Origin of the sequence: Pseudarthrobacter sp. PvP090 (assembly GCF_040547365.1) — a bacterium.
GTDB lineage: Bacteria > Actinomycetota > Actinomycetes > Actinomycetales > Micrococcaceae > Arthrobacter.
In genome coordinates this window covers 1-111,485 of the sequence record NZ_JBEPPO010000015.1, presented here as the reverse complement: position 1 = coordinate 111,485, position 111,485 = coordinate 1, and the positions used below count along the sequence as shown (strand labels likewise).

General features: G+C 68.0%; 104 protein-coding genes and 1 pseudogene. 45 read left to right on the top strand and 60 right to left on the bottom strand.

Annotated elements, in window-relative coordinates; genetic code table 11:
* Positions 1-196: 196 nt before the first annotated feature.
* The 8 genes and pseudogenes from ABIC21_RS17085 to ABIC21_RS17050 form a co-directional block, all read right to left on the bottom strand.
* Positions 197-1,207, bottom strand: a complete 1,011-nt coding sequence (locus ABIC21_RS17085) for a siderophore-interacting protein (RefSeq protein WP_354351587.1) — start codon at positions 1,205-1,207, stop codon at positions 197-199.
* Positions 1,208-1,272: 65 nt separating this feature from the next.
* On the bottom strand, positions 1,273-2,109 hold the full coding sequence (locus tag ABIC21_RS17080) for an ABC transporter ATP-binding protein (protein ID WP_354351573.1): 837 nt from the start codon (positions 2,107-2,109) through the stop codon (positions 1,273-1,275).
* A gap of 1 nt (position 2,110) precedes the next feature.
* On the bottom strand, positions 2,111-3,121 hold the full coding sequence (locus ABIC21_RS17075) for a FecCD family ABC transporter permease (RefSeq protein ID WP_354351586.1): 1,011 nt from the start codon (positions 3,119-3,121) through the stop codon (positions 2,111-2,113).
* A gap of 95 nt (positions 3,122-3,216) precedes the next feature.
* The gene (locus ABIC21_RS17070; protein WP_354351572.1) at positions 3,217-4,290 is read right to left on the bottom strand and encodes a FecCD family ABC transporter permease; all 1,074 of its coding nucleotides are present in this window, start codon (positions 4,288-4,290) and stop codon (positions 3,217-3,219) included.
* Positions 4,291-4,300: 10 nt separating this feature from the next.
* Complete coding sequence (locus tag ABIC21_RS17065; RefSeq protein WP_354351571.1) at positions 4,301-5,398, bottom strand: iron-siderophore ABC transporter substrate-binding protein; 1,098 nt, start codon at positions 5,396-5,398, stop codon at positions 4,301-4,303.
* Between the two features lie 193 nt (positions 5,399-5,591).
* Positions 5,592-9,068, bottom strand: coding sequence for an ATP-binding protein (locus ABIC21_RS17060; RefSeq protein WP_354351570.1), 3,477 nt, complete (start codon positions 9,066-9,068; stop codon positions 5,592-5,594).
* 242 nt (positions 9,069-9,310) lie between these two features.
* Positions 9,311-10,096 (bottom strand): annotated as a pseudogene (locus tag ABIC21_RS17055) (DUF4194 domain-containing protein); the annotation flags it as partial.
* A gap of 26 nt (positions 10,097-10,122) precedes the next feature.
* On the bottom strand, positions 10,123-11,571 hold the full coding sequence (locus ABIC21_RS17050; RefSeq protein ID WP_354351569.1) for a DUF3375 family protein: 1,449 nt from the start codon (positions 11,569-11,571) through the stop codon (positions 10,123-10,125).
* Between the two features lie 156 nt (positions 11,572-11,727).
* Here ABIC21_RS17050 and ABIC21_RS17045 point away from each other — a divergent pair, with 156 nt between their 5' ends.
* The 4 genes from ABIC21_RS17045 (at position 11,728) to ABIC21_RS17030 (ending at position 15,888) form a co-directional block, all read left to right on the top strand.
* Complete coding sequence (locus ABIC21_RS17045; protein ID WP_354351568.1) at positions 11,728-12,261, top strand: PepSY domain-containing protein; 534 nt, start codon at positions 11,728-11,730, stop codon at positions 12,259-12,261.
* Positions 12,262-12,448: 187 nt separating this feature from the next.
* Positions 12,449-12,775, top strand: a complete 327-nt coding sequence (locus ABIC21_RS17040; RefSeq protein WP_354351567.1) for a hypothetical protein — start codon at positions 12,449-12,451, stop codon at positions 12,773-12,775.
* Positions 12,776-12,839: 64 nt separating this feature from the next.
* The gene (locus tag ABIC21_RS17035) at positions 12,840-14,852 is read left to right on the top strand and encodes an acyl-CoA dehydrogenase family protein (protein WP_354351566.1); all 2,013 of its coding nucleotides are present in this window, start codon (positions 12,840-12,842) and stop codon (positions 14,850-14,852) included.
* Between the two features lie 166 nt (positions 14,853-15,018).
* On the top strand, positions 15,019-15,888 hold the full coding sequence (locus ABIC21_RS17030) for a TIGR04086 family membrane protein (protein WP_354351565.1): 870 nt from the start codon (positions 15,019-15,021) through the stop codon (positions 15,886-15,888).
* A gap of 82 nt (positions 15,889-15,970) precedes the next feature.
* Here ABIC21_RS17030 and ABIC21_RS17025 read toward each other — a convergent pair whose 3' ends face one another.
* Positions 15,971-16,369: a YchJ family protein gene (locus ABIC21_RS17025; protein WP_354351585.1), complete on the bottom strand. Its 399-nt coding sequence runs from the start codon at positions 16,367-16,369 to the stop codon at positions 15,971-15,973.
* A gap of 276 nt (positions 16,370-16,645) precedes the next feature.
* On the opposite strand from ABIC21_RS17025, the gene ABIC21_RS17020 reads away from it, so the two are divergent.
* From ABIC21_RS17020 to ABIC21_RS17005, 4 genes are all read left to right on the top strand, one after another.
* Positions 16,646-17,320 carry a hypothetical protein gene (locus ABIC21_RS17020; protein ID WP_354351564.1) on the top strand — a complete coding sequence of 225 codons (675 nt, stop codon included), beginning with the start codon at positions 16,646-16,648 and terminating at the stop codon, positions 17,318-17,320.
* Positions 17,321-17,360: 40 nt separating this feature from the next.
* Positions 17,361-18,365, top strand: coding sequence for an aldo/keto reductase family protein (locus ABIC21_RS17015; protein WP_354351563.1), 1,005 nt, complete (start codon positions 17,361-17,363; stop codon positions 18,363-18,365).
* 3 nt (positions 18,366-18,368) lie between these two features.
* Positions 18,369-19,223, top strand: coding sequence for an SDR family oxidoreductase (locus ABIC21_RS17010; protein ID WP_354351562.1), 855 nt, complete (start codon positions 18,369-18,371; stop codon positions 19,221-19,223).
* A gap of 130 nt (positions 19,224-19,353) precedes the next feature.
* Positions 19,354-20,472 carry a sulfite oxidase gene (locus ABIC21_RS17005; RefSeq protein WP_354351584.1) on the top strand — a complete coding sequence of 373 codons (1,119 nt, stop codon included), beginning with the start codon at positions 19,354-19,356 and terminating at the stop codon, positions 20,470-20,472.
* A 35-nt stretch (positions 20,473-20,507) separates the two neighbouring features.
* Here ABIC21_RS17005 and ABIC21_RS17000 read toward each other — a convergent pair whose 3' ends face one another.
* From ABIC21_RS17000 to ABIC21_RS16960, 9 genes are all read right to left on the bottom strand, one after another.
* Positions 20,508-21,287 carry an SDR family NAD(P)-dependent oxidoreductase gene (locus ABIC21_RS17000; protein WP_354351561.1) on the bottom strand — a complete coding sequence of 260 codons (780 nt, stop codon included), beginning with the start codon at positions 21,285-21,287 and terminating at the stop codon, positions 20,508-20,510.
* A gap of 82 nt (positions 21,288-21,369) precedes the next feature.
* Positions 21,370-22,218 (bottom strand): anti-sigma factor domain-containing protein, encoded by an 849-nt coding sequence (locus ABIC21_RS16995; RefSeq protein ID WP_354351560.1) that lies wholly within the window; start codon positions 22,216-22,218, stop codon positions 21,370-21,372.
* A complete protein-coding gene (locus ABIC21_RS16990; protein ID WP_354351559.1) occupies positions 22,205-22,834 on the bottom strand; it encodes an RNA polymerase sigma factor in 630 nt (209 codons plus the stop codon). The genes ABIC21_RS16995 and ABIC21_RS16990 overlap by 14 nt, the downstream gene beginning before the upstream one ends.
* The gene (locus tag ABIC21_RS16985; RefSeq protein ID WP_354351558.1) at positions 22,831-23,577 is read right to left on the bottom strand and encodes a class F sortase; all 747 of its coding nucleotides are present in this window, start codon (positions 23,575-23,577) and stop codon (positions 22,831-22,833) included. Before ABIC21_RS16985 ends, ABIC21_RS16990 begins: the two co-directional genes overlap by 4 nt.
* A gap of 79 nt (positions 23,578-23,656) precedes the next feature.
* On the bottom strand, positions 23,657-24,493 hold the full coding sequence (locus ABIC21_RS16980; RefSeq protein ID WP_354351557.1) for a DUF4397 domain-containing protein: 837 nt from the start codon (positions 24,491-24,493) through the stop codon (positions 23,657-23,659).
* Positions 24,494-24,734: 241 nt separating this feature from the next.
* The gene (locus tag ABIC21_RS16975; RefSeq protein WP_354351556.1) at positions 24,735-26,426 is read right to left on the bottom strand and encodes a DUF4389 domain-containing protein; all 1,692 of its coding nucleotides are present in this window, start codon (positions 26,424-26,426) and stop codon (positions 24,735-24,737) included.
* A 36-nt stretch (positions 26,427-26,462) separates the two neighbouring features.
* Positions 26,463-26,909: a flavodoxin family protein gene (locus ABIC21_RS16970; protein WP_354351555.1), complete on the bottom strand. Its 447-nt coding sequence runs from the start codon at positions 26,907-26,909 to the stop codon at positions 26,463-26,465.
* The gene (locus ABIC21_RS16965; protein ID WP_354351554.1) at positions 26,906-27,961 is read right to left on the bottom strand and encodes a zinc-dependent alcohol dehydrogenase family protein; all 1,056 of its coding nucleotides are present in this window, start codon (positions 27,959-27,961) and stop codon (positions 26,906-26,908) included. The genes ABIC21_RS16970 and ABIC21_RS16965 overlap by 4 nt, the downstream gene beginning before the upstream one ends.
* The gene (locus ABIC21_RS16960; protein ID WP_354351553.1) at positions 27,958-28,329 is read right to left on the bottom strand and encodes a hypothetical protein; all 372 of its coding nucleotides are present in this window, start codon (positions 28,327-28,329) and stop codon (positions 27,958-27,960) included. The genes ABIC21_RS16965 and ABIC21_RS16960 overlap by 4 nt, the downstream gene beginning before the upstream one ends.
* Before the next feature lie 331 nt (positions 28,330-28,660).
* Here ABIC21_RS16960 and ABIC21_RS16955 point away from each other — a divergent pair, with 331 nt between their 5' ends.
* On the top strand, positions 28,661-30,169 hold the full coding sequence (locus ABIC21_RS16955) for an amidohydrolase (protein ID WP_354351552.1): 1,509 nt from the start codon (positions 28,661-28,663) through the stop codon (positions 30,167-30,169).
* Between the two features lie 9 nt (positions 30,170-30,178).
* On the opposite strand, the gene ABIC21_RS16950 is transcribed toward ABIC21_RS16955, so the two are convergent.
* Positions 30,179-30,688: a hypothetical protein gene (locus ABIC21_RS16950; RefSeq protein ID WP_354351551.1), complete on the bottom strand. Its 510-nt coding sequence runs from the start codon at positions 30,686-30,688 to the stop codon at positions 30,179-30,181.
* A 99-nt stretch (positions 30,689-30,787) separates the two neighbouring features.
* On the opposite strand from ABIC21_RS16950, the gene ABIC21_RS16945 reads away from it, so the two are divergent.
* Complete coding sequence (locus ABIC21_RS16945) at positions 30,788-32,227, top strand: HNH endonuclease (protein ID WP_502936019.1); 1,440 nt, start codon at positions 30,788-30,790, stop codon at positions 32,225-32,227.
* A 91-nt stretch (positions 32,228-32,318) separates the two neighbouring features.
* Here the strand turns inward: ABIC21_RS16945 and ABIC21_RS16940 are convergent, their stop codons facing one another.
* Positions 32,319-34,451 carry a glycoside hydrolase family 3 C-terminal domain-containing protein gene (locus ABIC21_RS16940; RefSeq protein WP_354351550.1) on the bottom strand — a complete coding sequence of 711 codons (2,133 nt, stop codon included), beginning with the start codon at positions 34,449-34,451 and terminating at the stop codon, positions 32,319-32,321.
* A 367-nt stretch (positions 34,452-34,818) separates the two neighbouring features.
* Here ABIC21_RS16940 and ABIC21_RS16935 point away from each other — a divergent pair, with 367 nt between their 5' ends.
* The 3 genes from ABIC21_RS16935 to ABIC21_RS16925 all read left to right on the top strand — a co-directional run bounded on the left by ABIC21_RS16935 (position 34,819) and on the right by ABIC21_RS16925 (position 37,317).
* Positions 34,819-35,436, top strand: a complete 618-nt coding sequence (locus tag ABIC21_RS16935) for a uracil-DNA glycosylase family protein (RefSeq protein WP_354351549.1) — start codon at positions 34,819-34,821, stop codon at positions 35,434-35,436.
* A 161-nt stretch (positions 35,437-35,597) separates the two neighbouring features.
* The gene (locus tag ABIC21_RS16930; RefSeq protein WP_354351548.1) at positions 35,598-36,341 is read left to right on the top strand and encodes a glucose 1-dehydrogenase; all 744 of its coding nucleotides are present in this window, start codon (positions 35,598-35,600) and stop codon (positions 36,339-36,341) included.
* Between the two features lie 19 nt (positions 36,342-36,360).
* The gene (locus tag ABIC21_RS16925) at positions 36,361-37,317 is read left to right on the top strand and encodes an L-lactate dehydrogenase (RefSeq protein WP_354351547.1); all 957 of its coding nucleotides are present in this window, start codon (positions 36,361-36,363) and stop codon (positions 37,315-37,317) included.
* Here ABIC21_RS16925 and ABIC21_RS16920 read toward each other — a convergent pair.
* Positions 37,314-38,426: a cation diffusion facilitator family transporter gene (locus tag ABIC21_RS16920; protein ID WP_354351546.1), complete on the bottom strand. Its 1,113-nt coding sequence runs from the start codon at positions 38,424-38,426 to the stop codon at positions 37,314-37,316. The two genes, ABIC21_RS16925 and ABIC21_RS16920, sit on opposite strands and share 4 nt — an antisense overlap.
* Positions 38,423-38,758, bottom strand: a complete 336-nt coding sequence (locus ABIC21_RS16915) for an ArsR/SmtB family transcription factor (protein WP_354351545.1) — start codon at positions 38,756-38,758, stop codon at positions 38,423-38,425. The genes ABIC21_RS16920 and ABIC21_RS16915 overlap by 4 nt, the downstream gene beginning before the upstream one ends.
* Positions 38,759-38,864: 106 nt before the next feature.
* Here ABIC21_RS16915 and ABIC21_RS16910 point away from each other — a divergent pair, with 106 nt between their 5' ends.
* The 8 genes from ABIC21_RS16910 to ABIC21_RS16875 all read left to right on the top strand — a co-directional run bounded on the left by ABIC21_RS16910 (position 38,865) and on the right by ABIC21_RS16875 (position 46,902).
* Positions 38,865-39,164, top strand: coding sequence for a hypothetical protein (locus ABIC21_RS16910; RefSeq protein ID WP_354351544.1), 300 nt, complete (start codon positions 38,865-38,867; stop codon positions 39,162-39,164).
* Complete coding sequence (locus tag ABIC21_RS16905; RefSeq protein ID WP_354351543.1) at positions 39,161-39,748, top strand: DUF305 domain-containing protein; 588 nt, start codon at positions 39,161-39,163, stop codon at positions 39,746-39,748. Before ABIC21_RS16910 ends, ABIC21_RS16905 begins: the two co-directional genes overlap by 4 nt.
* A 56-nt stretch (positions 39,749-39,804) precedes the next feature.
* Positions 39,805-40,500, top strand: coding sequence for a FadR/GntR family transcriptional regulator (locus tag ABIC21_RS16900; RefSeq protein WP_354351542.1), 696 nt, complete (start codon positions 39,805-39,807; stop codon positions 40,498-40,500).
* A 79-nt stretch (positions 40,501-40,579) separates the two neighbouring features.
* Entirely contained in the window at positions 40,580-41,620 is a 1,041-nt protein-coding gene (locus ABIC21_RS16895; protein WP_354351541.1) for an asparaginase, read from the top strand.
* A gap of 8 nt (positions 41,621-41,628) precedes the next feature.
* Positions 41,629-43,044 (top strand): aspartate ammonia-lyase, encoded by a 1,416-nt coding sequence (locus ABIC21_RS16890; protein WP_354351540.1) that lies wholly within the window; start codon positions 41,629-41,631, stop codon positions 43,042-43,044.
* Between the two features lie 28 nt (positions 43,045-43,072).
* Positions 43,073-44,656: an amino acid permease gene (locus ABIC21_RS16885; RefSeq protein WP_354351539.1), complete on the top strand. Its 1,584-nt coding sequence runs from the start codon at positions 43,073-43,075 to the stop codon at positions 44,654-44,656.
* 122 nt (positions 44,657-44,778) lie between these two features.
* On the top strand, positions 44,779-46,095 hold the full coding sequence (locus ABIC21_RS16880) for an ATP-binding protein (protein WP_354351538.1): 1,317 nt from the start codon (positions 44,779-44,781) through the stop codon (positions 46,093-46,095).
* A 99-nt stretch (positions 46,096-46,194) separates the two neighbouring features.
* Positions 46,195-46,902 (top strand): transmembrane-type terpene cyclase, encoded by a 708-nt coding sequence (locus ABIC21_RS16875; RefSeq protein WP_354351537.1) that lies wholly within the window; start codon positions 46,195-46,197, stop codon positions 46,900-46,902.
* Here the strand turns inward: ABIC21_RS16875 and ABIC21_RS16870 are convergent.
* Positions 46,812-47,495 (bottom strand): HD domain-containing protein, encoded by a 684-nt coding sequence (locus ABIC21_RS16870; RefSeq protein WP_354351536.1) that lies wholly within the window; start codon positions 47,493-47,495, stop codon positions 46,812-46,814. The genes ABIC21_RS16875 and ABIC21_RS16870 overlap by 91 nt on opposite strands.
* Before the next feature lie 9 nt (positions 47,496-47,504).
* Positions 47,505-48,401, bottom strand: a complete 897-nt coding sequence (gluQRS, locus tag ABIC21_RS16865) for a tRNA glutamyl-Q(34) synthetase GluQRS (RefSeq protein WP_354351535.1) — start codon at positions 48,399-48,401, stop codon at positions 47,505-47,507.
* A 396-nt stretch (positions 48,402-48,797) separates the two neighbouring features.
* Between gluQRS and ABIC21_RS16860 the strand changes: the two genes are divergently transcribed.
* Positions 48,798-49,256, top strand: coding sequence for an Lrp/AsnC family transcriptional regulator (locus tag ABIC21_RS16860; protein ID WP_354351582.1), 459 nt, complete (start codon positions 48,798-48,800; stop codon positions 49,254-49,256).
* A gap of 20 nt (positions 49,257-49,276) precedes the next feature.
* Here ABIC21_RS16860 and ABIC21_RS16855 read toward each other — a convergent pair whose 3' ends face one another.
* Positions 49,277-49,732, bottom strand: a complete 456-nt coding sequence (locus tag ABIC21_RS16855) for an Lrp/AsnC family transcriptional regulator (protein ID WP_354351534.1) — start codon at positions 49,730-49,732, stop codon at positions 49,277-49,279.
* 103 nt (positions 49,733-49,835) lie between these two features.
* Here ABIC21_RS16855 and ABIC21_RS16850 point away from each other — a divergent pair, with 103 nt between their 5' ends.
* The gene (locus ABIC21_RS16850; RefSeq protein ID WP_354351533.1) at positions 49,836-50,486 is read left to right on the top strand and encodes a LysE family translocator; all 651 of its coding nucleotides are present in this window, start codon (positions 49,836-49,838) and stop codon (positions 50,484-50,486) included.
* Between the two features lie 3 nt (positions 50,487-50,489).
* On the opposite strand, the gene ABIC21_RS16845 is transcribed toward ABIC21_RS16850, so the two are convergent.
* The 6 genes from ABIC21_RS16845 to ABIC21_RS16820 all read right to left on the bottom strand — a co-directional run bounded on the left by ABIC21_RS16845 (position 50,490) and on the right by ABIC21_RS16820 (position 56,340).
* Positions 50,490-50,855, bottom strand: a complete 366-nt coding sequence (locus ABIC21_RS16845) for a nuclear transport factor 2 family protein (RefSeq protein ID WP_354351532.1) — start codon at positions 50,853-50,855, stop codon at positions 50,490-50,492.
* Between the two features lie 72 nt (positions 50,856-50,927).
* Complete coding sequence (locus ABIC21_RS16840; protein WP_354351531.1) at positions 50,928-51,917, bottom strand: hypothetical protein; 990 nt, start codon at positions 51,915-51,917, stop codon at positions 50,928-50,930.
* Between the two features lie 38 nt (positions 51,918-51,955).
* Positions 51,956-52,456, bottom strand: coding sequence for a DUF456 domain-containing protein (locus tag ABIC21_RS16835; RefSeq protein ID WP_354351530.1), 501 nt, complete (start codon positions 52,454-52,456; stop codon positions 51,956-51,958).
* A gap of 143 nt (positions 52,457-52,599) precedes the next feature.
* Positions 52,600-53,805 (bottom strand): NAD(P)-dependent malic enzyme, encoded by a 1,206-nt coding sequence (locus ABIC21_RS16830; RefSeq protein ID WP_354351529.1) that lies wholly within the window; start codon positions 53,803-53,805, stop codon positions 52,600-52,602.
* Positions 53,806-54,108: 303 nt separating this feature from the next.
* Positions 54,109-54,831 (bottom strand): TetR/AcrR family transcriptional regulator, encoded by a 723-nt coding sequence (locus ABIC21_RS16825; protein ID WP_354351528.1) that lies wholly within the window; start codon positions 54,829-54,831, stop codon positions 54,109-54,111.
* Positions 54,832-55,023: 192 nt separating this feature from the next.
* Complete coding sequence (locus ABIC21_RS16820; protein WP_354351527.1) at positions 55,024-56,340, bottom strand: MFS transporter; 1,317 nt, start codon at positions 56,338-56,340, stop codon at positions 55,024-55,026.
* A 124-nt stretch (positions 56,341-56,464) separates the two neighbouring features.
* Here ABIC21_RS16820 and ABIC21_RS16815 point away from each other — a divergent pair, with 124 nt between their 5' ends.
* From ABIC21_RS16815 to ABIC21_RS16805, 3 genes are all read left to right on the top strand, one after another.
* The gene (locus ABIC21_RS16815; RefSeq protein WP_354351526.1) at positions 56,465-57,604 is read left to right on the top strand and encodes a thermonuclease family protein; all 1,140 of its coding nucleotides are present in this window, start codon (positions 56,465-56,467) and stop codon (positions 57,602-57,604) included.
* Between the two features lie 79 nt (positions 57,605-57,683).
* Positions 57,684-58,160: a ribonuclease E activity regulator RraA gene (rraA, locus tag ABIC21_RS16810; RefSeq protein ID WP_354351525.1), complete on the top strand. Its 477-nt coding sequence runs from the start codon at positions 57,684-57,686 to the stop codon at positions 58,158-58,160.
* A gap of 278 nt (positions 58,161-58,438) precedes the next feature.
* The gene (locus tag ABIC21_RS16805; protein ID WP_354351524.1) at positions 58,439-59,890 is read left to right on the top strand and encodes a sugar porter family MFS transporter; all 1,452 of its coding nucleotides are present in this window, start codon (positions 58,439-58,441) and stop codon (positions 59,888-59,890) included.
* Positions 59,891-59,995: 105 nt separating this feature from the next.
* On the opposite strand, the gene ABIC21_RS16800 is transcribed toward ABIC21_RS16805, so the two are convergent.
* From ABIC21_RS16800 to ABIC21_RS16790, 3 genes are all read right to left on the bottom strand, one after another.
* Entirely contained in the window at positions 59,996-61,144 is a 1,149-nt protein-coding gene (locus ABIC21_RS16800) for a mannitol-1-phosphate 5-dehydrogenase (protein WP_354351523.1), read from the bottom strand.
* On the bottom strand, positions 61,144-63,126 hold the full coding sequence (locus ABIC21_RS16795) for a PTS mannitol transporter subunit IICBA (RefSeq protein WP_354351522.1): 1,983 nt from the start codon (positions 63,124-63,126) through the stop codon (positions 61,144-61,146). The genes ABIC21_RS16800 and ABIC21_RS16795 overlap by 1 nt, the downstream gene beginning before the upstream one ends.
* A 61-nt stretch (positions 63,127-63,187) precedes the next feature.
* The gene (locus ABIC21_RS16790; protein WP_354351521.1) at positions 63,188-63,916 is read right to left on the bottom strand and encodes a TetR/AcrR family transcriptional regulator; all 729 of its coding nucleotides are present in this window, start codon (positions 63,914-63,916) and stop codon (positions 63,188-63,190) included.
* A gap of 155 nt (positions 63,917-64,071) precedes the next feature.
* Here ABIC21_RS16790 and ptsP point away from each other — a divergent pair, with 155 nt between their 5' ends.
* The 3 genes from ptsP to ABIC21_RS16775 all read left to right on the top strand — a co-directional run bounded on the left by ptsP (position 64,072) and on the right by ABIC21_RS16775 (position 66,602).
* Positions 64,072-65,757 (top strand): phosphoenolpyruvate--protein phosphotransferase, encoded by a 1,686-nt coding sequence (gene ptsP / locus ABIC21_RS16785; RefSeq protein ID WP_354351520.1) that lies wholly within the window; start codon positions 64,072-64,074, stop codon positions 65,755-65,757.
* 57 nt (positions 65,758-65,814) lie between these two features.
* Positions 65,815-66,237 carry a helix-turn-helix domain-containing protein gene (locus ABIC21_RS16780; protein WP_354351519.1) on the top strand — a complete coding sequence of 141 codons (423 nt, stop codon included), beginning with the start codon at positions 65,815-65,817 and terminating at the stop codon, positions 66,235-66,237.
* Between the two features lie 101 nt (positions 66,238-66,338).
* Positions 66,339-66,602, top strand: coding sequence for a hypothetical protein (locus ABIC21_RS16775; protein ID WP_354351518.1), 264 nt, complete (start codon positions 66,339-66,341; stop codon positions 66,600-66,602).
* An 8-nt stretch (positions 66,603-66,610) separates the two neighbouring features.
* Here ABIC21_RS16775 and ABIC21_RS16770 read toward each other — a convergent pair whose 3' ends face one another.
* On the bottom strand, positions 66,611-67,831 hold the full coding sequence (locus tag ABIC21_RS16770) for a PucR family transcriptional regulator (RefSeq protein WP_354351517.1): 1,221 nt from the start codon (positions 67,829-67,831) through the stop codon (positions 66,611-66,613).
* Positions 67,832-68,101: 270 nt separating this feature from the next.
* On the opposite strand from ABIC21_RS16770, the gene ald reads away from it, so the two are divergent.
* Positions 68,102-69,220: an alanine dehydrogenase gene (gene ald / locus ABIC21_RS16765; RefSeq protein WP_354351516.1), complete on the top strand. Its 1,119-nt coding sequence runs from the start codon at positions 68,102-68,104 to the stop codon at positions 69,218-69,220.
* A gap of 95 nt (positions 69,221-69,315) precedes the next feature.
* Here the strand turns inward: ald and ABIC21_RS16760 are convergent, their stop codons facing one another.
* The 6 genes from ABIC21_RS16760 to ABIC21_RS16735 form a co-directional block, all read right to left on the bottom strand.
* On the bottom strand, positions 69,316-70,368 hold the full coding sequence (locus ABIC21_RS16760; protein WP_354351515.1) for a Gfo/Idh/MocA family protein: 1,053 nt from the start codon (positions 70,366-70,368) through the stop codon (positions 69,316-69,318).
* A 138-nt stretch (positions 70,369-70,506) separates the two neighbouring features.
* Entirely contained in the window at positions 70,507-72,219 is a 1,713-nt protein-coding gene (locus ABIC21_RS16755) for an ABC transporter family substrate-binding protein (protein WP_354351514.1), read from the bottom strand.
* 53 nt (positions 72,220-72,272) lie between these two features.
* Positions 72,273-74,549: an ABC transporter ATP-binding protein gene (locus ABIC21_RS16750; protein ID WP_354351513.1), complete on the bottom strand. Its 2,277-nt coding sequence runs from the start codon at positions 74,547-74,549 to the stop codon at positions 72,273-72,275.
* Positions 74,546-75,556, bottom strand: a complete 1,011-nt coding sequence (locus ABIC21_RS16745; protein ID WP_354351512.1) for an ABC transporter permease — start codon at positions 75,554-75,556, stop codon at positions 74,546-74,548. Before ABIC21_RS16745 ends, ABIC21_RS16750 begins: the two co-directional genes overlap by 4 nt.
* 2 nt (positions 75,557-75,558) lie before the next feature.
* Positions 75,559-76,545: an ABC transporter permease gene (locus ABIC21_RS16740; protein WP_354351511.1), complete on the bottom strand. Its 987-nt coding sequence runs from the start codon at positions 76,543-76,545 to the stop codon at positions 75,559-75,561.
* 361 nt (positions 76,546-76,906) lie between these two features.
* Positions 76,907-77,503: a TetR/AcrR family transcriptional regulator gene (locus tag ABIC21_RS16735; protein ID WP_354351510.1), complete on the bottom strand. Its 597-nt coding sequence runs from the start codon at positions 77,501-77,503 to the stop codon at positions 76,907-76,909.
* 124 nt (positions 77,504-77,627) lie between these two features.
* On the opposite strand from ABIC21_RS16735, the gene ABIC21_RS16730 reads away from it, so the two are divergent.
* The 3 genes from ABIC21_RS16730 to ABIC21_RS16720 all read left to right on the top strand — a co-directional run bounded on the left by ABIC21_RS16730 (position 77,628) and on the right by ABIC21_RS16720 (position 80,106).
* Positions 77,628-78,191 carry an NAD(P)H-dependent oxidoreductase gene (locus ABIC21_RS16730; protein WP_354351509.1) on the top strand — a complete coding sequence of 188 codons (564 nt, stop codon included), beginning with the start codon at positions 77,628-77,630 and terminating at the stop codon, positions 78,189-78,191.
* Positions 78,192-78,329: 138 nt separating this feature from the next.
* Positions 78,330-79,622, top strand: coding sequence for an aminotransferase-like domain-containing protein (locus ABIC21_RS16725; protein ID WP_354351508.1), 1,293 nt, complete (start codon positions 78,330-78,332; stop codon positions 79,620-79,622).
* 52 nt (positions 79,623-79,674) lie between these two features.
* Complete coding sequence (locus tag ABIC21_RS16720; RefSeq protein WP_354351507.1) at positions 79,675-80,106, top strand: universal stress protein; 432 nt, start codon at positions 79,675-79,677, stop codon at positions 80,104-80,106.
* Positions 80,107-80,519: 413 nt separating this feature from the next.
* Here the strand turns inward: ABIC21_RS16720 and ABIC21_RS16715 are convergent, their stop codons facing one another.
* Entirely contained in the window at positions 80,520-82,118 is a 1,599-nt protein-coding gene (locus tag ABIC21_RS16715) for an AMP-binding protein (protein WP_354351506.1), read from the bottom strand.
* A 219-nt stretch (positions 82,119-82,337) separates the two neighbouring features.
* On the opposite strand from ABIC21_RS16715, the gene ABIC21_RS16710 reads away from it, so the two are divergent.
* Positions 82,338-82,676 carry a hypothetical protein gene (locus ABIC21_RS16710; RefSeq protein WP_354351505.1) on the top strand — a complete coding sequence of 113 codons (339 nt, stop codon included), beginning with the start codon at positions 82,338-82,340 and terminating at the stop codon, positions 82,674-82,676.
* An 81-nt stretch (positions 82,677-82,757) separates the two neighbouring features.
* Here the strand turns inward: ABIC21_RS16710 and ABIC21_RS16705 are convergent, their stop codons facing one another.
* The 4 genes from ABIC21_RS16705 to ABIC21_RS16690 all read right to left on the bottom strand — a co-directional run bounded on the left by ABIC21_RS16705 (position 82,758) and on the right by ABIC21_RS16690 (position 87,828).
* Positions 82,758-84,263, bottom strand: coding sequence for a dihydrolipoamide acetyltransferase family protein (locus tag ABIC21_RS16705; RefSeq protein ID WP_354351504.1), 1,506 nt, complete (start codon positions 84,261-84,263; stop codon positions 82,758-82,760).
* Between the two features lie 59 nt (positions 84,264-84,322).
* The gene (locus ABIC21_RS16700; protein ID WP_354351503.1) at positions 84,323-85,303 is read right to left on the bottom strand and encodes an alpha-ketoacid dehydrogenase subunit beta; all 981 of its coding nucleotides are present in this window, start codon (positions 85,301-85,303) and stop codon (positions 84,323-84,325) included.
* A complete protein-coding gene (gene pdhA, locus ABIC21_RS16695; protein ID WP_354351502.1) occupies positions 85,303-86,562 on the bottom strand; it encodes a pyruvate dehydrogenase (acetyl-transferring) E1 component subunit alpha in 1,260 nt (419 codons plus the stop codon). The genes ABIC21_RS16700 and pdhA overlap by 1 nt, the downstream gene beginning before the upstream one ends.
* Before the next feature lie 147 nt (positions 86,563-86,709).
* A complete protein-coding gene (locus ABIC21_RS16690) occupies positions 86,710-87,828 on the bottom strand; it encodes a histidinol-phosphate transaminase (RefSeq protein WP_354351501.1) in 1,119 nt (372 codons plus the stop codon).
* Positions 87,829-87,934: 106 nt separating this feature from the next.
* Here ABIC21_RS16690 and ABIC21_RS16685 point away from each other — a divergent pair, with 106 nt between their 5' ends.
* Complete coding sequence (locus tag ABIC21_RS16685; RefSeq protein WP_354351500.1) at positions 87,935-88,321, top strand: phage holin family protein; 387 nt, start codon at positions 87,935-87,937, stop codon at positions 88,319-88,321.
* Here ABIC21_RS16685 and ABIC21_RS16680 read toward each other — a convergent pair.
* A complete protein-coding gene (locus ABIC21_RS16680; protein ID WP_354351499.1) occupies positions 88,272-89,756 on the bottom strand; it encodes a hypothetical protein in 1,485 nt (494 codons plus the stop codon). The genes ABIC21_RS16685 and ABIC21_RS16680 overlap by 50 nt on opposite strands.
* A complete protein-coding gene (locus ABIC21_RS16675) occupies positions 89,756-90,127 on the bottom strand; it encodes a hypothetical protein (protein ID WP_354351498.1) in 372 nt (123 codons plus the stop codon). Before ABIC21_RS16675 ends, ABIC21_RS16680 begins: the two co-directional genes overlap by 1 nt.
* A gap of 159 nt (positions 90,128-90,286) precedes the next feature.
* On the opposite strand from ABIC21_RS16675, the gene purB reads away from it, so the two are divergent.
* The 3 genes from purB to ABIC21_RS16660 all read left to right on the top strand — a co-directional run bounded on the left by purB (position 90,287) and on the right by ABIC21_RS16660 (position 92,989).
* Positions 90,287-91,729: an adenylosuccinate lyase gene (gene purB / locus ABIC21_RS16670; RefSeq protein WP_354351497.1), complete on the top strand. Its 1,443-nt coding sequence runs from the start codon at positions 90,287-90,289 to the stop codon at positions 91,727-91,729.
* Entirely contained in the window at positions 91,726-92,391 is a 666-nt protein-coding gene (locus tag ABIC21_RS16665; RefSeq protein ID WP_354351496.1) for a histidine phosphatase family protein, read from the top strand. Before purB ends, ABIC21_RS16665 begins: the two co-directional genes overlap by 4 nt.
* Before the next feature lie 94 nt (positions 92,392-92,485).
* Complete coding sequence (locus ABIC21_RS16660) at positions 92,486-92,989, top strand: GNAT family N-acetyltransferase (protein ID WP_354351495.1); 504 nt, start codon at positions 92,486-92,488, stop codon at positions 92,987-92,989.
* A gap of 22 nt (positions 92,990-93,011) precedes the next feature.
* Here ABIC21_RS16660 and ABIC21_RS16655 read toward each other — a convergent pair whose 3' ends face one another.
* On the bottom strand, positions 93,012-94,052 hold the full coding sequence (locus ABIC21_RS16655; protein ID WP_354351494.1) for an FAD-dependent monooxygenase: 1,041 nt from the start codon (positions 94,050-94,052) through the stop codon (positions 93,012-93,014).
* A gap of 84 nt (positions 94,053-94,136) precedes the next feature.
* Between ABIC21_RS16655 and ABIC21_RS16650 the strand changes: the two genes are divergently transcribed.
* The gene (locus ABIC21_RS16650) at positions 94,137-94,571 is read left to right on the top strand and encodes an acyl-CoA thioesterase (protein WP_354351493.1); all 435 of its coding nucleotides are present in this window, start codon (positions 94,137-94,139) and stop codon (positions 94,569-94,571) included.
* Positions 94,572-94,628: 57 nt separating this feature from the next.
* On the opposite strand, the gene ABIC21_RS16645 is transcribed toward ABIC21_RS16650, so the two are convergent.
* Entirely contained in the window at positions 94,629-95,009 is a 381-nt protein-coding gene (locus ABIC21_RS16645) for a nuclear transport factor 2 family protein (RefSeq protein ID WP_354351492.1), read from the bottom strand.
* A 344-nt stretch (positions 95,010-95,353) separates the two neighbouring features.
* On the opposite strand from ABIC21_RS16645, the gene ABIC21_RS16640 reads away from it, so the two are divergent.
* From ABIC21_RS16640 to ABIC21_RS16630, 3 genes are all read left to right on the top strand, one after another.
* Positions 95,354-96,436 (top strand): extracellular solute-binding protein, encoded by a 1,083-nt coding sequence (locus ABIC21_RS16640; protein ID WP_354351491.1) that lies wholly within the window; start codon positions 95,354-95,356, stop codon positions 96,434-96,436.
* 91 nt (positions 96,437-96,527) lie between these two features.
* On the top strand, positions 96,528-97,595 hold the full coding sequence (locus tag ABIC21_RS16635) for an ABC transporter ATP-binding protein (protein WP_354351490.1): 1,068 nt from the start codon (positions 96,528-96,530) through the stop codon (positions 97,593-97,595).
* A gap of 38 nt (positions 97,596-97,633) precedes the next feature.
* A complete protein-coding gene (locus tag ABIC21_RS16630) occupies positions 97,634-99,406 on the top strand; it encodes an ABC transporter permease (RefSeq protein WP_354351489.1) in 1,773 nt (590 codons plus the stop codon).
* A gap of 19 nt (positions 99,407-99,425) precedes the next feature.
* On the opposite strand, the gene ABIC21_RS16625 is transcribed toward ABIC21_RS16630, so the two are convergent.
* The 6 genes from ABIC21_RS16625 to ABIC21_RS16600 all read right to left on the bottom strand — a co-directional run bounded on the left by ABIC21_RS16625 (position 99,426) and on the right by ABIC21_RS16600 (position 106,010).
* Complete coding sequence (locus ABIC21_RS16625; protein ID WP_354351488.1) at positions 99,426-100,616, bottom strand: 4-hydroxybenzoate 3-monooxygenase; 1,191 nt, start codon at positions 100,614-100,616, stop codon at positions 99,426-99,428.
* Positions 100,617-100,710: 94 nt separating this feature from the next.
* Positions 100,711-101,490 carry an IclR family transcriptional regulator gene (locus tag ABIC21_RS16620; protein WP_354351487.1) on the bottom strand — a complete coding sequence of 260 codons (780 nt, stop codon included), beginning with the start codon at positions 101,488-101,490 and terminating at the stop codon, positions 100,711-100,713.
* A gap of 76 nt (positions 101,491-101,566) precedes the next feature.
* A complete protein-coding gene (locus tag ABIC21_RS16615; protein WP_354351486.1) occupies positions 101,567-102,730 on the bottom strand; it encodes an ABC transporter permease in 1,164 nt (387 codons plus the stop codon).
* Positions 102,727-103,899, bottom strand: a complete 1,173-nt coding sequence (locus ABIC21_RS16610) for an ABC transporter permease (RefSeq protein WP_354351485.1) — start codon at positions 103,897-103,899, stop codon at positions 102,727-102,729. The genes ABIC21_RS16615 and ABIC21_RS16610 overlap by 4 nt, the downstream gene beginning before the upstream one ends.
* A gap of 1 nt (position 103,900) precedes the next feature.
* Positions 103,901-104,860, bottom strand: coding sequence for an ABC transporter ATP-binding protein (locus tag ABIC21_RS16605; protein WP_354351484.1), 960 nt, complete (start codon positions 104,858-104,860; stop codon positions 103,901-103,903).
* Between the two features lie 94 nt (positions 104,861-104,954).
* Positions 104,955-106,010, bottom strand: coding sequence for an FUSC family protein (locus ABIC21_RS16600; protein WP_354351483.1), 1,056 nt, complete (start codon positions 106,008-106,010; stop codon positions 104,955-104,957).
* Positions 106,011-106,233: 223 nt separating this feature from the next.
* Here ABIC21_RS16600 and mscL point away from each other — a divergent pair, with 223 nt between their 5' ends.
* A complete protein-coding gene (gene mscL, locus ABIC21_RS16595; RefSeq protein WP_354351482.1) occupies positions 106,234-106,719 on the top strand; it encodes a large conductance mechanosensitive channel protein MscL in 486 nt (161 codons plus the stop codon).
* A gap of 63 nt (positions 106,720-106,782) precedes the next feature.
* Complete coding sequence (locus ABIC21_RS16590) at positions 106,783-107,667, top strand: amino acid-binding protein (RefSeq protein WP_354351481.1); 885 nt, start codon at positions 106,783-106,785, stop codon at positions 107,665-107,667.
* A gap of 29 nt (positions 107,668-107,696) precedes the next feature.
* On the opposite strand, the gene ABIC21_RS16585 is transcribed toward ABIC21_RS16590, so the two are convergent.
* A complete protein-coding gene (locus tag ABIC21_RS16585) occupies positions 107,697-108,644 on the bottom strand; it encodes a diacylglycerol/lipid kinase family protein (RefSeq protein WP_354351480.1) in 948 nt (315 codons plus the stop codon).
* A 227-nt stretch (positions 108,645-108,871) separates the two neighbouring features.
* Here ABIC21_RS16585 and ABIC21_RS16580 point away from each other — a divergent pair, with 227 nt between their 5' ends.
* Positions 108,872-109,111 carry a hypothetical protein gene (locus ABIC21_RS16580; protein ID WP_354351479.1) on the top strand — a complete coding sequence of 80 codons (240 nt, stop codon included), beginning with the start codon at positions 108,872-108,874 and terminating at the stop codon, positions 109,109-109,111.
* A 23-nt stretch (positions 109,112-109,134) separates the two neighbouring features.
* Here ABIC21_RS16580 and ABIC21_RS16575 read toward each other — a convergent pair whose 3' ends face one another.
* Genes ABIC21_RS16575 through ABIC21_RS16565 form a run of 3 tightly spaced genes read right to left on the bottom strand, consistent with a single transcriptional unit; the run spans position 109,135 to position 111,363 of the window.
* Positions 109,135-109,950: an IclR family transcriptional regulator domain-containing protein gene (locus ABIC21_RS16575; RefSeq protein ID WP_354351478.1), complete on the bottom strand. Its 816-nt coding sequence runs from the start codon at positions 109,948-109,950 to the stop codon at positions 109,135-109,137.
* Between the two features lie 47 nt (positions 109,951-109,997).
* Complete coding sequence (locus tag ABIC21_RS16570) at positions 109,998-110,702, bottom strand: 3-oxoacid CoA-transferase subunit B (RefSeq protein WP_354351477.1); 705 nt, start codon at positions 110,700-110,702, stop codon at positions 109,998-110,000.
* 1 nt (position 110,703) lies between these two features.
* The gene (locus ABIC21_RS16565; RefSeq protein ID WP_354351476.1) at positions 110,704-111,363 is read right to left on the bottom strand and encodes a 3-oxoacid CoA-transferase subunit A; all 660 of its coding nucleotides are present in this window, start codon (positions 111,361-111,363) and stop codon (positions 110,704-110,706) included.
* Positions 111,364-111,485: the final 122 nt, after the last annotated feature.

Genomic DNA, 111,485 nt, shown 5'->3' with positions numbered 1-111,485 from the left:
CTGGGAGCACGGCAGGTGAGCCGGCCACAAGGCCGCCGCCGGTGCTTTGCAAAGGAGCGCATCGCCGACCGCTAAGCGACGGCAAAGCGGCGGCTGCAGCCGCAAATCCGGCAGTAACTGCGGGAGCGTCGGCGTGAGAACCGTCGAATCTGCAGTAGCGTCGGAACTATAGGAGCAAAAGCTGCGGCAGCGTCGCCTAGAGCTCGGTCTTCCCCTGCCGCCAGTACCCCATAAACGCCACCTGCTTCCGGTCGATCCCGACATCCCGCACCAGGTACCGGCGCATCTCCTTGACGACCCCCGCCTCACCGGCGATCCAGGCGTAGAACGGCATTGCCCCCGCGGGCTTGTCTGGATTCCGGCTGGCGCTGATCGCCGCGGCATCCATCCGCGCTGGAGTCTCCCAGAGGATGTCATGGTCCACGTTGACGTCCTCGGGCTCGGGGCCCGCCGCAGGCTCAACGGATGGCCGGAGGCCGACCCAGCCGGGAAGGGTCACCGCGGCCCGGACCGCTTCCTGCAGCAATTCGCCGTGCGGACGTGACCGGCCGATCGCCGCACCGCGCGCGAGCCAGGTGATCTCGACGTCGGCGGCTGTTGTGATGCCCTGGAAGTCGCCGGCCTCCGGAACCTCCAGGAGGGCATGACCGCTGAAGTACGGCGGCAGGCTCTCGAGAATGGCGCTGATGGCCGGAACGGCCGTCTCATCTCCGGCCAGCAGGACCCGCTGGGCCAGCCCCGGGCGCCACTCGATCCCCGAGTAGGTTTCCGCGGTGACGCAGTGCGCGGCCCGGTTGTTGGGTCCGATCAGTGTCAGGGTGTCCCCCGGTTTGGCCTTGCGCGCCCAGTTGGCGGCCGGCCCGCCGTGGCCGGCGTCGTCGAAGTGCATCACGAAGTCGATGTCGAGTTCCGGGTAGACGGCGTCGAGGCGTTCCTGCCGCACGGTGTAGGTGCGCATTGACCCGCGGGTCTCAGGATCCATGGCCAGCCACTCGCGGTACCAGCCGGCCTGCTCCATCCGGAATTCCGGCAACGGCAACGCGGTGCCGTCGGGAGCCAGCGAGGGGATCATGAGTTTGATGCGCAGGTCCAGGGTGCTGCCGTGGACACCGAAGTCCCGCAACGAATAGCCGCCCAGAGTGACCCGACGGAAGTTCGGTCCGAGCTCCTGGACAGCCGTGACCTGGACCTCGAAGGCCAGTGTCATGGGCTCGGTGGCCGGTGGCGTCTTGAGCGCCGGCCGGGCGCGGGCCGGGGTGGGGTTCGTGGCAGTCATGGGACCAGCTCCAGTGTTGTTGTTTGCGGTACAGCGGCATGGTGGCGGCCCACCGGGATGATCAGGGGTGCGCCGGACACCGGGTCCGGGAGCACCCGGGACTCGAGGCCGAAGACCTCGCGGACGAGTTCCTCGGTGACCACAGCCCGGGCGGCGCCTTCGGCGACAATCCGTCCGTTCTTCATCGCGATGATGTGGTCGGCGTACCGGGCAGCGAGGTTGAGGTCGTGCAGCACGATCGCCACGGTGGTGCCGCGCTGCCGGTTGAGGTCGGTGATGAGGTCCAGGACCTCCACTTGATGGGTGAGGTCCAGGTAGGTGGTGGGCTCATCCAGCAGCAGCACTTCGGTTTCCTGCGCCAGGGCCATCGCGATCCACACCCGCTGCCGCTGCCCGCCGGAGAGTTCGTCCACGGTGCGCCCGGCCAGGTCCAGCGTTTCGGTGGCGGCCATCGCCTGCTGCACGGCACGCTCATCGTCCGGGGAGCCGCCCGCCGGGCCGGACCGGAAGAAACCCTGGTGCGGGTAGCGGCCGCGGCCCACAAGGTCCCGGACGGTGATGCCGTCCGGTGCCGTGGGGTGCTGCGGAAGCAGGCCCAGGGTGCGGGCCACTTCGCGGGCGGGACGGCGGTGGATGTCCCGCCCGTCGAGGGTCACCGTGCCGGCCGCAGGCTTGAGCAGCCGGGCGAGGCCCCGCAGCAGGGTGGACTTGCCGCAGGCGTTGGCACCGACGATCATGGTCACTTTGCCCTCCGGGATTTCCGCAGAGAGCCCCTCGATCACGGTCCGCTGGTCGTATTTGAGCCGCAGTCCGGAGGTCTGGAGAGTAGCCATCTCAGGCGTCCTTTCGGTTGGAAGTGACGAGCAGCCAGAGCAGGAACGGGGCGCCGAGCGCGCCGGTGACCACACCGACCGGAAGGACCGTTCCGGCCAGCAGCAGCGGCGCGATATTGGCGGCGAAGTAGTCGGCGACCAGGACGATCAGCACGCCGGTCAGGGCCGACGCCGGCAGGCTCGCCCTGCGGACGAACCGGCGGGCGATCGGCCCGGCGAGGAACGCGACGAACGCCACGGGCCCGGCCGCCGCCGTCGCCGCGGCGGCAAGTCCGACGGCGGTGACCACGATGCCCAGCCGGGCCGCACCAACCCGGACGCCGAGGCCCGCGGCGGTGTCGTCACCGAGTTCGAGGATGCGCAGCGGGCCGGCGAGGACCGCGACGGCGGGGACGAGCACGAGCAGTGCGATGCCGAGGACTCCGGCCCGGTCCCAGTTTGCGGAGTTGAGTGAGCCGTTGAGCCAGATCAGGACCTCGGCGGCAGTCCTGATATCCGCACGGGTCATCAGGAAGCTGACCACGGCGTGGAGGGCGGCGGCGATGCCCACTCCGGCCAGGATCAGCCGGCTGCCGGCGGCGTCGCCCCGCTGTCCCCCGGAGCCGAGGGATCCGCTGCGGGAGATGCCGTAGATCAGGGCGGCCACAGCCAGGGCACCGGCAAAGGCGGCGCCCGAAACCAGGGCACCGGATGCGCCGAAGACGACAATCGCCGCCACGGCCGCGGCGCTGGCACCGTAGCTGATGCCGATCACGTCCGGGCTGGCCAGCGGGTTACGGAGCATGGTCTGGAACAGCGCGCCGGACAGGCCGAACGCGGCGCCGATCAGCGTCCCCACGATGGCGCGTGGCAGCTTGTGCTCCATCACGATGAAGCTCGCACCCGGGATCTTCTCCCCGCCGGTGAGGTGCGCGGCCAGGATCCTAAAGAAGTCCGGGATGGTGACGGTGTAGCTGCCCAGGAGCACGGTTGCCGCGAAGAGCGCCACGACGGCGAGGGCCAGCACCACCATCCGCCAGTGTTGCACTATCAGTTTTGGTCGCTCAGCCGCGGTTTTAGCAACAGGAAGTGATAGGTCAACGGGGGTATTGGTTTCGGCGAGGGTTTTCATAGCCCGGCCCCCTTGCTGCGCCGGACCAGCCAGACGAACACCGGAGCACCCACCAGGGCGGTCATGATCCCGGCGGGGACTTCACCCGGGAGCAGGATCACGCGGCCGATCACGTCGGCGGTCACCAGCAGGGCCGGGGCCAGGACCAGCGAAAAGGGCAGGATCCAGCGGTAGTCGGGGCCGGTGAGGAAGCGGACGGCGTGCGGAATGACGAGGCCCACGAAACCGATCGGTCCCGCCAGCGCCGTGGCCGATCCGCAGAGCAGGACTATGCCGAGGGCGGTGATGCCGCGGGCCAGACCGACGCGCTGGCCCAGGCCGCGGGCGATGTCGTCGCCGAGGGCGAGATTGTTGAGGACCCGGCCGGTGGCAAGCACAATCACGGCCCCCAGCAGCAGGAACGGCAGGCCCGGGAGGATCACGGACCAGTCGCGGCCGGCGATCCCGCCGACCTGCCAGAACCGAAAACGGTCCAGGGTGTCCCGACTGGACACCAGGATGACGTTCATGAGCGAAAACAGGCCCGCGCTCAGGGCCGCGCCGGCGAGGGCGAGCTTCACCGGCGTCGCACCGTCCCTGCCGAGTGACGCGATCAGGTAGACCACGACGGCGGCGGCCGCGGCGCCGGCGAACGCGAACCAGATGTACCCGGTCAGCGAGGACACGCCGAACACGTAGATGCCGGTGACGACCGCCAGTGCGGCCCCGGCGTTGACTCCGATAATGCCCGGGTCGGCGAGGGGATTGCGGGCAACGCCCTGCATCGCTGCGCCCGCGAGCCCAAGGGCAGCCCCGGCGAGCAGTCCCAGGACGGTGCGCGGAATGCGGGCATGGACGACGGCGTGGTCGCCGTTGGCCGGATCGAACCGGGTCAGCGCCTGCCAGACGGTGTCCAGGGCCAGGCCCCGGGCTCCGATGGCGAACGACGCCAGGGTCGCGAGCGCCAGTACGACGACGGCGGCCAGGAGCCAGAGTGCACGCGGTCCCCGGGCGGGGGTGGCAGCACCCGTGGGCGTCTCCGGCGCGGGCGGGGCGGCTGCGGAAACCGCCGTCGTCGTAGGTGGGCTCATCGGAATGCGCTTACTTCACCGCGCCGGTGACTTTGTCCGCTGCGCTCGCCAGCTGCGGCAGGAACGTGTCCAGCGACCACGGCAGGCTCAGCGGCGACGAAGCCGAGATGGACAGCGTCAGGGTATTGTCCGAGTCGGCGACCAGGGTGCCCTTCTTGATCGCCGGGATCTGGCCGAGCAGCGGGTCTGCCTTGATGGAATCGGTGGTGGCTGCGTCCGGAACCCAGGTGACGAAGATGTCGGATTCGAGTTCGTTGGCCTTCTCGGCGGACCACGGGATGAAGAACTCCTTGGAGCCCTGGGAATTTTCCTCCACCACGGGGGCCAGCTTCATGCCGATCTCGCTGAGGAAGCGGGGGCGGTTGTCGTTGGCGGTGTAGACGTTGACTCCGTCAGCCGAAGCGGGCTCCAGGTTGCCGTAGATGAAGCTCTTGCCTGCGATCTGCGGGTACTTGGAGACCTTTTCCTTAATGGTGGCCTCAGTGTCGGCGACCAGCTGGGTGGCCTCGGCGTCCTTGCCGAGGGCCTTGCCGATGATGGCGGTGGAATCCTGCCAGGAGGTTCCGTAAGCGATCTCAGGATGGGCCACCACGGGGGCGATTTCGCTGAGCTTCTTGTAGTCCTCCTCCGTGAGGCCGGAGTAGGCACCGAGGATGACGTCCGGGTTGAGCTTGGCGATCTCGGTGAAGTTGACGCCGTCGGCCTCGGAGAACTGGACCGGGGCCTTGTCCGAACCGAAGCCGGCGCCGAGCTTTTCGAGTGCGGCATCCTTCCACGGGGTGGAAGCCTTGTCGTTGCCGCCCCATTCGTTCTTCGGGACACCCACGGGAACCACACCAAGGGCAAGAGCCACATCGTCGTTGACCCAGGACACGGTGACCACCCGCGTCGGCTGTTCCTTGATGGTGGTCTCGCCAAACGCGTGAGTGATGGTCACCGGGAAGGCGGAGCTGGCCGGCTGGCTGGGGGCGCCCGCCGCCGAGCTGGCCGGGCCGGTGGAGCAGGCCGTCAGGGACAACGCGACGGCGGCGAGGGCAGCAGTTGTCCGGCCGGCGGTGCGGAGGAAACGGCGTCTGGGCACGGTACGGCCCGGGGTCGGGAGAGGCATGGAATTCCTTAGGTCTGTGATGCGAACCTAAGTAAGGCTAGCCTATCCTTGCGGAAATTACGCAAACCTTTCATAACCTAATAGACCGAATCCCCGTCCCCGCGCCGTTTAAACACCAACGCGGGGTCACCTACGGCCCATCCCGGAGGGGATTATTGGCTGTAGGTGACCCCGCGTTGTTTGGTGCGGCGGGTCAGCGAAGGACGATGTCGACCGGGTTCGCCTCGGAGCGCCAGGTTCCCTCGGCTCCCGGCCGGTGACCGATCACGGGAGCGGTGAGCACACCGGAACGGTTGGTGCGCTTGTCCCGCAGGATCTCGGTCACGGAACCAAGGTGCCGGGACAGGTCGATCACGTTCTCCGGCGCGGCCAGGAGCAGCTGGAAACCGAACTCGTGCAGCGCCTTGATGCCGGCGCCAGCGAATTCCTCCGAGGCCAGCACGAAGGCCTCGTCCATCATTACGGTGCCGTAGGTGGTGAACCCCTGCTCGGCGATGCCCAGCTGGTAGCTCAGCGCCGCGGCCATGATGAACGCGGTGAAGCGCTGCCGCTCGCCGCCGGACATCGAGCCGGTGTCCGCATGCATAAAGACCTCGGTCTTTTTCCGCCCGCCCTTCGCCGCCCGCGAGCCCTGGACCTCGCGGTGTTCCTTGCACTGGATGAAGAGGTGTCCGCGGACGTCCAGCACTTCGGCACGCCAGCGCCGGTCCTCGGGGGTCTGCGAGCCGAGCCGCTTGACGAGCGTTTCGAGCGACTTGTAGCGGTTGCCGAGCTCGGCGTCGTCGTCCGCTACCGCGCCGGAAGCACCGGACGCCGGAGCGGCCGCCTTTCCGGGTCTGGTGTGCCGGACCTTCAGCGCGTTCTGGATCGCATCCTTGAACTGCTTTGCGGTGGCGGGCAGGGTCTGCTTGATGTCGAGCTCCAGGAAGCTGCCCTCATGGAAGTTCACCTCGGAGAGGATCCCGTTGAGCGGCAGGATGCGGCTGCTGATCGAGCGGCGCTCCTCGTCCAGCAGGTGCAGCAGGGTGCTGAAGGATTCGTGCGTCCGCTGGTTGAAGAACTGCCGGAATTCGGCTTCCTGCGCCGGCAGGCCGTCGCTGACGATGGCGTGGTACCGGGCTTCGAACTCGCCCGCGGCGCCGATCGACGTGCCGTGGTCCGCGGAAATCGCCGTTCCCCACTCGCGGACGAAGCCCTCGAAGATGCGCGTGAGCCGCTCCGAGGTCGCCTGCCCGCGGGATTCGGCCGTGTGCAGCTCGGCGAGGAGCCGGGTCCGGACCTGGTTGGCGACGTTGTCCAGCTCGTGCATTTCCAGGACGTCGCCGAAGTCCGCGAAGTACGGCTCCAGTGCCGTGACGGTGGCGTCCGACGGCGGCGCCTGCACCAGGCGGGCCCGGGCGGCGTCCAGCAGCGAATCGGCGGTGGACAGCTGCGAGTCGACCGCCTTGTATTCGCTCTGCAGCACGGCCGCGGCCTCGGTGCTGGACTGGTGCTTCTGCCGGGCCGACTCGATGTTGGCGCGCAGCGGTTCCAGGTCCGCCTGCGCGGCGAGGGCGTCCTTGAGGCGCTGCTCGATCCGGGCGAGTTCGTCCGCCGCCACGGCGGCCGAGACCTGTTCCCAGGGCCGGTGGTCGTCGGCAACGCGGCGCAGGGCCTCGAGCTGCCGGCTCATTCCCTGGTGCGACTCTTCCCGGCTCTGCGCGAGTTCAGCGGCCTTCGCGAGCTCCTGCTGCAGGTCCTCGACCTGCGCGGCCACGAGTTCCAGTTTGGCCGCGTTGTCGAAGCCGAGGACATAGTCCTGCCGGCCGGTGAAGCGGTCGTCCTTTTCCACGGTGTGGCGGTTGCGTTTGACCACACCGCCCAGGCTCAGGCCCTTGTCCAGCCGGGACAGTTCGTCCGGGTCCTCGACGCACGGGTAGGCGAAATCGAGGGCGATCCGTTCGCGGATCCACTCGCCTGCGCCGGCGGACGGCCCCATAGTGAGGATGTCCAGCTTGCTGAGCAGATCGCCGTCGGCCGCGTCCTGCACGGCCAGCGCCCCGCCGGCGAGCGGCTTCGAGACGTCGACCGCGCGCAGCGCACCGCGGACCGAATGGTCGTTGAGGTAGCGGGTCACGGCGCCGAAGTGCTCGCCGGGGACCAGCAGCGTGGTGGCGAGGCTGCGCAGCGCCCGCTCGGCGGCCGGCCGCCACCGTTCCTGGCCCTCCGCAAGGTCGATCAGCTCGCCGCCGAACGGCATCTGCTCCTCCGGCACGCCCGTGGCCGCCGCGATGGCGCTGCGGTTCTCAATGCTCGACGGCGGCAGCAGGGACTTGCGTGTCCTGAGCGACACCAGCTCCTGCTGGGCCGCGGCGAGCTCACGCTTCCTGGTCGCGTGGCCGTCGAACGCCTCGAAGCGCAGCTCCTTGAGCGCCTCCGAGTCGTCTTTCAGCTCGGCCGAGCGGGCGGCCGCGTGCTCGTGGGCCTGCTCCCAGCCGGCCGGGGACCACTGGAGTTCCAGGCCGGCGTCGGTGAGGGCCTTCCGGGCCGATTCCTCCACCTGCTGGCGGAGCTTGAGCCCCACCCGGGCGTTCTCCAGGGCCTGTTCGATCGCGGAGATGGCGTTGCCGCCCTGGTTGTTGTAGTCCGCCTCAAGCTGCCGCAGCTCCTTGGCCAGGCCGTCCCGGATGCCGCGCTCGGCGCCGAGTTCCTTGGCCTTCGCCTGGGCCAGCTCCTTGAACCGGGCGAGCGTTTTCTCGTGCACGGTGACGGCCAGCTGCTGCCTGTAGGCCTCGAATTCCTCGCCGGCGAGCTCCCGCAGGCGGTTCGCGTCGAGCAGGGACTGGGCATAGTCCTTGTTCAGCCCGGGCACCGGCGCCAGCTGGTCGCGCTGCTGCCGGACGTCCTCGAGGCGCTGCCGGATGGACATCAGGTTGCTGAATTCCTCGACGACGTCATCGGCGGCGGTCAGCGTGGCGGGGGCGTCCAGGACCTGGTCGCGGAAGAAGTTGTTGACGCTGCCGCCGAGTCCCTTGCCGGCCTGGATGACGCGCAGCAGCGGCAGGGCCTGGTCCGAATTGATCCCGAGCAGGCGCCGGAAGCGCTCCGCGAAGGCCTTGTGCACGTCGAAGATCTGGGCGTCCGGGAAGATCACGTCCAGCGCCGACTTGGTGAAGCGCTTCTCCGCGATGCCCTCAATTGCCGTGAGGTCCAGCGGCTTGTTGTCGATCAGGTAGTACCGGCCCACGCTGGATTCCGTGCCGTTCTTGGGCAGGTCGAACAGCGCCGACACGGTCACCCGGGTGCCGGCGGCGTTGTCGAAGGTCAGGGCGACGGCGGACCAGGTGGCTCCGGGGCGCTGGAACGCACTGGCAGAGCCCTCGCCGACCGCCTTGTCCCCCACTTTGCCGCGCATGTACGTGAACGTGGTCCGTTTGTCCTCCACCGCGCCGCCCGCGCGCTGGGCCGCGGCCTCGTTGGAACGCGGCCGCGCATCGAAGACCCGGAGCATTGCGTCGAACAGCGTGGACTTGCCGACGCCGGAGTTGCCGGTCAGCAGGGTGCCGTTGCGGTCCACGTGCATCGTGTGGGCGCCATGGAAGGTGCCCCAGTTGACCACCTGGACCAGGGCCAGGCGCATCTGGCCGGGGTTCGTGAGCTCGCCCATCGGGAGCATGGTTGCGATGCTCACTTGGCTGCCTCGTCCGTGTCCGTGGTTGCGTCAGTTGTGGTTGCGTCCGACGCCGACGGCGATGCCGCCCCCGCCCCTTTGCCGGACAGCATTCGTCCTGCGGACGATGCTGCCGGCTCCGACAGCGGGTCCGGACTTCCCAATGCTCGCAAGCTCGCATTGGGTCCCTCGTCCGGCCCCTTAGATGCCACTCCCGGGGCGGCATCGCCGTCGTCGTCTTTGCTCGTCGGGTCACCTTCAGCGGCGGCATCGCCGTCGTCGCTGTCCTCTTCCGCGAGGGTCTCGCCGTCGAGCTCCAGCAGCGGCTCCGTTCCGGACTGGTCTGTGCTGGCGGCTACCAGGGCGTCGATTTGGGCGGGGATGTCGCCGATGTTTTCGAACGGGAGGGCCAGGGGGAGGGCGTTGGAGATGGTGTAGACCTCGTCCAGGCCGGTGGCGAGGAGGAGCTGGCGGGCCAGGAGTTTGGCGATGGCGCGGTTGACGACGTCGGAATCGCGCAAGGCGTCCTGCTGCCCGGAGGGCTGGTAGTGGGCCACGAGTTCGGCGATTTCCTCGCGCGTGATCGTGGGGTCTGTCTGGGCGGTGACGTGGCGGTCCAGGAGCAGGCGGAGGCGCAGCAGCACGATGGTTTCCACCCGGCTCAGGGCGCGCTGCTGGCGCAGGATGCTGGAGCGGGTGCTGCCGCCGATTGCCTCGGGATCCACCGGGCGCAGGACGGCCACTTTGCGTTCGTGGTCCAGCTGCAGGGTCAGGAAGAGTTCGGAGAGGCGGCTGCGCAGGATCAGCTGGTTGTCCAGCAGTGTGGTCCAGAGCTTCTCGTCCCGGCCGCCGTCGATGTACGGGCCTTTCAGGAGCTTCACGAGGGCCTGGCGGACCTTCATCGGGAGCACGCCGGTGTCCCCCGGGAAGAGTGCGGCGCCGTCGACAAACGTGTCGCGCGGGGTGACCGTGAAGGGGTCGGCGTGGACGTGCTGGGCGGGCTCGGCGGCCGCCGGCGCACTTTCGGCAGCTTCGGCCGTGTCTTCCATTGTTTGTGGGGGAAGTTCAGTCATCTTCAGTCCTTCTTGAGCGTGACGACCGGCAGGTACGCGGTGCGCGTGGAGCCGTCGATCTGTTCGAAGTCGAGGGTGTCCCACGCCTGCCGGTCAAAGCCGGCACCTTCGTGCAGGGCGTGGGACAGCAGGGCGCGGATCGAGTTGATGTGGCGTTCGCCCGGCGGGAGCTGCTCCCAGGCCTCGGCCAGGGTGGCAGCGCCGGCGAACGCGGAGCGGATGGCCGCGGGGCTTGCTTTGCCGGTCCGCGGCGAGCGCACCCGGTCTGAGTCGCTGAAGGCGATCGGGTCGGCCAGTCGGGGCGGGGCCGCGAACTCGTCCGGGTCGAACAGCTTGACCATGGCCAGGGACTCGAAGCCGGCGTTGAAGAGTACCGGGCCGCGGACCAGTCCGGGGCGCTCGCGCTCGTACGGCAGGGACCGGATGGCTTGCTCGGCCTCGCGGAGGACCTTGCGGAGCCGGACGGACTGGCGGAAGTCGTCGCTCTGGACGTAGGTGTTCAGGCTTTCGCTGAGCTTGCCGTAAATCCGCTGGATCTGGCTGTGCTGGGTCCGCAGTTCCGCGACAAGGTTCTTCAGCGTCTCCCGTTCCTCATGGCTGAGGTCATCGGCGAACTGCCTGCTGAGCACCTCGCCGATCGCCGAACGGAACCGCAGCTGCTGCTGCGGATCCTCCAGGAACGCCGTGAAGGAACGGAAGGTCCGGCCCTCGGGGCTCTGCCGGAGCCGCTTGTCCGCCTCCAGCACCTGGGCCATCGTGGCGCCCTTGCTGAGGGACTCCTCGATGATCTGGTTGCGGAGCTCGCCCACCAGCTCCTCGATCCGGTCACGCATCTTCTTGTAGTCGGCGGGCAGGCTGGCCGCTAGGTCAAGGATGTTCCCGGCGGCCTCCACGGCCTCCTCGTCGTCGAGCAGCCCGTCAAAGTCGCCCGAGCTGATGTCCTCGATCAGCTGGCGCCGTTCGCCGATCTCTTCCTCAAGGGACTCCAGCCGGGCGCTTTGATCCGGGTTCGTCTCATTGGCGAGCTTCTCGACGTCGCCCAGCAGCGTGCCGAGCCGTGACCCGTTGAGCGTGGAGCGTTCGCTGGAGAGGCTGTCCAGGAAGGCGATGACACGGGCAGCCGGTTCGGTGACCTCGTACACGATCTGCCCGGACTGGTTGCGCCGGGTCAGGAAATTCTTGCGGGTCCACTCATCGCCGAACGTCTTCCCGTTGGCGGCGCCGCCCAGCCCCGGATCCTGGCGGCGGAGCTGCTCAAGGAAGGCGTCGACGTCGGCGTGGAACTGCTCCAGCGGCAGCTGCGGCCGGGTGCGGGTAAAGGACGCCTGCAGCACCGCGATCACCCACGGCGCCGAGCGGGTCAGCGCCCAGGCGGGACCCTTGGTGAGTAGTTCGAGGTCCCTCAGCCGGGCGCTGATGGCGTCGGCGGAGGACAAGGCGGAGCGGGACACGCACTCTCCTAACGGCTGCCGTGGGATCTGGATCGGGCAGCGGACAAGGAAAAACTGCCAGCTACAAGGTTAACGCAGGCCCCGGTTTTGCATTCATCGTTGTGCGCCGTTTCCCTTCAGGGGCAGACTGTGAACATCAGGTGAAAGGAGTCAGTCATGCGTAAGAAAGCTGGACTGATCACGGGGATAGCGGCGGCGGCCGTCATTCTGGGCGGCGCAACAGTCGCAGCTGCTGCCAGCACCCAGACCACTGATGATCAGCCCCTGAGCGGAACTGAGTTGCAGCAGGCCAGCGACGCGGCCCTCGCGAAGACCGGCGGGGGGACTGTCCTGAAAGCGGAGACCGACGACGGCGGCGCAGCCTTTGAGGTCGACGTCATGCGCCCGGACGGCAGCAAAGTTGAAGTCAGCCTCGACCGGTCATTCCAGGTGTCCACGGTCGAAAGCCAGGGACGCGACGACGACGATTCCAACCAGCCCGGGCTGAGCGCCGAGCACCGGGACAAGGCGGGCAACGCCGCCCTCGCCAGGGTCGGCCAGGGCACGGTGAGTGAGGTCGAACGCGAGGACGAGGGCGGTTCGGCCTATGAAGTGGAGGTGCGGCTGAACGACGGCACCCAGGTTGAGGTGCAGCTCAGTTCCGATTTCCAGGTCCTGGACCAGAGCGCCCCCAAGCGCGACGACGACTGATCCCAGGTTGTGGCGGCCGCAACGCGGGGACCGTGAGGTCACCGCAACCACCCCGTGACCTACGCCCGGGTAGCATTTCGATCCCGTATCAAGAAGCCCGGCACGGGCTGTGGACTCTGGCGAGCGCACTTCCCGCACCCTACGCTCGGGCTACTGATTCAACCGAAGCAATGGTGCAGGGGGAAGAATGCAGTTCGACCTAAGCGCAGTGGAAACGGGAACGCTGGTCTTCATCGGCACGCTCGTCTTTGCCCTGGTACTGACACTCTTCATGATGGCGGCTTCCTTCGCAGCCCTCGTGCTGCTGGGGATCGGGCGCCTGGCCTGGGCCATCGCCTCGACTGTCCTGCTGGGGCTTGTCCATGGCATCAACCATGTATGGGACCGGCTGGTCCACCATGCCTCCGCGGTGGAGCTTCCGGCCGAATTCGCCGGGGATATGGCGGCAGAGATTATGGGCCAATCGGCCCCTAGTACCGGGACCTACCCGCGGGTAGTATTGCGGGACAGCTGAAGGGTCCTCCACCCACGGCGGATCCAGTGCTCGACCCGGTGACCCCGGTTAGAGGAGATGCCCGATGAGCTCCGCCGTTGAGAATCCAGCCACCGACAATCCCGCCGACAGCCCCGCATCGGATGTCCCGGTCCCGTCCGAGACGATCGGCCCCGACGCCACCGCTGCCGACGCGCGGGCCATCAGCGAAGCAGCCCGCGAAACCACTTGGGACAGGCCCAGTTTCGCCAAAGGCCTGTACCTCGGCAGCTTTGACCTCGGCCTGATCCACCCCTGGCCCGACGCCCCGGCGGACGACGTCGAACGCGGGGAAGCGTTCATGGCCCGCCTGACCGATTTCTGCCGCACGATGTCCGGGCGCACGATCGAGCGCGATGCGCTGATTCCGGACGAGTACCTCAAGGGCCTCGCCGAACTGGGGGTCTTCGGCATGAAAATCCCCCGCGACTACGGCGGGCTGGGCCTCTCGCTCGTGTACTACGGCCGCGCGCTGGCGCTGCTGGGCTCCGTGCACCCCAGCCTCGGCGCCCTGCTCTCCGCGCACCTGTCCATCGGCGTCCCCGAGCCGGTCAAGGTCTTCGGCACCCCCGCGCAGAAGCAGGAATACCTGCCGCGCTGCGCCGCCGGCGCCATCACCGCTTTCCTACTGACCGAGCCCGACGTCGGCAGCGACCCCGCCCGGATGGGCAGCACCGCCGTCCCCTCGGACGACGGCGAGTCCTACGTCCTGGACGGCGTAAAGCTCTGGACCACCAACGGCGTGATTGCCGAACTCGTGGTGGTCATGGCGGTGGTCCCCTCCCGCACCGACGCCGACGGCACGGTACATAAGGGAGGCATCAGCGCCTTCGTCGTCGAGATGGACTCCGCCGGCATCACGGTGGAAAACCGCAACACCTTTATGGGCCTGCGCGGCATCGAGAACGGTGTCACCCGCTTCCATCAGGTCCGGGTGCCCGCAGCCAACCGGCTGGGCCGCGAAGGACAGGGCCTGAAAATCGCCCTCACCACACTCAACACCGGCCGGCTCGCCCTTCCGGCGCTCTGCGTCTCCTCCGGGCGGTGGAGCCTGAAGATCGCCAGGGAATGGTCCAATGCCCGCACCCAGTGGGGCCGGCCGGTGGGCAAGCACGAAGCCGTGGGCAAGAAAATCGCCTTCATTGCGGCCAGCGCCTTTGCCCTGGACGCTGTTTTCGAACTGACCGCGGAAATGGCCGACGCCGGGCAGAAGGACGTCCGGATCGAGGCAGCCCTGGCCAAGCTGTGGTGCGCCGAGATCAGCTGCCGGATCGCCGACGAACTGGTGCAGATCCGCGGCGGCCGAGGCTTCGAAACGGCGGACTCCCTGGAGGCCCGCGGCGAGCGCGCCGTGGCGGCCGAGCAGCAACTCCGCGACCTGCGAATCAACCGGATCTTCGAGGGATCCTCGGAGATCATGAAACTGCTGATCGCCCGGGAGGCCGTGGATGCGCACCTGGCAGCCGCCGGAGACCTCGCCTCCGAGGACGCCAGCCTGTCCGACAAAGCCAAGGCCGCGGTCGGCGCCTCCGGGTTCTATGCGAAGTGGCTGCCCAAGCTCGTCGCCGGGGCGGGCATGGACCCCCGTTCCTACAGCGACTTCGGCCGGCTCGCGAAGCAGCTGCGGTTCGTCGAGCGGTCATCCCGGCGGCTGGCCCGGCAGACGTTCTACGGGATGGGGCGGTGGCAGGCGAAGCTTGAGCACAAACAGGCGTTCCTGGGCCGGATTGTGGACATCGGGGCCGAACTGTTCGCAATGGCCGCCGCCTGCTCCCGGGCGGAAATGCTGCTGCGGACCGCCCCTGAGAAAGGCGCTTCCGCCTATGAGCTTGCCGAGGCGTTCTGCGAACAGGCCCGTGTGCGGGTGGATGAATACTTCGACCAGCTCTGGAGGAACACCGACGACGGTGACCACGGGCTCTCCCGCAGGGTCCTGGCCGGCGACTACGTGTGGCTGGAGGCCGGGATCCTGGACCAGTCGGAAGGCACCGGGCCCTGGATTGCCGACGCCAGCCCCCGCGCATCGGTGAAGACGAACCTGCACCGGAAGTACCGCTGAGCGGGCGAGTCGCCACCGTCCCGCCACCCCGAGAAAATAGTAAGCATCCTTGCTGCCTTTGACTGCCCGTGGTTAGGTGGTCCTGAGACCCGCACGCCGGTCTCCGCCTTGCGGTGCCCGGCCCAAACAATGGGCGCGGGTCATTCAGTGAAAGTGAGCAGTCCCCATGAGCAACCCAGCAGGCCCCGAAGATCGCACTCCCCGCCGCGCACGTGACGAGGATGGGGCCGTCAGCCAGGACGCCCGGATCCACGACGCCCGGCAGGACGCCGCCCGCCACGACACTGCACGCACAAACGACACCCGTGCCATCCCGACGGGCGACGCTACAGCCGCGCCGACACGGAACCTGGACGCGGTCCACGCGGAACCAACCCGCGGCCAGCCCGTCACCGCGGTCCGCCACGACGAGCCCGCGCGCGCCACCGCGGCACGGGACACTGTGGTCGAAGAAGTTCCCACCAGGGCGACCGTGGTGGCCCGCGAAAAGAAGCAGTTCGGCGGCATCCAGATCGGCTCGGCCTTCTTCGGCTGGCTCGCAGCCACCGGCATGGCTGTCCTCCTGACCGCGCTGGTCGCCGCCGCCGGCACCGCCGTCGGCCTCGCCACGAACACGGACGTCAACGCAACGGTCACCTCCGGCAACGAATCCGTGGGAATCGTCGGTATCATCGTGCTGCTGGTCATCCTGTTCGTGTCGTACTACGCCGGCGGCTACGTTGCCGGCCGGATGGCCCGCTTCAACGGCGCCAAGCAGGGGTTCATGGTGTGGGTCTGGGCCCTCATCGCCGCGGTCCTCGTCGCCATCCTAGGCGTCGTTGCGGGCCAGCAGTACAACATCCTGGCCCAGCTCAACAGCTTCCCGCGTATCCCGGTCAACGAGGGCGAACTGACCACCACAAGCATCATCGCCGCAGTGGTGGTGGCCGCGGTGGCCCTGGTCGGCGCCGTCCTCGGCGGCACCGCCGGCATGTACTTCCACCGTAAGGTGGATCGCGCCGGGTTCGCGCCGGTGGACACCGACGAGGAACGCTAAGCGGCAGCCAAACGTCCGGGACCTGCCGGGGGCCGGGCAACGATGCTCGGCGCCCGGCAACTGTTTCAGCGTCGGTCGCCGTTCAGCCGAATTCGACGGCGACTGCGTCAACGTAGCACCAGCGGCGGTCGACCCGCACAAAGCGGCTCGTCTCGTGGTGGACTCCGCGATCGCCGCCGCACCGGAAGTGAGCCTTGAACTCAACGGTCCCTTCGGTGTCCAGCGGGCCGCCGCGAGCAGTGGACATGATGTCCAGCCGTCGCCACTGCAGGTCTGGATCCAGGTCAAGTTCGGCCGGCCGGGTCTCCGGGTGCCAGGTCCGCATTAGGTAGTCGGCGTCCAGCACGACGAAGGCGCTGTACCGGGCGCGCATCAGTTGTTCAGCCGTCGGAGCCTCCGCCGCGCCGCTGTGGAAACGGCCGCAGCACGCGCCGTACTTTTCCCCGGAAAGGCAGGGACAGTTGCCTAGTAAAGGTGCCAGGGCATGCCGGGCACCGGCTCCCGGAGGGTCGGCGGCTGGGGGCGTCACAAATGTCCTTTCCGGAGGCCGGTCCACGCCGGCCGGGCTCCTTCCGACTATAGACGCACGTTCGTTCCCGGGGACTGCCGCGGCGGAGCCGGTAACAGCTTTGACACGTCTCCGCGAAGAGGCCCCGCGGCACCGTGTCCGGGGAAAAAAGTCCGTATGGTTAAGGCGTGGTGTTTCCCGCCGGTCGTGGCGCGACACGTTGCAGCAAGGCCAGCTAGGAGAGGTGACATGGAAGATCCGACAACCATCGCCCTCAACCTGACCTTCTTCGGGACCCTGGCCGTGGCGCTCGTCATGTTCTTCGGACTTTTCCTTGTCTTCGTGGCCACGCTGGTCATTGTCGGCCTCGGCCGGCTGGCCGCCGTAACCATCATGGCCGTGGGACGCGGACTCTTCAGGACGGCCGGCAAAACTGCCGAAACGGTCCAGCGGGACCGCCCGGTCCGCACCTCCGGGGTTCAACCAGCCCTGCCGCCGGAAGCCGCCAAACCGGCAAAGCCCGCCAAAAAAGAACCCGCACTGTCCCCGGACTGGGCTGCCGCCGTTGCGCAGGCCGATGCACGCGCCGCCGCCCGGGCCAAAGCGGAGGCTGCCCCGGCCGTCAAGGTTTCAGTCCGAGAACTCCCCAGCCCTACCGCTCCGGCACAGGACGTGGCAGCAGTGGCACCGCTCGTGGAATCAGCCACGGACCGGAACGGCCAGCTCGGCACGGTCCCGCCGGCCTTCAAGAAAGCCCCGATGCCCACCGCGAAATCCCTGCTGGACACCGGATCGCTGGTCTCCCTTCACGGCCGTCCACCGCTGCCCCGGAAACCCCTGGGCAGGCCCCTGACCGAACAACCGCCCAGACCCCCAAACAAGCAGCTGCCCAAGCCGCAGGCCCAGGAGCGCAAGGCCGGCTGAGGCCTTACCCCCGGCCGCCAAGTCGGCTAGGTTGAAACCCATGGAATTCAGATACCTCGGGAACAGCGGCTTCAAGATTTCGGAAATCACCTTCGGCAACTGGCTCACGCACGGCTCGCAGGTGGAGAACGAGGTCGCCACCCAGTGCGTCCGGGCAGCGCTCGACGCCGGTATCAGCACCTTCGACACTGCCGACGTCTACGCCAACACGGCTGCGGAGACCGTGCTGGGAAAGGCCCTCCAGGACGAGCGCCGTGAGTCGCTGGAGATCTTCACCAAGGTCTTCGGCCCCACCGGGCCCAAGGGCCACAACGATCTTGGCCTGTCCCGCAAACACATCATGGAGGCCATCGACGGCTCCCTCACCCGGCTGCAGACGGACTACGTGGACCTCTACCAGGCCCACCGCTACGACTACGAAACCCCGCTGGAAGAGACCATGCAGGCCTTCGCGGACATCGTCCGGCAGGGCAAGGCCCTCTACATCGGCGTCAGCGAATGGACGGCCGGCCAGATCCGCGACGGGCACGCCCTGGCCAGGGAACTAGGCTTCCAGCTGATCTCCAACCAGCCGCAGTACTCCATGCTGTGGCGGGTCATCGAGGCAGACGTGATTCCAGCGTCCGAGGAACTGGGCCTTTCCCAGATTGTCTGGTCGCCGATGGCGCAGGGCGTGCTGAGCGGAAAGTATCACCCCGGCAGGCCGGCCCCGGAGGGCAGCCGCGCCACGGATTCCAAGGGCGGCTCGAAGATGATCGAGCGCTGGATGTCCAACGAGGTCCTCACCGGCGTGCAGCAGCTCAAGCCCATCGCCGAGGAGGCCGGACTCACCATGGCCCAGCTGAGCATCGCATGGGTACTGCAGAACAAGAACGTGGCCTCCGCCATCATGGGCGCGTCCCGGCCGGAGCAGATCGAGAAGAACGTGGCGGCCGCGGGCGTGAAGCTGGACGCCGGAATCATGGACAAGATCGACACCGCGATCGGCTCCCTCGCCGAACGCGACCCGGCGCAGACCAAGTCGCCCGCTTCCCGGGAGGCTTAGGCCGTGACCGCGGCGCCAACGCTCGCCGTCACCGGTTCCACCGGACACCTGGGCGGCCTGGTGGCCCGGCAGCTGGCCGACGCCGGCAGCCCGCAGCGTCTGCTCGTGCGCGACCCCGGCCGGGCGCCGGAGCTGGAAGACGCAGTCCTTGCCGTCGCCACCTACGCCGACCCGGTGGGCGCCAAAGCAGCCCTCGAGGGGGTGAAGACGCTCTTTATGGTCTCCGCCGCCGAGGCCGAGGACCGGCTGCAGCAGCACTGCACCTTTGTGGACGCGGCGGCCGCCGCCGGTGTGCAGCACATCGTCTACACCTCATTCTTCGGCGCGGCAGCGGATTCCACCTTCACGCTGGGCCTGGACCACTTCGCCACCGAGGAGCGGATCAGGGCCTCCGGGATGGACTTCACCTTCCTGCGGGACAACTTCTACCTGGACTTCCTGCCGTTGCTGGCGGGCGCGGACGGTGTTATCCGCGGACCGGCCGGAGACGGCGTCATGGCAGCCGTGGCCCGGTCGGACGTCGCCCGCTCCACCGTGACCGTGCTCCGGGACCCGGCCCTGCACGTCGGCCGAACCTACGACCTCACCGGGCCCGAGGACCTGTCCTTGGCCCGGGCCGCGGAACGCCTCACCGCCGGGACCGGCCGGACCATCACGTTCCACAACGAGACGCTCGAGGAGGCCTACGCCTCGCGGGCCTCCTATGGCGCCCCCCGGTGGCAGGTGGACGCCTGGGTGAGCACCTACACGGCGATCGCCGCCGGAGAACTCGCCGGGTCGACGTCGGCGGTGCACGAGCTCACGGGCCGCGAACCACTGGGGCTGGCACAGTTCCTCGCGGAGTCGCACACGATCTAACCGCCCGGGGTGGCTGCCGGGCCGCCCGGTATTGACGGCTTCCGGGCCGCGGCGGTAGACCTGATTACAGGTGTCACCGGTCCAAAACCGGGCCGGTCCGGAGCAGAATCGCAGTGCCATGCCAAAGCAGATGTCCCGACACTCGTCCATCCTGAAGACCCCGCGACACGGCCGGAAACTCACGCCGCATCCCGGCGAGCCGAGCCACGGCCCCCTGACGGCGGAGGAACTGCAGCTTGCCGCGCGCAACCACTCCATGCCGCTGGAGGCCCTGCGGGATGACACCACCCCGCCCGGGCTGCATTATCTGCTGAACCATTTCGACATCCCGTTCATCGATGCCGAGCAATGGCACCTGCGGATCGGCGGCGCCGTGCAGCGGTCCCTGGAGCTGAACCTCAAGGCGCTCCGCCGGTCGCCCAGGATCAGCATCCCCGTGACCCTGGAATGCGCCGGAAACGGCCGCTCGCTGCTGCGGCCCCGCCCGCTGAGCCAGCCCTGGCGGCTTGAGGCCGTCGGCACCGCCGTCTGGACCGGGGTTCCGCTCGCGTACCTCCTGGCCCAGGCCGGGGTGGACGACGATGCGGTGGAGGTGGTGTTCACCGGCGCCGACAGCGGAATCCAAGGTGGCGTCCGGCATCAGTTCGCCCGGAGCCTTCCGATTGCGGAGGCCCTGCGGCCCGACATCGTGCTGGCGTACCGGATGAACGGCAACGACCTGCCGCCGCAGCACGGCTACCCGCTGCGGCTGGTGGTCCCCGGCTGGTACGGCATGGCGAGCGTGAAGTGGCTCTCCTCGATCAAGGTGCTCACCAAGCCGTTCGACGGTTTCCAGCAGGCGGTCGCGTACCGCTACCAGCAGGACGCCGACGACGCCGGCATCCCCGTCACGTGGATCAAGGTCCGCTCCCTGATGGTCCCGCCGGGCGTCCCGGACTTCTTCACCCGGAGCCGGATCGTGCCGGCCGGGCCGGTGATGCTGACCGGCCGGGCCTGGTCCGGGGAGGGCGCCGTGCAGCGCGTCGAGGTGGGAATCGACGGCAAGTGGGCGCCGGCGCACCTGGAACATCCGGCAGCGCCCTTCGCCTGGTGCGCCTGGTCCCTGCCCTGGGTGGCTGACCCCGGAGAACATGAGCTGGCCTGCCGCGCCACGGACACCACCGGTGCCACCCAGCCGCTGGAGCAGGTCTGGAACTACCAGGGCATGGGCAACAACGAGGTGCAGCGGATCAAGGTGACGGTCGAGTAGGCGGCTGCTGTCAGCAGCCCTTCGTGGCCTGGCCTCTAGTAGTCCACGATCGCGCCGGCGGAGATGTTGACCGTGGCGTCGGTGATGGCCGCGGCCTTGTCCGAGGCGACAAAACAGGCGACGTTTCCGACGTCGGCCAGTGTTGCGGTCCGGTTCAGGTGGGCAGCCCTGGCGATCTCCACGATGATCTCCTCACGCCCCTCCGCCTGCCACGGAATCGTCTCGATAATGCCGCCGGACACCATGGTGACCACCCGGATGCCGTGTTTGCCCAGTTCCAGGGCCCACTGCCGGCGGAGCCCCTCCATTGCATCCAGGGCCACCTTGAAGCCGCCGAGCCCGGGCATGGTCTGGGGGCCGGAGCCGCCGAACATCAGCACCACACCCGAGCGCTGCTTGATCATGTGCGTCGCCGCGGCCCGGGTGGTGAGGAAGTGGGTGCGGGTCGCCAGGCTGATGGGCTGGGTGAAGTCGTTGACGTCAATGTCCATCAGCGGCTGCTGGATGTCGCCGAAGGAGATGACGTTGAAGGAAATGTCGATCCGTTTGTTCTTCCTGGCCACCCGGTCCACAAAGGCATCGACCTGCTCCTCGTCCAGGGCGTCGACGACGGAGGGTTCCGCCCTGCCGCCCGCCTCCTGGATGTCCCGGGCCACCTTTTCCAGCCGCGACTCCGTGCGGCCGGCGAGGTGGACGAAGGCGCCCTCCGCCGCGAAGGCACGGGCCACGGCTCCCCCGATGGAACCCCCCGCACCGTAAATCAGCGCGGTCTTGCCCTTCAGCAGCCCGCTTCCCGGCACCTCGTTGTTCAGCATGGTCGCCTGCCTCCCGCGGTGGAGTGGTAAATTCCCTCAACTATGTTCTCGCCGGGGTCCGCTGGCAAGAGGGCGGATTGGTTCACGAGTCAAGGGTTCCGCGGACAATGCTCACGCTGGAGTGCGCGGGATTGCCGTCGACCGGCTCGTCGGAAACGTCCACGATGGGGTACTCGCCCAGATCCAGCCCCGCCGGCACGGCGAAAGTTCCGGACTCGGAGGTCATGACGCCCAGGCTCACCAGCCGGGACAGATCCGGCGCGATCAGCCAGACCTCCTGGTACCCCCGGGCCTCGTTCTTGTCGACCCGGACCTCCAGGGTGCGTTGCCCGTCCTTCGTCTCGATAACCTGGGCCGAGCCGGTGGCGGAATGCTGGTCCACGGGCGCAAGTTCGGCCTGGGCCAGCGGGGTCACTGCCGGCTGGTTCTGCTGCACGGACCAGAAGACCCCCGCCGCCAGTAACGCAGTGGCCGCGGCGGCCGCCAGCCACACTCCGGGACGGCGGATCCACCCGGATCCCCCGCCGGGTTCCCGCTTCCCCGCGGCCCGTTCCTCCCGGGACGGGAGCGGCGTCGGGGAGGCGGACGGTGTCTGTGATGGTGCGGGCGGCTGAGTTTCTGTCGGTGGCTGTGCCGGCAATGGGGCCGGTGCCGGCGGGCGGGAATCCCACGACGCCGGGGATCCCAGCGGGTCGGCGGCGACGGCCGCGGAAAGCCCCAGGGTGCGGTGAATTCCTGCCCACACCTGCGGCCCCGGAGACTCCAGCGCGGTGGCGTCCGTTGGTCCGGGCTTCGCCGCCAGGACTGCGCGGCGTAGCCCGGTATAGTCCGCGGCGCAGCTGGGGCAGGAGCGGAGGTGGTCCGCGGCGTCGTCTCCGAGCTCTTCGCCGAGGGCCAGCAGGCTCAGGGACTCCGGATCAAGATGTTGCACGGTCTACCTCCAATCGGGTTCTGAGCTGGGACAGGCTGCGGCGGATGTGGCTTTTGACCGTACCAAGCGGCAGGTCCAGTTTCTGTGAAATCTGCGAATGCGTCAGGTCATCGTAGAAGGCGAGCTTGAGGATGGATCCTTGTGGTTCCCCGAGCCGTTCCAGTTCCCCTTCCAGCAGCAGTCGGTCGGCCAGGACCTCCGCGGCTGCGTGCCCGGCCGCCTGTTCCGGGTCCGGGGAGAGCTCGACGGCGGCCAGCACCTTCCGGGTCTCCCGCGTCGTCGCCGCCTGCGCATCCGTGATGACGTTCCGGGTGATGCCCACGATCCACGCGGGCAGCCGCGCCTTCGCCGGGTCGAACGCGGCCCGCGAGCGCCACACCCGGATGAACACTTCCTGGGTGACGTCATCGGCCGCGGAGTTGTCGCGCAGCGAGCGCAGGGCCAGCGTGTGCACCAGGGGCGAGAACTGCCGGTACGCCTCTGCCAGCGCGGATTCGTCACCGGCAGCAAAGGACTCGTTGAGTCGCGCGTCCCAAGCGGAAGAGGCCTCGAAAGGTGCCAAGCCCGGCTCCTTCCCCCTGCTGGTGGCGACGGTAATCGCGGCGTCCTGAATCATGCCGGTACCGCCGTGACAATCACATTGTCGCCGTAGTCCTGTTCTTCGTCCAGCCATCGGCCGCCGCAGGTCACCAGCTTCAGTTCGGGCGGGCCGTCGCGCCGGAAGACGGACGCGCCGTCAAACGCGTCCTTGGCCATGAGTTCCACCCCGGTGACCCGGAAGGTCACCGGCGCGGCACCTTCCCGCTGGACCGTCACGAGGGTGCCCGGGGCAAGTGCCTTGAGTTGGGAAAAGGGCGCCGAATCGGACGTGGTGTCGACGTGCGCCGCGATCACCGCGGTGCCTGCGGCGGCTCCGGGTGCCGGGCCGAAACGGTACCAGCCGGCCTCGTTGAAAGGCTCTGGGATCTCCATCGCCCCGTCGGGGCTGACTCCCACCTCCACGATCGGCATGTTGATGGTGGTCCCGTCCGCGGTGAGGAAGCGCGGTGCCGGGTCCTTGGGCGTCTGGGCCATCGGTGTTGCCGGCCAGACCGGGATGGATATCTCCGGGACGGGGTCGGTCGTGGCTTGCGCCGGGGGCGGGGGCTGCGGAGTGCCAGGGGCGGCTGTCTTCGCCACCGTACTGCCCGTTGCCACGGGCTGCGGGGCCGCCGTTTCCTGTGGTGCGGTGCAACCCGTGATCAGCAACGCCACAGTGACCGCGACGGCCGCGATGCGCGGGGCGAAACCTTGAGCGGCCGTCCGCGGGACAGAAGCCGGGGGACGCCCGGTGGCCTCCGCCGCCGTCGTTCGCTTCATGTCCGTCCTCCTGCCGTGTTGGAGCTCGTGGCCCGGCCGCCCGGCGGGAAGCCGGGCGGCCGGGGCTGGCGGTTGCGGCCTAGCGGGTGCGGCGGAACGCCGGCTGCCTGCGGGAGACTGCGACCCCGCCGGCAAGCAGCAGGAGGACAGCGGCGCCGATGCCTACCGTGGCGGCTGTCTGACCGGCTGATGCGGTCCCGGCGTCAGCGGCGCCGGAGCGTGCTCCGGGAACACCGGCCGGGGCGGAGTGCAGACCCTCAATGTTCTGCACGGCCACCGCCAGGTTGTTGTCCGCGAGGCTGCCCCACGCGTACACCACCGTGTGGGTGCCTTCCGCGACCGTTACATCGGCCGGGCCGATCACCGGGTCCGTGGTGCCGGCGGCGGCCACGGAAACGGACAGGGTGCCCGGATCCAGCGTCAGGGTCTCCTCATTGGGGTTGGCCAGGCCGGAGATGACGGGGGTGCCGCCGGCTAGGACGTCGACGGCCGGTGCTGCTGCGGTGTGGCGGACCGTGAGCTTGCCCTTGCCGGGTTCGATCTGTGAGACGTCGTTCGTGAAGAAGTTGGCTGTCGGCTGGCCCGCGGCGTCGAGGTTGGCCACGGCCGTGTAGTTGCCGCTGGCGGCGAGGGTGACCTTCACGGGCCCGATCACGGGGGCGGAGGCGTCCGCGGCGTCGGCGGCGGTGATGGCAAGGTCGTAGTCCCCGGCCGGCAGTGCCAGCGGACCGGCGAGGGTGCCGGGGGCGAAATCGTCGAGCGTGCGTTCGCCGTTGACCCAGACGTCAACGGTCAGGCCCGGCACGCCGTGGAGAACGGACAGCTGGGCATCGGACTCGGCCGCCTGGGCGGGGCCGGCAAGGGTGAGAGCTGCCGCGATGGCCACGGCGCCTGCTGTGAAAAGGCTGGTACGCATTTACATCTCCTTCAACGGCCCGCCAGGCGGGCGATTTTTGCTTACACCCCTACTACCGGCGCGCAGAGCCGTTTGGATGCAGATGCATGCAGATATTTTTTAAAGGAGGCGCCGGCGCGCGAAAGGGCGCAGCTGCGAAGCGTGGGCGCCCTTTGCAGCGGGCCCGGCGCAATCGGCACAGCGAAGCGGCCGGGCGGCTCTGATGAGCTGCCCGGCCGCGGCTGGGGGTGTCCCGAGCGGGCTAGGGACGTGGAGAGCCTTCCGGGCCGGCGGGGGCTTGCGGCTTGTCCGGACCCGGAGCCGCAGGCCCGCCGATCCCGTAGAAGCCTGGCTGGCCCTCCGCGGGCACGGCGGTGGCCGGTCCTGTTCCGCCCGGACTGGACTGGCCGTAGATCGGCGGGGCGGCGGCGCCGGGGCCGCCGGGAACTGGCGCATACCCGGGGCCGGCCGGAGGCGCCGCCGGCGGAACTGCGGGAGTGTCACCGGGATCCCGCGGCCCCATGTCCAGGTGGAACGGCGGGTATTCGTCGCGCATCAGCGAAACATAGGCGGCCACGCGGTAGATCCAGCGGTTCAGGCCCATCAGGAAGTCGAAAAGACCCCGCGAGTACACCCCCGTGAACAGCAGGATGACCCCGGCGATCAAGACCAGCAACCCGAACAGGGAGAGCCCCGTGCCGACCTGCACCCAAACGCCGTCGCGGTAGACCCAGGTCTGGGCGGTCCCGGTCAGCAGTGCGATGATCAGCAGGTGCGGGATGGCCAGCAGCCAGGACTTCACGAAAACCAAGCCGCGGGAGAGCTTCTCCGGGTAGTCGACGTCGAAGTCGGCCGGGTAGTCGGTGCGCTCCAGCGTGAAGGGTGGATAGACATCCGTGCCGAGCGCCCCGTACGAATAGAAGGCCACGCGCCAGCTCCAGCGGATCACCCCGACGTTGAAGTTGAACAGCGAGCGCGGGTAGCGCCCGGTAAACAGGATCGCGAACCACGCGACGATGGTGACCACACCGAAGGCAAACCAGAGGAAGAAGAGGACGATGAAGTGCGGGATCGCCAGGAGCCACTTCACCAGCCACTTCCAACGTGACAGGTTCGGGTCCAGGTAGCCGCTGAGACGGGCGGGATAAACGACGCCGGTCCCCGGCGGCACTCCCGCAACAGCACCTGCCGCCGCGCCCGGCACGGCGCCCGCCGCATGAAGCCGGGGCGGGGCGGCCGCGGACGAGGGCTGCAGCTGGCCCGGCTGGGGCGGTCCGCCCTTGCCACGGCCCAGTCCCGCGGCCCCCAGCACGATCAGGGGAACGCCAATGAGCAGGAAGACGATTCCGCCGACCAGCAGCCCGATGAAGACGGGCCACAGCAGGTTGGACCGGGCTCCGGCTTTCATGTCCACGACCACCGGGGCACTGGCATCGGCATTCATGATCACCACCGCCCAACTGCCGGACCGCAGGTCCCATTCGAGCTGCTGCTCCCCCGTGCCGGTGGCGGACGCGGCCCAGAAGGGCTGGTCCGCAGGCCTCGCCGGAACCTGGGTGCCCGCCACGTCCCGGTAATCCACCCGGAAGGGATTGAACCGTACCTCGTTGATCACTGAATGGCTAACGCCGTTCAGATAGGCATCCACGTCGCTCCGCGGCCCGATGCCGATGAAGATTTCCTTGCCGGCAGCCGCCGATCCGCCCAGCATGACACTTCCCACCACACCGACCGGGGCGGTGTCCGGCACCCCTTCGTCGGCCATGATGTCGAGCCGCGGACTTGTCAGGGCATACGAGTTTGTGGCGTACCGTTCCGATGGCGTTGTGAAGTATCCGTTGTCGCGTTGCAGGTAGTTGGCAAATCCTGCGGCGCCGGCAGCGGCCAGCAACCCCAGTCCGAGAAGTGCGCTGAGCGTGCCCAGCACCAGCATGACTATCCGGCCTGGTCGCATGGCCGCCGTCCTTTCAGATGACTCAGTTCAGCTGACTCAGCTCGTGAGTGAGGTGAGTAGGGTTCGTGCCCAGCCCTCCGCTTTCTCGATTTCACCGTCGCGCAGCGGCCCTTCGCTCCCCTTCACGTAGAAGGGCATGGGTTCGGCGATGATGTCCGCCCCGCCGGCCTTCAGTGCATGGGTTATTTTCTTGGCGGCATCGCCGTGGATGAACATCCGGACGCGGGTGTCGAACGCCGCGGCTTTCACACCCGTCAGGGAGCCCTTACCCAGGGCCGAGAGCAGCGCGGTGATTTTCGGCGTCGGGCGCCATCCGTTGATGGGGCTGCCGACGACGAGGAGGTCCCCGGCTGCGAGCTCATCGGGTTTGAAGTCGCCGACCGGGACGGATCTCGCCTGCAGCCCGTCAAGCGAACCTGCGATCGTCTCGGCTACGGATCTGGTGTTGCCGTACGCCGAATCGTAGACAACCAGGGCCTTCATGCGGTGATCACGACCTTGAGTGCCTTTGTTTCCGCGGCCCGGGCGAACGTGTCGTAGGCCTCCAGGAACTGGTCGAAGCGGAAATGATGCGTGGCGAACTTCTCCGCGGGCACCTTCTTCTGTGCCACAAGTTTCAGCAGCATCGGGGTCGTGTTGGCATTCACCAGGCCCATGCTGATGTTGATGTTCTGGATCCACAGGTTTTCCACATGCAGCTCCACGGACTTGCCGTGCACGCCGACGTTGGCCACGTTGCCGCCCGGGCGCACGATGTCCGTGCACATGCTGAAGGTCGCCGGGATGCCGACGGCCTCAATCGCCACGTCCACGCCCTGCCCGTCGGTCAGGGCGAGCACCTGCTCCTTCCAGTCGGTGTCGCCGGACAGAACGACGTCGGTGGCGCCGAACTCGCGGGACTTGTCCAGCCGGTTCGCGTCAAGGTCGATGGCGATGATGGTGGCGGCACCGTAGAGTCCCGCGGTTGCGATGGCGGCAAGTCCCACCGGGCCGGCACCGACGACGGCGACCGTGTCACCGGGCTTGACGCGGCCGTACTGCACCCCGATCTCGAAGCCGGTGGGCAGGATGTCGGAGAGCATCACGGCCTGTTCGTCGGTGACGCCCCCGGGGAGCAGGTGGAGGGAGTTTTCGGCGTAGGGGACGCGGACGTACTCGGCCTGGGTGCCGTCGATCAGGTGGCCGAAGACCCAGCCGATGCCGGCGGCCCCTTCCTCCCCCATGCAGTGCGAGTACAGGCCGGTCTTGCAGTTCGCGCAGTGGCCGCAGGACTTGATGCAGGAGATGATGACGCGGTCCCCCACTTTCAGGCTGGTGACCGAGGAACCGACTTCGGTGATGGTGCCGACGCCTTCGTGGCCCAGGATCCGGCCCTTGGTCACGGCGGGAACATCCCCCTTGAGAATATGGAGGTCCGTTCCGCAGATCGTGGTCGTATCCACTTTGACGATCACGTCACTGGGATTCTGGATCTTCGGGTCGGGAACGTCCGTCCAGGACTTTTCCCCGGGACCGCCGTAGACGAGGGCTTTCATGCGTTCTCCTTGATTCTGAGGATGTTCGGCGGATCCACGATGCGCAGCCGGCACGGTGTGACGGAGGCGTCGATGCCGGACGACATGACTGAGCGGCTGGCATGCTCGTGGAGTTCGTCAATGGCTTCGGCCGTCACGCGGGCGTGGGCGAGGTCAACGACGATTTCGTACCCGGGCAGTTTCGCGGCCACTCGGCGGCAGACGACGTAGAGGGCCCTGATATTGGCGGGCGTAACGACGCCCCGGACATTGACCCACGCCGTCTCATCAACGGCGTCGATCCGGATGAGAACCTTGATCCGCGGATCCCCGTGTGAGGGGTGCGCGTAGTAGGCACTGGATCGGCTTCCGTACTGCCTGTGCGTCATGCGGCGTCAGAGCTCCCGCGCAAGCCGTGAGCGGACTCAAAGATGTAAAAATCGCTGTTGTCAGTCATGGTGGCTGCGGTCTCTTGCCCTCCCGCGGACGCGGCAGGGCAGAACGCCTTTTCCTTCCCCAAGGTTCGAGCGAGACCGTACAACTGACAAGCAAGCGGTTCATCCCCCAATGGCCGTGCAGGAACCGCCCCAAGTTCAGCTTGGTGTGGCCGTGTTCCCGGGGCAAGGGGCGAAAGTCCCTTGTCCGGTGGGACAGCCGGCATCCGGGGGCTCCGGCGGGTCCGGATTGGCGCTGAGCGTTCCGGCCCCTAGCCTGTTTCCTATGCCTGAGACTCCTGCCGCTGCTGAGAACCGCCCCCTCGTGCTCGCCTCGGTGCGGGTTCCCGGCGGGACGGCGCTGCACGACGTGCACGTGGCCAGCGGGGTGGTTTCACGGATCGCTCCCGCCGGAATGTCCGGTCTTCCCGGATCCCAGGTGGTCAACCTGGACGGCCGCTACGTTATCCCGGGGCTGTGGGATGAGCATGTCCACATGACGCAGTGGGCCCTCGCCGCCAACCGGATCGATCTCTCCGCTGCCGCCTCCGCGCGCGAGGCGGCCGACGTCGTGCGTTCCTCCCTGTCCGCCCCCCGCCTTGCGGGTGAAGAGGACAGCGGCCTGACGGTGGTGGGTGTGGGTTTCCGGGACGCCGTCTGGGCGGATGTTCCCAGCCTTGAGCTGCTCGACGGCGCCACCGGCGGCCGGCCGGCGGCGCTGCTCAGCCATGACCTGCACTGCGTCTGGCTCAACAGCGCGGCGGCGTCCCGTTACGGCGTGCCGGTGGACTCGTCCGGGCTGCTGCGCGAGGAGCCGGCCTTTGAACTGACCCGTGAGCTGGGCAAACTGCCGGACGCCGTGGTGGACGCCTGGGTGCGGGAGTCGGCGGAGGCGGCGGCCGCACGCGGGATCGTGGGGATTGTCGATTTCGAAATGACCTGGAACCGCGATGTGTGGCTGCGCCGTGTGGCGGGCGGGTTCGATTCCTTCCGGGTCGACGCCGGCGTCTATCCGCAGGACCTGTCCCGGGCCGTCGCGGACGGGATGCGGACCGGGCAGGAGCTCGACGGCGGGGCGGGGCTGCTGCGCGTCGGTCCGCTCAAGGTGCTGATTGACGGGTCGCTGAACACCCGCACGGCCTACTGCGTGGACCCGTACCCGCACGGCGGCCGCGGGCTGCTGACCGTGAGCGAGGCGGAACTGATGGAATTGCTGGTCCGGGCCCGGGAGTCCGGTTTTGTGCCGGCGGTGCACGCGATCGGCGACGGCGCGAACGAGGTGGCGCTGAATGCCTTCGCGGCGGCAGGGATCGCGGGCCGGGTTGAGCATGCCCAGTTTGTCCGGGGCCAGGATTTCGCGCGCTTCGGCGAGCTGGGCCTGACGGCGAGCGTGCAGCCCGCCCATGCCCTGGATGACCGTGATGCCGCCGATTCCAACTGGGCCGGGCGCACGGACCGGGCGTTCCCGCTGCGGTCGCTGCTGGCTGCCGGGGCCACCCTTGCGCTGGGCTCCGATGCGCCGGTGGCGCCGCTGGAGCCGTGGACCGCCATGTCGGCGGCCACCACCCGGGCACGGCAGGACGGGCGGGCGCCCTGGCATCCGGAGCAGGCGCTCACGCGGCAGGAGGCCCTGGCCGCGTCAACGCGCGGGCGGGGCAAAGTCCGGGTGGGGGATCCGGCGGATCTTGTGGTGCTCGACGGCGACCCGCTGGCGGTAGCGGACGCCGTCTTTGCGGCGATGCCCGTGGCCGCGACGCTCGTGGCCGGGCGGTTCACGTTCCGAGGCGGCGTCTGACCGGCTGAATCAGCCTGCATTGACCCGCGACTGGACCAGGTTGGCGAACGGCAGCCGGCCGTGGTCCTCCACGAACGCGGCGTGGTAGCCGGCTTCGGCCGCGCTGAGCCGCTCAACGGGCAGCTCTTTCCACGCAACGATCAGCGAGCCGGCCGCGGCAAGCTGCCAGATCAGCCGGCCGTCCCAGTGGCCCGGCGGCTTGCCTTTGCCGAAGTCGACGAACTCCTGGATCTGCCGCCGCAGCCCGCGGTTGCCCTTGCTCCCGGGGCCGGCCTTGCCCACATAGAGAACGTCGGCGCCGTCGACCCATTCGGCAGCGAGCGCGTCCGCCTTCAGGGTCGGGTCCTTCTTCTTGAAGATGCCTGCCGTGCTCCTGGCCAGGAACTGCGGGCGGAAGCCCTCGGGCTGCAGCACCGCGAAGATGCCCGGCTTCTGCGGGATCCGGTTGATGTCAAGGTCCCCGAGCGGCCGGAACCCGGTGAACCCGTCCTGCTTCAGTGACTGTCTGTTGATCGGCATGGGTTCCTTGGGTCGGGGCACTGGGCGTTCCTTCACAGCTTACGGATGCACGGCTGCGAGGCCGCCTTAAATGTCTCAGGTGCCCGATAGCGTGATTCCATGGACGGCGAGCAGGGGCCCGAAGTGGCTCAGCCAGAACAGGTGACGGTCATGGATGTGGCCCGGTCGCTGGCCGCTGGCCGGCCGTCCGGGGACGTGCCTGAGCTGGACGGTGCGCTTTTGATTGCTGAAATCCGGACCCTGGAAGACCGAAAGTCTGCCCTGTCCGCCCGCCAGGCCCGTCTGTCCGTCGCCTTCGACCTGCTCCAGCGCCGCGAACAGGCCGACGCCGGGATGCCCGCGGCGGAGCTCGGCACCGGCGTCGGCGCGCAGATCGCCCTGGCCCGGCGGGAATCCCCGGCCAAGGGCGGCCGGCTCCTGGGCCTGGCCAAAGCCCTCGTCACCGAAATGCCCCACACCCTCGCCGCACTGGAGGCCGGGCAGCTCAACGAATGGCGGGCGACCCTTTTGGTGAAGGAAACCGCGTGCCTGTCCGCGGCGGACCGGGCCGCCGTCGACGAAGAGCTCGCCCCCGATGCCGGGACGTTCGACGGCGCCGGGGACCGGAAGATCATTGCCGCGGCCAGGGCCGCCGCCTACCGCCGGGATCCGCGTTCGGTCACCCAGCGGGCCAGCCACGCCGCCACCGAACGGCACGTCAGCCTCCGCCCGGCCCCGGACACCATGTGCTACCTCACCGCCCTGCTCCCCGTCGCGCAGGGTGTCGCCGTGTACGCCGGCCTCACCCGGCACGCCGACACCCTCCGCAACACCGGGGACCCCCGCACCCGCGGCCAACTCATGGCCGACGCCCTGGTCGAACGCACCACCGGGACTCCGGGCGGGATCAGCGGGATCGAGATCCAGCTCGTCATGACCGACCGCACCCTCTTCCAGGGCGACACCGAACCAGCCCGCCTCCCCGGCTACGGCATCGTCCCCGCCGGCTGGGCCCGCGACATGCTCACCAACCCCGGCGGCAACGTCGGCGACACAGCCGGTGACACTGCCAGCGGCCGGGAACTGCATGTCTGGCTCCGCCGGCTCTACACCGCCCCCGGCACCGGCGACCTCACCGCCATGGACTCCCGCGCCCGGCTCTTCCCGCCAGGGCTCCGCCGCTTCCTCACCGCCCGCGACGACACCTGCCGCACCCCCTACTGCGACGCCCCCATCCGCCACTTCGACCACATCATCCCCTGGCACCACAACGGCACCACCACCCGGAACAACGGGGCCGGGCTCTGCGAAGCCTGCAACCACACCAAAGAACTTCCCGGCTGGACCTCCAGTCCACGCCCCGGCCCACGGCACACCCTCGACGTCACCACCCCCACCGGCCACACCTACCACTCCACCGCACCGCCACCGCCGGGAACCCCTGCCCGTCACGTGGAACCGGACCTGGCCGTGGCAAAAACCCCGAGCCACCGCCGCCAACGCCGCAGCAGAGCCAACGACCTCCACCAAGCCCGAAAGCAACGCCAACGGGCGGCCTAAACGAACACCCGGCAGCCTGACCAACACCCGCACCGTGAACAAATGGCCGTGGAACGCAGCCGCCCTGCCTGACGGAGGAGGCAGCGACCGGCTACCGCCCAAACCACGCCTCGGCCAGGGCCACGTCGGCCTCCAGGGTGTAGTTGCCGGCCGAATGCCCGAGCGCCAGGCGGTAGCTGCCACGCGGAGTGTGCCACTGCCCGCGGCCGGTGTCGTAGGACGCCAGCAGCCGCGGATCCACATCAAGCGTGACGGTCCGTGATTCCCCGGGTTCGAGGTCCACGCGCTCGAAGCCAAGCAGCCGCATCCGGGGGCCTGCTGGATCCTCGAGGAGGTAGAGCTGGGGCACGTCGGCCCCGCGGCGCGGCCCCGCATTGGTGACGGTGAACCCGGCCCGCACCCCGCCGCGGTCCTGCACGGTGAGGTCCGCGTAGCCGAACCGGGTATAGCTGAGCCCGTGGCCAAAGGGGAAGAGAGGTTCCTGCCCGGTCTTCGCGAACCAGCGGTAGCCGACGTCAGATCCCTCGTTGTAGTGGATCGTCGTCGGGGTGCCCCACGGTGTGCCGAGGCCCGGCAGCTCCGGTCGCGGTGTCTGGTGCAGACCGGTCGGGAAGGTCAGCGGGAGTTTCCCGGACGGATTGGTGGCGCCGGTGAGGATTTCGGCGATCGCCTGCCCGCCGCACTGGCCGGGGTACCAGGCCGCCAGGACGGCCCGGACCTTCGGCAGCCACGGCATCACCACCGGGTTGCCGGTCTCGAGGACGACGACGGTGTTCGGGCTGGCGTCCGCGACCGCCTCGATCACGGCGTCCTGGCCCCACGGCAGGGACAGGTCCGCGTTGTCGTAGCCTTCGCCCTCCACGCGGATCCCGAAAACGATGGCGACGTCACAACGGCGTGCCAGCAGTGCCGCCTCGGCCGTGCTCATCCCGGGGTCGTATTCGATCTCGGCGCCGGGCAGCAGCTTCTGCAGTTCCGCCAGCGGCGAGGAGGGCAGCAGGTACAGGTTCCGCATGCTGCCCATGATGCCGGGGCCGCCGACCGTGTGGATCTCGGCGTAGCCGCCGGGCGGGGTGACGGCGCTGGAACCGCAGCCGGTGGGCACGCCAAGCTGGGCCTGTCCTCCGATGATCGCGATCGTGAGGGGCGCGCCGGCAGGAGACGGCGCCGCCAGCGGGAGCACGCCGTCGTTCTTGAGCAGGACAATCCCCTGCCGCGCCGTCTCCAGGGCGATGTCGGCATGGGCGGGCAGGTCGACGTCGGGCGTTTTCTCCCAGCGGTCAATGCCGACGTCGAAGATGGCGTAGAGGATGCGCTGCACCATCCCGGACAGGCGTTCCTTGGGGAATTCACCCGCCGCGTAGGCGGCGCGCAGGGGTGCGGTGAAGGTCTCCTGTCCCCACATCATCACGTCGATCTGCGCGCCGGATTCCTGGTCCTGGCCGCGCAGCGCGAAGTCCCAGCTCGGCGTCGCGCCCCAGTCGGACATCACCCAGCCGGGGAAGCCCCAGGCGCCTTTCAGGATGCCCTGCAGCAGCGCCTCGTTGCCGCCCGCGTAGGTGCCGTTGATCTTGTTGTAGCCGGTCATGACCGAGCCGGGCCGGGCGCGTTCGATGGCGATCTCGAACGCGAGCAGGTCGGATTCCCGGTGGGCGGCCGGGTCGATGACGGCGTCCAGCCAGTGCCGGTTGGTTTCGTTGCAGTTCAGCGAAAAGTGCTTGACGGTGGAGATGACCTGCTCGCCCTGGATGCCCCGGACCGACTCCGCGCCGAGGACTCCGGTGAGCCAGGGGTCCTCGGAGAGGTACTCGAAGTTCCGGCCGTTGCGGGGGTCGCGGTGCAGGTTGAGTCCGCCGGCGAGCTGGACGTTGAGCCCTTTGCTCCGGGCCTCCCTGCCCACCATTTGCCCGGATCGACGTGCGAGCCCGGGGTTGAAGCTCGCCCCCAGGGCGATGGATGCCGGGAGCGCGGTGGCGGTGTCCCCCTCCCGGTAGCCCGGGTTGGTGACGCCCAGGCTGGCGTCGCTCATCAGGAGGGCGGGGATGCCAAGCCGCGGGATCCCGGGCGTGTAGCCGGCGCTCATCGGGACGCCGTCCGGGATGCGCGGGTCCTTGTCCGTGAGTACCTCGTTGGTGCCCATGACGCTGATGAGGAGTGAAAAGCGCTCCTCGTCCGTCAGCTGCGCCTCGACTTCACGGGCCCGTTCCATCGCTTCTGAATTCACGCCTTGCCTGCTTTCGGGGGTCGTCCCGGCGGGCGTTGAGCGCCCCGGCGGAAGAGGGGACCTGGGATCGGTTCCATCATGCCCGTGGCGGTGGGGCGGGGCCAGAGGTTGGCGAGGATTCTGGTTAAACGCAAGGCCTGCAGGTACCTTCGCGATCTCGCTATGAGACGGCTCGGACATTTTCATGTCCAGAACGACCCGGCTTAATCAAGTGGTTACCTGCAGGCGCTTTAAGCGTACGCCCGCCCAATCGGCGTGACTAGGGGTCCGTCGCCTCTTCCAAAGCCCGAAAAAACGCCCCAGCGCCCGAAAGCGTAGAGTGGAACCAGACGCCTGATTCTGGACGCCGAGTGCTGAGGGAGAAATCGTGACGATTGACTGGGACGAAAAGAAGACCCTGCTGCAGGAACCGAACATCGCCGCCGTAACGCAGCTTTGCGACGAACTGATGGAAAAGAAGCCGGGGTCGGTTGTCCCCTACATCGATCCCGTCCATGACGAGGACGAGTGCCGGATCGTCAGCCTCCACATCGCCCCGGGCAAGGGCACCGAATCGGGCTTCGTTTCCCACTTCAACGACGACGAGGCCGCCCGCCGCGCCACCTCCATCTACGAGGCCGTCGAGCTCGACCCCCGCTACGTGATGCCGTGGAACGCCTACCCCTGGGTCCGCGATCCCGAACTCCCGTCCGCGCTGAACGTCCAGGAGAAGACGGACGGGCTGCGGCCGTTCCGCCAGTTCCTCAAGATCAACAAACGCGTCTCCGCCGTCATCGCCCACGGCGCCGACGCCCACGCGTTCCTGACACTGTTCGAGAAGACCTACCACTCGTCCCTGAAAAACCGCGGGGTCAAGATCTACAAGGCCACCGCCCTGGGTGGCCGCGCCTTCGCCGTCTCCGCCGCCAAGCAAGAGGAACTCCTGAGCAAGAACGTCGAGGTCTACAAGGACGCCATGCAGCGGGCAGGCATCCAGCACCTCTGATCCGCCGGCGCACGGCGGCGGATCCGCCGCCGTCGTCGTCCGGTCTCTTAGTCCCCGTAGGGTCCAACGGCCCTGCCGAAGCCGGGCGGTGCTTGGTGAGCTTGAGTCGAGCCCGGACGGCCGCGTCCTTGGTGAGGCTCGCTCCCGCAAAGGACTCAGCTATGGGACGGTTGGACGGCAAGGTGGCCCTGGTCAGCGGCGGCGCCCGGGGCATCGGCGCGGCCATCGCGCAACGATTCCTCGACGAGGGCGCGAAAGTCGTCGTGGGCGATGTCCTAGACGACGACGGCCGCCAACTGGCCGCCCGGCTCGGCGACGGGGCCCGGTATGTCCGCCTGGACGTGACGCAGCCTGCGGACTGGGACGCAGCAGTCAGCGAGGCCGTGACCGCGTTCGGCAGCCTCAGCGTCCTGGTCAACAATGCGGGAATCGTGAGTTTCGGCCGGATCGACGAGTATCCGCACGAGCAGTGGGCCCGGATCATCGATGTGAACCTCACCGGCGTCTTCAACGGCATCAAAGCCGCCGCCCCGGCCATGGCGAGCGCGGCCGCCTCCTCGATCATCAACGTTTCCTCCATCGCGGGACTCCGGGGCTACGAGAACCTCTCGGGCTACACGGCCTCGAAGTTCGGCGTCCGCGGGCTGACCAAGAGTGCCGCCCTGGACCTCGGCGGCTCCGGCATCCGGGTCAATTCGGTCCATCCCGGTGTCATCGAGACGCCCATGACGGCAGGAATGACGTTCGACACCGGACATGTCCCCCTGCACCGGATCGGACAACCCACCGAGGTCGCGGACCTGGCGGTGTTTCTGGCGGGCGACGAGTCCTCCTACATTACGGGCGCCGAATTTGTGATCGACGGCGGCGAAATCGCCGGCACTGTCGCTCCGCCCGCCGTCTGAGAAGGAAAGAAGACAGCCCATGTCCCAGAGTCCCGGCTCAAAACTCGCAATAGTCGGCGCCGGCAGCGTCGGCACGTCCCTCGCCTACGCCGCCCTGATCCGGGGCTCAGCCAGCAACGTCGCACTCTTCGACGTCAATGCCACCAAGGCCGAGGCCGAGGTGCTGGACCTGGCCCACGGCACCCAGTTCGCTGCCGCCGCGGCAACCGTCACGGGCGGCGGGGACATTTCCGCGACGGAAGGCGCCGACGTCGTCGTCATCACCGCCGGGGCCAAACAGGCACCGGGTCAGACGCGGCTGGACCTGGCCGGCACCAACGTCCGCATCCTGGAACAGCTCATGCCACAGCTGCTGAAGCACGCCCCGGACGCCGTCTACGTCCTGGTGACCAACCCCTGCGATGTACTGACCGTCGCGGCACAGAAAATCTCCGGCCTGCCCTCCTCGCGCATCTTTTCCTCCGGCACCGTGCTCGATACGTCCCGGCTGCGCTGGCTGCTGGCGCGCAAGGCCGGGGTCTCCCTGACCAGCGTGCACGCCAGCATGGTGGGCGAGCACGGCGACACCGAGTTCCCCATCTGGTCCGGCGCCACGATCGGGCCGGTCCCGATCCGAAACTGGACGGTCGACGGCGTTCGCGTCTTCACCCCCGGGTACCTCGCCGAAACCGCGCAGGAAGTCACGCAGGCGGCCTACAAGGTGATTGCGGGCAAGGGCGCCACGAACTACGCGATCGGCCTCTCCGGCGCACGCATCGTGGAGGCCCTGCTGCGCGCGGAAAACGCGGTGCTGCCGGTGTCCACGGTGCTGGACGGCCAGTACGGAATCACCGGGGTGGCGCTGTCCCTGCCCAGCGTCGTCGGGCACGGCGGGGTCCGCGCGGTCCTGGATACCCCCATGGACGACGGCGAACTCGCCTCGCTGCACCACTCGGCGGAAACGCTGCAGCAGAGCCTCGACACCCTGGGGATCTAGCCGGTCCGCGCCGGCTCGTCCGCGGCGAAGTCGGGCACAATCGTCACCGATCCGACGTGCGGGAGGGCCCGCCGGACCCCGCGTTCCAGATTGGCCGTCACCGAGGCGAGCTCCACCAGGTGCGCGTCCGTCGGGATCGGCACGGTGATCTCGACGTGCAGCCGGTGGCCGGACCAGCGCATCCGGGCGGTGCCGCCGGAACGGGAGTGTTCCGCGACGACGGCCTCGACCCGCCGGGTCAGCCCAGGGTCGACGCCGTCCATCAGCCGGCGTCCGACGTCGCGCACGGTGCCCCACAGGAGGACGACGATGGCGGCGGAAATCAGCAGGCCCACGATCGGGTCCGCGAGCGGGAAGCCGAGCCAGATGCCGATGACGCCGGCGACGACGGCCAGCGAGGTGAAGCCGTCCGTCCGGGCGTGGATGCCGTCGGCCACCAGGGCTGCGGAACCGATCCGCCGGCCGATGCGGATCCGGTAGATCGCGACGAGTTCGTTGCCGGCGAAGCCCACCAGCCCTGCGGCGAGGACCCAGCCGAGGTTGTGCACGGGCTGCGGTTCGAAGAAGCGGCGGATCGATTCGGCGGCGGCAACCACGGCGGAGAGGGCAATCATCGCCACGATGAACAGCCCGGCGAGGTCCTCGGCCCGGCCGAAGCCGTAGGTGTATGACCGGGTGGCCTTGCGGCGGCCCAGCAGGAACGCGATCCACAGCGGGACTGCCGTCAGGGCGTCGGAGAAATTGTGCACGGTGTCGGCCAGCAGCGCCACGGAGCCGCTGATCAGCACGATCACCAGCTGGAAGAGCGAGGTGGCGCCGAGGCCAAGCAGGGAGACCTTGACCGCGCGGATGCCCTGGGCGCTGGATTCGAGCGCCTCATCGATGGAGTCCGCAGCGTCGTGCGAGTGCGGGACGAAGACCGACTGGAGCCAGCCCTTCAGGCCGGTGGCGTGCGTGTGGGGGTGGGTGTGGCCGTGGTCATGCGGGTTGTGGTCATGGCCGTTCGGACCGTGGTCGTGGTCATGGTCATGGAAGTGGCCGCCGTCGTGGCTGTGCTCATGGCCGTCGCCGTGGCTGTGTTCGTCGACGGCATCCGACGGGCGGTTCATGCGCCGTGCCGCGGGGCAGTGCCGAGCGCGTGCTCGGCCTGGTGGATAGCATCCATCACCAGCTGGCGGGCGTGCTCATTCTGCAGCCGGTAGAAGACTTTGGTGCCTTCCTGCCGCGTGGCGACCATGCCGCCCAGCCGCATCTTGGCCAGATGCTGCGAGACAGCTGAGGCCGGTTTCCCCACGCGCTCCGCCAGCGAGTTGACCGGCAGTTCGCCCTCCCCCAGGACCAGGATCAGCCTGACACGCGTGGCGTCGGCCAGCATGGAGAACACCTCAACGGCCAGCTCCACGTGGGGGCTGTCCACCTCAACCTGCGTATCTGCATTCATACGCAGATACTGTCATAGTTGTCCCGGTCAGCCAATTGTTTCCGGGCTGCGCCGCCGGAACACAATCCCGGGGGCAGGCGTTGAAGACAGGTAGCCTGAGTGATTCGTGAAAGTGCCCGGAACCCTGACTGAGAAGGAGGAGGATGACGATGTCCACAGCTGCCGCGGCGCAACCCAGGTTCCGCCGTCGTGCGTCTGCCAGGGCGGATCCGCCGAGATGCCAGCGGTCCACGTCGCCTGCACACCATCGTCGGCGGGCGCGCCTTTGAGCGCCCCCCAGCCCGGGACCACCCCGCTGGAGGCCCAGCCCTGGAGCGCGGCACTGTCGGACCGCCTGTCCGGCTACGCGCGACTCCACACCGGCGTCCACCGCCGCCGGATCCACGAAGGACACGACCTCCCATGAAGAAGACCCTCACTATTTCCGCCACCGCCCTCGCCGCCGTTATCGCCCTGGCCGGCTGCTCCACTGGCGCCAGCAGCATGCCCAGCATGGACCACAGCACCATGGGCCCGAGCGCCGTCCCTGCGGCCGCGGACCACAACGGCTCGGACACGATGTTCGTCCAGGGGATGATCCCGCACCACGCCCAGGCCGTGGAGATGAGCGACGTCATCCTGACAAAGCAGGGCATCGACGCCAGGATCACCGCCCTGGCGACGAAAATCAAGGCCGCCCAGGCGCCCGAGATCGAGAAGATGACCGGCTGGCTCAAGGGCTGGAACGAACCCACCCAGGCGCCCGGCGGCCACTCGATGACCGGCATGATGAGCGGCGATGACCTCGCCAAGCTCGACGCCGCGCAGGGCACCGAGGCCGCGAAACTGTTCCTCAGCCAGATGATCGCGCACCACGAGGGCGCCGTCGAAATGGCGAACGCCGAGGTCCGAAGCGGCAAGAACGCCGAAGCCATCCAGCTGGGCAAGGACATCGCGGCCTCCCAGACGGACGAGATCCAGGAAATGAAGGACCTGCTCGCGGGTCTCTAGCCCCCGGGTCGCCGTCACACTTGACACGCGGATGTGACCCCTGCCATATTTTAGGGGTGAACCTGTCAGACAGCCAGACAGCAGGACAGCCTCTCGCCCGCCTCAGCGCGGCCGAAGCAGTCTTCAATGTCCTCCGCTCCGAAATCGAATCGGGCAAGCTCGGCATCGGCGCCAAGCTGAGCTCCGAGGCCAGCCTTGCCCAGCAGTACGGCGTGAGCCGCTCCGTGGTCCGCGAGGCACTGCGGTCCTGCACCGCGCTGGGGCTGACCGTCACGAGGACCGGACGGGGCACGTTCGTGGTCGCCGACCACGTGGCCAAGGACCTGGTCCTCGGTCAGTACGCTGCACGCGACCTCACCGAGGCGCGCCCCCACATCGAGGTTCCTGCCGCCGGGCTGGCGGCAGAACGCCGCTCGCCCGAGGAACTGGAAACAATGCGGGACATCGTCGCCGCGATGACAGCCGAGGACGACCCCGAAGTGTGGGTGGGCCTGGACTCCAGCTTTCACGCGCTGATCGCGCGGGCCAGCCGGAACAAGGTGTTCGAAAACGTCGTCGCGGATATCCGGGAAGCCCTGGCCCACCAGTCCGAGACCCTGAACATGGTGGCGGACCGCCAGCGCGCCTCCGACGAGGAGCACCGGCGCATCCTGGCCGCCATCGAGGCCGGCGACGCGGCAACGGCGCGCATCGCCATGAGCCAGCACCTGCACGCCGTCGGCGTTGCCCTCGACTCGATCCTCAACACGTAAGTGCAGGCGCCCAAGCCCGTGCCCGCAAGAGCATATTCGGCAGCGGCTTGACCAGCAACCACCACCGGCAAAGGACGCAATGATTTCTCCCGCCCTCGCGCACCTCCCCACCCCGCTGGCCACGGCGACGCTCCCGCAGCACGCCCCGCTCGCGGTCCAGACCCGCGACGGACTGGTCGAGAGCGTCCATTACGGCTCGGCAATCGCCACCGCAGCGGACGGGCGGACCCTCCTGGCCGCCGGCGAGCCCCTCGCCCCCTTCTACCCGCGCTCCGCCCTCAAGCCGCTGCAGGCCGTCGCCATGGTCCGTGCCGGCCTGGACCTCCCGGATGAACTCCTGGCCCTCGCGTCCGCCAGCCACTCCGGGGGCGGCGCCCACCGCGACGGCGCGCTGCGCATCCTTGAATTGCATGGGCTGACCCCGGAAGACCTCGAGAACACCACCGACCTCCCTTACGGCGTCCGTGAACGCGAGGAATGGCTCGGCGGCGGCGGGCAGTCCACCCAGCTGGCGCAAAACTGCTCCGGCAAGCACGCCGCGATGGCGGCCACCTGCGTCATCAACGGCTGGCCGGTCCCGGGACACCTTGACCCGGCCCACCCGCTCCAGCAGCTCGTGGCCCGGACCGTAGCGGATCTGACAGGCGAGGACCCGGAGCGCACGTCCACCGATGGCTGCGGAACCCCGCTCTTCGCCCTCAGCCTGCATGGCATGGCCCGCGCCTTCGGCCGGCTGGCCTCGGCCACGGGATCCGGCAGCGCGGAAGCCGCCGTGGCCGGCGCCATGCGGCGTCACCCGGAGATGGTCGCGGGCGAGGACCGGGATGTCACCGAACTGATGCTCCTGGTCCCCGGCCTCCTGGCAAAAGACGGCTTCGAGGGCGTCCAGCTGGTGGGCCTGCCCGACGGCCGCGCCGTCGCAGTGAAGATCGCCGACGGCGGGGACCGCGCCAGGATGCCCGTCACCGTGCGCGTCCTGGCCGCCCTCGGCGTCGACACCTCTCCCCTGTCGCGCATCGCCGCGGCAACTGTCCTGGGCGGCGGCCGGCCGGTCGGGCTGCTGCAGGCCGCCGACTTCCTCCCTTCCCCCGAAACCTGCAACGCCCCCGAAGCCCCGTAAGGACCGCCATGACCTCGCTCGACGAACGCGCAGACTTCCGCTCCGAACATGACCTCCTGGGCGACCGGGACGTCCCCGCCGACGCCTACTGGGGGGTGCACACCCTGCGCGCCGTGGAGAACTTTCCCATCACGGGCCAGCCGCTGTCGTCCAACATGTATCTGGTCCGCGGGCTGGCCGCCGTGAAGCTGGCCGCCGCCCGCACAAACCACGAACTCGGCCTCCTCGATGCCGAGCGCGCCCGGGCCATCGAGGACGCCTGCGCCGACGTCCTGGACGGCAAGCTCAGCGAGCAGTTCGTGGTGGACGTCATCCAGGGCGGTGCCGGGACGTCGTCGAACATGAACGCCAACGAGGTGATCGCCAACCGGGCCCTGGAAATCCTCGGCCACCCGAAGGGCGACTATTCCCGGCTGCACCCCAACGACCACGTCAACCTCAGCCAGTCCACGAACGACGTCTACCCCACCGCGGTCAAGCTCGGCACGATCTTCGCCGCCCGGGAACTCCTCGATGCCCTGGGGGAGCTCGAAGACGCCTTCGCCGCCAAAGCCGCCGAATTCCGCACGGTGGTGAAGATGGGCCGCACCCAGCTGCAGGATGCCGTCCCCATGACGCTCGGCCAGGAATTCGGCACCTACGCCGTCACGATCGGCGAGGACCGGCTCCGCCTGGCCGAAGCGGACCTGCTGATCCACGAAATCAACCTCGGCGCCACCGCGATCGGCACCGGCCTGAACGCACCGGCCGGGTACGCCGGGGCCGCCTGCCGGCACCTCGCCGACATCACGGGCCTGCCGCTCGTCACGGCCGTGGACCTGATCGAGGCCACCCAGGATGTCGGCGCCTTTGTGCACCTCTCCGGCGTGCTCAAGCGGGTCGCCGTGAAGCTGTCCAAGATCTGCAACGACCTGCGGCTACTCTCCTCCGGCCCGCGCGCCGGTTTCGGCGAAATCAACCTCCCCGCTGTGCAGTCCGGCTCCTCGATCATGCCGGGCAAGATCAACCCGGTGATCCCCGAAGTCGTCAGCCAGGTGGCCTACGAGGTCATCGGCAACGACGTCACCATCACCATGGCCGCCGAGGCCGGGCAGCTCCAGCTCAACGCCTTCGAACCGATCATCGTCCACAGCCTCCACAAGAGCATCTCGCACCTGGAAGCCGCCTGCCGCACCCTCACGGCCCGCTGCGTCCGGGGCATCACCGCCAACACCGAACACCTCCGCCTCACGGTGGAACAGTCCATCGGACTCGTCACCGCCCTCAACCCGCACCTCGGCTACGCCACCGCCACTGCCATCGCCCAGGAAGCCCTCGCCACCGGCAAGGGCGTCGCGGAGCTCGTGCTTGAACACGGACTGCTCACCGCCGAGCAGCTCACCGACCTCCTCAGCCCGCAGCGCCTCGCGAACCTCAGCAAGTAGCGCCCCTCCGAACCCCGAAGGACCCCCCATGACCTATCCCGACACTGCCCGCGCCCAAAAACAACCGGCCCGAGACCGCTCGGCCCCAAATCCGGCCGTCACCGACCACACCATACCCGCGCATGCCCATGCCTCCGAGGCAGCGCTCCATGCCGAGGACCAGGGTTACCACAAGGGCCTGAAACCCCGGCAGGTGCAGATGATCGCGATCGGCGGGGCGATCGGCACCGGCCTGTTCATGGGCGCCGGCGGCCGTCTCGCCGCGGCCGGCCCGGCGCTGGCGATCAGCTATGCCGTCTGCGGGTTTTTCGCCTTCATGATCCTGCGCGCCCTCGGCGAACTCGTGATGCACCGGCCGTCGTCGGGCTCGTTCGTCTCCTACGCCCGCGAATTCTTCGGCGAGAAGGCCGCGTTCGTCACGGGCTGGCTGTACTGGCTGAACTGGGCCATGACGGCGATCGTGGACATCACCGCCGTCGCGCTGTACATGAACTTCTTCAAAAAGTACTGGGCGCCGATCGCGGACGTACCGCAGTGGGCCTGGGCCCTGGCAGCCCTGATCCTGGTCCTGGGCCTCAACCTCATCAGCGTCAAGGTGTTCGGCGAGCTCGAATTCTGGTTCGCGCTGATCAAGGTCGTGGCACTCGTGTCCTTCCTGATCGTCGGCATCTACTTCGTCATCTTCGGCACCCCCGTCGCCGGCCAGGAGGTCGGGTTCAGCCTGATCGCGGACAACGGCGGCGTGTTCCCCAACGGCCTGCTGCCCGCCATCGTGGTGATGCAGGGTGTCGTGTTCGCCTACGCCTCGATCGAGCTGATCGGCACCGCCGCCGGCGAGACGGAAAACCCGGAAAAAATCATGCCGCGGGCCATCAACACGGTGATCGTCCGCATCGCGGTGTTCTACGTCGGCTCGCTGGTGCTGCTCTCGCTGCTGCTGCCCTACAGCTCCTACAAGGCTGGCGAAAGCCCGTTCGTGACGTTCTTCGGCTCCATCGGCGTCGACGGCGTGGACGCCATCATGAACCTCGTGGTCCTGACCGCGGCACTGTCCTCGCTGAACGCCGGCCTGTACTCCACCGGCCGGATCATGCGGTCCATGTCCGTTTCAGGTTCCGCGCCGAAGTTCGCCGGCCGGATGAACAAGTCCGGTGTCCCCTACGGCGGCATCGCCCTGACCGCCGGCGTGGCGGGCCTGGGAGTCATCCTCAACGCCCTGGTCCCGGCCGAGGCCTTCGAGATCGTCCTGAACGTCGCATCGCTGGGCATCATCTGCACCTGGGCCATGATCGTCCTGTGCCAGATGCAGCTTGCCCGGCTCGCAGCCCGGGGGGAACTGCTCCGGCCCGCTTTCCGGATGCCCGGCGCTCCCGTCACGGGCTGGATCACGCTTGCCTTCCTCCTGGCGGTCCTGATCCTCATGGCGTTCGACTCGCCCGTAGGAACGTGGACCATCGCGTCCATCGTGGTCATCGTGCCGCTCCTGATGCTCGGCTGGCGTCTCTGCCGGCACCGCATCCTGGAAATCGCAGCCGTCCGCGACGGGTTCACCGGCCCCTATCCGCTCGTGGCGGCCCGGCCCACAGGGACCGCCGGCGGAGATCCGGAGTAGCCTTCCGGCATTCCGCCTTCCCCGTCACGCAACGTCCCCGCAACCTCTCCCGCAGGCGGTTCGCATATGCTCAACGGACAGACTCACACTGGCTCAGCGACGAACCACCCGGGAGACACCTCATGACCACCTGGCGAATCAGGGATTTCCATTCCGCCGATCTCGACGGCATCCTGCACCTCTGGGAGTCCCTCAAGGCCACCAACGTCGAGCCGGTCTATGCGCTCTCCGAGGTGCTGGCCTCCTGCGAAAAGGACCACGCCGTCGTCGCGGTGCAGGGCGATCAGGTCGTGGGCGCCGCGGTCGGCCGCGCCGCCCACGACCAGGGCTGGATCGTTTTCCTGGCAACCCTGCCCGAATACCGCGGCCGCGGGATCGGCACCTCGCTGCTGGCCGCCGTCGAGAACCGGATGGCGCCGCACGGGCTGAACAAGCTCTCCGCCCTCATGCCGGAATCCGAAACGCGGGTGGAGGCGTTCCTGGGCCGCGGCTTTGTGCTCAAGAAGAACCTGCGCTATTTCGAGCGGAAGATTCCGGTGCAGCGCCAGGAACTCGAACCGCTCAGCCAGCTCGGCGGCCGGATCCTGGCCCGCGACCTCTGGGAGAACGTCGCCGGCATGCGGAACGAGAAGGAGCTCCTGGAGCGCCGCCTGGTTTTGCCGCTGGCCGAGGCCGACCTCGCCGACGAGTACGGTGTGGTGCCGCCGCGCGCCGTCGTCCTCTTTGGCCCTCCCGGCACCGGCAAGACCACCTTCGCGAAGGCGATTGCCTCCCGCCTGGAGTGGCCGTTCGTGGAGGTGTTCCCCTCCCGGCTGGCGTCCGATCCCAAGGGCCTGGCGGGGGCGCTGCGCGAGACCTTCCTCGAGATCGCCGAGCTGGAGCACGCCGTCGTGTTCATCGATGAGGTGGAGGAGATCGCCTCCCAGCGCTCCGGCGAACCGCCGTCGCCGCTGCAGGGTGTCACCAACGAACTCCTCAAGATCATTCCGGCCTTCCGCGAACAGCCCGGCCGGCTGCTGGTTTGCGCCACCAACTTCATCCGCGCTCTGGACACCGCGTTCCTGCGCCACGGCCGCTTCGACTACGTCATCCCGATCGGCCTGCCCGACCGGCAGGCCCGTGAGGCCATGTGGCAGCGGTTCATTCCCGCGACCGTGGTGGACGACGTGGACGTGGAGCTGCTGGTGGACCGGACCGAAGGCTTCTCCCCGGCGGACATCGAGTACGCGGCCCGGAGCGCGTCCCAGCGCGCGCTGGAGAAGGCGGTGTACGACGACGGCGGGCTGGCCTCCAGCGGCAGCGCCTCCGTCCGCGATGCCGTCCGGAAGGGCCCCGCGACGCAGGACTACCTCGACGCCATCGCCGAGACCCGGACCACGGTGAGCGACGAGGTCCACCAGCAGTTCCTCGAGGACATCGACGCCCTGGGCCGGGTCTAACTCCAAAGGCAACGCGGGGCCAGATATCGCCCATCCTGGGCCCCGGGCTGGGCCGGAAATGACCCCGCGTTGCTTCGAGCACAGAGTCCGGGAGGAATCATGGTCCTGTTCCTGACGATTGTGAGCGGCCTCGCCTGGACCGCGGTCTACATCGATGCCATCCGGATCGGGTTCCGGGACAGAAGCTACGCGATCCCGGCCGCGGCGCTCGGGCTCAACTTCGCCTGGGAGACCATCTATGCCGCCCGCTCCGTTGCGACCGGAATCTCCACCCAGGGGGTCTTCAACATCGCGTGGGCACTCGCCGACGTCGTGATTGTGTACACCTTCCTCAGGTTCGGCCGCTCCGAGCTGCCGGGCTGGGTGACGCGGAGGCTCTTCATCGGCTGGGCGCTCCTGCTGGGCGCCACGCCCTTCGCGGTGCAGGGCCTGTTCGTGGTCGAGTTCGGCTGGGAGGACGCGCCGCGCTACGCGGCGTTCCTGCAGAATCTGCTGATGTCCGGGCTGTTCATCGCCCTGTTTGTTGCCCGCCAGGGACCCCGCGGCCAGACCATGCTGATCGCAGTGGCCAAGTGGATCGGGACCCTTGCACCCACCATAGTGTTCGGCTGGTACGGCAACTCGCCGCTGATCCTGGGCGTCGGCGTCCTCTGCAGCATCTTCGATCTCGCCTACATCGGCCTGCTGTGGCGGGTGAGTCCAGTCCCGGCTCAGTCTCAGTCCCGGTGCGGCTCGGACTCGGGGGCCGCGGCGGGGGCTTCCGCCGGTTCCGAAACGGATGTTCCGCCCTCCGAGGCATCGTCATAGGAGAGGTTTTCGTAGTCGGTGTCGTCCGCCTCGTCGAGCAGATCGTCGAGTTCCTCCAGCAGCCACGGGTTGATCCGGGCCAGGATTTTCCGGGTTTCCTCCACCGGAACCGCGGCATAGAGCACCGGACGGGCCTCGTTATAGCGGGTGACCGGCGGCTTGTCCGGCCACTTCTCGGCCAGTGCCCTGACTCGCTCCGGCAGGGAGTTGTGCGCGTTGTCCGCGATTTTCACCAGGGTGGCGTCGTGGTCCTCGGCGATGTAGCGGATGCCGGCCTGGTAGTCGTCCGGATTCTCGTGCAGGCGCTTGGTGACGCGCTCGATGATGTCCACGGCCCGCTCGGTGACGCCCATGTCCAGAAGCGCCTGCCGGGTCATCGGGGTGTCCTCGGCGATGTCGTGCAGGTAGCCGGCGATCCTGATGTCGTCGTCGAAGTCCGCCAGGGCATCCCCGACGGCGATCACGTGCTCGCGGTAGGGCCGCTTGAGCTTGTCCTTCTGGCGGTTGTGGGCCACTTCGGCGAGGATCTTTGCTGTCTCGACGGTAAAACTCGGCTGCGGGCTGCGCGCTTCCCTGAACTCTGGTTCTGACATGTTTCCAGCCTACGCGTCCGGCCCGGCCATCCCCGGCCAGATCCATGGCTCCCGCGGCAGCGCGGCGGGGTCAAACACGGCGAGTGCCTGCTCCAGCGGACCGGCCGGCAGTCCCAGGGATGCCAGCAGCACGTCCCGCACCTGACCGACCGGACTGCCGGCGGCCGAGAGGTCCGCGAGCGTGACCGCACCGTCGCGCTTGGCCAGCCGGGCGCCGTCGGCGTTCAGCACGAGCGGAACATGTGCATATTCCGGTAGAGGCATATTCAGGAGGGCGGCGAGGTACGCCTGCCGGGGCGTGGAGGGCAGCAGGTCGTCGCCGCGGACCACCTGGTCGATGCCCTGGGCGGCGTCGTCCACCACAACGGCGAGGTTGTAGGCCGTCACGCCGTCATTGCGGCGGAGCACGAAGTCATCCACCACGCCGGTGTAGCTGCCGTGCAGCACGTCCTGCACCGTCGCAGTGGTCACGGCGGACCGGAGCCGGACCGCCGCCGGCCGGACAGCGCGCTTGGCCGCGCGTTCCGCCTGCGACAGATTCCGGCAGGTGCCCGGGTAGGCACCCTGCGGAGCGTGCGGCGCGGACGGCGCCTCCTGGATTTCGCGGCGGGTGCAGAAACACTCATAGGTCAGGCCCGCCGCGGTCAGCCCGGCGATTGTCGTGGCGTAGAAGGGCTCGCGGTCGGCCTGGCGGACGATGCCGCCGTCCCACGTGATGCCGATCGCGGCCAGGTCCCGGAGCTGCTCCGCCTCGGCACCGGCGCGGGCCCTGTCCAGGTCCTCAACCCGCATCAGGAACCGCCGGCCGGTGGACCGGGCGAAGAGCCAGGCGAGGATGGCCGTGCGGAGGTTGCCGACGTGCAGTTCGCCGGAGGGGCTGGGGGCGAAACGGCCGGCAGGAGTCATGGCACCAGCCTATGCGCAGCCACCCCCGCCCCCTCAAACAGCACAAGAGCCCCTCAGCTACCGATGACTTCGGAAATCCGACGTCGGTGGCTCAGGGGCTCTTGCCGTGCCGGACCCGGGGCGTTGCTCCGGGCCATGGCACTGCGAATGCGGAGATTGGTGCGGAAAGACGATGGTGTGAACAAGAGTCAATCAGCGGGCGGGTTCCTTGCGGGAAGCCTCATCCAAGGTCCGGGTGGTGTGCCGGGGTACTTGTAGCCGTTGGGATCCGGCGGTGGCCTTCGTCCCTTTGTTGTCACTATTTCAACAGAAGTCCTACAGTTGGTGCAACGGACCCGGCTTACACTGGTCAATCTGATCAAGTCCGGCCGCGACGACGTACAGGAAGTGGTCACATTGCAGGAACTCGACGCGACGGACCGGCGAATCCTCCTCGCCCTCGACCAGGATCCCCGGCTGCCCATCATGGTCCTGGCCCAGAAACTGGGCCTGGCCCGCGGCACCGTGCAGTCGCGCCTGGAGCGGATGACGGCCTCGGGCGCGCTCCGACCGAACAGCAGCCGGGTGCTGCCCTCCGCGCTGGGCCGCGGCGTCGCGGCGTCGGTCAGTGCCGAGCTGGACCAGAGCCACCTGAACGAGGCGATCGCTGCGCTGCGGAACATCCCGGAGGTGCTGGAATGCCACGCCCCGGCCGGCGAGACGGACCTTCTGATCCGGGTCGTGGCGAAAAGCCCGGACGACTTGTACCGGGTCTCCGAGGAAATCAGGTTGTGCCCCGGGATCGTGCGGACCTCCACGAGCATGTTCCTGCGTGAGGTCATCCCCTACCGGACCACGGGCCTGCTGGGCGCCTGAGCGTCGGGCACCGGAGAGGTTTACACCGGCGGGCCGGTATTGGATTTCAGGTTTTTCATCACCAGCGTCGAAGTGAGCCGTTCGACGCCGGGCAGCGAGGTCAGCTCGCTGTCGTAGAAGCGCTGGTAGGCGGGCAGGTCCTCGGCGATGACCTTCAGCAGGTAGTCGGGGGAACCGAACAGCCGCTGCGCCTCGACGATATTCGGGTTGGCCGCCACGCGGTTCTCGAAGATCTCCATCGTTGCCCGGTCCACCTGGCGCAGCGTGACGAAGACAATCGCCTCGAATCCGAGCCCGAGGGCGGACGGATCGATGTCGGCCCGGTAGCCGCGGATGACACCGGAGGACTCCAGATCGCGGAGCCGCCTGTGGCAGGGCGCCACGGTCAACCCCACCTTCGCGGCAAGCGCCGTCGCAGTCATCCGGCCATCCTCTTTGAGGTAACGCAAAATACTTCTGTCCAAGTGGTCAATCACGCAATAATCTTACCCTCGTGCGGCATTTCTCCGCGAAAAGAGGGAACACTTCCGGCGGATATTTCCCTAGACTTTTCTCGTACCCACACCTCAGGAGGCCGCCATGAATCCCCAGCTTTTCCTCGCCTTTCTGGTGGTTGCCGGCGCCCTTGCCTGCACGCCGGGGGTGGACTGGGCGTATTCCATCACCGCAGGCCTGAAGCAGCGCAGCTTTGTGCCCGCAGTCGCGGGACTCTGCGGGGGCTACGTGCTGCACACAGTACTGCTGGTCGCGGGGCTGGCCGCCCTGCTCACCGGGGTCCCTGGCATGCTCGGATGGCTGACGGTGGCCGGCGCGGCCTACCTCCTGTGGCTCGGGGTGACGACCATCCGGACGTGGCGCGGGGCGAGTTTCGGCAGCGCGGAGCTGCGGGCACCTGCGAACCAGTTCCGGACCTTCCTGCAGGGCATGGGGACCAGCGGCATCAACCCCAAGGGCCTGCTCTTCTACGTGGCCCTGGTGCCGCAGTTTGTCAGCCCCGAGGCGTCCCTGCCGGTGCCGGTACAGTCCGGCCTCCTCGGCCTGACCTTTGTGCTCCTCGTCGCCGTGGTCTACAGCTGCGTTGCCCTGCTGGCGCGCAGACTGCTGCACTCCCGGCCCGGAGCGGCGCGGAAAGTGACGCTCACCAGCGGCATCATCATGGTGGCCCTGGGCGCTGTCCTGCTGTCCGAGCAGCTGGTGCCGCTCCTGGGCCAGGCCCTGTCCCGCGGCTGAACCTCAGCCGGCCGCGGTGCGCGGCATGTACCACTCGGTGAACGCTGTGGCGCGGCCGTCGCCCGCGAGCTGGATGATCCAGAGGTTATCGTAGCTCCGGCTGTCGCCGCGGTAGTCGGTGCGGCCCTGCACGAAGGCCCTGCCGCCGTCGACGCCGAGTAGTTTCCACTCAAACGTCCAGTCCCCCGGCACATCCTGGCCGGCGATCCAGCGCTCCACGATCTGCTCGCGCCCGGTCCAAGCCTCGGGATCATCCGGGCGGGTGCAGTACACGGCGTCTTCGGTGAACAGCGCCCTGATGTCCTCCGGGTCGTTCGAGGTCCAGGCCGTGATGTAGTGCTGCATCCAGCGCGCTGCCGCATCTCTCATGCCTCGGTTCTACTCCCTGCTTCCGGGGCCCGCAAGGGTCGTTGAATGCGCGGCGGAACGCCGGGTCCTGGTTCAGTCGTCGTCCGCCCGGCCGTATTCGCGGTCCCAGAGCTCATGCAGTTCCGCGTCCTTGCGGATGGCCCGGACCGTCTCCAGGTCGGCGGACTGGCGGTGCTGCCACTCGAGCCGGTTCAGCGCCTTCCGTCCGTTGTCCAGCAGCAGGAGCGCCCGGTCCGTCATGGCATCGCTGCGGAGCGTGAAGTCGGTCGCGCGCCGGCGCAGGACCTCCTGCAGGGCGGAACGGGCGGCCGTATTGGCACCCATTTTCCGCAGCGAGCGGGCCCGGACCAGGAGCAACGCCGCCGAAAGGTCATCCCCGTTGAGCAGCCCTTCAGTGTCGGCCACGACTTCATCATGCCGTCCCAGCGCGGCGGCCAGTGAGCAGCGCGCCAGGGCCATGGGCAACGACGGCGGCAGTCCGGTCAGTGCTGCGAGGGCGGTCTCTCCCTGGCCGGTCTCGCGCAGCGAGTGGGACAGCGCCAGGAACACCGCCTCCTCGCTGAACAGGACCGGAACATCGACCCGCTCGGCGACGGCCACCCGGGTGATGACCCGGGCCAGGTAGGTGGAGGCATAGCGGTTCGCGTCGTCGTCGTTACTGGTCAGCATCCCGCGCTGGAGCAGTTCGGCGGCGCGCAGGTGGCTGCCGTGGGCGTAGCTCTGCAGCCCGGCCATCAGGTAGCACAGCCCGGCCCACCCGGGGTAGGTGCGCGCCAGGGCGATCAGCTGGTTCGGTTCGGAGTTGCCGAAGATGGCGGCGTGCACGGCCTTCGCCGCCTTGCCCGGCGCCCTGCCGCCCACTTTGCCAAGCCGCGGCGCGCCGCCCTCCACGGGCAAGGCGCCGCGGGTCCGTCCTGCCAGGACTCCGGAGACCGCACCGCCCACGCCCTCAGCGAGGCCGCGGACAGGCGTCCGGATGATCGGCGTGCGGAACGGCGCCAGGTCGCGCAAGTCGCGGTACAGGGCTGGGCGGGGTTCGGAATCTCCTGGTCCGGCGCTCATATATCCATGCTAGTAGGCGCGGGGAGGCCGCGGGCAGGTCAGGACGCGGCCGAAATCCACAGGCCAATGACCCAGGCGCTGCCGGCGAGGCAGGCAAGTCCGAACTCGACGATCATTCCCAGCCCGGTGGCCTTCAAGGCGGCCCAGCTGGAGGCCGCGGCTGTACCGATAGCCCGCGTGCGGTGCAGTTCGCTGAGCAGCAGGCCGGCGGCGAAACCAACGAACAGGCCCACCACCGGAATGATGAACATCCCCACGACACCGAAGACCAGCCCGGCCACCACCGAGCGGCTGGGAATGCTGTGCTGTTTGAGTTTGCGGCCGGTCAGGACCGCGCTGGCGGCCATTCCGGCCAGGACGAAGACCATGCCGATCGCGAACACCACCCAGCCGGTGGTTCCGGCGCCGCCCCAGATGGCCCAGGCCAGCAGGCTCAGTCCGATCAGGATGCTGCCGGGCAATACGGGGATGACGGTACCGGCCACGCCCACCAGGATGGCGAGGCCGCACAGGATCGTCACAACAGTCTCGGGGTTCATCGCCCCAGTCTAGGGCGCGAAGGCCCGTGGTCCGGGCTCGCCCCTGACCACGGGACACAGGCCGGGTCCGCAGCCAGCACAAAGACGACGACGGCGCCGCATCCCCCAAGGAAGCGCCGCCGTCGTCGTCTGTTCAGCTGTGGCTACTCGGCCTCAACCGCCGCGGCGACGGCGGCGGACACTGCCGGCGCCACCCTCGGGTCCAGCGGGCTGGGGACGATGTAGTCGGCGGAAAGGTCCTCATCGGCCAGCTCGGCGATGGCGCGGGCCGCAGCCAGCTTCATTGCCGGCGTGATCCGGCGGGCGCCGGCGTCGAGAGCTCCGCGGAAGATGCCGGGGAACGCAAGGACGTTGTTGATCTGGTTCGGGAAGTCGCTGCGGCCTGTGGCGACGACGGCGGCGTACCGGCGTGCGACCTCGGGCAGGACTTCGGGATCCGGGTTGGACAGGGCGAACACGATCGAGTCCTGGCTCATGAGCTTGAGGTGTTCCTCGGCCAGCTGCGAGGAGGAGACCCCAATGAACACGTCCGCGTCCAGCAGGGCGTCGGCGGGTCCGCCGGAGACGCCGCGCGGGTTGCCGCTCTTGGCCAGCTGGGCCTTCTTGCTGGTGGGATCGGCGGCGATGTCCGCACGCTCGCTGTTGATGACGCCGCGGGAATCCAGCAGCACAACGTCGCTGATCCCGGCGGTGAGCAGCATCTGCGCGACGGCGATTCCGGCGGCACCGGCGCCCGAGACGACAACGCGCAGCTTCTCGAGCCCGCGTCCGGTCACCTTGGCGGCTCCGGTCAGGGCTGCGAGGACGACGACGGCGGTGCCGTGCTGGTCGTCGTGCATGACGGGGCAGTCGAGGGCCTCGATGAGCTTTTCTTCAAGCTCGAAGCATCGCGGCGCCGAAACGTCCTCGAGGTTGACGGCGCCGAAGCTCGGGCGCAGCCGCACGAGGGTCTCCACGATCTCGTCGACGTCGGTGGTGTTGAGCACCAGCGGGATGGAGTCGAGCTCGCCGAAGGCCTTGAACAGGGCCGACTTGCCCTCCATCACCGGCAGCGAGGCGCTGGCTCCGATGTCACCGAGGCCGAGGACCGCCGTGCCGTCGCTGACGACGACCACGAGGCGCTGGGCCCAGGTGAGGGTCTTGGCGAGTTCCGGGTTGGCCGCGATGGCGCGGCTGACCTGGGCGACGCCGGGCGTGTACGCAATGGACAGGTCGCGCTTGCTGGCGAGCGGGACGGTGCTGGAAATGGAAAGCTTGCCGCCCTGGTGGGATGCGAAAATTTCCTCGTCGCTGAGCGCTGCTACGGGCTCGGACGTGGCGTCGGTGGGGTTAATCGTTTCAGTGGACACTTCGTTGTCTCCTGGGGCTCACCGTGGGCGTACGGCACATGGAAGCTCAAGCACAGTGATGCTCAAGATGGTCTGGGGAACGTCGGCAGCGGCCCAGGGTTGGTGGGTCTGCGGCGAAGCTCCGGGTACTGCAGGCGGCTGGGGCCGCCCCGGTTCTGCAATGGTAAACAAAACGGGCCGGCCGTGAGGTGTCCCACGACATACTCCAGTTTCTGGTGAAACGTTTATCCAACGTTATTTATGGCCCGGGGCGCCGAAAAGCGCCGCTACCGCCCAGTAAATTATCTGATTGGTCTAGACCAGTTACGCCGACCGGCGGGTGCATGTCAGCAGAAAGCACGCCTTTTTGAGGTCTTCCTCGGCCTCGAAGAGGGACAGCCGCCGGCACCGGACGGACTGGACCAGTCCAGTGACGGTCAACAGCAGGACCCGGGAAATGGCGGCGTCGCCACTCACGGCCGTGACGGCCTTCTCGGCCGTGGAGTCGATCTCGCGGAGCAGCTTCGTGGTGTCCGTGTCCTTGGTGTAGACGGCCCGGTTCAGGCACTGCTCCACGGCAGGCTGCATGAGGCGCATGTGGAAAATCTCCATCACCACGCCGACGAGCGCGTGGGCCGGCACGTCGCCCCCGGCGTTCCCTGCGGGCGGCTTCGCGGTTCGTGCCGCGGATTTCTTCGCGCGTGCTCCGGCGACGCCGGCGCCGCCAACGGTGCCCGCGGCCGAAGTGCCCGCGGCCGAGGTGGCGGCGACAGGGGCGCCAGTCGCGGAGGCGGAGGCTGCGCTGGCCCCTGGCGCTGCCGGGACGTTGGCTGCGTGCAGTTCGGCCAACTGCTTGCGGTAGAGCGCCAGCATCAGTTGGGTGGCGGAGGGAAAATACCGGTACAGGGTGCCCAGCGGAACATCGGCCTTGGCAGCGACTTCGGAGAGGACCACGGAGTCCAGGCCCTTGCGGGCGAACCCGGCGGCGACGTCGAGGATCCGGGTGTAGCGGAGCCGCTGCCGGGGCAGGGTGGGCGGAGGGGCCATCGGTGGAAGTTCTGAGTGAAATTCAGGCATCAGCAGCGTTCCGTGGTCGGTTTTCTCGGCAGCCGGGAGCGATCCCCCACAGCACTGCCGCGGCAATTCCCGTCAACTATACGCCACGCCCCCGGGCCGGAAGCGAGTCACAAACAGTGCCAGCGGCGACCGTCCGGAGCCACCCCGGGGCGGGTCCGGGGCCTAGTCGACGCCCTTGATTTTGACCACAAAGACCGCCCCCAGCAGCCCAATCACGGCAGCCGCCACGTACAGCGAAACGTAGCCTCCCCAGATCGTCACGAAGGGGAAGGCGATGAGCGGAGCGAGCACCTGGGGCAGGGAGTTGGCGACGTTGAGGACGCCCAGGTCCTTTCCGCGGCTCAGTGACGTCGGAAGCACCTGGGTGATAAGGGCGAAATCCACCGCCAGGTAGCAGCCGAAGCCAATGCCCAGCACCGAGGCGCCCAGCAGGGCCCCGGTCCAGTTCGGCGCGAATGCCAAAATCAGAGAGGCCGCCGCGATGATGACCGAGGAGATGATCACTAGCGGCTTCCGCTTGCCCATCCGGTCGCTCAGCCGGCCGCCGACCACACTGGTCACCATCACCATCACGGCGTAGAGGCCGGTCAGGATCAGCACACCGAACTCCGGTGCGATGCCCTGCGTCTCCTCCAGATGGACGGCGTCCTTGAGGAAGAAGAGCAGGTAAAGGGTGACCATGTGGTTGCCGATATTCACCAGGAGCCGCGTCAGCCAGGCCCAGGCGAAGTCCGGGTAGAGCACCGGGGAAATCCAAAAGCCCTTGGCGAAGCCGGCCAGGCTGAACGGCGGACGTGCCCCCGCGGGGAGCGGGACGTCGTCGTTCTTGAAGAAATACAGCACGACGCCGGCGAGCAGCGCCACGGCGCAGACCAGGTAGCCGACGGCGAAGTTCCCGGTTACCGCTGCGGCGATCACCGCGCCGATGAGGATGCCGACCGTCTGGCCCATGGCGGCCAGGCCCCCCACGGTGCCGCGCTGGACCACGGGGACGCGGTCCGGGATCGCCGCGGTAACGGCGGCATAGGCCCCGTTGCAGCCGGCCTGGACGAGGCACCAGAGCAGCGCCATGATGGCAACGTTCGGCGCCCCTGCGAGCGCGATGAGGGCCGCGGCGCCGAGGATGGCCCCGAAAAGGACCCAGGGCACCCGGCGGCCCAAGCGTGAGGTGGTGCGGTCGCTGAACGCACCGAACAAGGGATTGGCCACAAGGGAGACCGCAGCACCGGCTCCCGTCACGAGGGCGAGGATGGCCTCCTTGTCGCTCTCGCTGAACGCGGCGGCCTGCTGGCCGAGGAGCACCTGGAGGGGGCCGAAGAATGCCGCGTTGATGCCCACATTGACGAGGACGACGCCGGTGACCCAGACGGGGCGGACCGCCCGTTCGGGTTCGGCGAGTGCCACCGCCGCCGGGCTTACCGCGGTGAGGCCGCCGCGGGCTGGGTCCGGCGCTGCTCCGGACAGATCGGACAGGCTCATGTAATTCGGTTCCCCCCGGAAACGGCTGACGCACGCTGAAGATCAGTGTGGAGCCAGACTATCGTGGGGATCACGATCCAACGCCAATCCGAAAGTCGATTTCCGGCTCGGAGAAGTATTGTCAATGTCATTCGCGGAACTCCACTTTGGAGAAAGCACACATCACTCATTCCTGGGGGAATACATTTTGCTGTTAGAAACGTCGGGCGCTGCTGCCCGGACAAAAACCGTGGGACTGGCAATCGCCGCCGTCATGGCTCTCAGCGGCTGCAACGCGGGATCGGGCAACGATCAACAGAACGCCGCCGGGCCAGCAACAAACTCCAGTCGTGACGAGGCAGTCGTAGTTCGTGTCGTTGACGGAGATACTTTCGAAGCGTCCGTAAATGGTGAACAAAAGACGGTCCGGCTGCTCAACGTGGACACACCGGAGACCAAGGATCCTAAGGCGCCCGTCGAGTGCATGGGTCCGGAGGCCACGAAAGCTCTTGAGCAGCTCTTGCCCGTCGGTTCCAAGGTCACGCTGGAAATGGACGAGGAGCCGCTGGATAAATACGGCCGAACCTTGGCTGGCGTATTCGACTCCAGCGGAAAGCTGGTCAACGCTGAGGTCGCGCGGATGGGCTTCGGAGTTCCTGTCTTGTTCGAACCCAACAGGAAATTTCATCCGCCGGTCGTCGCGGCGTTCGAGGATGCCCGCACCAGAGGTGTCGGTCTCAACTCGACTGAAATACCCTGCCTGCCCGCCCAGCAGATCGAACAAGCAGCCAAGACTACCGAATTGATCGTTGCCGCACCGCTTGCCGGGGCTGTCTCTGAACTTGATGAAAGCCATGCAGGGCTGGTCACGGCTTTGGCCGCGATTGCCGCACTCAAGGCCGCCGCGAAAGCCAAAGGCCACGTCCACTGGGCCGCTTACAAGGCAGCTCAGCTGAACGCGATGGTGACCAGGCTGGACGCGGCTGCCGACGCCGGTACCGCGCACCTAACTGTCATTGGCGCGAAAAAGAAAGACGTTGCGGATGCCGCCGCTGCCGAGTCTGCCCGCCAAGCGGCGGAAGCTGCTGCCGCAGCCGCGGCTGCGGCAGAGGCTGAACGGCTTCGAAACCTGCCGCCCGTTCCGGCACCGTATGTTCCGCCAGCCTATGTCCCTCCGGCCTACGTACCGCCGGCAGCCCCGGCGCCCAACCCGTACCCGGGATATAACGGTCCTCGTTGCTATGCCCCCGGAGGCCAGACCTGGTCACCATGTAGTAAGAAGTAGCTTAGTGACCGGAGATTCGATGATTCCGAGAAATCGTCGGATCTCGGTGAAACCGTTGGCACCAGCAAGAGGAGACCCGATGGCTGCATCCGCCGTTAATACCGCCGATCTCTACGACGAGCGGGGTGAGGAACTCGACTCCGTGGCCCTGCAGTTCCAGTCGCTCGGCGGCAAAACGCACTTCAGCGGACCCGTCCGGACCATCCGCTGCTTCGAGGACAACGCCCTGGTCAAGTCCACCCTCGCCACCCCCGGGGACGGCGCCGTCCTGGTGGTCGACGGCGCCGGCTCGCTGCGCACGGCCCTGATGGGGGATCTGATCGCGGCAAGCGCCGTCGCGAACGGCTGGGCCGGCGTCGTCATTAACGGCGCCATCCGTGACCGGACGGCCATCGCCGGACTGCCGCTCGGGGTGAAGGCGCTGGGCAGCAACCCCCGCAAGAGCGCCAAGGCGGGCGCGGGCGAGAGCGACGTGGAACTGGAGATTGACCGCGTCATCTTCCGGCCCGGCGCGATGATCTGGTGCGACCCGGACGGGATCCTGGTCGAGCGCTGAGTCGTAGCCCCGCGTCACGGCAGGCATTCTTTTGGCGCAACGGCCGCTGCGGCTTCGCGGGACGCCGGGGAAATCCCGGCGTTGACCGCCAAAAGACTGCCCGGAGTGACGGTCCGGCCCCGGGATGAGGCGTTCGACGGCGGCGTCCGCCCGCGGTGCCCGCCAAACTGTATGTTTCGTCTCACTTTTGGGCCTGTGACATGCGCCGCTCTGGCTCCGGTGTAAGACTTGGTAGCTGCGGCCGCAGGCCGTGGAACGCGAAACGCCGAGGGAGCCAGATGACAACCACCCAAGACCAGACCGTAGCCAAGATCCCCCAGCGGGTCATCTGGCTGGCCGTGGCGGGCGCCGTCGGCGGCTTCCTCTTCGGATTCGACTCCTCAGTGGTCAACGGCGCAGTCGACGCCATCAAGGACGAGTTCGCGCTGAGCGAGGCCGTGACCGGCTTCGCCGTCGCCGTGGCTCTCCTTGGCTGCGCCGCGGGCGCCTACCTGGCTGGCAAGGTCGCGGACCGCTACGGCCGCATCCCGGCGATGAAGATCGGCGCGCTGCTGTTCTTGGTCAGTGCCATCGGGACCGGCTTCGCCTTCAGCGTGTGGGACCTCATCTTCTGGCGCCTCGTCGGCGGCCTGGGCATTGGCCTGGCCTCCGTGATTGCGCCAGCCTACATCTCCGAGATCTCCCCGCGCCATGTCCGCGGCCGTTTGGCGTCGCTCCAGCAGCTCGCCATCACCACGGGTATCTTCGCCGCCCTGCTCTCCGACGCCTTGTTCGCGAACTTCGCCGGCGGCGCCGGCGAGGATCTCTGGTTCGGTATTGAGGCCTGGCGCTGGATGTTCCTCGCCGGCGCCGTCCCCGCCGTTGTCTACGGCTGGATCGCCTACACCCTGCCCGAGTCGCCGCGGTTCCTGGTCTTCCAGGGCAAGGACGCGGAAGCCCTGAAAATCTTCCAGTCGATCGCCCCGGACGAGGACACCGACCGCCACCTGCGCGACATCAAGAAGGCCATCGAGGAAGACAAGGTCGCGGGCCAGAAGGGCTCCCTGCGCGGCAAGGCGTTCGGTCTGCAGCCGGTCGTGTGGATCGGCATCATCCTGTCGGTACTGCAGCAGTTCGTCGGCATCAACGTGATCTTCTACTACTCCACCACCCTGTGGAAGGCCGTCGGGTTCCAGGAGAAGGACTCCCTGACGATCTCCGTGGCCACCGCCATCACGAACATCCTCGTGACCCTCGTGGCGATCGCCCTGGTGGACCGGATCGGCCGCCGGCCCATCATGCTGGCGGGCTCCATCGGCATGGCCGCCTCGCTGGGCACCATGGCCCTCGCCTTCGGGTCCGCCACCGGCACCGGCGACGCGATTTCGCTGCCCGGCGCGTGGGGCCCGGTCGCCCTGGTGGCTGCCAACGTCTTCGTGATCAGCTTCGGCGCCTCGTGGGGCCCGCTCGTCTGGGTGCTGCTGGGCGAGATCTTCCCGTCCCGGATCCGCGCCCGGGCCCTTGGCCTGGCCGCGGCCGCCCAGTGGATCGCCAACTTCGCCATCACCCTGAGCTTCCCGGTCATGGCCGCGGCCTCCCTGCCCCTGACCTACGCCATGTACGCGGCGTTCGCGGCGGCGTCGTTCTTCTTCGTGAAGTTCAAGGTCCCCGAGACCAACGGAATGTCCCTGGAGCACGCCGAGACCCTCTTCGTCCCGAAGGGCTCCGCGAAGGAATCCGCGAACGCCTGAGCCGCTGACACCTCGGCGGGCGGGGTCCGCAGACAAAGACGCCGACGCCGGAACTCGGGTGAGTTCCGGCGTCGGCGGCTTTGCTTCGGCGAAATTGGAAACGGACTAGACGGCGTCCTTGGCCTCGTCGACCAGGGCGGAGACGGCCGCGAACAGGGGATGGTCCGGGGCGAGGCCGGTGATCTTCGCGGTTGCCTCGTCGGCGCTGGAAGACGCCAGGATCTGCCGGAGCTCCACGGCCTCGGCGTCGGCCGGGTCGTTGAAGCGCAGGGCTGCGGCGATCGCACCGAGCAGGGCCTCCGGCACGATTCCGCGTTCGGCGAGCTCCGCCGCCGGACCGATGAAGCGCTCATGACGGCTGAGCTTGCGCAATGGCGCCCGCCCCACCCGGTTCACGGTGTCCGGCAGGTGCGGGTTGGAGAAGCGGCCCAGGATCTTCTGGACGTAGGCCTCCTGCTCGTCACGGTTGAAGCCGTGCTTGGCCACCAGCAGTTCCTTGGTCTCGTCCAGGACGGCGCGCACGTCGGCGGCGACGTCCTGGTCGGCCATGGCCTCGGAAATCTTCCCGAGCCCTGCCTCGAAACCGAAATAGGCTGCCGCGGCGTGACCGGTGTTCACGGTGAACAGTTTCCGCTCGATGTACGGCTCCAGCTCATCCACGAATGTTGCACCCGGAATGACCGGCACCGCGTCACCGAACGGGGTCCGGTCGATGACCCATTCGTAGAAGGTCTCCACCGTGACGTCCAGACCCTGCCCGGCCTCCTGGTTGGGCACGATCCGGTCCACCGCCGTGTTCGCGAACACGGCGGCAGCGTCCAGGGATCCCGCGGCAGGGTCCCACTGGGCCGACACCTCGGACTTCAGGATGTCCGTGGCATTGATGGCGTTCTCACACGCCATCACCTGCAGCGGAGCGAGCCCGGCTGGCCTGGCAGCGATCCCCCTGGCGATCACCGGCGCCACGAACTTGAGGATATGCGGCCCCACCGCGGTGGTCACGACGTCCGCCGTCGCAATCTCCGCGATGACCTCCGCTTCCTGGCTGCCGGAGTTGAACGCGCGGAAGTTCTCCACGGTGCGGACGGTGGGGTGCTCCCCCACCTCGTGGACCCGGTAGCTGTCCGCGGCGGCCAGCTGGGCGATCAGGTCCTCCGCGACATCCGCGAACACCACCTCATACCCCGCCTCGTGCAGCAGCAGTCCCACGAATCCGCGCCCGATGTTTCCGGCTCCGAAATGAACAGCTTTCACTATGAATTGACCTTTCCGAACAGGTCCAGGACTTCCTCAACCGTAGTGGCCGCCTCAAGCTGTGCCACCTGGGCCTTGTTGGTGAAGACCTTGGCGATGGAAGACAGGATGTGCAGGTGCTCGTTGTTGATGCCGGCGACGCCGACCACGAACTTCACTTCCTTGCCGTTCCAGTCGATGCCGTTCGGGTAGCGGACCACGGAGACCGCGGACTTCATGATGTGGTCCTTGGCGGCGTTGGTCCCGTGAGGAATGGCGAGGTAGCTGCCCATGTAGGTGGACACGGATTCCTCGCGTTCGTGCATGGCGTCCAGGTAGCCGGCGTCGACGGCGCCGCGGTCCAGCAGGAGCCGGCCGGCCTCGTCGATGGCGGCATCGCGGGTGGTCGCTGTGCCGTTCAGGACGACGCTCTCCGCCACGAGGATGCCGGCGGGGCCGGTTTCCTCGGGAGCTTCGGGCGTCGCGGCGGCCGCCACGGCAGCAGGAGCCGCAGCAGCCGGAGCGTCGGTTCCAACGTCCGTGTTGCTTGCCCTGACCAGCTCCACGATCTCGTCGTACTTGGGGCTGTTCATGAAGTTGTCAACCGAGACGTGCACGGCGCTGGCGGTCACCGGGGTTGCTCGTTCGGTCAGGTCCTGGTGCGTGATGACGACGTCGTAGGTGTCGCTGAGGTTGGCGATCGCTGAGTTGGTGACCTTGACGTCCGGGAAGCCGGCAGCCTTGATCTTGTTCCGCAGCACCGAGGCGCCCATCGCGCTGGAGCCCATGCCTGCGTCGCACGCAAAGACGATGTTCTTGACCGGCCCGGCGAGGACTGCGACGCCGCCGGCGGTTGCGCCGGAACCCGTGAGCAGCGAGGACACCGAGCTCTTCTTGCCCTTCATTTCCTCCATCCGGGCAGTGGCTGCCCCGAGGGCCTCTTCTTCGGTGGCTCCCACCGGGGTCTTGCTGGCCTTCAGGATCACCGAGGCGATCAGGAAGGACACGGTGGTGGCGAACAGCACGGAGAGTGTGACGCCGACGTAGCTGTCGCGTGCGGTCGCCGCGTAGACGGCGATGATACTGCCCGGGGCTGCCGGTGACCGGAGCCCGGCATCCGTGACAACAAGGGTGAAGATGCCGGTCATGCCGCCGCCGATTGCGGCGAGGATCATGATGGGCTTCATGAGCACGTAGGGGAAGTAGATCTCATGGATGCCGCCGACGAACTGGATCAGGGCCGCACCCGGCGCGGACGCCTTGGCCAGACCCGTGCCGAAGATCGAGTAGGCGAGCAGGATTCCGAAGCCCGGACCGGGGTTCGCTTCGAGCAGGAAGAGGATGGACTTGCCCTCCTCGAGCACCTGCTGTGTCCCCAGGGGCGTGAGGATGCCGTGGTTGATGGCGTTATTGAGGAACAGGACCTTCGCGGGCTCGATGAAGATGCTCGTGAAGGGCAGCAGGCCGTTGATGACGAGGAATTCGACGACGGCGCTGGCACCGTCGCTGAAGGCCTTCACCACCGGGCCGACCACGAACATGCCGACGACCGCCATGCCGGCGGCCAGGATGCCGGCCGAGAAGTTGTCGATGAGCATTTCGAAGCCCGGCTTGACCCGGCCTTCCCAGATCTTGTCCAGCCTCTTCATGAGCCAGGCCGTGAGGGGGCCCAGCATCATGGCACCGATGAACATGGGGATGTCCGTGCCGACAATGACGCCCGTCGTGGCCACCGCGCCCACGACGCCGCCGCGCACGCCGTAGACCATCCGGCCGCCGGTGTAGCCGATCAGGAGCGGGAGCAGGTAGGTGATCATTGGCCCGACAAGCTTGGCGAGCTCCTCGTTGGGCAGGAAGCCCGCCGGGATGAAGAGCGCCGTGATGATGCCCCACGCGATGAACGCGCCGATGTTGGGCATGATCATTCCGGACAGGAACGTCCCGAATTTCTGGACGCCCACCCGCACGCTGGTACGGGGTTTCGCAACTGTCTCTGTTGCCATGTGATTTCCTAACCGTCATTCCTGCTGCACCGCAGGATGGTCCGATGTTTTTTCGCGAAAGCTAGCTGGTGGAGCTGGTGGAGATCCGGTGGAGCCATTCGAGGAAGAGCTTAAGTTCAGAGCTGGAGAGCTGGTCCGAATGCGATGCCTGCAGTGCCGCGTTCAGGGCGATTGCCGCCACCACCACTGACGATTTCCCGGAGGCTTCTGGAGCGCTGTTCTTGGCCTGTTCCGAGGACACCGCAAAGATCATGGCGTCGCGGGTCATGGCGGACAGTTCAAGGTTGCGCTCGGGCGCCTTTTCCGTGATCAGCATGAGTGTCACCCCGACATTGGCGGCCAGGATGCTCCTGGCCGCTTCCCGCGGGGGGACGTTGAGTTGGCCGGCGACGGCGGCCTTGTTCAGCATTTCCTCCATCAGGCCCTCGGCGTCGGCGACGACGGCCGGGCGGCTCTCGGGGCGGATATTGCCGAACATGACCAGGTACAGTTCCGGCTGGTTGAGCCCGAACTGCACGTGGTTGTCCCACATCCGCCGGATGTCTTCCAGCGGCTGTCCTGACGGCGCGAAGTCGCGTTCACCCGCCACATATTCCTCAAAACCTGCCGCGACGACCGCGTCGAACAGACCTTCCTTGTCACCGAAGTGGTGGTAGAGGGTCGGCGCGGTGACCCCGGCCCGCTGGGTGATCTGGCGGGTAGAAACCGCGCCGCCGGCCGAATTGGCCAGCAACTCAGCCGCCGCACGCAGCAGCCGCGTCTTTGGCGGAAGCTGGCCATCTAAACTCATAACCGCTACCCTAGCACCTATAGCAACGCTATATGAAGTGCATCACATACAATTTTTTCAGGTACCGGGGTCCGCCCGCCGACGTAGCTGTTGGCGGGCCCGCCCGTACCTGACTCACCGGCTTACCGGCCCACGGCAGAGAATGAGGACCTTCAGTGCAGAACTTCCCAGGAGTAGGCGTCAGCCCCGGCCGCATCATCGGAACCATCCGCCAGATGCCCAAACCCGTCAGCGAACCGCCCGCCGGGGAGCAGTTGCCGGCCGGCGTCACGGCCGAGGAGGCGACCGCGGCACTAAAGACCGCCGCGAAGGCCGTCCACGACGAGCTGAAGGCCCGGGCCGGGACGGTCAGCGGCGACGGGAAGGCGGTCCTGGAGGCCACGGCCCTGATGGCCACGGACACGATGCTCCTGAAGTCCGCAGCCAAACTGATCGGCCGCGGCACCTCCGGCCAGCGCGCCATCTGGGAAGCCGGCGCCTCCGTCTCGGAGATGCTGCACAACCTGGGCGGCTATATGGCGGAGCGGGCCACCGACGTCCTGGACGTCCGGGCCCGGATCGTGGCAGAACTGCGCGGCGTCCCTGCCCCGGGCATCCCGTCCTCGCCCACCCCGTTCATCCTCATCGCCGAGGATCTCGCCCCGGCGGACACCGCCACCCTGGATCCGGAGAAGATCCTGGCGCTGCTCACCGCCGGCGGCGGACCGCAGTCCCACACCGCGATCATTGCCCGCTCAATGGGCCTTCCCGCCGTCGTGGCCGCAACCGGCGTCGACCAGCTTCCGGACGGCACGGAGGTCTACGTGGACGGCGCCGCCGGCCTGATCACCGTGGACCCGGACGACTCGCAGCGCGCCGCCGCCGAACACTGGGCCGCCACCGCCTCGCTGCTGGCGGACTTTGACGGCACCGGCGCGACGGCGGACGGCCACCTGGTGCCGCTGCTCGCCAACGTCGGCGGGGGCAAGGATGCCGTGGCCGCCGCGAAGCTGAACGCGCAGGGGGTGGGGCTGTTCCGGACCGAGTTCTGCTTCCTGGAGCGGGACACCGAACCCACCGTGGACGAACAGGCCGCCGCGTACAAGGGCGTCTTCGACGCGTTCCCGGGCAAGAAGGTGGTGCTCCGGACGCTCGACGCCGGTGCGGACAAGCCGCTGCCCTTCCTCACGGACGCCACGGAACCCAACCCCGCCCTCGGGGTCCGCGGTTACCGCACCGATTTCACCACGCCGGGCGTGCTGGAACGCCAGCTGCAGGCCATCGCCCGGGCCGAGCAGGAGTCCGAGGCGGACGTCTGGGTGATGGCGCCGATGATTTCCACCGCGGAGGAGGCTGCCCGCTTCGCCACGCTGTGCGCCGAGGCCGGGATCAAGACCCCCGGGGTCATGGTGGAGGTCCCGTCCGCGGCGCTGACCGCCGAGGCGATCCTGCGGGAGGTGGCCTTCGCGAGCCTGGGCACCAACGACCTCACCCAATACGCCATGGCCGCAGACCGCCAGCTCGGCCCGCTCGCGGCGCTGAACACCCCGTGGCAGCCGGCCGTGCTCCGCCTGGTCGGACTGACCGTGGAAGGTTCCGCCGCGGAGGGCCACAACAAACCGGTCGGTGTCTGTGGCGAGGCCGCCGCGGACCCGGCCCTCGCCGTCGTCCTCACCGGGCTCGGCGTCACTACCCTGTCCATGACGGCCCGCTCTCTCGCCGCCGTGGCCGCCGTGCTCAAGACCGTCACGCTGGCCGAGGCGCAGGAACTGGCCAAACTGGCCCTCTCCGCGCCGAGCGCCACGGAAGCCCGCGCCTGGGTCCGGGCGAAGCTGCCCGTCCTCGAGGAGCTCGGGCTGTAGCGCCGCAGCACGGCAGACGTGGTGTGGGGCTGCTCCGGGGGCGCTAGGATGCACTCCATGACACTGATTGCTCCCCGGGTGACGGCTGCCCTTCCGGCTGAGGACGCGCAGAACCTCCGGTACGCCCTCAACGGCAGCGACGACATCACGGTGTTCGTCGACGGCACCGTCCACCGGCTGCCGCCCCAGGCGCGGGACGCGGTCGTGGACCTGCTGGCGCGCTTCAGCCGCGGCGAGGCGGTGACGGTCAGCAGCGTCGAGGAAATGCTGACCACGTCCCGGGCGGCCGAGCTGGCCGGGATCTCGCATACCTATCTGCGTAACATGACGGACCGCGGCGAAATCCCGGTGGAGTACCGGGGTACTCACCGGCGGATCCGGCTCGCCGACGTCATGGCGTGGCTGGAAAAGCAGAAAAAGAACAGTATCGCGGACGGTGCTCCCGGCCTCCTGGATGACGGTGCCGCGGATGCTTCGTGACGGCGTGATAAGGATCAAACAACGATCCCGGCCCTGCGCGGAAACGCGGAGAAGGCCGGGGTTACGCTTGGATTGTGGGTAAGTTCAGAGGGTGGCACATCGTGGCTGGCATTGCCGCCATGGTGCTCACAGGCATTCTCGGAACCGCTATGGGGCTGAACAATACGGCTGCCTTTATGTCCAGCTGTGTTGCGTTTGTGGCCGTCTCCATGTGGACGGACAGCCGGATCACGCTCCGCAGGAGAGAACGGGCGAGAGAAAGAGCGCGGGAAGCCGACCGCGCCGCGGCGGCTGACGATGCCGGCTCCGCACCGGACCGGCAACCGGAAGCCGAGCAGGCCAAGCGCGAGGGCCGCGGCACCTAGGCCAACCTCTAGATCCTGGGCCGGCCCGCCCAGCGCCGTGCCTTCAACGCCGCATGGAGTTCTAGCCGCACCATCCCCTTGAGCGGGTCGACGCCGAGCAGTTGGCGGATCCGGCCCAGCCGGTTGTAGATGCTGCTCCGGTGCAGGTGCAGCTTGTCCGCCACTTCCTGGACCGAACCGTCGTTATCGTAGAAGAGCTCCAGCACCGGCAGCAGCTCGTGGTTCCGGTCATGGTCCTCCAGGAGGCGGAAATAGACCGAGCCCGCGTCCGCCCATGCCCCCGCCCCGCCGCCCGCCGAGGCCAGCAGCTGGTAGATCCCGGTGGCGCGGCAGTCCACGAGTTCCCCCAGCTGGGGATCCACCGCGGCCGCCTGCGCGGCCTGCCGGGACTGACGGTACGCATCGGCCAGTTCCCGCGGCCGGGAGAATCCCTCGGAGGTTCCCAGGATGATCCGATGGACCGTCCGGCCGGAGCGTTTGGCCAGCTCCAGCTGGTAATGGACCAGCACTTGGGCGTGGTCCGCGCGGCCGGTCAATTCCCTGAACAGGACGACGGCGTGGGTCTCCGTGCCGGCGCTGAACAGGGCGGCGTCCACGCCGATGGTGGCCTGCAGGGCGGCGGAGCGGTGAATCAGCGTGGAGGCGATCGGGTCCGAGCCTTCGGCCCAGCCGTCAGCATCCAGCACCGTCACCAGCTGCCAGGGTCCGCGTCCCTGAACTTCCTTCCAGCCCGCCACGGCTGCGACGGCGTTGGACTCGCCCCGGCAGGCGGCCAGGAATTCCTGTTCCCGGCGTCGGCGGAATTCGGATTCGGCCGTATTGGAGTCCAGCAGCAGGGACGAGAGCTGCTCCAGCTCCCGGGCGACCCCGGGCAGCTGGGCGAGGACCGTCGTCGCGTTCGGCTCGTCGGCATCGAGCTGGACCCAGAGGTACCCCACCCGGAAGCCCCGCACCAGCAAGGGTACGCAGACGCGGCCCAGCATCCCGAGCTCCTCGTTGGCCGGCACGACCACCGGGCGGACCGCCGTCGCGATCCCGTGCGAGAGCTGCCAGGCGCTGACGTCCACCGGGACGCGTTTGCTGAGCAGGAAGTTCACCCGGACCCGGTCCGCGTGCGACTGGTTGGAACTGTAGGCGAGCAGCTGGCCGTCGAGGTCCTCCAGCGAGAGGCCGCGGCCCAGTTGCAGTGCGACCTGCTCCACGAGCTGTTCCACGTCCTGCTGCTGCATGCTGCAACACTACTGCCGATGCCGCTTCCTCCGGAAAAGGCACGGCGAACACTGCAGCGAACACCACCCCAACGGACAGCAGGCGACACCTGACGCTTGCCGTGTCGACAAATGTCCAGTTCGGTATTTGGAAAAGCCCGGATTTCCGCGGGAAGCGGCCACCGCCGCAGGACGGTGCCTGTCGCTTGCCTCACAGCCGGATTTATTCTGGAAGTACGACTTCCCCCCACACACCCCGGCCCACAAGGCCACCAGCACTGGAGCCCACAAATGATCATCGGTGTCCCCAAAGAGATCAAGAACAATGAATTCCGCGTCGCCATCACGGCCGCCGGCGTGCACGAATTCCGCACCCACGGCCACTCGGTCCTCGTGGAGCGCGGCGCGGGCCTGGGCTCGGGCATCACGGACGAGGAATACGCCATAGCCGGCGCCGAAATCGTCGTCGACGCCGATGACGTCTGGGCCCGGGCCGACATGGTCATGAAGGTCAAGGAGCCGGTCAAGGCCGAATACCACCGCTTCCGCAAGGGCCTGATCCTCTTCACCTACCTGCACCTGGCCGCCGAGCCGGAACTGACCCAGGCGCTCATCAACTCCGGCGTCACCGCCATCGCCTACGAGACCGTCCAGGAGGGCCGCACCCTGCCGCTGCTCGCCCCGATGTCCGAGGTTGCCGGCCGTCTCTCCGTCCAGGTCGGCGCCACCTCGCTGATGGCTCCGGCCGGCGGCAAGGGTGTGCTGCTCGGCGGCGTACCGGGCGTCCGCCCCGCCAAGGTCGTTGTCCTCGGCGCCGGTGTCGCCGGCACCAACGCCGCCGCCATGGCCCTCGGCCTTGGCGCCGATGTCACCATTCTGGACATCAACATCAACCGCCTGCGCGAACTGGATGCCCAGTACCAGGGCCGCCTGAAGACCGTGGCGTCCAACGCGTACGAGATCGAGAAGTCCGTTGTCGACGCCGACCTCGTGATCGGCTCCGTGCTGATCCCGGGCGCCAAGGCCCCGAAGCTGGTCACCAACGAGCTCGTCTCCCGCATGAAGCCCGGCTCCGTGCTGGTTGACATCGCTGTTGACCAGGGCGGCTGCTTCGAGGACACCCACCCCACCACGCACCAGGAACCGACGTACAAGGTCCACAACACGATCTTCTACTGCGTGGCCAACATGCCGGGCGCCGTCCCGAACACCTCCACGTACGCGCTGACCAACGTCACCCTGCGCTACGCCGTCGCCCTGGCCAACCTGGGCGTCAAGGCCGCGTTCGAACGCGACGCCGCCCTCGCCGCCGGCCTCAACATCGCCGGTGGCAAGGTGGCGCACCGCTCCGTCTCGGAGGCGCACAACCTGCCCCTCGTCGCCGACTGGCACGAGCTGGTCTCCGCGTAACCACCCAGCCGCGGCATAATCAACACCGCATCGGCTGCTCCGTAACCGCCCTTTGGGACCCCCAAAACGGCAGTTGCGGAGCAGCCGATTGCTGTTTAACCCAGGGTTCGGGCCTGTTCGATCAGCCGCAGCACCTCCACCGGGCCCGCCGGGTCCACCGGGACCGGTAGCGCCGACGCCGCCCCGCCGTCGTGGATTTTGGCTGCCAGGATCCGGTAGAACTCCGGGTAGGCGCCGCGCTCGGTGGGCAGCCGGTCCAGGTGGCCGTCCCGGCCGAGCAGCCCGGCCCAATCCCGGTCTTCGATCCCGTAGTCCGGATCGAGCGGGCTGCCGCCGGCCACGATAAAGGGCTCCTGCGGGTCCACGCCGTTCTTGGTGAAGCCACCCGCGCTGCCCAGCAGCCGGAACCGCGGCCCCTGCTGGGCGCAGAGCATGTTCATCCACAGATGGCTCGTGACGCCGGATTCGTGCCGCAGCGCGAGGAACACGTCGTCGTCGGTCATCTCGCCGGGCCGCCGCGCAGCGAGTTCCGCATGCGTGACCGTGGCGGGACCGAACAGCTGCACGGCCTGGTCCAGCAGGTGGGTGCCCAGGTCGAACAGCACCCCGCCGCCGTCGTCCGCCGTCGCGGCCGCCTTCCAGGCCTTCGCGACCGCCGGGGACCATCGTTCGAAGCGTGATTCGAACCGCGTGACGGTGCCGAGCACGCCGCGCTCCAGCAGGCCCCGGACGGTCAGGTAGTCGCCGTCCCAGCGCCGGTTCTGGAAAACCGTGAGCACGCGTCCCAGCCGCGCCGCGAGCCGGATGAGCTCCTCGCCTTCGGCGCTGCGCACGGTGAACGGCTTGTCGACGACGACGTCGAGTCCGGCTTCCAGTGCGGCCTTCGCGAGCGGGTAGTGGGTGGCCGGCGGGGTTCCAAGGACCAGCAGGTCCAGTTTCCCGGCGAGGTCAAGGATGTCCTCCGGGGTATCCACCAGGCGGGTGCCGGGATACCGGGCGGACGCGGACGCCTGCCGGCTGGCGTCGGAGGTGGAGATCACCTCGATGGAAAACGCGGGGTCTGCTGCGAGCAGCGGCGCGTGGAAGACGCTGCCCGAGAGGCCGAAGCCGGCGACGGCCGTGCGGAGGGGCCGGGAGTCATTTGTCATGGCTCCCACGCTACTCCCGCGGCCCACCCGACGCTCCCTCAGATCCCGCAACAATTCAGGCGACGCTCCCTCGAAAGATGAGGGAGCGTCGCCCAGAAAGCTGCTCAACGTGAGGGAGCGTCGGAAGGGGTGGCGGTGCTACTTCTTTTCCCAGCCGATGGTGGTCCAGTCCGGAACCTGGGACAGGCTCTTGAACAGGGACGGGCCGTAGTTGGCCAGGCCGGTGCGCACGAAGGAGATCTGCGGACCGTTCATCACAACACCCATGGAGAAGTACTTTTCCATGTGCTTCTTTTCAACTTCCATGGCTGCCTTGTTGCGCTCATCGTTGTCGGCGATGGTGGAGAGCTTCTTGATTTCGGCGTCCAGTTCGGCGTCGCCCAGTTCGTTCTCGTTCGTCTTGGAATCGTAGAACTGCTTGACGGCGTCGGTCGCGTCGGCGCCCACGGTGTAGCCGGAGACGCTCATAAAGAAGTCGCGGCTGCCCAGGACCTTGCCGAAGTCGGCAGAGGCGCGCTGGTCGATGCCAACATCCATGCCGCCGGCCTTGAGCTGGCTCTGCAGGGTCTGCGCGAACGCCAGGGTGGTGGGGTCGTCACCGAAGTTGCTGATCTTGAAGGCGGCGGGGACGCCGTCCTTTTCCATGATGCCTGCGGCGTTGGCCGTGTAGCCGGCGTCGGTCAGGACCTTCTTGGCGGCCTCGGCTCCGGTCTCCTTGACCGGGTAGTTGTCCTGGTAGTACTTGGAGAACGGCAACAGCATCATCGATCCGGAGCTGGTTTCCTCCCAGTTCAGGCCGTTGAAGCGGACCTTGCGCAGTGCCTCGCGGTCGACGGCGGTGAAGATCGCCTCGCGGATGGCGACGTCGTTCATCGGCGCCTTCTGCGCGTTGAGGTTCAAGCCGCCGGCGAAGAGGCGCTGGCCACGGCGGATCTCGGAATCCTTGGTGCCGTCGAGCTGCTTGTACGGGGTGATGGTGTTGGCGGATACGCCGTCGATTTCACCGTTCTTGAAGGCCGCGATGGCGGCGCTGCTCTCAAGCTGGCGGAAGACCACCTTTTCCAGGACCGGCTTGTTGCCCCACCACTTGTCGTTCTGGGCGAGGGTGACCGTCTTGGCGGCGCTGTCGTACTGGTCCAGCTTGAACGGCCCGGCCATCCACTCCGGGTGCATGTCGCCGGTGAAGCCTTCGTTGAAGATCGCCGGGGTGTTCACTGCCGGGTGGATCAGGCCGGTGAAGAGGGAGTCCAGCGGGTAGACCGGCTGGGTGGTGGTGACAACAACTTCTTTGTCACTGGACCCGGCCTTGACGGAGTCAACGAACTCGTACGCGCCGGAGCTGACGATGTCGATGTCCTTGTTTTCACCCTTGAGCATGTTCCAGGTGTTTTCGAAGGCCTTGACGTCGATCGGGGTGCCGTCGTTGTAGGTGGCCTTCTCGTTCACCTTGATGGTGATGGTCTGCTTGCCGTCCTTGACCTCGCTCTTGACGTCCTCGCAGAAATCCTTGTTCGGCGTGGCGGTGCCGTCGAAGTCGAAGTTCCAGCAGCCCCAGGTGCCGGCCTGGTCGATCGGGCGGTGCAGGGCGGTGTTGTCCGCGCTGTTGCCGTTGTTGGAGAACCCGTTGAAGTCCGGACCGATGTTGCCCAGCGGCAGGGTGACGGTGCCGCCCGGCTGCAGGTCCTTGGCGTCCTTCGCGTTGATGCTGACCAGCTTGGCCAGGTCACTTCCCGCGTCCTGGCCCTTGGCGGCCTCGGGACCCTGTGCAGCGCCGCCGCCACCGCCACAAGCGGTCAGCGCAAGCGCTGCAACGACGGCGGTAACGCCGCCGATCTTGGTCAGATTCTTCATGTGTTCCCCTTCATTTTCTTTTGGTGCGAGTTGTGGTGCGTGTGACTGGTAGGTCAGGTGGTTTCGTGGACAACGAGCATGTCCGCGTCCAGTTCGCCGTCCGGATAGAAACAGGCGAATTGCTGGTCGGTGGGGGCCGCAAAGCCGGCCGGGTGTCCGGGGGCTCCGGCGCCAACGGCATCCAGGGAACTCGTGACGGTCACCAGCCCGGGCTCCTGGGTCAGGCACCTCTCCTGCCTCGCCGGCGGCAGCGCCGCGAAGACCGGGCAGCGCGTGGCGAAGTTGCAGCCCGTCGGCGCTTCCAGCGGGGAGGGCAGGTCACCCTGCAGGATGATGCGTTCGCGGGTGCGTTCCAGGACCGGGTCGGGGACCGGAATCGCGGAGAGCAGGGCCCGGGTGTAGGGGTGGCGCGGATTGTCGAAGACGCTGTCGACGTCGCCGATTTCCACGATTTTGCCGAGGTACATCACGGCCACCCGGTTGGAGATGTGCCGCACCACGGACAGGTCGTGGGCCACCATCAGGTAGCTCAGCCCGAGCTCCGCGCGGAGCTGGTCCAGCAGGTTGATGACGCCGGCCTGGACGGACACGTCCAGGGCGGACACCGGCTCGTCCAGGACAACGAGTTTGGGATTGACGGCCAGGGCGCGGGCAATGCCGATGCGCTGGCGCTGGCCGCCGGAGAACTGGTTGGGGAAGCGGTTGACGTGGTCCGGCTGGAGGCCCACGAGTTCCATCAGCTCCATGATCCGCTTCCGGATCTGGGGCTTGGCCATGCCGGCGTTCTCCAGCGGCTCGGACAGCACCTCGAAGACGGTGAAGCGCGGGTCGAGGGCGCCGGTGGGGTCCTGGAACACCATCTGCAGTTCCTTGCGCATGGCGCTCTTGGTCTTTGCGTCGGAGGCTTCCTTGTTGCTGAGGCCGCCGATGACCACCTCACCGTCCTGGTCCTTGTGGAACTCCATGATTTCCAGCAGGGTGGTGGTTTTGCCGCAGCCGGACTCGCCCACGATCGAGAAGCACTCGCCCTCGCGGATGTCGAAGCTCAGCCCGTCGACGGCCTTGACAGTGCCGATCCGGCGCTTGAGCAGGGCGCCCTTCATCAGCGGAAAGTGCTTCCTGACGTCCCTGAGCTCCAACACGGTCCGGCGCTCGGCGCGCGGGACCGCGTCAAAGCGTGACACCGGAACGGCCGGGGCCTTGAAAACCTCGCGGACATCCACTTCCAGGCCGAGGGAATCGGTCTTGATGCAGGCGGCCCGGTGCGGCAGTCCGCCGTCCAGGTTGGTCCCCGCGACGGGCCACAATTCAGGCTCGCCCTGCAGGCAGGCGTCGCTGACCAGAGGGCAGCGCGGCGCGAAGGAACAGCCCGTCGGAGGGTGGACAAGGTTCGGCGGGATGCCCTCGATCGGCACCAGCGAGGTCTTCTCGGCCACGTCCACGCGCGGCACCGCGCCGAGCAGGCCCATGGTGTAGGGCATCCGGGGGTTGTAGTAGATGTCGTCGACGCTGCCGGTCTCCACCGGTTTGCCGGCGTACATGACCATGATGTCGTCCGCCATGCCGGCGACGACGCCAAGGTCGTGTGTGATCATTACGACGGCGGCGCCGGTCTCCTCTTGTGCGGTGTGCAGCACCTCGAGGACCTGCGCCTGGATGGTGACGTCCAGCGCCGTCGTGGGCTCGTCCGCGATCAGCACGCGCGGGTCGTTGGCGATCGCGATGGCGATCATGACGCGCTGGCGCATGCCGCCGGAAAACTCGTGGGGGAAGGCCTTGAGCCGGTCCTTCGGGCTGGGGATGCCCACCATGCCGAGGAGTTCGACGGCGCGCGCCTCCTTGGCCTGCCTGCTCATGGTGGGGTTGTGGACCGTGAGGGCCTCGATGATCTGGGTCCCGACGGTATAGACCGGGGTCAGGGACGAGAGCGGGTCCTGGAAGACCATGGCGATGTCGTTGCCGCGGTACCGGCACATCGCCTTGTCGCTGAGTCCCAGCAGTTCCGTGCCCTGGAGCCGGACCGACCCGGTGACTTGGGCGGTGTCCGGCAGCAGGCCCAGGATGGCCATGGAGGTGACGGACTTGCCGGAGCCCGACTCGCCGACGATGCCCAGCGTCTTGCCGGCGCGGAGGTCGAAGTCGATGCCGCGGACGGCGTGGACCACCCCGTTCTCCGTGTTGAAGCGGACGTTCAGGTCCCGGACGGAGAGCACGGCATCCGCCGGGGCATCACCTGCGGCGTGCAGCCCGGCGACGCGGAGCCGCTCGACGGCGGAGAGGTCGTTCGAGAGGTCGGCGGATTCGGTGCTGGCGGTCATTTCGTGGCTCATGTCGTCTTCTTCTCTGCGGACTTCTGTGCCTTGCCGGACATACGCTTCCCGGGGCCGCTCTTCCTGGCGCGGCCAACGGAGCTGGAGCTGGGATCGAACGCGTCACGCAGGCCGTCGTTCATCATGGCGAGCGACCCGGTCAGCAGGAACATGACGGTCAGCGGGACCCAGAACATCCACGGGAAGGTGGAGACCTGGGACGTGGCCTGGCCGATCAGCACCCCCAGGCTGACGTCGGGGACCTTGATGCCGATACCGATAAAGGAGAACGCCACCTCGGCCAGGATCGCGCCGGTGATGCCGCGGGTGATGTCCAGGACCAGCAGCGAGCCGATGTTCGGGACGAGGTGCCGCCAGACGATGCGCCTCGGCGGGATCCCCATGTACTGGGCCGCCTTGACGAAGTCGCGTGACATGAGGGACATCGAGAGCGATCGGATGAGGCGGGCCGTGCCCATCCAGCTGAAGACCAGCAGCACGATGATCAGCAGGAGCCAGCTGGGGAGGGACTGCTGCAGGCCGTTGCCGCCGCCGCTCGTGGCCACGGCGACGACCAGCAGGGCCGGCATCATGATCAGGGCTTCGAGGACGAACAGCATGACCTTGTCCACCTTCCCGCCGAAGTAGGCCATGGTGCAGCCGTACACGGCGGCGATCAGGACCGAGACGAGGCCAACGACGAGGCCGATCAGGATCGAGATCCGGGTGCCCTCCACGGTCAGCGCGTAGAGGTCGATCCCGGCCTGGGAGGTGCCAAGCAGGTGCTCGGCCGAGGGCGGCATGCCGATGTTGAACGGGTCGATCGTCTCCTTGTCCCAGCTGGTGGAGAAGCCGCCCACAAAGGAGAACAGGGTCAGGGCCAGGAAGATGACCAGGCCGACGACGGCGGTCTTGTTACGCAGGAAGCGGCGGAGGATGATCGAGGACTTCGCGATGACAACGTCGCTGTTCTCGATTTTCGCCCCGCCGGCGACGGCGGCCGGGTCGACGGTGTTGAGGTTTGTCATGGTTACTGCACCCGCACTCTCGGGTCGACCAGCGTGGTGGCGAAGTCCGCGAGGATCGCGCCGATCGCGAAGATCACGGAACCGTAGGCGAGGGTCGCCGTCGCGGCATTGACGTCCTGCAGGGCGATCGCGTCAATGCTCCAGGAGCCGACGCCATGCCAGGCGAAGATCTTCTCGGCGAAGAAGCCGCCGGCGAAAATGGCGGGGATGGTGAAGGCGATGCTTTGAGCCACGGGGATGAAGGACACCCGCAGGGCGTGCCGGCTGATGGCCTGGTTCCGGGTCAGTCCCTTGGCCCGCGCCGTCCGGACGAAGTCGGCGTTGACGTTGTCCAGGAGGTACTGGCGCTGGGCGATCTGGTACGTGCCCCAGCCCACAATCGTGATGGCGAAGGTCGGCACCGCGTAGTGCGCCAGCATGTCCACGAACTGCGCCCAGCCACCGCCCTCCAGCCCTGGCGTGGAGATGCCGGTGACAAAGAAAATGCGTTCGCCGACCGACTCGTTGATGTTGATGGCACCGAGCTGCACCAGGAAGTAGGCGATCGGGGCGGGCACGATGTAGACGAGGTAGCTGTAGGAGGTGATGACCCGGTCCGAGGCCTTGTACTGCCGCGCTGCCGTGTATACGCCCAGGGCGACGCCGATGATCAGGGTCAGGATGATGGAGGCCAGGAACAGCCGGGTCGAGATCCAGACCCGGTCACCGAATTCGGCGTTGATGAACGCGCCGTTGGGGCTTCGTCCCCAGTCCCAGCGGGTGACGATCGCCGTGAGCCACTCGACGTACCGCTCCCACGGGCTGAGCTCCGGATCGAGGCCCTTGAGCCGGAAGGAGTTGGCCACCTGCTCGGGGGTGGGCCGCGGGATCCGCTCCTGCTCCAGCAGCGCGGGCTGCAGGGTGGTGACGGCCAGGAAGTACCCGGCGGTGGTTGTCAGGAAGATCATGAAGACATACGTGACGGCACGTTTGGCGAGGTATCGGAGCATGGGACGGCTAGTTCTGGATCGCCGTTGCCTGTGCGGTCCCGGCCGCTGCGGGAACGGTGTTTTCAGTCTCGCCGCGCGCCGGATTACTGACAAGATTCACAACTTGATCCTTCCGTAGTCCCCATCCGGCAGGGGGTTACCGCTGCCGATCCGGGATCCTTGCCAGCGGGTATCTGGCCGCCCGCAGGCCTTTCGGCAAGTCCTTGTGGACTATGTTGCGGGTCACATTCCAGAGGAAACTATCACATGCATACTGCCGTGGAACGCCTCCGAACCCGGCTTTCCGCGAGTCAGGTATCAGATCGTTATGAATAATTCCGGGGAATTGATTTGATGTTCCCCTGCCGGAATCCGGGCTGGACTAGGCCCCGCGCACGACGCGCGAGACGAGTTCGCGCCAGGACGCGGCGAGTCGCTCCGGGGCAATATGGTGCACTCCGACGGCGTGCAGGATCCGTTCCGGCTCCAGGACGGCACTCAGCGAAGTGGCCATCAGCCAGGGGTCGGCGGTCACGCCCGCTTCCCGCAGTAGCATCTCCAGATGCCGGTGCCAGAGCACGGCCGCCGGCACGTCGAACCGGTTGTAGGCGGACACATCCGCGGCCCGGGCCAGCTCGCCGAATTCCAGCACCCAGGCGATCCGCTCCTCGCCAAAGGCGATGAGCCTCTCCAGTGGCGGAGCTCCGGGGCCCAGCGGCGGCGGACCGAACATGAACCGCCCCTGGAACTCGGCCTCAGCGTCGCTGAGCAGTGACATCATCAGCCCGGCCCGGCTGCCGAAGCGGCGGAACACCGTCCCCTTGCCCACGCCGGCCCGCTGCGCCAGTGTGCCCATGGTCAGGCCGTCCGCCCCGCATTCCTCGATGAGTTCGCGGGCAGCGCGGAGCAGCAGCTCGCGGTTGCGGGCCGCGTCGCGGCGTTCAGGCTCGAAGCCCGGGCGGATTGGGATCAGGCTCACAACGCACATTCTAGTCCCGGGGAATAGAAGCGGACCGCAGTCCGTTTTGATCTGTGAAGGCCGGCAAAGCCTCCAACATCAGCCAGCCGCAGCATCACCTGCGGCGCGACACCCAGGAGTTCACATGCCCAAGAACACCGTTCTCACCCTGGTCGGCAGCCTGCGCGCCGATTCCACCAACCAGAAGCTGGCCGAAGCCATCCAGCTGAACGCCCCGGAGCGGGTGGAGGTCCTCATCCACGACAGCCTCGGCAACATCCCGTTCTACAACGAGGACATCGACGTCGAGGGCCAGGTCCCGGCCGCCGCTGCCGCCCTGCGCGCCGCCGCGAACGACGCCGACACCCTACTCCTGGTCACCCCGGAGCACAACGGCACGGTCCCCGCGTCACTCAAGAACGCCATCGACTGGCTGTCCCGCCCCTACGGCGCAGGCGCCCTTTCCGGCAAGCCCACCGCCGTCGTTGGCACCGCCTTCGGCCAGTTCGGCGGCGTCTGGGCCCAGGACGAGGCCCGCAAGGCCGTCGGCATCGCCGGCGCCCAGGTGCTGGAGGACGTCAAGCTCGCCGTCCCGGGCTCCATGGTCCGCTTCGCCGAGGTCCACCCGAAGGACGACGCCGAGGTTGTTGAGCAAATCAAGGGCGTCTTCGAGGCCATCGCAGAGGCCAGCACCCCAGCAGCAGCCTGATCCCCCCGGCGATTTCCGCGCCGATTTCAGACAGCCGCTACGTGGATCCACGTAGCGGCTGTCCGTTTCCGTAGCGAATTCGCAGGACAGGGAAACAAAAGTTTTCCATGCGGCAACAAGGGCTGTATTCTGGGAGATGTGACCCACGAAACACTTGATGCCGCCGCAGAAGTACTTCCGGCCGAGGCAATTGACGCAATCGAACGTGCGGCTACGTCCGCCCACCGCCACGAGGACCTGTTCTCGGAGCGCGCAGCAAATATCAAGCAATCGGCAGTCCGCGATGTCTTCGACATCTCGATGCGCCCCGGCCTTGTCTCGCTGGCGGGCGGCAGCCCGTACCTCCAGTCCCTGCCGCTGGAACGGCTGGGCCAGACCGCCGCGAAGATCATCGCCGAACAGGGCATGACCGCACTGCAGTACGGCGGCGGACAGGGCACCGAGGAACTCCGGACCCAGATCTGCGAAGTCATGGCCGCGGAAGGAATCCTGGACGCCAAGGCCGAGAATGTGGTGATTACGGCGGGTTCACAGTCCGCCCAGGACGTCGCGACCAAGGTTTTTTGCAACCCCGGCGACGTGGTGCTCGTCGAGGACCCCACCTACGTCGGCGCCCTCAACACCTTTGAGGCCTACCAGGTCCAGGTTGCCACCGTGCCGATGGACGACGACGGCATCGTCCCGGACCTCTTGGAGGCCAGGATTGCCGCCCTGCAGACCGCGGGCAAGAACATCAAGTTCCTGTACACCATCCCAAGCTTCAACAACCCCTCCGGCATTACCCTGTCCGCGGAGCGGAGGCAGCAGGTGGTGGATATATGCCGCAATGCGAATATTCTGGTGCTGGAGGACAATCCGTACGGACTGCTCCGTTTCGACGGCAAACCGCTCACCCCGCTGCGGGCCGCCAATCCGGACGACGTGATCTACATGGGGTCCTTTTCGAAAATCTTCGCACCCGGGCTGCGAATCGGCTGGGCCCTCGTGCCGGCCCACCTCCAGCGCCGCTATTACCTGGCGTCGGAGGCTGTCACGCTGTGCCCGCCGACCCTCAACCAGATGCTCGTCTCCGCCTACCTCCGCGACTACGACTGGCGCGGCCAGATCGAGACGTACCGGGGGCTGTACAAGGAGCGCTGCGACGCGATGCTGGCCGCCCTGGACGAATACATGCCGCCGGGCCTGAGCTGGACCCGCCCGGAAGGCGGCTTCTTTGTCTGGGTCACGCTTCCCGACGGCGTGGACACCTACCCGCTGCTGAAGAAGGCGATCGACGCCGGGGTGGTCTTCATTCCCGGCGCGGCCTTTACGCATTCCGACGAGCCGTCCAACAAGATCCGGCTGGCTTTCAGCGCCGTCCCGCCGGAGTCCATCCGCGAGGGAGTGCGCCGGCTGGCGCCGGTCCTGCGGGAAGCCATTGCCGCCCTGTAGCCTGAATCATCGGTGCACGGCCGAAGACTTTCGTTGACCCAAGGAGCACTCCATGACCGGAATTATTGTTGTCGGCGTTGACGGCAGCGAGACTGCCCTGAAGGCCGCGCACACCGCCCGCGACCTGGCCGTTTCGCTCGGGGCCACACTGCATGTGGTCAGCGCGTTCGACAGCGACAGGACCGAGGTCTACGGCAGCGGCAGCGACAAGTGGATCGTCTCCGACGCCGGGGACGCGGAAAAGGTTGCCCGCGGCGTCGCCGACAGCCTTCGCACGCCCGCGGTGAACGTGACGTACGCAGCCGCGCGCGGCAAGCCGGCCGAGGCCCTGATCGGCGAGGCGGCCCGTTCCGGCGCCCAGCTGATCGTGGTCGGCAACCGGCGGATGCAGGGCCTGGGCCGCGTGCTCGGGAGCGTTGCCAACTCCGTGGCGCACAACGCACCCTGCGACGTCTACATCGCCAAGACCGACTCGTCCGAGTAGCCGCGTACTGCGGCCGCAGGCGGGAGTTCGCGAGGCTTTTGGCGGCATCCGGTCACCCCCAATGGTGATCGGCAGCCGCCGGGCCGGGAAATCCGTGCCATTGGACGCGTCTGCTTCGTTACGGACGCAGCGGGGTACGGGGCTACGGGATGCGGGAGGGGGTAGCGCGTTCGCGCACGGCCGCGGATGGCTCGCCTCGACAAGAGCGTGCGCGGCGGGCGGCGGAAGGCAGGACGGGGGATATCTTTGGCACGGTGTCTCCACGATGGTGTCCAAGTGGCCGCGTCCTGACCTGCTCCTGACTATACCCGCTGGGAAGGCGCCCGCGATTGGCTGCGTCACAATCGCACGCCGGCGGATCGATTTGGCGTCCGCCGGCGACGTCTCAGGCCAGGACCGACCGGTGCCAGGGCTTACCCGGCTGCTGCGCCCGCCGTCTTGAGCATCCGGCGCAGGATCTTGCCGGAGGCGGACTTCGGCACGGCGTCAATGAACTCGACCCGGCGGATCTTCTTGAACGGCGCCACCCTTTCCGCAACGTAGTCCATGACCGCGGCCTCGTCGAGGCCCTCGGCGTCGTACCCGGGCTGGCGCACCACAAACGCCATCGGCACCTCCTGGCCGTCGGCGTCGGACGTTCCGATCACGGCGGCGTCGGCGATGCCGGGGTGGGTGAGAAGGAGCGCCTCAAGCTCTGCCGGAGCGATCTGGTAGCCCTTGTACTTAATCAGTTCCTTGAGCCGGTCCACGATCGTGACCACACCGTCGGCGCGGACGGTCGCGATGTCCCCGGTGTGCAGGAATCCGTCGGCGTCGAGGGTGTCCGCCGTTTCCTCGGGCCGGTTGAGGTAGCCGAGCATCACGTTCGGTCCGCGGCACAGCAGGTGGCCGGGCGCACTGGTGCCCTCGGCCGGGATGTCGAGGTCCTCCCCGGTGGCCGGATCCAGCAGCCTGCAGTCCATATTGGGGACGGTGTAGCCGACCGAACTGACGGGCAGCTCCGTGGCGTCCACCGGGACCAGGTGGGACACGGGGCTCATCTCGGTCATCCCGTAGCCTTGCAGCACTCGGCAGCCAAGGCGCTCCGCCAGGCTGCAGCCAAGTTCGCCGTCGAGCGGGGCCGCGCCGGACAAGGTGGTGTGCACGGAGCTGAGGTCATAGTCGGCAACCAGAGGGTGCTTGGACAGGGCCACGGCCACCGGCGGTGCGATGAACAGATAGCTGCACTTCTGGTCCTGGATGATCCGCAGGAACTCGGCCAGCTCAAACTTCGGGATCGTGACCAGGCAGGCACGCTGCCGCAGGGCGAGGTTCAGCAGCACGGTCAGCCCGTAGATGTGGAAGAACGGCAGCAGGGCCAGCAGGCGGTCCTCCGGCGTGACCTTGAGCAGCCCGCGGGACTGCTCCGCGTTCGCCACGAGGTTCCGGTGGCTGAGCATAACGCCCTTGGGCCGGCCGGTGGTCCCGGAGGAGTACGGCAGTACGGCCACGTGGGTGGCGGGATCGAAGCTGACGTCCGGCGCCGGGACACCCGCCGTCAGCAGGTCCCGCAGCGAGGGATGGCCTGCGGCGCCATCGAGGACGACGAGCCGCTCGGCCGGAATTCCCACCCGGGTGGCGGCTTCCTGGGCCGCGGGGAGCAGGGCGGAGACGGTAAACAGCCACTCCGCGCCCGCGTCGGCTAGCTGGAGGGCAATCTCGTCCGCCGTGTAGAGGGAGTTGACCGTGGTGACCGTCGCGCCGGCCCGCAGCAGGCCGTGGAAAACGACGGTGAAGGCCGGGATATTGGGGCAGAGCATTGCCGCGACGCCGTGGACGCCCAGCCCCTGGGCCGCCACTGCTCCGGCCACGGCATCGATCTGCCCCACGAGCGCCCTGTAGCTGGTCTCCGCGCCGCTCGTGCCGTCGACGACGGCGATCCGGTCCAGGTCCGCCTCCGCCAGGCCGCCGAAAAGGTAGTCGTACAGGCTGACGTCGGGAATTTCCACATCGGGGAACGGGCTCGAAAACACGCAACATCTCCTTTGATCCGCGTCCGCCCCGCTGGCGGCGGCTGGTGCCACTCTAGTGCCGTCCGGCCACTCTGGACAGGACCGCGCCGGACCGCGTCACCACACACAGTGGGCAGCCTCACGCGAATTCCAGCCCGCCGCCTCCTTGTGCCGGCGGTAAAATTGGAAGTGCCCCCACCGGCGTGGACATCCAACATTTCTTAGTTCCAGAGGATGAAAATGCCTACTCTTCAGCGTCGCCAGCTCGTTGGCCACGACATTCTCCTGGCCCGGCACGGCAACCACATCTCCGCCATGCGCGTCGACCGCCAGGCCGACCGTGTGATCGCGTTCCTGGACGACGGCTCCACGGACAGTGCCCCCAACAGGATTTCCCCCGGCCTGCGGACGCCCGAGACGGTGCTGAGCGTCGTCCGCGACGACTGGAAATTCTTTGCGGTGGTGACCGCGTGCACCACTGGCTTTGCCGGCGTGATGGTCGCCGCCGCCATCGCCCTGGCCGGGTTCAGCGGGGATCCGGCCATGGCCGAACTGCTGTCGACATACCCGGGGAGCTAGTTCCTCAGGGCCGACGTCCGCAACCACAAGAACCCCGCCGCTGAGCATGCTCAGCGGCGGGGTTCTGGCGCAGTGTGCTGCTCAGTCGAGCAGCAGGGCGGGCTCTTCCAGGATCGACGCGACGTCGGCCATAAACCGTGCCGAGAGGTCGCCGTCCACCACGCGGTGGTCGAAGGAGCCACCGAGGGTCGTGATCCAGCGCGGAATCACCTCGCCGTCAAGGACCCAGGGCTTCTGCTTGATGGTGCCGAACGCCACGATCGCCACTTCGCCGGGGTTGATGATCGGCGTGCCCGTATCGATGCCGAGGGCGCCGATGTTGGTGACCGTCAGGGTGCCGCCCTGCATCTGGGCGGGCTGGGTCTTGCCGGCCCGGGCGGTCGTGGCGAGCTCGTTCAGGGCCAGGGCCAGCTCCTTGAGGGACAGGTCCTGGGCGTTCTTGATGTTCGGGACCATCAGGCCCCGGGGTGTGGCTGCCGCGATGCCGAGGTTCATGAAGTGCTTGATGTGGATCTCGGCGGAGTCGCTGCCGTCCGGGTTGTCCACCCAGGTGGCATTGACGCTCGGGTTGCGCGCCGCGGCCCAGATGACCGCCTTGGCCAGGATCAGCAGCGGCGAGACCTTGATGCCCTCGAAGTCGCGGGAGGCCTTGAGACGCTTGACGAACTCCATGGTCCGGCTGGCGTCGACGTCGACGAAGATGCTGACGTGGGGGGCCGCGAAGGCCGACTCGACCATGGCCCGCGCCGTGGCCTTGCGGACGCCCTTGACCGGAATCCGTTCGATCCGCTGTTCCTGCGGGCGGCCGGTCTTGCCCCAGAAGGTGTCCGCCTTGTCCACCTCGGCGTCGCGCTGCGCCTGGTAGCTCACCAGATCCTCGCGGGTCACTTCGCCGCGGGCGCCGGTGGGGACGACGTCGGCCAGGTCGATGCCCAGGTCGCGGGCGATTTTCCGGACGGGAGGCTTGGCCAGGACCCTGCTGACCAGGCCGCTGATGGCCCCGCCGAGGGTGGGTCGCTGGTCGATGCTGTCCGCAGGGGCGGGTCGTTCCGCGTGGGCGACGGCCTCCGGGCTGATCCAGATGTCGTGCGCCTCAACGGGCTCGGCGAGGGGGACCGGGCTGGCGACGGAGCCCGTCGTCGCCGCGGGCTGCGCGGCCGGCGCGGCAACGCGCCGGCGTCGCTTGACGGCGTCGGCTTTGGGGCCGGAGCCCACCAGGGGACCGCCGGCCGGACGCCCGGCCGATTCGCCGGCGTCGGACGTGTCCGCCTCCAGCTTTCCGTACATGGGCGCCTGAAGCGCCGGAGCAGCGGGAGCCTCGACGGCGGCGGCGGTGTCGGAAGCCGCGGCATCGCTCACGCTGATGATCGGGGTCCCGACGTCGACGGTCAGGCCCTCGGGGACGAGCAGTTCCGTGACGGTGCCGGCGAACGGGGACGGCAGCTCCACGAGGCTTTTGGCGGTCTCGATTTCGCACAGCACATCGTTGATGGCCACCGTGTCGCCGGGTTTGACCTTCCAGGCGACGATCTCGGCCTCGGTCAGCCCTTCGCCCACGTCGGGGAGGTTGAACTTGTGAACAGTCATGTTGTCCTTTTTGGGAGGAGGGGCCTCAGCGGTAAGCGGCCAGCAGAAAAGGGGCGCAGTCAGTAGGAAAGGGCGCGGTCGAGTGCCTCGAGGATGCGGTCGATGTCCGGGAGGTAGTCTTCCTCCACCTTGGCCACCGGATAGGGCATGTGGAAGCCGCCGACGCGGATGACGGGCGCCTCGAGTGAGTGGAAGGCACGCTCGCTGATCCGTGCCGCGATTTCGCCGCCGATGCCGCCGAACGTCGGGGCCTCGTGGGCGACAATCAGCCGGCCCGTCTTCCGGACGGAGTCGGTGACGGTGTCGAAGTCGATCGGCGAGATCGAGCGCAGGTCGATCACCTCGACGCTGTGGCCGTCCTCGGCCGCGGCGTTGGCTGCGGCCAGGGCCACCGGCACCAGGGGTCCGTAGACCACCACGGTGGCGTCTGTCCCCTCGCGGAGCACGTGTGCCTTGAACGGGTCCGCGGAGGGTCCGGGGGTTTCCGTGTCCACCTCGCCCTTGAGCCAGTAGCGGCGCTTCGGTTCGAAGACGATGACGGGGTCCTGGCAGTCGACGGCCTGCTGGATCATCCAGTAGGCATCGTGCGGGTTGGACGGGGTGATGATGCGCAGCCCGGCGGTGTGGGCGAACAGCGCCTCCGGCGACTCCGAGTGGTGTTCGATCGAGCCGATGCCGCCGCCGTAGGGGATCCGGATGACCACCGGCACGGTCAGGTTGCCGTTGCTGCGGGAGTGCATTTTGGCCAGCTGGGTGGTGATCTGGTTGAAGCCAGGGAAGACGAAGCCGTCGAACTGGATTTCGCAGACGGGCAGGTAGCCGCGCAGGGACAGTCCGATCGCGGTGCCGATGATGGCGGACTCCGCCAGCGGGGTATCGACGACGCGGTCGGCGCCGAACTCGGCGAACAGGCCGTCGGTGACGCGGTACACGCCGCCCAGCGGTCCGATGTCCTCGCCCATGAGCAGGGCGCGGGGGTTGTTGTTCAGCGTTGCGCGGAGGCCTTCATTGATGGCCTTGGCAATGGTCATGGTGGTCATCAGTTGGCCGCACCTTCCGCCTGGGCTATCTCCGCGGGTTCTGCCTCATCGGCAAATCCTGCGCTGTACTCCTCGAACCAGGCGAGCTCCTCGGCCACCAGCGGGTGGGCCTCCACGTAGGTGTTGGCGAAGGCAGTCCGGATGTCCGGGGTTTCGAGGTCGTAGGTGGTCTTGCGGACGTAGGCGGCGAGTTCGTCGCCGTCCGCCTTGACCTGTTCGAAGAAGGCGTCGTCGGCCATTTCCTGGGCGCGGAGGTACTTCTCTAGGCGCTCCAGCGGATCCTTGGCCCGCCACCGGCTCTCCTCCGCGGACTCCCGGTATTTGGTGGGATCGTCGGCCGTCGTGTGGGCACCAACGCGGTAGGTGAACGCCTCGATCAAAACCGGTCCCTCGCCCTGGCGGGCACGTTCCAGGGCCCACTCGGTGACGGCGTGAACGGCGATCACGTCGTTTCCGTCCACCCGGATGCCCGGGAATCCGTAGCCCTTGGCCCGGTTGGCGAGCGGGATGCGGGTCTGCACGGAGCTGGGGACGGAGATCGCCCAGTGGTTGTTCTGGCAGAAGAACACCACGGGCGCCTTATAGGAAGCCGCGAACACCATGGACTCATGGACGTCGCCTTCGGAGCTGGCGCCGTCGCCGAAGTAAACCATGACGGCAGCCTTTGGCTCCTCGGCGTGACCAGCCCCCCCGTCGGCGAGTGCAGCCGACGCCGCGAACTTCTGGTCGCGCTGGATCCCCATCGCGTAGCCGACCGCATGCGGGGTCTGCGCTGCGAGGACCAGGGTGTAGAGGTGGAAGTTGGTGTCCTTGGGGTTCCAGCCGCCGTTGGAGACGCCGCGGAACTGGCGCAGCAGCTCGGCCAGGTCCACGTTGCGGGTCAGGGCCACGCCGTGCTCGCGGTAGGTGGGAAAAATGTAGTCCTGCGGCTGGCTGGCCCGGCCGGAGCCGATCTGGGCGGCCTCCTGGCCGGTGAGCGGAACCCAGAGGGCCAGCTGTCCCTGCCGTTGCAGCGCGGTGGCCTCCACATCGAAGCGGCGGATTTTGGCCATGTCGGCATAGAATCCGCGCAATTTCTCCGGGTCAAGCCGCTCGGCATAGTCGGAGAACACAGGATCGGACCCAAGCGTGCCGTCGGGAGCGAGGAGCTGCACCATAGGCTCGGCCGGATCGCCGAGGCGGGCTTCGGCTTCCGCCTCGAGCCGGTCCTCAATATCGGTTCCATCGAACTCGGTAGCGGGCAGATGTGTGGCACCCATACCGTCTCCTTGCTTGCCGCATCCGAATGCGCCGCAATCGCTGGGATATATGCCGGACCGGTTATACATTCCCGGTCCGGCATATATTTTGGCTTACTCGTCCTTACTGTATCCGCAGCGGGCTGGCCACGGCCGTCATGTTAAGCGCTAGGAACGCCGCGGCGCTTTTGTATAGATCGCACATAGTTCGAGGAAGCGGGTGTTGGCCTCGGTCTCGCCAATGCTGACCCTCACACCCTCGTTGGCAAAGGCGCGCACGGAGAGGGCCCGCTCCCCCGCCAGGGCGGCGAATTCCGCGCTGTCCGCACCGAGGTTGAGCCATACGAAGTTGCCCTGGGCCTCAGGCACGAACCAGCCGAGGTCCCGCAACCCGGCGGTGACCCGGTCCCGTTCGTCCACGAGACTTTGTACCCTTTCTACAACCTCGCCGAAGTGCTCGAGCGAGGTCACAGCTGCGGTTTCGGCGATCTGGGACACCGCGAAGGGGGTGGCCGAAACGCGCAGGTGCTGCGTGAGGTCCGGCTGGGACACGCTGTAGCCGACCCGCAGCCCGGCCAAGCCATGGGCTTTGGAGAACGTCCGCAGGACGACGACGTTGGGATACTTGCGGTACATTTCGATGCCGTCGACGGCGTGCTCGTCGCGGACGAATTCCTGGTAGGCCTCATCGATGACCACCACGACGTCGGAGGGCACCCGTTTGATGAAGCGCTCGGTTTCCTCGGTGGTCAGGATCGGTCCGGTGGGGTTGTTGGGGGTGCACAGCAGGATCATCCGGGTGCGCGCCGTCACCGCGGCGGCCATGGCGTCGAGATCGTGGCGGCCCTCGCCGGTCAGCGGGATCCGGACGCTCTCGGCGCCGGCCAGGCCAACGCAGATCGGGTACGCCTCGAAGGAGCGCCAGGCGTAGATGACCTCGTCGGGTTTGCCGTCGTCGTTCTGCCCGGCGAAAGTGGCCAGCAACTGGTTCAGCGCCCCGAGGCTTCCGGCGCCGGTGACGATGTCCTCGGCGGGAACCGCCAGGAACTCGGAGAGGGCGCCGCGGAGCTTACTGCTCAGCGGATCCGGGTAGCGGTTAAAGTCGGTCTGCGCCGCGATGGCCTGCTGCACTGCAGGGATCGGGGGCAGAGGGTTTTCGTTGGAGGAAAGCTTGTAGCTGACCAACCCCTCGACGGGGACCGGCGGTTTGCCGGCCGCGTAGCGGGGAAGGAGGTCTACCACCGGACGGGGCCTGATGCCCCCGGCCGGGTTCTCTGATGAAGTCATGCCAACTAGCCTACTTCGGGTCCCTGCCACAGGAACTTCGGGTTTCGGCCACAAGAGGGGGATATGGTCCCTGCCGCTGCCGGCGGGCGTATGACAGCATGGGCCCATGCGCTCATTCTTCGTACGAGTCATCGTCAACGGGCTGGCCCTGGCCATCGCGTGCTGGATCCTCACCGGCCTGGATATCTCCACCGCGGGCAACGGCACCGTCAGCATCGTCCTGGGCTACCTGTTCATCGGCTTGATCTTCGGCCTCGTTAACGCCTTCGTCAAGCCAATCGTCAGCCTGCTATCACTGCCGATCACCATCCTCACGCTGGGCCTTTTCACGGTTGTCATCAACGCGGGCATGCTGTATCTGACGTCCTGGATCAGCAGCTACACGACCGTGCACTTCACCATTGACAGCTTCTGGTGGACCGCGGTGTTCGCCGCCCTCATCATTAGCGCGGTGTCCCTCGTGGCCAGCTTTCTCCCGGCCCTCGACCGCTAGGAACATCGCCGGATGCCCGGAGCCGGGCGTTGTCCGGGGGCTTTCCTTCCAGGCGCCGTGGCCCCGGAGCGACGGGCGTTGCCCGCTGGGGCGGCATGGCTTCGCGCCGGAGCTGGATGCGGGTGACCGTGGCGGTTCCGCCCGCGCCGACCACGGCCGCGAGCGCTGCGGTCGAAGCCTGGAGTGACGGATCCCGGCTGGCTGCGATGTCCCGGGCGCCGTCGGCGTACCGGTCCATGGCGTGGCCCGGCCCCATTCCCGGCTCCAGCCACTCGTGTCCGGGGATCGGAGTGGTCAGGGTGACGGTCACCCGGTTCTTGAGGTCGGGGTTCGGCAGTCCGTCCGCGCCGGGTACCCAGTCCTGCTCGTGTTCCAGGTGCAGGCTGCTGATGCCTGGCCCGGGTTCGATCCCGCCCACCGGGGAACCTGCCGTGAGCACGAACTTCAGTTCGTAATCGGCCAAGAACGCTTTGTCCCGGCCGAGGTTCAGGGCGTGGATGCCGCCCTGGCTGTAGCCGACCGCGGCGACTTGGTCGCCCGCTTCGGCGCCAGCCTCCGCCAGGGCCTGACGGACCGCCGCGGCAGTCTCGGCCGAGTCGTAGCCGAGGCCCTCGGCGATGCCGGTGGCGTCGAAGGGGTTGGTGCCCTGCGGCAGACCGTCCAGCTGCGTTCCGGGGATGATCACCGCCCAGGCACGGTTGCCGCTCTCCCCCAGCCGGAGAACCTCGATTTCCCCGCTGTTCCGGCCGACGGCCGCGGCCCGCAGCAGCAACCCGGCCGGTGAGACATCGGCCTCCTCCGTCCGGGTTTCCCGGCCCGTGACCCGGACGGGCCGGGGCCTCAGGAACTCCATGCCCGGCGCGTCCGCCAATCCGCGGACCGCGGCCCGGACACCGCCGGACTGGCCCCCTGCCGCGGCGGCGCCGGCGGGCAGGCCCAGCAGCAGCGCCAGCCTCCCGGGCGCCAGCGAAAACTCGTCCTCCACGGTGTCGCGGACGGTGAGCGGCGGCAGCCCAACCAGGCTCCACAGTGGCCCGTACCCGGGGCCGGTCCGGCCGATACGCAGGAGCAGGGTGTTCCTGGCCTCAGCGGACTCGTACTCCCGGTGGCTCGCCCTGACTTCGCCGCAAAGACTCTCCAGCTCCATCCGGACGCGGCCGAGGGCCCGGGCGGCCTCCCCGACGGCGACAATCGCGTTACTGCCCGTCGTATACGAGTCGGACTGGTACGGGAACAGGGCACGCCGCACTGCTTCCGCCTCCGCCTCCGTGTCCGCCAGCTCCCCGACGAGCCCGTCCAAGGCGGAGGCTCCGGCCAGCAGCTCCTCGAACTGGAAACTGAGCCCGCCCACTCCGCCGCGGATCCGCAGCATCCCGTCCACCGCAGCGGCAGGGACGGGCGCTCCCCCGGAGCCGGCCGGCGAGACCTCCGCCATCAGTGCCCCGGCCGCCCCGAGGACAACGCCACGTTCTGGGCGTGCCGCAGCACCACGGCAACGGCCTCCTGCAGGGCTGTCCGGCTGCGACGCAGGGCGGCCGCCTGCTGGGACAGCGCGGTCCGGTAGGCCCGGCCGGCCGGGGACTGCCAGCTCTGCAGTTCCACGCTGACCAAGCGGGCCAGCGCGGCGTCGGCGTGGTCTGCGCAGGCGGCGACCCGGGCGGCAAGCTGCTGGACCTCGTGACTGCGCGATGCGCACGCCGCGGCATCGGAGGCCAGGACGGCCGCGGCGGACACCCCGCTGTCCCCCGCGTTGTGTCTGGTGTTGATGCTGGTGTCCGCACTGGTGGGGGCGCTCCCGCTGGTCATAACACCGACGTTAGGGTCCCCGGCGCGCGGGCTGAAGCCCACCGCCCGGCCATGTGGACAATTGCCGGTGGAACCGTGCTGGGAACCGGAAATCCCGTCCGGAAGTCATATGCACCGCTGCACTTAAGGCCCGGCGGGACTTCGTGAAAGAATCGGGGCATGCCTGAAACTGCCGCCACAGCCGATACCCGCACGCCGTCCGGACGCCTGGCCCTCGCCGCGTCCTCACAACAGATCGCGCTCGGCCCTCTGGATGGCCGCTACCAGGCGGCCGTCGCGCCGCTGGTCGACTACCTCTCCGAGGCCGCCCTGAACCGCGACCGGGTCGCCGTCGAGGTTGAATGGCTCATCCACCTGACCGGCACGAGCGTGCTCCCCGGCGCCGGACCGCTGACCGCGGAGCAGCAGGCGAAGCTGCGCGCCGTCGTCACCGAATTCGACGCCGGCTCGGTCGCCGAACTGGCGGACATCGAAGCCGTCACCGTGCACGACGTCAAGGCCGTCGAGTACTACATCGGCCGCCGCCTGCCCGGTATCGGCATCGAACACCTGACCGCCATGGTGCACTTCGGCTGCACCTCCGAGGACATCAACAACCTCTCCTACGCCCTGGGCATCAAGGGCGCCGTGGAGGACGTCTGGCTGCCCGCCGCCCGGAAGCTCGTCGCACAGATCAGCGCCATGGCCGGGGACAACCGGGCCGTACCCATGCTCTCGCGCACGCACGGCCAGCCGGCCACCCCCACCACGCTCGGCAAGGAACTGGCCGTCATCGCGCACCGCCTGACCCGCCAGCTGGACCGCATCGCCCGGACCGAATACCTCGGTAAGATCAACGGCGCCACCGGCACGTATGCGGCCCACGTGGCCTCCGTTCCCGGCGCCGACTGGGAGCACGTCGCCAAGAGCTTCGTTGAGGGACTGGGACTGAGCTGGAACCCGCTGACCACTCAGATCGAAAGCCACGACTGGCAGGCGGAGCTGTACGCCGACGTCGCGCGGTTCAACCGGATCCTGCACAACGTCTGCACGGACATCTGGAGCTACATCTCGATCGGCTACTTCGTGCAGATCCCGGTCGCCGGCGCCACCGGTTCCTCCACGATGCCGCACAAGGTGAACCCGATCCGTTTCGAGAACGCCGAGGCCAACCTGGAGATCTCCTCCGGGCTGCTGGATGTCCTGGGCTCCACCCTGGTCACCTCGCGCTGGCAGCGCGACCTCACCGATTCCTCGTCGCAGCGCAACATCGGCGTGGCCTTCGGACACTCCCTGCTCGCCATCTCCAATGTGGCCAAGGGCCTGGACCGCCTGAAGGTCGCCGAGGACGTGCTGGCCGCGGACCTCGACACCAACTGGGAAGTCCTCGGCGAAGCCATCCAGATGGTCATGCGCGCCGAGGCCATTGCCGGCGTTGAGGGCATGGAGAACCCGTACGAGCGGCTCAAGGACCTGACCCGCGGGCAGCGCGTCGACGCTGCCAGGATGCAGGAGTTCGTCCAGAGCCTGGGCCTGTCAGCGGACGCGGAAGCCCGGCTGCTGGCCCTGACCCCCGGCACGTACACCGGCATCGCGGACAAGCTGGTGGACCACCTCGCATGAGGCTCCTGCTCATCCGTCACGGCCAGACGCCCGGGAACGTCCTGGGCCAGCTGGACACCGCCCACCCGGGCCCCGGGCTGACCGAGCTCGGCGAGCGGCAGGCGGCCGCGCTGGCGCGGTCGCTGGCGAATGAGCGGATCGACCTTCTTTATGCCTCCACGCTGATCCGCACCCAGATCACGGCCGCGCCGCTCTCGACCGTCCGCGGTTTGGAGGTCGAGGTGCTGGAGGGCCTGCGGGAGATCGAAGCCGGGTCCCTGGAAAAGCTCACCGACAAAGAATCGCACCTGCGCTACCTGGAGACTGTGTTCGGCTGGGCGGCGGGGGAACTGCACCGCAGGATGCCGGCCGGGCCCAGCGGGCACGACTTCTTCGAGCGCTACGACGCCTCGATCACCCGGATCGCAGCCGCTGCGGGCGGCGACGCGGCGACGGTGGCCGTGGTCAGCCACGGCGCCGCAATCCGGGTCTGGACGGGCCTTCGGGCCAGCAACGTGGAGGCGGGCTTCGCCGCCCGCCACGTCCTCGCCAACACCGGGATTGTGGCCCTGGAGGGGGATCCCGACGCCGGCTGGCGGCTCATCCACTGGGACGACAGTCCCGTCGGCGGCCTGGCGCTGGTGGACCCGGCGGCGGCGGACCCGACCGGCGGCACGCTGTAACTGAATTCTCCGAACCCTAACGCGGAGGAAACACGGCCGAAACCGGCGGTGCCTAGGGTTGATCTGCATAACCCTTCGGCGAAGCGAGGCAGCCATGCAGACGAACCCGCGGCTCAACATCCGGCAGGTCACCTGGGCCAACCCGGTGGGCGCGGATCTCCGCGCAGCCCAACAGGCCGAACTCGACGCCCGCTTCGGCACGAGCGACCACGAACCCGGACCGCCGCCGTCGGAGGCTGACACAGCCGTCTTCCTCGTCGCCCACGACAAGGCGTCCGGGCAGCCCGTGGGCTGCGGCGGACTGCGCATCCTCGACGAGCACACCGCCGAGATCAAGCGGCTCTACGTGCTGCCGTACACCCGCGGTTCCGGGGTAGCCAGCTCCATCCTCGCGGCCCTGGAAGCGCACGCGCACAGCCTCGGCATCACGTCCATCACCGCGGAGGCAGGATCGGTGCAGACTGACGGCCGGCAGTTCTACCAGAACTCCGGCTTTGTCCCGGTGCCGAACTTCGGGCCCTACATCGGGGTGGAGCACTCCTACTGTTATGCGAAAGCCATCGACTCGCACAGCGCCGCCCATACCGCCATGGCCTGAGCGGGCCCGGAGTTCAACGCCGTCAGCCGGCACCCGGCTTGCCGCCTCGCCTGCCAGCCAGCCGCAGCAGCTCGTCGCGCAGGGGTTGGGCACTTTCCGCGAGCGCCAGCCGTGCCATGGCGGAGGACGCCACGCGCAAGGCCTGGCTGCGCAGCAGCCTTCGCCGGTTGTACGCGCGCAGGGCCTCCGGAACAGGTCGGGAGTTGAGCAGATCCGCGAGCGTCACGGCGTCGATCAGCGCCTCGCAGGCGCCGCGCCCCAGGTTGGGGGTCATCCCGTGCGCCGCGTCCCCCACCAGCACCGCACCGTCCCGCTGGTAGCTGCCCGGGTAGGGCACCGTCCAGACCCTTTGTGCCAGCGTTTCCCCCGGCGTCGCGGCCGTCAGGATGCGGTCTATGCCGGCGGCCCGGCCGGACAGCCGCGTCCGGGTGAGCGCCAGGGCCTCCTCGACGTCGATGCCGCCGGGTCCCAGCCCCGACCGGTAGGAGGCGTACCAGTAGGTCCGGCCGCGGGACGCGGGCGTTATGCCAAACAGCTGCCCGCGCCCCCAGTATTCACCGCCGCCGCCGGGCGGTACCGGCTCGTTGATGATGCCGCGCAGGGCAAGATAGGGGCTGAGCCTGGCCCTGCTGCGTCCGCCCCAGACGCTGCGGCGGACAATGCTGTGCACCCCGTCGGCGCCAACCACAAGTCCCGGCCGCGGCAGTGATGCCACCGGGCCGTAGGCCCTGGCCACCGAGTCCGGCACCGCCGCGTCCAGCAGCCGGAGCAGCTCCGCACGCGACACCCCGATGACGCCCGGCGCCCGCGCTTTGAGCAGAACGGCCCCGGATCCGTCCCGCAGTGCCATGCCGCCGAAATCGGAGCCGGCCGCACGGACGGCCGGGAGAATACCCACCCCGCCAAGGGCCCGCTGGGCTTCCGGCCACATGGCCAGGGACGTCTCCACCGACGGCGGCTCTTCCCGCCGCTCGTGGACGGTCACCTGAAAGCGTTTGGTGTCAAGGCATGCGGCCAGCGCGAGCCCCGCGATGCCGCCGCCAACGATCGAGAGAGCGTCCATGCCCAGAGTCTACGGCCGGCGCCCGGGCCCGGCGGGTCCCGTCACACTCCCGCAGGCTGCGCCGCCGTCGACTAATCTCGCACTATGGAACCGGCCGACATCACCTTCCGCACCCGCAAATGGGTGCGTCCCGAAGACCTCAACGCGAACGGCACGCTGTTCGGCGGAAGCCTGCTGAAATGGATCGACGAGGAAGCGGCGATCTACGCCATCCTGCAGCTCGGCAACGGCAGGGCCGTCACGAAGTACATTTCCGAAATCAACTTCGTCAGCTCGGCTGTCCAGGGCGATCTGATCGAGATGGGGCTGACGGCCACCCGCTTCGGGCGCACCTCGCTCACCATGCGCGCCGAGGTCCGCAACATGATCACCAGGCAGAGCATCCTCACGATCGAGGAAATCGTCTTTGTGAACCTCGATCCGCACGGCAAGCCGGCACCGCACGGGTACACCGAGATCACCTATGACCGGGACCGGATCCCGACGCACCACCTGACGGAGACGCTCGCGGAGGACTAAGGCCCCAACGGGGACCAGGCGGCCGTGGCCCGGGACTGATGGCGGCCAGCGGGCCCGCTACGCCCAGAAATCGTCCCACTTGGCGGTGTCTTCGGAGTACTCGCGGCCCTCGGCAATCCGTCCGTCGCGGACCACAAACGCAATGACCGTGCCCATGTCGAGTGTCTTGCTGTGGGTCTGCTGGATCGCGACCGTGTGTTCTTCCCCGCCGACAATGTCCTGGACGTCGGCTTGAAAGGACCCCTCGCTGCGCGCTCCCAATTCGCCGAAATACGCCAGCACGGCGTCTCGGCCCTGCTTCGTTCCCGACAGCACGCCGTTGCCGGCTGCGTGCCAGACGGCGTCCTCCGCGAAGATTTCACCGAGTGTTGCCATATCGCCTGCGTTGAAGGCCTCGTACCCACGCCGGACCAGTTCAACATTTTCTGCGGTTCCCATGTCGGGCACCTCTCCGTCATCTTTGTCGGGTTTTTTGGACGACTCAAGGCTATTCCTGGTCTGCGGGCATGTCGATGGATCCCTGGTTACCGTCGGGAACGAGACCGGCGCGCGTACGGAAAAGCCGGGCCCTGCCAGGCCGAGCCCGGATGTTCACAGCGGGTTCAGGCCCAGGGCGCACGATGTTCACCCGGACCCACCAGACTCGGTGGCCAAGGTCGCGCTATTTCATCAATTTGATGGCCATAACCGCTAAATCCGGCGCTTCCCGCTATAGGCTGGCCGGACAAATGCCATCTGGCCCCGTTCAGAAATGAGTCCCACTCGTGCGCAGATTGAAAACCATGGTTGCCGGCGCTGTCGCCGTCGCCCTTCTTTCCGGCTGTGGAGCGGGCGGCGCAGCCCCCGCCGCGTCCGGAGCAGCTACCGGCCCCGCCGCCGTCGCCCCCTCGGGGCCGCCCTCCGGCGAAACGCTGATCGTCTACACCAATTCCAACGGTGAAGGCCGTGGCGAATGGCTGACGAAGAAGGCGGCCGACGCCGGCTTCAAGATCGAAATCGTCGGCGCCGGCGGCGCGGACGCCACCAACAAGCTGATTGCGGAGAAGAACAACCCGATCGCGGACGTTGCCTTCGGACTCAACAACATGTACTTCGAGCAGATCAAGGCAGCCGGTGCCATCGCCCCCTTCACCCCTGCCTGGTCCGCGGAAGTCGACGCCGCCAAGGGCGACCCGTCCGACAGCAAGGCGTACTGGCCGCTGGTCCAGCAGGCCATCCTGCTCGGCTACAACACCGAGAAGTTCAGCGCGGACGAGGCGCCCAAGGACTGGACCGATTTGTGGACCCAGGACAAGTTCAAATCCCGCTACGAGCGGGTGACCGGCCTCGGGACGGCCACCGCGCAGCTGGTCTTCGCCAGCATCCTGACGCGGTACAAGGACGAGACCGGCGACCTGGGCGTCTCGGATGAGGGGTGGCAGCAGGTCGAAGCGTACTTCAAGAACGGGACACCGGCCGTGGCCAAGACCGACCTCTTCGCCCGCATCGCCGCGGGGGACACGGACATGGGACAGATGCCCTCCTCAATCATTCTCGAACGTGAAAAGTCGTTCAGCGTCGATGTGGCAACCGTGATGCCTTCAGTAGGCGTACCGCTGGCCATCGAGCAGGTCGCCCTGGTCAAGGGAACGGACAAGCAGGACGAGGCCCTCAAGTTCATCGACTGGTTCGGCAGCGCGAAGACCCAGGGTGAGTGGTCCCAGCAGTTCAACTCCATGCCGGTGAACAAGGCCGCCGTGGCCACGGCCAAGCCCGAGGTCGTCGAATTCTTCAACACGCTCAAACAGCAGGACATCGACTGGACCTTCGTGCAGGAGAACATGGGCGCCTGGGTGGAAAAGATCGAACTGGAATACATGAGCTGACCCGAGGGAGGGCTGCAGCCGGCCAGCCGGCTGCAGCCCGCGCTTTTTCCGTTGGACACCCCGCTTCGCCGCCAGCCAAGGACAGGTTGCCATGATCCGTTTCGAGAACATCGAAGTCACCTTCGGCGACTTCACCGCCATCCCCAGCCTTGACCTCCAGGTGGAACCGGGGGAATTCTTCACCCTGCTTGGTCCCTCGGGCTGCGGGAAGACGACCGCGCTCCGCACCCTGGCGGGATTCATTGAGCCGTCCGCCGGCGAGGTCTATGTCGACGGCAAGGCCGTCACCCGGCTCCCGAGCGACAAGCGCCAGGTCGGCATGGTGTTCCAGAACTACGCCCTGTTCCCCAGCATGAGCGTGTGGGAGAACATCGCCTTCGGCCTCCGGGTGCGCAAGGAGAAGCCGGCCGAAAGTGACCGCCTCGTCCGCGATATCGCCCGGCGGGTTGACCTCTCCGAGGACCAGCTGCGCAAAAACGTGGCGGAGCTGTCCGGCGGACAGCAGCAGCGCGTCGCGGTCGCCCGGGCGCTCGTGCTGCAGCCCAAGATCCTGTTGCTCGACGAGCCGCTCTCCAATCTGGACGCCAAGCTTCGCCACCAGCTCAGGCAGCAGCTCAAGGATCTTCAAAGCGAGTTCGGCATCACCACGGTCTACGTCACCCATGACCAGGACGAGGCCCTGGCGATGAGCGACCGGGTGGCCGTCTTCAACAAGGGGGTGGTGGAACAGATCGGCACTCCGCAGAGCATCTACGACGAATCCGCCACCGAGTTCGTCTGCAATTTCATCGGGGACAGTTCACGCCTGACGGCCGGGTTCGTCGCTGAGCTGAACCGGCAGTCAAGCCACGTCCTCGATCCCGCGGCCAACTCCTACCTTCGCGTGGAAAAGGCATCGCTGGATCCCGCCGGCGGCAACGGCTCGGCCGTCCCGGTGCAGGGAACTGTCGTCTCGAAGACCTATCACGGCCTGCACAGCCGGTTCATCGTCCGCTGCCACGGTGCCGATATCCGGCTGCTGGTCAAGGAGGACGGCGGGACCCATCCCGCCACGGGCAGCCAGGCCACGGTGTACGTCCAGCCCTCCCACGTCCTCCAGTACCACCCGGAGACAGGTGTCTCACTCAGAAACCGCCTGCAGGAAGTGACCAGCCTGTGAGCACGGCGGGCGGCCCGAACGGCGCGAGCATCCGGAGCATGCTCCGCTCCCCCGCAGTCCTGATCGTCGGGGTCGTGCTGACCTGGTTCATTGCGGCTTTTCTCGTCTGGCCCAATGCCAATGTGCTGATCCAGACCTTCTTCCCGGACGGCAGCTTCTCCGGGCGCGCCGCCGAGAAGCTCTTCTCCTCCCAGCGGGCGATGAAATCCCTGGGCAACAGTTTTCTGCTCGCGGTCGCCCTATCCATCACGGTCAACGTGGTGGGAATCTTCATTGTGCTGGTGACCCAGTACTTCAGGATCCGCGGCTCCAGGGTCCTGTTTCTCGGTTACGCCACCACCTTCATCTACGGCGGCATTGTGCTGGCGGCCGGCTACAAGTTCATCTACGGGGACAAAGGCATCGTGACCGGTTTCCTGGTGGGGCTGTTTCCCGGCATGGATCCCGGCTGGTTTTCCGGTTTCTTTGCCGTCCTGGCCGTCATGACGTTCGCCACCACGACAAACCACATGCTGTTCGTCACCAACGCGCTGAAGGGTGTGGATTACCAGACCATCGAGGCGGCCCGGAACATGGGGGCCTCCACCTGGACCATCCTCCGGCGGATCGTCCTGCCGATGCTCAAACCGACGCTCTTCGCCGTCACCGTCCTCTCGTTCCTGACCGGCCTCGGGGCCCTCAGCGCCCCGCAGGTCCTCGGCGGCCGGGAGTTCCAGACCATCACGCCAATGATCCTCACCTTCAGCAACAGCCCGACGTCGAGGGACCTCGCCGCCCTGCTGGCCGTGATCCTCGGTGTGGCCACCATCCTGATGCTGGCGGTCATGACCCGGCTGGAAAAGGGCGGAACGTACTTCTCGGTGTCAAAAGTCTCCTCCGGACTGCAGAAGCAGCAGATCCGCAACCCCGTGGCCAACGCTCTCGTCCACACCGCCGCGTACCTGCTGTTCGCCGTCTACACGCTGCCCGTGGTGCTGATCGTGGTGTTCTCCTTTGCCGACGGCGCCGCGATCCAGACGGGCCAGCTGCTGCCGGGGAGCCTGACCTTCGACAACTACATCCGGGTCCTCACCCAGCCCTCGGGCCTGCGGCCGTTCATCATCAGCATCGTCTACAGCGCGCTGGCCGCGCTGATCGCCGTCGGAGGCCTGCTCTTCGTGGCCCGGCTCCTGCAGAAGTACCGCAACTGGGTGACGTCGGTGGTGGAGTACCTCCTCCACATCCCGTGGATCCTCCCCTCCGCCCTGCTCGCCCTGGGCCTGATCCTCAGCTACGACCATCCGAACCCGCTGGTGGGCGGCGCCGTCCTGACCGGGACCACGGTAATCCTGCTCATCGCCTTCGTGACCGTCAAGATCCCGTTCACCCTGCGGATGCTCAAGGCCTCCTTCGCCTCGGTCAACTCCTCGCTCGAGGAGGCCGCCAACATCATGGGCGCCAAGACGCTGTACGTGCTCCGCCGGATCCTGCTGCCGATCGTTCTGCCGGCCGCCGCGGCCATCACGGCGCTCAACTTCAACAGCATGCTGGACGACTACGACACCGCCATCTTCCTGGCCCACCCGCTGTTCCAGCCCCTGGGACTGGTCATTAAGGCCAACACGGACGGCGCCGAGGGTGTCGACGGGGTCTCAAACACCTTCGTCTACACGGTGCTGCTGATGGTCATCACCGGCGTGACGATGTATCTGGTCTACGGCCGGGCAGGCCGGAAGTCCGCCAAAGCCGCGGGGGCAGGAACGGCTGACAAAGAGGGCACGACGCCGGCCCTGGTCGAAGCCGCTCCCGCCGAATCGGTGCGCGTCCCCTAGCCCGCCGGCCGGCCGGGTGTCAGTGCGCGCCCGGCCAGCCGGTGTAGGCCTCGGCGAGGTAGGCCCGCCCGTGGCGGGATGACACCACCGAGTTGAGCTCGCCGAGCTGGCGGGCGCGGGCGAAGTCGTCGGCGCCGACCGGGGTGTGCAGCATGGACGTCATCCAGTAGGAGAACTGCTGGGCCTTCCAGACCCGGTCCAGGGCGCGGTCGCTGTAGGCATCCAGGAGCACGGTGTTTCCGGTCTTGTAGAAGCTGTCGAGACCTTCAAACAGCACCTTGACGTCGTGCAGCGCCAGGTTCAGGCCCTTGGCTCCGGTCGGCGGGACGGTGTGGGCGGCGTCGCCGGCGAGGAACAGCTTCCCGTGCCGCATCGGGGCGTGCACGAAGCTGCGGAACTTCAGGACCGTCTTGTCGATGACCGGGCCCTCCTTGAGTTCGAAGCCGTTGCCGTTGACCCGGCTGCGGAACGCGTCCCAGATCCGGTCCTCGCTCCAGTTGTTGACGTCCTCGTTCGGGTCGCACTGGAAGTACATCCGCTGCACGGTCTCGGTCCGCTGGCTGATCAGCGCGAAGCCGTTCTCGGAGTTGGCGTAGATCAGCTCGTCGGAGCTGCGCGGCGCTTCGGCCAGGATCCCGAACCAGGCGAACGGGTACTCGTGGAAGTACCACTTGCGCCGGGCTTCCGGGATCTGGAAACGGCTGTGGCTGCGCGAGCCGTCGGCGCCGGCGATGAAGTCCGCCTGCAGCTCCCATTCCGCACCGTCGGCGTCGGTGAACCAGACCTTCGGCGAGCCTTCGAGGTCATGGACGGTGGTGTCGGTGACGCTGTAGCGCACATCGCCGCCGTCGGCCTGGCGCCGTGCGGCGAGATCGAGGAAGACGTCGGTCTGGGGGTACAGCCAGACCGACTCGCCGACGAGGTCTTGGAAGTCGATCCGGTGGCTCTCGCCGTTGAAGCGCAGCTCGATGCCGTCGTGCCGGTCGCCGTCGCGCAAAACGCGGTCCGAGACGCCGCTGTCCACGAGCATGTTCACGGATCCGTGTTCCAGGATGCCCGCGCGGACGGTTTCCGAGATTTCCTGGTGGCTGCGGATCTCGATCACGGTGGATTCGATTCCTTGCTGGGCCAGCAGGTGGGAGAGCATCAGCCCTGCCGGGCCGGCGCCCATGATGGCGACCTGGGTGGAGATGACTTTGCGGTTTGCCATGGTGTCCTCGCTTCGTTGCGGGGCCCGGACTGGTGGGCGTCAGGGTCCGTGGGGATTCTCTGGCTCCAGTGTGCGCCCGGGTACGTGATGGGCGTTACTCGAATTCCGCTGAATGGAATCCAGCCGCTCCCGTTGCCCCCGGCAGCTGCCGGCCGATCCCGCGGGCAGCGGTCTGCAGGGCCGGAACCAGCGCCTGCAGCCGCATCTCGCGCAGGGGGACGACGACGCCGAGTGCGGCCACGGTGCGGTGCCTGGCGTCCCGCACGGGGACGGCAATCCCCCAGGTGTCCGGGTCCACGACTCCGGCCAGCTGCGCGAAGCCGTGGGCGGCCGTCTCCTGGAGCAGGGCGCGGAGATCCTCCGGCCGGACCTTGCCGGCAGGATCATGGAACTGGCGGAGGTACTCCGCCTGGACCGGCGGTGGCTGGTTGGCCATCAGCGCCAGCCCGGCGGAGGACACGTGGACGGGCATCCGTCCGGCGACCCGGGCCCGGTTCGCCACGGAGCCGCGGCGGGAGAGCCGCTCCACGAAGAGCGCCTCCCAGCCCTCCAGCACGGCCAGGTTCACGTTCTGGTTCAGCACCTGCTGGATGTCCTCCATAAAGGGCATGGCCGCCTGGCGGAGGGCCAGGGTGGGGGAATTCCGGTTGACGAGCTCCCACAGGCGCAGGCCCAGCCGGACGGACCCCCCGCCGCCCAGTTCCAGGAGGCCATGTCCGGCAAGCTGCCGGACCAGCCGGTGGGCGGTGCTCAGCGGCAGTCCGGCCCGGTCGGCGAGCTCGGAGAGGGGCAGCACGGTGACGCCCTCGGGGAACGCCGAGATCACCCTGACGACGCGGTCCACCACAGAGTCCCCGGTGCCGGAGTTCGCCATTGCCTGCACTTTCCGTTGAATGGATTCTGGTTTCACTCTACGCCGCCGTTTCGGCTGGCCCGGGACAGTGCGTTGGTTACAGGGCCCGGCTGAGGCTTCGCCGCAGGAGCCAGGCACCCAGCGCGAGCAGCGCGGCGGCCATACCGGCGAGCACGCCCAGCTCGGGCAGGACGTCACCCAGGGTGCCCTCGTGACGCTGGATGGAGGCCAACGCTTCATAGGCCCAGCGGTGCGGCGTGGCGAAGGAGATCGCGGCCAGCGTTTCCGGGAAGAACTCGGGCGGCACCATGCAGCCGCCCAGGCCCGCCAGCACGAGTCCGCCGCCCACCCCCACGCCGGCGGCGGCAGTGTCGTTGTCCATCACCGATCCGACCATCATCGCGGCAGCTGCCGCGACGGTGCAGAAGAGCACGAGCACGAGGGCGGAGAGCCACAGATTGCCCCAGTCGACGCCAAACAGCAGCGAGGTGCCGACCATGATGAATCCGCCCTGCACGAAGGCGATGGCGAAGCGCCCCAGCGCCTGCCCGGCCACAATCTGTCCGCTGGAAACCGGGGCGGACATGACCCGTCCGACGACGCCGAACCGCCGCGCCTGGATCAGCGTGGCCGCGCCGGTGAGTGAGCTGAGGAAGACAAAGAGCAGCAGCTGCTGGGAGGCGCCGAGATCGAACTTCCCCAGCCCCCGGAACTTCTGCACGACGTCGCCGGTATCCACGACCTCCACCGTCGGCACGGCCACCTGGACCGCCGCCTCGGCAAGGGCGGGCCGGGCCTGCTCCTCGGGGATTCCCGCGCCGGTCAGGGCCGCGAGCTGGCTCCGGTCCAGGCCTACCGCCTGCACGGCCGTGCGGACCTGCTGCATCACGGCCACGGCGGAGGACTGCGGGGCCATCACCACGTCGAGCTCCGCCGGCCGCCCGGCGTCGAAAGCGTCAGCATCGGAGTCGTCAAGGAAAACGCCGACGTCGGTGCGCCCGCGGCTGAGGTCCGCCCGGGCGGCGTCCGCGCTGCTTGCCGTGACGTCGACGCCGGAGGACTCAAGCTCCGCGGTCAGGGCCTGGGCGAGCGTGCCGCCGGATCCGGCGATCGCCACCCGGGGCTGGCCGCTGCCGGCACCGAACTGCGAGCCGAGCAGCAGGATGAGCATGAGCGGAAAGATGAAGACGAAGAAAATGTTCGACTTGTCCCGCAGGAAGCGCCGCAGTTCCACCGTAGCGATCGCGACCATGGCCCTCATGCCTGCGCCCCCCGGTCCGGGAGGAGGCGCGAGAGGACCAGCCCGGCCGCGGCGAACGCCAGCATGACCGCGACCGGCCCCGCCACGTCCCCGAGGCTTCCGCCCCCGGCAGAGATCCCGAGGCCCCGGATGAAGGCCCCGATCGGGTTGAGGTCCAGCAGCGTCGCAGCGAAACCGGTGCCCTGGACCGGGAAGAAGGCACCTCCCGCGATCCCCAACACCATCGCCAGGATCGACTGCGCCACGTTGGCCTGCTCCGCCGTCCGGACCAGCCGCGCGACGACGAACGTCAGGCTGGTGGCCGCCGTCACGACGCTGAGAATCAGGGCGGCCACCACGAGCGGGGAGCCGAAGGAGACCCCGAACAGCCGGGAGCCGGCGGTGAGCAGGACGGCGGTGGCAACGACGCCCAGGATGAAGCCGGTGCAGGCCTTGGCCGTGATCACGGCGCCGCCGGTGACGGGCATCGACCGGAGCCGGGCCAGGGTGCCCTGTTCCCGCTCCGCGAGCAGCCCCAGCACACCGAATCCGACCGTGAACATCAGGAACAGCCCGGCCTGCCCTGCCACCAGCGTGCCGCGGAGCGAGAGCTGTTCGGCGGCGGCCTGCCCTTCGGCCAGGGTGAGCAGGGCCGGTCCGGCCGCGGCCTGCTGGGCAAGCGCCGCGAGGTCCTGGTGCGGCAGCCCGGAAAGGCCGCCGGCGGCGGCGGTCGCCGTGCCGGCGGCAAACTGGTCCACGACCCCCTGGACCACGGAGATCAGCACGCCGGTTTCCAGCGAGGCGTTGTCACCCTCGACCAGCTGGACCGACGCGGGCTGCCCGGACAGCACCGCGTTGGTGAAGCCTTCGGGAATGATAATGCCGAGGTCCGCGCCGCTGGCCTGGGTCTCGGTGCGGACGTCCGCGGCCGGGACCCGCTTGATGGTGACGTCCATGATCTCCAGTGTTTCGACGGCGCCGAGCAGCGCGGCACCCAGCGGGTCGGCGTCGTCCGCGCTGGCGACGACGGTGGCCGGCTGCAGGTCAACGGTGTCCTCGCCGAGTCCGCCGAACACCAGGCTCAACACCCCCATGAGCGCCAGGGGGACGATGAGGGAGAAGATGAAAACGGACTTGTCCCGGATGCGCTGGCGCAGGTCGTTCGCGACCATGGTCCACAGACCGGGCATCTCAGTCCCTCAGCGCTTTGCCGGTCAGGTGCAGGAAAACGGACTCCAGGTCGGGCCGGACAATCTCCACGGACGTCACGGACATTCCGGCGTGCCCGGCGCCGGTCACGATCCCTGCGAGTGCGGTGGGTCCGTCGCTGACCGTGAGGATGAGTCCGGCGCCGTCGTTGTCGACGCGCTGCACGGCCGGCAGCCCGCGCAGGGCCTCCGCGGCGCGGGACATGCTGCCGCCGCCGCGGAGGTTGATCCGGTCGACGCCGCCGGTGAGCGTGATCAGCTCGTCCCGGGTGCCCTCTGCCTGGATACGGCCCTCATCGATGATCGCAATCCGGTCGCAGAGCCGCTCGGCCTCCTCCATGTAGTGCGTCGTGTAGAGCACCGCCATCCCTTCGACGGAGAGCCGCTCCACGGATTCGAGGATGGCGTTGCGGGACTGCGGATCCACCCCGACCGTGGGTTCGTCCAGGATCAACAGCGTGGGCCGGTGGAGCAGGCCGATGCCGATGTTCAGCCGGCGCTTCATGCCGCCCGAGTACTTCTTGGTCAGGTCTCCGGCACGGTCACTGAGGCCGATCAGCTCCAGCACCTCGTTGGTGCGTCCGGCGAGCTCCTTGCCGCTGAGCCCCTGCAACCGGCCGAAGAACTTCAGGTTTTCCCGCGCGGTCAGGTCCGGGTAGATGGCCAGTTCCTGCGGGACCAGGCCGATGATCCGCTTGGCCTCCGTCTCGGACGGGGTCATGGCCCGGCCCGCCACGCGGACGGTTCCCTCGTTGGCGGGGATCAGGCCCGCGACCATGGAGATGATGGTGGTCTTGCCGGCGCCGTTGGGTCCCAGCAGCCCGTAGGTTTCGCCAGTGCGGATGTGGAAGGACACGCCGTCGACAGCGGTCAGGTCCCCGTAGCGCCGGACGAGTCCGCTGACGTCCAGCACGTCCTTGGTTGTTACCTCAGCAACTTCCACAAGCACTCCCCCAGTCGCGTTGCACAGTCGTGTCCAGACTAGCCTTCCGTGCCGGATTACGCCGGGACAGGGCACTTAGACCCCAGGCTGCCGATCAGAGGGGTGCGCGAAACCGCCGCCACACCGCCGGGGCCAGCACGACGGCGATGCCGACGGCCGCTCCGATGACGGTGTGAAAGATCCGGTCCCGCAGCAGGGTGCCCGGCGCCGTGGGAACCACCAGCAGGGTCGAAATCAGGGCCAGCGGCGTAACGAAGATCTGGGCCAGGAGGTATTGGCGGGCGATGAACATCTCCGCGCCGAACTGGCAGGCGGCAATGATGAGGACAGTCTGCCAGGGGTCGGGCTGGAGGAGCAGGATCCCCGCAAGGAGTACGAGCCCGAGAGCCGTGCCCATGATTCTTTGCAGCCCGCGGCTGATCCGGTGCCGGGTGGTGTGGCCCACCAGCGGCACGACGGCGGCCACCATCGCCCAGTAGTTGTGGCCGAAGCCCAGCCGTTGCCCAACGAGCGTTGCCAGGGTTCCGGCCAGGCCCGCAGCGACGAGGTAGCCGATACTTTCGTGCAGTGCCGTCCGCTTTTCGGCCGGTGTGAGTGGTGCGGGGGGAGGACGGACCCACGGTGTTCGGCGGCTCCGGACCAGGCGGGCGGACATGCCGACCAGCAGGGAGAAGACGACGGTCGCCACGGCCACGAGCATGCCCTGCCAGAGCGGCGGCTGGTTGGGGATGGACGCGATCGCGGCGAAGGCAAAGATGTGGAACAGCGAGCCGGCGGGGCGGAGCCGCCACCAGGCGACGACCAGCGAGCAGCTTCCGGCCACCAGGGTAGTCGCCACGACCTGGAGCCAGATGGTCCCCGCGGCCGGTAGCGCGAAGGCCACGCCTGCCCGGGCGGTCAGGGCAGCGAGCAGCATCACCGCCACCATCAGCGTCCCTGCACGGACTTGAAGCCCGAAGCGCTTGGCGTGCGGCTCGTTGCGGCCGTAGATCCCGGTGAAGGCTCCGAAGGACGCGAAGATCGCCAGGTCCAGGCGGTCAAGCAGCACCAGCGTGATCAGCGGGACAAAAACACTGATGGCGCAGCGGAGAGCGACTTGGTGGTCCTTGTTGCCGGGAGCAATGGTGAACATCTCGGCAAGCATCTTCACAGGTGGTGGCGCCCTTCTTTGCGGTCGGATTATGACGACGGCGGCGCTGGCATCCAAGCCCGATTTTACGCCCGGAAGGAGGCGGGCCGGTCATCCCCGTCCATTCAGTGGAACCGGCCCCGGTCGGGAGGCCGGGCCGGAGAAGTGATAGCGTCTAGCGGTTGATTCCCCGCGCCCCAGGGGCACGGCACACAGAGACAAATCAAGGCACACCGGAGGACCCATGCTCAAAGGATTCAAGGACTTCATCCTGCGCGGCAACGTGATCGAACTGTCCATCGCGGTCGTGGTCGGCACCGCATTCACCGCCCTGGTCAGCGCCTTTACCTCGAACATCGTGAACCCGATCATCGCGGCGGCCGGCGGAGTCGAGACCAAGGGGCTGGGCTTTTGGATCTGGCCGGGCAACGACAAAACGTTCGTCAACTTCGGCGCGGTCATCACGGCGTTCGTCACGTTCATGATCACGGCCGCCGTCGTCTACTTCATTTTCGTGGCGCCGATGAACCGGATCAACCATCTGGTCAAGAAGCGGCTCGCCACCGCGGAGCCGGAGGAGGAGGCGCTCCCGGCGGACACGGCCCTGCTGGCCGAAATCCGCGACCTGCTGGCGCAGCTCGCGGGTGCGGATCCTGGGCGGACGTCCGGCCACAACTTGGGGCCTGCCCGCGAGCACACCGCCGAGGCGGCCGGCCAACGCAGCATCTAGGCCGCGAGAAATCGTCACCGGCCGGCAATAGGACTGAAACAGCCACCGGACATCATGGGACCCATGAAGCCCTCAGCCCGCGGCCAAAAGCGCGGCGGATCCCAGGCCCCGGCCGCCTCCGAACTGAGCTGCGAAGTCTGCGGCCAGATGCCCGAACCGACCAAGACCCGGCTGACCCTGGCCAACGTCGCCGTGATGCTGCCGATCGAACTGGCGGTCCACGCGGCGGTGGTGGGGACGCACCTGCCCTATGTGGCGAAGGTCCTGGTCCTCACGCTGACCGCCACCGTCCTTGTCATCTGGGTGGCGGAACCGTCCGCGGCGCGGATGCTTCGGCGCTGGCTGCACGCTCCCGCCCTGCGGCACCGCCGCCGGCTCGGCACCGCACCGGCCCTGTGGCGGGCCCGCACGGTGTTGAACGACCGGCCCGGCTCCCTGCAGAAACTCACGCAGTCCCTGGCCAGGCTGGACACCAACATCCTGAGCATTCACGTGCACCCGGTCGACGGCGGCGTGCTGGATGAGTTTGTGCTGTCCGCGCCCGGCGAGCTGGGCGAGGCGGACCTGCTGAAGGCCCTGCGCGACGGCGGCGGCAGCGATCCGCATGTCTGGCCCACCACGGCGCTGGCCATGGCGGACGGGCAGACCGGGGCCCTGAGCCTTGCAGCCAGAATCGCGGCCAACCCCGAGGAGTTGCCACTTGCGGTGGCCGAACTCCTGCGCGCACGGATCGAGGCCAGGCCGAACACGGGCACTGCGGCTCCTGCAGTCAGCGGAGCGGCCGGGCCGGCATCGGACGGGACCGTGCTGAGGATCCCGACGGCCTGGCACGGTCCCATCACGTTTGTCCGTCCCGGCGAGCCGTTCACGCCGGCGGAGTCCGCCCGGGCTCACCGGCTGGCCGAGCTCGCGGAGATCCTCGCGCACAGCCCGGCCACCGGCCGGTGACGCCGGAGGTCTGGAGATCCAGGCAGTCGCTAGGCGACGGCGGCGGTCATCAGGATCTTCAGGGCGTCGCGCTCGACGGCCACGGAGAGATGCGTTCCGGTGCCGAGGTGGTCACCGTCCAGCTGGAATTCCTGCTCGCGCTCCAGGGTGATCTCTGCGGATTTGCCCTGGAAGTACTCCACTGATTCGGTCTCGCGCTTGTTCCGGCCGAAGATCCCGGCAACAACCCCCAGCCAGCCAAGCCGGCCCCGCGGGGCCAGGACCAGCAGGTCCAGCACACCGTCGTCGATCTTGGCGTCCGGGAAGATCTCGACGCCGCCCATGATCCGTCCGCAGTTGCCGATCATAACGCTGCGGATCCTGCGGCGGACGGGCTCCCCGCCGTCGACGCTGATCCTCGCCTTGACCGGCTTCCCGGGGAGCTTGCGGATGCCCGCCTCCACGTACGCGAGCCAGCCCATGCGGTCCTTGAGCACATCGACGGTGTCGGCCATGATGGCGGCGTCGTAGCCGAGTCCGGCCATCACCAGGAACACCTGCTCGTCATCCGAATGGTTCAGCCGCGCCTTGACGACGTCGATGGCCTTTTCGCTGCCGTTGAGCACGTCGTAACAGGCCGAGACGGGATCGGTGATGTCCACGCCGAGGTTGCGGGCCAGGAGGTTGCCAGTGCCCAGCGGCACCAGGCCCATAGGTGTTCCAGTGCCGGCGAGCACCTCGGCGACGCAGCGCACGGTACCGTCGCCGCCGGCGGCAATGACGACGTCGACCCCGGCCTCCAGTGCCTGGCGCGCCTGGCCGGCTCCCGGGTCTTCGACCGTGGTCTCGAGCCAGAGCGGCTCGGCCCAGCCCTGCGTTTCGCACAGCCGGAGGATTGCGCCCTGGAGCGCCGGACCACCCGATTTGGCGGGGTTGATGATGACGGCGGCGCGCTGAACCTGTGGGGTGCTGTCCGGCGCGGAATTGTTCTCTGGCATGGCATCCTTCGGGGGCAGGGGGGCGTGGGTGTCCCGGATTGAAATCCTAGCGGGATTCCGCACGTAACTTCCGCAGCCGGGGCTCGAACCGTGGACGCCCGCGCGCCGGAGTCACTAGACTGGCCATGCTCAAGTACTGGAGCATGCCGTCCCAAGCCTTCTTCGGGCCGGCTGCCTGTCTGGAACAGCCTGACAGGTCGCACTCCAGGGGCGGGAAGCGGGAGCACATGTCCGAATCACAGGAGAACTACTCGGCCGAGGCCGAAGCGTCCAGCACGGACCCCCACGACTGGGGGCGCGCCATGGCGCGGGCGGTCACGCGGCTGGCGGAGCAGCTTGCCCCGGCGGACAGCGAGGACATCCATGCCTCCCTTGTGGGCAAGGACCTGCATCTGAAGATCCGTGACGACGAAGCAGGGGTTACCATCACGGTGTCCACCGCACCGGCGGCGGACTCGTCCAGCTGAGCGCCCCTGGCGTCCGGAGCCCCCTAGCGTCCGGAGGACAGGTCCGCGGAGATGACTTCGGCGGTGGCCACCGTTGCCGCCCGCACCGAGTCCAGGTAGGCCGCAGGATCCGGCCGGTTCGCGACCGACTGGGCCTGCAATGACACGTTGATGGCGGCGACCACCTTGGGACCGTCGTGGACCGGCGCGGCAATCGACATCAGCCCGAGCTCGAGCTCCTGGTTCAGCAGGCACCAGCCCTGCTCCCTCACGGTGGCCAGTTCGGCGAGCAGTCCCTCGCGCGTGCCGATGGCCAGCGGGGTCAGGGGCCGGATGTCAGTGCCGGCAAGGTAGTCCTGCAGCTGGTCGAGCGGCAGTGCCGCCAGCAACACCCTGCCCATCGAGGTGGCGTACGCCGGAAACCGGGTGCCGACGGTGATGCCGACGGTCATGATCCGGCGGGTCGCCACCCGGGCGATGTAGGCAATGTCCGTGCCTTCCAGCACGGCGGCCGACGTCGACTCCCCCAGCTGGCGCGACAGCTCCTCGAGGTGGGGCTGGGCGAGCTGCGGCAGCGACAGTCCCGACAGGTAGGCGTAGCCGAGCTGCAGCACCTTGGCGGTCAGCGCGAAGATCTTGCCGTCGGTGCGGACATAGCCCAACTCCACGAGTGTGTACAGGAACCGCCGGGCCGTGGCCCGGGTGAGGTCCGTCCGGGCCGCCACCTCCGTCAGCGTCATCTTCGGATGGTCCGTGTCGAAGGCGCGGATCACCGCCAGCCCGCGCGCCAGCGACTGCACGTACTGGTCACTGGCCGCCGGCGCGCCGCCGGCCCGGGCGCCTTTTGCTGCGTCAATCATTTCCATGCCTCTCGGTCCCGCACCACTTTATCCGTGCGGGCGGATGCTCAGCTTCCGGCGGCGGACGCGGCCCTGAGCGGCACCGGAACCATGTCCTGCAGCTCCTCGAGGGTGCAGCCGAAGGTTTCCCGGACCTGGACCCCGTCGGGGCCGGTCAGGAAGACGGCCTTGTCCGTGTACACACGGGTCACACAGCCGATGCCGGTGAGCGGGTAGCTGCAGGTCTCGACGAGTTTGGAGACGCCGTCGCGGGTCAGGAGGGTCATCATGACGAAGACGTCCTTGGCGCCGGTGGCGAGGTCCATGGCCCCGCCGACGGCCGGGATCGCGTCCGGCGCGCCGGTGTGCCAGTTGGCGAGGTCGCCGGTCGCGGAGACCTGGAAGGCCCCGAGCACACAGATGTCGAGGTGCCCGCCGCGCATGATCGCGAAGGAGTCGGCGTGGTGGAAGTAGGAGGCTCCGGGGAGTTCGGTCACCGGGATCTTGCCGGCGTTGATGAGGTCGCCGTCGATCTGGTCCCCGGTGGCCTCGGGGCCCATGCCCAGCATGCCGTTCTCGGTGTGGAGCGTGATGTTCTGCTCCGGCTCGAGGTAGTTGGAGACCAGGGTGGGCTGGCCGATGCCCAGGTTCACGAAGGAGCCGGGCTTGATGTCCCCGGCCACCAGGCGGGCCAGGTCATCGCGGCCCAGCGGCTTGTCGGAGGTCTGGATGCCAGCGAGGCTTGCCGTTTGGTCATTGGACTGCACGCTCATCTCAGGCCACCTTCACAATGCTGTTGACGTAGATTCCGGGGGTCACGATGACCTCCGGGTCGAGGCCGCCCGTGGGGACGATCTCGGATACCTGGACGACCGTGTGTTTGGCCGCGGCGGCCATGATCGGGCCGAAGTTACGCGCCGTCTTGCGGTAGACGAGGTTGCCCTTGCCGTCGGCCTTGAGGGCCTTGATGAGCGCGACGTCGGCGTGGATGGGTGTTTCGAAGACCTGCCCGCGGCCGTCGAGGATGCGGGTTTCCTTGCCTTCGGCCAGCATGGTGCCGTAGCCGGTGGGGGTGAAGAAGCCGCCGATCCCGGCGCCGGCGGCACGGATCCGCTCGGCGAGGTTGCCCTGCGGGACGAGTTCGAGTTCGATTTCGCCGGCGCGGAACTTCGCGTCAAAGTGCCAGGAGTCGGACTGCCGCGGGAAGGAGCAGATCATCTTCTTCACCCGGCCCTCCTTGATCAGCAGTGCAAGGCCCTGGTCGCCCTGGCCGGCGTTGTTGTTGACGACGGTGAGGCCCGTGGCGCCGCAGTCCATCAGCGCGTCAATGAGTTCGAACGGCTGCCCGGCGTTGCCGAAGCCGCCGATCATGACCGTGGAGCCGTCCTTGATGCCGGCGACGGCCTCGCCGACTGTGTCAATAAAATTCAGCATCTCTCTTAACCCTTTACGCCAGAAGTTACGTTTTCGAGGACGACGGCGAGGCCCTGGCCGACGCCGATGCAGATCGCGGCGACGCCCCAGCGTTCGCCGGAGGCCTGCAGGGACCGGGCCAG

Excerpts from the sequence above, each read along its gene's own strand:
- ABIC21_RS16875 (WP_354351537.1), top strand. The coding sequence starts at position 46,195 with ATGGTCCTGTTCCTGACGATTGTGAGCGGCCTCGCCTGGACCGCGGTC.
- ABIC21_RS16685 (WP_354351500.1), top strand. The coding sequence starts at position 87,935 with ATGCGCTCATTCTTCGTACGAGTCATCGTCAACGGGCTGGCCCTGGCC.
- mscL (WP_354351482.1), top strand. The coding sequence starts at position 106,234 with ATGCTCAAAGGATTCAAGGACTTCATCCTGCGCGGCAACGTGATCGAA.
- ABIC21_RS16890 (WP_354351540.1), top strand. The coding sequence starts at position 41,629 with ATGACCTCGCTCGACGAACGCGCAGACTTCCGCTCCGAACATGACCTC.
- ABIC21_RS16895 (WP_354351541.1), top strand. The coding sequence starts at position 40,580 with ATGATTTCTCCCGCCCTCGCGCACCTCCCCACCCCGCTGGCCACGGCG.
- ABIC21_RS16760 (WP_354351515.1), bottom strand. The coding sequence starts at position 70,368 with ATGACAAATGACTCCCGGCCCCTCCGCACGGCCGTCGCCGGCTTCGGC.
- ABIC21_RS17000 (WP_354351561.1), bottom strand. The coding sequence starts at position 21,287 with ATGCTGAACAACGAGGTGCCGGGAAGCGGGCTGCTGAAGGGCAAGACC.
- ABIC21_RS16880 (WP_354351538.1), top strand. The coding sequence starts at position 44,779 with ATGACCACCTGGCGAATCAGGGATTTCCATTCCGCCGATCTCGACGGC.
- ABIC21_RS16705 (WP_354351504.1), bottom strand. The coding sequence starts at position 84,263 with ATGACTGTTCACAAGTTCAACCTCCCCGACGTGGGCGAAGGGCTGACC.
- ABIC21_RS16625 (WP_354351488.1), bottom strand. The coding sequence starts at position 100,616 with ATGGCAAACCGCAAAGTCATCTCCACCCAGGTCGCCATCATGGGCGCC.
- ABIC21_RS16815 (WP_354351526.1), top strand. The coding sequence starts at position 56,465 with ATGTCATTCGCGGAACTCCACTTTGGAGAAAGCACACATCACTCATTC.
- ABIC21_RS16750 (WP_354351513.1), bottom strand. The coding sequence starts at position 74,549 with ATGAGCCACGAAATGACCGCCAGCACCGAATCCGCCGACCTCTCGAAC.
- ABIC21_RS16660 (WP_354351495.1), top strand. The coding sequence starts at position 92,486 with ATGCAGACGAACCCGCGGCTCAACATCCGGCAGGTCACCTGGGCCAAC.
- ABIC21_RS16740 (WP_354351511.1), bottom strand. The coding sequence starts at position 76,545 with ATGCTCCGATACCTCGCCAAACGTGCCGTCACGTATGTCTTCATGATC.
- ABIC21_RS16965 (WP_354351554.1), bottom strand. The coding sequence starts at position 27,961 with ATGAAAGCCCTCGTCTACGGCGGTCCCGGGGAAAAGTCCTGGACGGAC.
- ald (WP_354351516.1), top strand. The coding sequence starts at position 68,102 with ATGATCATCGGTGTCCCCAAAGAGATCAAGAACAATGAATTCCGCGTC.
- ABIC21_RS16950 (WP_354351551.1), bottom strand. The coding sequence starts at position 30,688 with ATGCCGATCAACAGACAGTCACTGAAGCAGGACGGGTTCACCGGGTTC.
- ABIC21_RS16845 (WP_354351532.1), bottom strand. The coding sequence starts at position 50,855 with ATGAGAGATGCGGCAGCGCGCTGGATGCAGCACTACATCACGGCCTGG.
- ABIC21_RS16620 (WP_354351487.1), bottom strand. The coding sequence starts at position 101,490 with ATGGCGAACTCCGGCACCGGGGACTCTGTGGTGGACCGCGTCGTCAGG.
- ABIC21_RS16905 (WP_354351543.1), top strand. The coding sequence starts at position 39,161 with ATGAAGAAGACCCTCACTATTTCCGCCACCGCCCTCGCCGCCGTTATC.
- ABIC21_RS16975 (WP_354351556.1), bottom strand. The coding sequence starts at position 26,426 with ATGCGACCAGGCCGGATAGTCATGCTGGTGCTGGGCACGCTCAGCGCA.
- ABIC21_RS16575 (WP_354351478.1), bottom strand. The coding sequence starts at position 109,950 with ATGATTGACGCAGCAAAAGGCGCCCGGGCCGGCGGCGCGCCGGCGGCC.
- ABIC21_RS16655 (WP_354351494.1), bottom strand. The coding sequence starts at position 94,052 with ATGGACGCTCTCTCGATCGTTGGCGGCGGCATCGCGGGGCTCGCGCTG.
- ABIC21_RS16590 (WP_354351481.1), top strand. The coding sequence starts at position 106,783 with ATGAAGCCCTCAGCCCGCGGCCAAAAGCGCGGCGGATCCCAGGCCCCG.
- ABIC21_RS16990 (WP_354351559.1), bottom strand. The coding sequence starts at position 22,834 with ATGATTCAGGACGCCGCGATTACCGTCGCCACCAGCAGGGGGAAGGAG.
- ABIC21_RS17045 (WP_354351568.1), top strand. The coding sequence starts at position 11,728 with ATGCGTAAGAAAGCTGGACTGATCACGGGGATAGCGGCGGCGGCCGTC.
- ABIC21_RS16680 (WP_354351499.1), bottom strand. The coding sequence starts at position 89,756 with ATGGCGGAGGTCTCGCCGGCCGGCTCCGGGGGAGCGCCCGTCCCTGCC.
- ABIC21_RS16640 (WP_354351491.1), top strand. The coding sequence starts at position 95,354 with ATGGTTGCCGGCGCTGTCGCCGTCGCCCTTCTTTCCGGCTGTGGAGCG.
- ABIC21_RS16850 (WP_354351533.1), top strand. The coding sequence starts at position 49,836 with ATGAATCCCCAGCTTTTCCTCGCCTTTCTGGTGGTTGCCGGCGCCCTT.
- ABIC21_RS16825 (WP_354351528.1), bottom strand. The coding sequence starts at position 54,831 with ATGGCCCCTCCGCCCACCCTGCCCCGGCAGCGGCTCCGCTACACCCGG.
- ABIC21_RS16885 (WP_354351539.1), top strand. The coding sequence starts at position 43,073 with ATGACCTATCCCGACACTGCCCGCGCCCAAAAACAACCGGCCCGAGAC.
- ABIC21_RS17035 (WP_354351566.1), top strand. The coding sequence starts at position 12,840 with ATGAGCTCCGCCGTTGAGAATCCAGCCACCGACAATCCCGCCGACAGC.
- ABIC21_RS16770 (WP_354351517.1), bottom strand. The coding sequence starts at position 67,831 with ATGCAGCAGCAGGACGTGGAACAGCTCGTGGAGCAGGTCGCACTGCAA.
- ABIC21_RS16960 (WP_354351553.1), bottom strand. The coding sequence starts at position 28,329 with ATGACGCACAGGCAGTACGGAAGCCGATCCAGTGCCTACTACGCGCAC.
- ABIC21_RS17020 (WP_354351564.1), top strand. The coding sequence starts at position 16,646 with ATGGAAGATCCGACAACCATCGCCCTCAACCTGACCTTCTTCGGGACC.
- ABIC21_RS16585 (WP_354351480.1), bottom strand. The coding sequence starts at position 108,644 with ATGCCAGAGAACAATTCCGCGCCGGACAGCACCCCACAGGTTCAGCGC.
- ABIC21_RS17075 (WP_354351586.1), bottom strand. The coding sequence starts at position 3,121 with ATGGTGGTGCTGGCCCTCGCCGTCGTGGCGCTCTTCGCGGCAACCGTG.
- ABIC21_RS16970 (WP_354351555.1), bottom strand. The coding sequence starts at position 26,909 with ATGAAGGCCCTGGTTGTCTACGATTCGGCGTACGGCAACACCAGATCC.
- ABIC21_RS16780 (WP_354351519.1), top strand. The coding sequence starts at position 65,815 with ATGACACTGATTGCTCCCCGGGTGACGGCTGCCCTTCCGGCTGAGGAC.
- ABIC21_RS17030 (WP_354351565.1), top strand. The coding sequence starts at position 15,019 with ATGAGCAACCCAGCAGGCCCCGAAGATCGCACTCCCCGCCGCGCACGT.
- ABIC21_RS16710 (WP_354351505.1), top strand. The coding sequence starts at position 82,338 with ATGCCTACTCTTCAGCGTCGCCAGCTCGTTGGCCACGACATTCTCCTG.
- ABIC21_RS16980 (WP_354351557.1), bottom strand. The coding sequence starts at position 24,493 with ATGCGTACCAGCCTTTTCACAGCAGGCGCCGTGGCCATCGCGGCAGCT.
- ABIC21_RS16570 (WP_354351477.1), bottom strand. The coding sequence starts at position 110,702 with ATGAGCGTGCAGTCCAATGACCAAACGGCAAGCCTCGCTGGCATCCAG.
- ABIC21_RS16945 (WP_502936019.1), top strand. The coding sequence starts at position 30,788 with ATGGACGGCGAGCAGGGGCCCGAAGTGGCTCAGCCAGAACAGGTGACG.
- ABIC21_RS17015 (WP_354351563.1), top strand. The coding sequence starts at position 17,361 with ATGGAATTCAGATACCTCGGGAACAGCGGCTTCAAGATTTCGGAAATC.
- ABIC21_RS16580 (WP_354351479.1), top strand. The coding sequence starts at position 108,872 with ATGTCCGAATCACAGGAGAACTACTCGGCCGAGGCCGAAGCGTCCAGC.
- ABIC21_RS16675 (WP_354351498.1), bottom strand. The coding sequence starts at position 90,127 with ATGACCAGCGGGAGCGCCCCCACCAGTGCGGACACCAGCATCAACACC.
- ABIC21_RS16635 (WP_354351490.1), top strand. The coding sequence starts at position 96,528 with ATGATCCGTTTCGAGAACATCGAAGTCACCTTCGGCGACTTCACCGCC.
- purB (WP_354351497.1), top strand. The coding sequence starts at position 90,287 with ATGCCTGAAACTGCCGCCACAGCCGATACCCGCACGCCGTCCGGACGC.
- ABIC21_RS16920 (WP_354351546.1), bottom strand. The coding sequence starts at position 38,426 with ATGAACCGCCCGTCGGATGCCGTCGACGAACACAGCCACGGCGACGGC.
- ABIC21_RS16840 (WP_354351531.1), bottom strand. The coding sequence starts at position 51,917 with ATGAGCGCCGGACCAGGAGATTCCGAACCCCGCCCAGCCCTGTACCGC.
- ABIC21_RS16955 (WP_354351552.1), top strand. The coding sequence starts at position 28,661 with ATGCCTGAGACTCCTGCCGCTGCTGAGAACCGCCCCCTCGTGCTCGCC.
- ABIC21_RS16720 (WP_354351507.1), top strand. The coding sequence starts at position 79,675 with ATGACCGGAATTATTGTTGTCGGCGTTGACGGCAGCGAGACTGCCCTG.
- ABIC21_RS16925 (WP_354351547.1), top strand. The coding sequence starts at position 36,361 with ATGTCCCAGAGTCCCGGCTCAAAACTCGCAATAGTCGGCGCCGGCAGC.
- ABIC21_RS16985 (WP_354351558.1), bottom strand. The coding sequence starts at position 23,577 with ATGAAGCGAACGACGGCGGCGGAGGCCACCGGGCGTCCCCCGGCTTCT.
- ABIC21_RS16755 (WP_354351514.1), bottom strand. The coding sequence starts at position 72,219 with ATGAAGAATCTGACCAAGATCGGCGGCGTTACCGCCGTCGTTGCAGCG.
- ABIC21_RS16820 (WP_354351527.1), bottom strand. The coding sequence starts at position 56,340 with ATGAGCCTGTCCGATCTGTCCGGAGCAGCGCCGGACCCAGCCCGCGGC.
- ABIC21_RS16790 (WP_354351521.1), bottom strand. The coding sequence starts at position 63,916 with ATGAGTTTAGATGGCCAGCTTCCGCCAAAGACGCGGCTGCTGCGTGCG.
- ABIC21_RS17085 (WP_354351587.1), bottom strand. The coding sequence starts at position 1,207 with ATGACACTGGCCTTCGAGGTCCAGGTCACGGCTGTCCAGGAGCTCGGA.
- ABIC21_RS16630 (WP_354351489.1), top strand. The coding sequence starts at position 97,634 with ATGCTCCGCTCCCCCGCAGTCCTGATCGTCGGGGTCGTGCTGACCTGG.
- rraA (WP_354351525.1), top strand. The coding sequence starts at position 57,684 with ATGGCTGCATCCGCCGTTAATACCGCCGATCTCTACGACGAGCGGGGT.
- ABIC21_RS16730 (WP_354351509.1), top strand. The coding sequence starts at position 77,628 with ATGCCCAAGAACACCGTTCTCACCCTGGTCGGCAGCCTGCGCGCCGAT.
- ABIC21_RS17065 (WP_354351571.1), bottom strand. The coding sequence starts at position 5,398 with ATGCCTCTCCCGACCCCGGGCCGTACCGTGCCCAGACGCCGTTTCCTC.
- ABIC21_RS16930 (WP_354351548.1), top strand. The coding sequence starts at position 35,598 with ATGGGACGGTTGGACGGCAAGGTGGCCCTGGTCAGCGGCGGCGCCCGG.
- ABIC21_RS16615 (WP_354351486.1), bottom strand. The coding sequence starts at position 102,730 with ATGAGGGCCATGGTCGCGATCGCTACGGTGGAACTGCGGCGCTTCCTG.
- ABIC21_RS17070 (WP_354351572.1), bottom strand. The coding sequence starts at position 4,290 with ATGAGCCCACCTACGACGACGGCGGTTTCCGCAGCCGCCCCGCCCGCG.
- ABIC21_RS16915 (WP_354351545.1), bottom strand. The coding sequence starts at position 38,758 with ATGAATGCAGATACGCAGGTTGAGGTGGACAGCCCCCACGTGGAGCTG.
- ABIC21_RS17080 (WP_354351573.1), bottom strand. The coding sequence starts at position 2,109 with ATGGCTACTCTCCAGACCTCCGGACTGCGGCTCAAATACGACCAGCGG.
- ABIC21_RS16870 (WP_354351536.1), bottom strand. The coding sequence starts at position 47,495 with ATGTCAGAACCAGAGTTCAGGGAAGCGCGCAGCCCGCAGCCGAGTTTT.
- ABIC21_RS17040 (WP_354351567.1), top strand. The coding sequence starts at position 12,449 with ATGCAGTTCGACCTAAGCGCAGTGGAAACGGGAACGCTGGTCTTCATC.
- ABIC21_RS16835 (WP_354351530.1), bottom strand. The coding sequence starts at position 52,456 with ATGAACCCCGAGACTGTTGTGACGATCCTGTGCGGCCTCGCCATCCTG.
- pdhA (WP_354351502.1), bottom strand. The coding sequence starts at position 86,562 with ATGGGTGCCACACATCTGCCCGCTACCGAGTTCGATGGAACCGATATT.
- gluQRS (WP_354351535.1), bottom strand. The coding sequence starts at position 48,401 with ATGACTCCTGCCGGCCGTTTCGCCCCCAGCCCCTCCGGCGAACTGCAC.
- ABIC21_RS16565 (WP_354351476.1), bottom strand. The coding sequence starts at position 111,363 with ATGCTGAATTTTATTGACACAGTCGGCGAGGCCGTCGCCGGCATCAAG.
- ABIC21_RS16745 (WP_354351512.1), bottom strand. The coding sequence starts at position 75,556 with ATGACAAACCTCAACACCGTCGACCCGGCCGCCGTCGCCGGCGGGGCG.
- ABIC21_RS16665 (WP_354351496.1), top strand. The coding sequence starts at position 91,726 with ATGAGGCTCCTGCTCATCCGTCACGGCCAGACGCCCGGGAACGTCCTG.
- ABIC21_RS17005 (WP_354351584.1), top strand. The coding sequence starts at position 19,354 with ATGTCCCGACACTCGTCCATCCTGAAGACCCCGCGACACGGCCGGAAA.
- ABIC21_RS16805 (WP_354351524.1), top strand. The coding sequence starts at position 58,439 with ATGACAACCACCCAAGACCAGACCGTAGCCAAGATCCCCCAGCGGGTC.
- ABIC21_RS16700 (WP_354351503.1), bottom strand. The coding sequence starts at position 85,303 with ATGACCACCATGACCATTGCCAAGGCCATCAATGAAGGCCTCCGCGCA.
- ABIC21_RS16610 (WP_354351485.1), bottom strand. The coding sequence starts at position 103,899 with ATGCCCGGTCTGTGGACCATGGTCGCGAACGACCTGCGCCAGCGCATC.
- ABIC21_RS16795 (WP_354351522.1), bottom strand. The coding sequence starts at position 63,126 with ATGGCAACAGAGACAGTTGCGAAACCCCGTACCAGCGTGCGGGTGGGC.
- ABIC21_RS16650 (WP_354351493.1), top strand. The coding sequence starts at position 94,137 with ATGGAACCGGCCGACATCACCTTCCGCACCCGCAAATGGGTGCGTCCC.
- ABIC21_RS16690 (WP_354351501.1), bottom strand. The coding sequence starts at position 87,828 with ATGACTTCATCAGAGAACCCGGCCGGGGGCATCAGGCCCCGTCCGGTG.
- ABIC21_RS16645 (WP_354351492.1), bottom strand. The coding sequence starts at position 95,009 with ATGGGAACCGCAGAAAATGTTGAACTGGTCCGGCGTGGGTACGAGGCC.